The sequence below is a fragment of the Streptosporangium sp. NPDC049376 genome (assembly GCF_044466505.1).
In the GTDB taxonomy this organism is placed as follows: domain Bacteria; phylum Actinomycetota; class Actinomycetes; order Streptosporangiales; family Streptosporangiaceae; genus Streptosporangium.
Map to the genome: position 1 here is coordinate 1 of NZ_JBITMT010000007.1, position 115,343 is coordinate 115,343.

The window sequence follows — 115,343 nt, forward strand, 5'->3', positions numbered from 1 at the left end:
TCCGTCACATCAAAACGCGCCACGTCCGAGTTCTACCAGCCACAGCCAGCCCGCTCTCCGGCCCCACCGAGATCCGAACCCCGAACAGCTCCTAGTGCCGTACGGCCTGCTCGGCGCCGATGCCGGTGAGCGAGCGGACCTCGATCTCGGCGTACTTGCCCGGGTTGTACTCCTTGCTGAGCCGCGCGCCCACGTAACCCGCCAGGAAGCCCAGGGGGATCGAGACGATACCGGGGTTGCTCAGCGGGAACCAGTCGAAGTGGGCGTTGGGGAACAGCGAGGTCTTGCCTCCCGAGACGACCGGGGAGAAGATCACCAGGATCAGGGCCGACAGCAGGCCGCCGTAGATGGCCGAGACCGCCCCCGCGGTGTTGAAGCGCCGCCAGAACAGGCTGTAGAGGATGGCGGGCAGGTTGGCCGAGGCGGCGACCGCGAAGGCCAGCGAGACCAGGAAGGCCACGTTCTGCCCCTGGGCGAGGATGCCGAGCCCGATGGCGACCGCGCCGATGACGAAGGCCGAGATCCTGGCGACCAGGATCTCCTCCCTTTCGGTGACCTTGCCGCGCTTGAACACGTGGGCGTACAGGTCGTGGGCGAAGCTGGAGGAGGAGGCCAGCGTCAGACCGGCGACGACGGCCAGGATGGTCGCGAAGGCGACGGCGGCGATGACCGCGAGCAGGATCGTGCCGCCGACCTCGCCGAAGACGGCCCTGCCGACCGCCTCGGCGAGCTGTGGCGCCGCGGTGTTGCCCGCCTTGTCCTGCCCGGCGATCGCCTCGCCGCCGACCATCGCCGCCGCGCCGAAGCCGAGCACGAGGGTCAGCAGGTAGAAGACGCCGATGATGCCGATGCCCCACAGGACCGACTTGCGGGCCTCCTTGGCGGTGGGGACGGTGTAGAAGCGGATCAGGATGTGCGGCAGGCCGGCGGTGCCGAGCACCAGCGCCAGGCCGAGACTGATCAGGTCGATCTTCCCGGCCAGGCCCTGGGCGGCGGTGCCGTACTTCAGGCCGGGGATGAGGAAGGCGTCGCCCTTGCCGCTGCCCGTGGCGGCGGAGCCGAGCAGCCCGGAGATGTTGAAGCCGTACCGGCCGAGCACCAGCAGGGTGACCAGGGCCGCGCCGGTCATCAGCAGCACGGCCTTGACGATCTGCACCCAGGTGGTGCCCTTCATCCCGCCGACGACCACGTAGATGACCATCAGCAGGCCGACGCCGACGATCGTCAGCGCCTTGCCCGTCGAGGAGGTGATGCCGAGCAGCAGGCCGACCAGCGCGCCCGCGCCGACCATCTGGGCCAGCAGGTAGAAGATCGAGACGGTGATGGTCGACACGCCCGCGGCCGTGCGGACCGGGCGCGGGCTCATCCGGAAGGCCAGCACGTCGGCCATGGTGTACTTGCCGGAGTTGCGCATCAGCTCGGCGACCAGCAGCAGCGCGACCAGCCAGGCGACCAGGAAGCCGATCGAGTACAGGAAGCCGTCGTAGCCGGACAGGGCGATGATGCCCGCGATGCCGAGGAAGCTGGCGGCCGACATGTAGTCGCCGCCGATCGCCAGGCCGTTCTGCAGGCCGCTGAAGGAGCGCCCGCCCGCGTAGAAGTCGGCGGCGTCCTTGGTGTTGCGGCTGGCCCAGAAGGTGATGCCCAGCGTCGCCGCGACGAAGACCAGGAACAGTGCCGTGGAGAGCGTCTGGTGGCTCACGCCGCCTCCCTCTCGCGCTCGGCCTCACGGCGGAGCTCCTCGGCCAGCGGGTCCAGCCTGCGCTCGGCGTAGCGGGAGTAAGCCCAGGCGATCCAGAAGGTCGAGACGAACTGGAGCAGGCCGAGGATCAGTGCCACGTTGACGTTGCCGAAGAGTTTGACGCCCATGAAGTCACGCGCCCACCCGGACAGCACCACGTACAGCAGGTACCAGGCGAAGAAGGCCGCGGTCATCGGGAAGGCCCAGGACCGGAAGCGCCGTCTGAGCTCCTGGAAGCCCTCCTCACCCTCTATCCGTTCGTACACCGATGGTTCCTTACGCCTGGCGGTCATCGGACCTCCCGCATATGTGATGTGGATCACGGATAACGTAGGAGGGGACGGTACCCCGCGTGGAGTACCGCCGAGAGGCTCTTCGCCCAGGTGGCGTCGTGTCGCGGCAAGTTGGTGATGGTGTGCGGTGAAAGGTCCTTTCCGTGCGCCGAGCGGCCGAGTGAGCCCGTCAGCGGCGGCCCGCCAGGCGCCGCAGGGCCCTGCCGGTGGGCAGGACGGGCACCGCGCTGTGCACCATGGAGAACGCCTCAAGGCCGGGGACGATCACGGTGAGCACCGGGCACCTGTCGTGCTCCGGGTTCCACCGGAAGGAGTAGGCCCCGAACCCGGCGTGCCCGAGCGTCCGCAGGATCGCGGCGATCTGCTCGCCGACGCCCTGCCCGCCGTCCTCGGGGCCGGCCTCGGGCAGCTTCGCGTCGAAGACGACACGGTCGAGCAGCGGGGCGGGGTCGAGCCGGGCGCAGCGTTCGAGCAGCGGCCAGCGCCGCAGGCTCTCCAGCCTGCGGCCCAGGGTCAGGTCGACGCCGAGGGAGAGGTTGAACGACGACTGGACCACCTCGGTCAGCGCCCGCTCGACGGCGTACTCCGGGTCGAGGGAGGCGCCGGAGCCGATCACCCCCGGGTACGGCCCGGCCCGGGAGGGGAGCGCGCAGTAGACGGGGATGCCCAGGTCGGAGGTGATGTCGATGATGATGGGGAGCGCTCCCAGATAGGTCGCGGCCTCATCGTGCAGGCGCCGCAGGTCGGGCGGGAGACTCTCCGGGTCGAGCGCGGACAGTCTCGACCTCCCGCCGAGGTACCAGTCGAGGAGCGCGTGTGACAGCGCGTCCCGTTCGACGACCTCCAGCAGGCCGTGCAGGAGGGCGTCCTGCTCGCTGACCCCGGCCGCGGTGCCGTTGTCGTAGGCGTAGCGCAGGTAGGGCTCGTAGCGCAGGTCGTCCCCGGGGATCGGGTGACTGCGGCAGGAGGGCGAGCGGGAGAAGGCCGGGTACCACACCGGGGACCGTCCCGGGCTCAGCGGCTCGGCGCGCAGGCAGGCGAGACCGGCGTCCGGGTAGTCGCGGGCCAGGCGCTGGATCATCTCCTCACCGCGCAGCTCCGGCTGGGAGACCACCGTCCCGACCGGGATGGCCCGCACCCGCCCGCTGTCGTGGGCGAGCGCCGCCTGCCCCTCCTCGTGCTGGAGGTGCTGCCAGGCCTCGAACAGCGCGCTGACCGTGCTCTGGGCGCCGGCTCCCTTGCCGAGGGAGGCGGTGACCGCGCGGCCCTCGGGGTCGCGCACGGTGCAGCGGTGCACGGGGAACTCCGCCGACCCCGCCGAGACCAGCTCGGCCGAGAGCCCACGGTCGGCGAGTACGGACTCGATGACGGCGAGCGCGCCGGTCAGGCCGGTGCCGCGCTCGCGCTGGGCGCGCGCCATCGTCGTCAGAGGGTTCCGGGAGCGAACCGGACGGTGAAGAACTCGTCGAGGAGCACCCTTTCGGACAGGGTCACCGAGAAGTTGTCCTCCAGCTGGAACCCGTCCGGTTTGAGAAGCGACTGGCCGTTGGAGTTGCTGTTGCCCATCGCACGCTCCTGTTGTCACTCGAATAACAGAAATGTCCTTATATTACAGGCCATTTCGACATAAGTCATAGATCATTGTCAAGTAGAGCGGGGGCGCCAGTCACCCCGGTCGAGATCCAGCGTCTCCGGCGTGTGCAGGCGGACCATCGTCCTGGCCACACCGGGCGGGATACGGCTTCTGGTCAGCAACGAGACCACGACCATGACGGTGAACGCGACCGGCACCGACCACGCCGCGGGCTGGGCCAGCAACGCCCCGGCGAACCCGGTGTGCGGCCCCTCCCCGATCGTCAGCAGCACCGCCCCGCAGGCCAGGCCGCCGCCGACGACCAGCCCCGCCATCGCCCCCGGCGGCGTCAGGCGCCGCCACCAGATGCCCAGCACCAGCAACGGGCAGAAGGAGGAGGCCGAGACCGCGAAGGCGAGCCCGACCACGTCGGCGACCGGCAGCGAACGCGCCGACGAGGCGAACACCAGCGGTACGGCGACCGCGACCACCGCCGCGACACGGAAGGAACGGACCCCGCCCCGCAGGATGTCCTGCCCGATGACCCCCGCGACCGAGACGGTCAGCCCCGAGGAGGTGGACAGGAACGCCGCGAAGGCCCCCGCCGTCACCAGCGCGGTCAGCAGGTCGCCCGCGACGCCCCCGACGAGCCGCCCCGGCAGCGTCAGCACCACCATGTCGCTGCCCCGCAGCCCCGGCAGGTAGACCCGGCCCAGCGCGCCGTAGAGGGCCGGCATCAGATAGAACAGGCCCAGCAACGACAGCACCGCCAGCGTCGTACGGCGCGCCGCCCGCCCGTCCGGGTTGGTGTAGAAGCGCACCAGCACGTGCGGCAGCCCCATGGTCCCCAGGAACGTGGCCAGGATCAGCGAGTAGGTCGAGTAGAGGCCGTACTCCCTGCCGCCGGACAGCGGCAGCGCCCAGGTGGCCACGTCCCGCGCGCTCAGGCCGGGCGCGCCGTCCGCCCGCCAGGCCAGCACCAGGAAGACCAGCGGCACGGCCAGCGCGGTGAGCTTGAGCCAGTACTGGAAGGCCTGCACGAACGTGATCGAACGCATACCGCCCGACAGCACGTTCACCCCGACCACGCACGCGACCACCAGCCCGCCCGCCCAGTCGGGCGCCCCGGTGACGGCCCGCAGCACCAGCCCCGCGCTCTGGAACTGCGGCATCAGGTACAGCCAGCCGATCAGCACGACCAGCACCCCGGCCATCCGCCGTACGGCCATCGACTCCAGACGCGCCTCGGCGAAGTCGGGCAGCGTGTAGGCGCCGGAACGGCGCAGCGGCGCCGAGACCAGGACCAGCAGCACCAGGTAACCGCCGGTCCAGCCGACGGGCAGCCACAGCATGTCCGCGCCGTACAGCAGGATCAGCCCCGCGATGCCCAGGAAACTCGCCGCCGACAGATACTCCCCGCCGATCGCGGAGGCGTTCCACAGCGGGGAGACCGTGCGGGAGGCGACGTAGAAGTCGGAGGTCGTGCGGGACAGGCGGATGCCGAACGCCCCGATCAGCACCGTGGTGAGCATCACCAGCACGACCGCGGCCACACCGTAGACGACGTTCACCCCGCCCGGTCCACCAGGTCGGCGAAGTGGCGCTCGTTGCGCTCCGCCTGCCGTACGTACAGCCACGCGCCGATGACGAAGACCGGGTAGATCACGCCCGCCAGCACGACCCACGGCAGGGGGACACCCAGCACCAGGACCGCGCGCAGCTCGGGCACGAGCAGGAACAGCAGCGGCAGGCCGCCGACCACGCAGGCCAGCACGGTGCACACGAACAGGGCGAGCCGGAACTGGGTGCGCACCAGTGAGCGCATGTAGACCTCGCCGAGGCTGGTCTGCTCGTCGATCTCCCTGGTCACCGGGTAACGGGGGTTGCGGGCCGCCGTGGTGCGCGGGCTGGTCACCACCTCGCGGCGCGGGCGGCCCTCGTCCCCGCGCGGGTGCTCCGCCCCCGCCCTGCTCACTCGGGCCTGCCCTTGCGCGCCCTGCGGACCAGCAGGTCGCGAAGCTCCCGGGTGTGCCTGCGGCTGACCGGGATCTCGGTCCCGCAGACGCGCACCACGCACCGCCCCGAGTCGATGTGCAGCTCGTCGATGTGCTTGACGGCCACCAGGTGGCTGCGGTGCACACGCACGAACCCCGCCGAGGACCACCGCTCCTCCAGGGTCGCCAGCGAGATGCGGACCAGGTGGCTGCCGCCCGCGGTGTGCAGGCGCGCGTAGTCGCCCTGCGCCTCGACGTAGCGCACCTCGGTGCTGGCCACGAAGCGGGTCACCCCGCCCAGCTCGACCGGGATCGTGCCCGGCCCCGCCCGGCTCGCCCCGTCCCCGTCCGGCAGCTCGGCCGACACGCACACCCGTCGTACGGCCTCGGCCAGCCGTTCGGGCCTGACGGGCTTGAGCAGGTAGTCCTCCGCCTTGATCTCGAAGGCGTCCACCGCGTGTTCCTCGTAGGCGGTCACGAACACCACCCGGGGTGGGTTGGCGAACTGCGACAGCAGCCTGCCCAGCACCACCCCGTCCAGGCCGCGCATCCGGATGTCGAGGAAGACGGCGTCGATCGGACGCCCGTCGGCGATCGCCCGGTCGAGCACGCGCAGCGCCGCGGCGCCGTCCCTCGCCTGCGCGACCTCTCCGATTCTCGGGTCGTCCCGCAGCAGGTAGGCCAGGTCCTCCAGGGCGGGAAGTTCGTCGTCGACGGCCAGGACTCGAAGACCGGTCACGGGCACTCCTCCGGATCGTCGAGGGGGAATCCCTAGAGGGTGATGAATCAGACATCACCTGTCAACAGTTCCTGACCTGCCGAATCCACAGAAAGGTGTTCAGTGGGCGGAGACACCCGGGTGGTACTTCGGCACACGGACGCTCACCTTGGTTCCCGCGCCCTTGCCGGTCTCGGCCACCAGGCCGTACTCGTCACCGTAGACCTGACGCAACCGCTCGTCCACGTTGGCCAGGCCGACCCCGCCCGTCCCCGAGCGCTCCTCCGCGTCCCCGGCCAGGATGCGGCGCAGCCGTTCGGGGTCCATGCCGACGCCGTCGTCCTCCACGCTGATCCGGCACTCGGCCCCGGCGTCCTCGGCGATGATCGAGATGCGGCCGATGCCCGGCTTGCTCTCCAGGCCGTGCCTGACCGCGTTCTCCACCAGCGGCTGCAGGCACAGGAACGGCACGGCGACCGCGAGCACCTCCGGGGCGATCCGCAGCGTCACCTGGAGCTGGTCGCCGAACCTGGCGCGTTCCAGGGTCAGGTAGCGGTCGATGGACCGCAGCTCCTCGGCCAGCGTGGTGAACTCCCCGTGCCGCCTGAAGGAGTAGCGGGTGAAGTCGGCGAAGTCCAGCAGCAGCTCACGGGAGCGGTTGGGGTCGGAGCGCACGAAGCTGGCGATGGTCGTCAGCGAGTTGTAGATGAAGTGCGGGGAGATCTGCGCGCGCAGCGCGCGGACCTCGGCCTCCATCAGCCGCGTCCGCGAACGGTCGAGCTCGGCCAGCTCCAGCTGGGAGTCGACCCAGCTGGCCACCTCGTGGGTGGCCCTGACCAGGCCGGCCGAGGCGTGCCCGCCGTAGGCCGCCAGGGAGCCGACCACCCGGCCGTCCGTGGTGAGCGGCACCACGACGGCGTATCTGATCGGGCACTCCGGGATGTCGCACGAGACGACCTCGGGGCCGAGCACCTGGGTACGGCCCCCGCCGAGGGTCTTGGCCGCGTAGGCGAACGCCTCGGCGGCGTGGTGCTCCCCCTCGCCGTCGTAGACCAGAAGACGCTGCCCGTCGGTGATGGCCAGCGCCGGGGAGCCCAGCAGCTCGCGCAGATGCCGCGAGGCCTTCTGGGTGCCCGCCTCGGTGAGCCCGGCCCGCAGCGGCGGCGCGGCCAGGGAGGCGGTGTGCAGGGTCTCGAAGGTGGCGCGCTCGGCCGGGCTGCTGCCCAGCTCGCGCCTGCCGCGCAGCACGCGCCACAGCACCAGGGCCGGGACGCCCACCAGGGCGGCTACGAGCAGCGCGGCGACGAGGGGTTCCACGTCCCGGACCCTATCCTCGCACGTGGGTCGGCGCCCCTCCGACGGAGATCAGATCCCCTCCCCATGCCTTTACGTTGTAGATCAAAGACATGCCGACCGGCCCGGACCCCTTCAGGAACACCACTTTCAGGACGTCCGCGCCGAGGGGCTGAAAGGCGTGAGGGCCTCACGGACACGCAGGGCGTACGACGCGGCCTCCCCCGGGCCGTCGTAGGCGGTCCGGGGCCAGAAGAAGCCGCGCAGGCCGTCCTTGCGGTTGCGGGGCACCACGTGGACGTGCAGGTGCGGCACGCTCTGACTGATCCGGTTGTTCATCGCGACGAACGTGCCACCCGCGCCGAGCCCCCGCTCGACGGCGGCGGCGACCGCCTGGACCCGCTGGAAGAACGGGCCGACCGAGGCGGGAGGCAGGTCGGTGAGGGTCTCGGCGTGCGCGGCGGGGGCGACCAGGACGTGCCCCTTGAAGACGGGCCGGATGTCCAGGAAGGCGGTGGCCACCTCATCGGAGAACACCACCTCTCCCGGCCGCTCCCCCGTCGTGATGGCGCAGAACAGGCATCCCTCGGCTGGCATCCCCCCAGGATAGAGGGGGCGCGACTAGCATTCACCCCGGTCGTGTTCCCGTCCGCGAGGAGAAACCCGTGTCCGCAGAGCCCCGTCAGACCCCCTGGAGCGACTCCTACGACGGGTGGCGGGCGGACGCCGCGGACCCGGCCTTCAGCGAGTGGCTGCGCTCCGGCTCCGAGCCGGAGTGGACGGCGGTCGTCACCCACCCGTTCGCCGCCTCCATCACCCGGGGGCTGACCTCTGAGGAGGCCATGCGCCGCTACCTGGTGCAGGACTTCCAGTTCGTCGACTCCTTCACCGCGCTGCTCGGCGCCGCCGTCGCCGCCGCGGACAACTTCGAGTCACGGGTGCCGTTCGGCCGCTTCCTCGGCGAGACCGCGACGACGGAGGAGAAGACCTACTTCCACCGGGCGCTGGCCGCCCTCGGCGCGAGTGAGGCCGAGCTGACCGCTCCCCCGCTCGAACCGGTGACGGCCGACTTCCGCGCGCTGATGGACGAGGCCAGAAGGAGCCTGGACTACCCGGCCATCCTGGCGGTCCTGTGCGTGGCGGAGTGGAGCTACCTCGGCTGGGCGAGCCTGGCCGAGGAGCCGCTGCCCGGCGGTCCCGGCGGCCCGGGGAGCTTCGTGCACCGTGAGTGGATCGAGTTGCACGAGGGACCCGCGTTCCGCGCCTGGGTCGCCTTCCTGCGCGGCGAGCTCGACCGCCTCGGCCCCGCGCTCCCCGCGCGGGAGCAGGCCCGTGTGCTCGACGTCTTCCGCCGGGCCGTACGGCTTGAACTGCGCTTCTTCGACATGGCCGCCGGTTCGTGAGAGCCGGCCGCCGGGGCTCCCGCGGGCCCCGGCGGCGGCCGACGTCAGGAACGCACCTTCGTGACGACGGTCTTGGTGAAACGGAAGACGCAGAACCGGTCACGCGCGGCGGCGCGGCCGTAGTGCCGCTCGAAATCCTTCTGGCCGAGGCCGTCGACGCTGTCGAAGCCCAGTCTGGCCACCGCCGTCCTGCCGCCGTGACGGGCGAGGGTGGTGCTCAGGACGATCCTGCCCTTGTGCGGAACCGGCTTGGAGACGTCGCTGGGAACCTCGCACCACAGGCCGTCACGGTACTTGTGGCAGGGGAAGGTGGCCACCTTCCTGCCCGAGGGGTCCATGAGGGTCGCCGTGCGCGGGGCCTTCGCGCCCCTGGGGAGGGTGCCGCCGACCCAGAAGGAGGCCCAGTAGGGGGCGAAGGACTCCATCCAGGTCATGGAGTAGTCGAGGGTGTAGGTGACGCGCCCGCCCTGGTGGACGCGCGGGGTCCCCTTGGCCTTGAGCTTGATCTTGACGAGGGGTTCCCGTTCGCACTTCTCCACCGCGCTGACGCAGGTCGCCGCCTGCGCGGGGGCGATGGGTGACAGGGCGACCGCGACGAGGGCGAGACCCGTGGTGAGGCCGAGAGCTCGGCGCATGAGTCCTCCTGGGGGGATCGGCCGGAGAGGGGGTCGTACCCTGCGGCGATCCCCGCTCCGGACTCGGGAGGCGCCACATCGGGAGGCCGTGGCCACCTCACGGCGGACAAGACCTCCCGCACCGATCACTACGTACGGACGGCCGGAACGGTTCAGCGGGGAGTCACCGGTCCCCCGGATACCGGGCGGGCGGAAAGGAGGGGGTCCGCCGCCCACCCGGAAACGGCCAGATTACCCCGCCGCCCCCCGAATCCGCCCATCCCAAAACATCACCAGGTCACGGGTGGCGGGCTGTGGAGCGTTCTACCTCCTCCGGCCGCGCCTCATCAGGCGGAACACGACCAGGCCGACGGCCGCCGTGACGGCCGCCACGGCCGCGGCCGCGACGGGACGCCTGGCCGCCCGCGTGGTGACCTCGTCGGCAGCCCGCCGCACGTCGGCCGGGGTGGTCCGCCTGACCCGCTCGGCGACCCCGGTCGCGGTGGCCGCGGTGGCCGCGCCCGCCCGGCGCAACTCGTCGCCGACCTGGGCGGCCGTCTCGTGCACACGCCCTCGCACGTCGGTCTTGCGCACCAGCGCCTCCACGGTCTCCCCCAGTTCGCGGCGGTCCCGCTCGATGTCCCGCCGTACGGACTCCCGGCTCGTTCCCCCGGCCTCGCCCGTCTCCTTCCCGTGGGCCTTCTCCGGAGACCTCTCCGGAGCCCCTGTGGCCTTCCCTGTGGCTCTCTCTGCGGCCTTCCCGGGGGCCTTCCCGGGGGTCCGCCGGACGGCTGTGGGCTGTCCGGTACCCCCGTCCCCCTCGACGAGGCTGGGCGTGCCGTCGCCCCCCTCACCCGTGGGCGCCGAGGAGGGGCCCCCGCCCGGCTGTTTGGGCGGGACGTTCAGCGACATCCTCTCGTCGGGGGCCACCGGGGCGCCGACCCGCTGTCTGTGGGCGCCGACCGTGCCCGCGTCCCAGATCTCGTCCTTCGGAGTTCCGTTGTCGCTCTCGCTCATCGGTGCGCACTCTCCTTCACCATGCCGATGTCCTCCCTGAGGCTCTCGATGGTCAGCTCGGGAGCGGGCGGAACGGCCTCGGACACCTGCCGTTTGCCGAGGAGCCCCAGAACGGCGGCCACGGCCAGGAGCACGACGCCCACGACGGCGGCGGCGACCCAGGCGGGCATCACCAGGGCGAGAAGCAGGATCACCGCGGCCACCAGGCAGCCGCCGCCGTACAGGGCCACCACACCGGCCCCGCCGAACAGCCCCGCCCCGAGCCCGGCGTGTCTGCCCTTCTCCGCGAACTCCAGCTTCGCCAGGCGAAGCTCGTCCCTGACGAGGCGGGAGACCTCCTGTGACATCCGCCGGATCAGCTCGGCGGTCGACAGCGTGTCCTTGGGATTGCCGATCATGGCGTTCCTCCTCCCTACAGGAGAAGGCGCCTACCCTGTGGCGGGCCGGCAAACCCCAGGTCACCGACGATTGATCGGGCCGTTGCCCGTCCTTTCCCCGCGGCCACGCGCCCTTTCCCCGCGCCTCACGGCGCGGGCCGCACCGGCCGCACCGGCCCGTGACCTCGAAAGCCGCCCCCGTGCACGCCTTCGAGGGCCCGTCCACGGCCGGCGCCCCGGGTGGAGAGCTCCGGGGCGCCGGCCGTGGACGCCGGAGCCGCCGGCGGAACCCACGTCAGACGGCCCCTGACAACGAGGCCGTCGTCCCACAGCGGACTCACCGTAAGCCGTGCGAGACCCGGTCCACATCGGCCCGCGGGCGGATACGGCCGTGACCCGCGCGGTAGGCGCGGCGCGGCCGTACAACTTCCGCGGTACGGTCACTCATCCACCGGCTCGATGAGAGGACGGTCCGCGCCTGGCTAGCATGCCGCGCATGCGGGCAACAGTGACGGCACTCGCGCGGCGGGTGGGTGAGGTCGACCCACGGATCGTCGACACCCTGCTGGCCGTCGCGCTCACCGGGATCACCCTGGTGTGGGCCGTCAAGGACCAGACCGGCACCTGGTTGCGTCCCGACACGGTCGCGATCCTGCTGACCTGCGCGGCCAACCTCCCCGTCGCCGTACGGCGGCACGCGCCCATGACCGCGCTCCTGCTGTGCGTCGCCGCGTCCCTGTGGCACCACAGTCTGGGCTACCAGCCGAACGTGAACAACTTCTCCGTCCTGCTGACGCTCTACACCGTGACCGTACGGCGCTCGCTCGCGGCCGGGGTCGCCGGGGTCCTGGCCGCGGCCTCGGTCTGGTGGTGGTCCTCGCTCGCGGCGTCGAAGGACATGGCGGCGCTGAACCTGGCGCAGAGCGTGCTGATCGTCCTGACGGCCTGGACGCTCGGCCTGGGCACCCGAAGGCTCGCCGACCGCAACAGGCGCCTGGCCGACCTCTCCGAGCGGCTCGGATACGAGCAGGAGGCGCGGGCGAGGCGCGCGGTCACCGAGGAGCGGGTGCGCATCGCCAGGGAGCTGCACGACATCGTCGCCCACCACATGTCGGTGATCTCGGTGCAGGCGGGGCTGGCCCGTTACGTGTTCGCCAGCGACCCGGGGACGGCCAGGACCGCGCTGGCCACGGTCGCCGACACCAGCCACGAGGCCCTTGAGGAGATGCGGCGGCTGCTGGCGGTGCTCAGGGTCGACCGGCGGCCGGGCATCGACGGCGTCTACGACCCGACCCCCGGCCTGCCCCAGCTCGGTCAGCTCGTCGAGCGCGTCCGCGCCGCCGGGGTCGAGGTCGCCCTCGACGTGTCGGGCAAGGCGAGGCGGCTCAACCCCGGGGTCGAGCTGTGCGCCTACCGGGTGGTCCAGGAGAGCCTGACCAACGTCATCAAGCACGCGCTGCCCGCCCACGCCTCGGTACGGCTGCGCTACGACTGTGAGGAGCTGATCATCACGGTCACCGACGACGGCGCCGTCCCGCAGGGGGACGAGGGGGGCGGCCTCGGGTTGATCGGGATGCGCGAACGGGTCAGGCTCTACGGGGGCGAGATGCGCGCGGGACCGCTGCCGGGAGGCGGGTTCGAGGTCACGGTGACGTTGCCGCTCTCAGCCCCTCAGGAGCGAGGAGACCAATGATCAAGGTACTGGTCGTCGACGACCAGATCCTGGTGCGGGCCGGGTTCGCGGCGCTGATCCGGGCCACCCCCGACCTGGAGGTCGCCGGGGAGGCCTCCGGCGGGCAGGAGGCCGTCGCCATGGCGGGCTCGACCCGCCCGGACGTGATCCTGATGGACGTGCGGATGCCCGACCTGAACGGCATCGCGGCGACCGAGCGCATCCTGGCCACGACGGGCCCGGCCCAGCCGAAGGTGCTGATCCTGACGACCTTCGACCTCGACGAGTACGTCTACGACGCGCTGCGGGCCGGGGCGTCCGGCTTCCTGCTCAAGGACACCCCTCCCGAGCGGCTGATCGCGGCCGTCCGCACCATCGCCGCCGGGGACATGCTGTTCGCGCCGACCGTGACGCGCCGCCTGGTCGAGGCCTACACCAGGGAGAAGGACACCGCGCTCGTCTCGTGGACGGGGCTCGACACACTCACCGCCAGGGAGACGGAGGTGCTGCGCCTGGTCGGCAGGGCGCTGTCGAACGGGGAGATCGCCGACGAGCTGCAGGTGAGCGAGGCGACGGTCAAGACCCACCTGAACCGGACGATGACCAAGCTCGGGCTGTCGAGCCGCGCCCAGGTGGTCGCCCTGGCCTACGAGACCGGCCTGGTCAGCCCGCGGCACGGCCGCTGAGCGCCCCGCCGTACGGCCCGGGTCAGGGGGTGTCCCCGGGGGTCAGGGTGTGCAGGTGGAACTCCTCCGTCCCCTCCTCCTCGACCCACGAGGGCTCCGACAGGAGCCTGGTCAGGACGAACCCGCCCTTGACCGCGACCCGGCACGAGGCGGCGTTGCCCGTGGCGTGCCGCAGGTCGAGGCGGGAGAGGCCGAGGAAGCCGAACGCCCAGCGCCCGACGACGCCCAGCGCCCGGGTGGCCACGCCGAGGCCCCTGGCGGAGGGCAGCACCCAGTAGCCGACCTCCCCGTGGCCGCGGGCCGCGCCGGTGCCGATCCTGACCCTGATGTGGCCGAGCACCTCGCCGGTCGTCGCGCCGGTGACGGCGAAGGAGGCCTCCGAGCCGTCGGACCAGCCGAGCGCGCGCTGGGCGAGCCAGGCCCGCTCGTCGGCTCCCTCGGGCAGGCCGGTCGCCCAGCGGCGGATCCGTGGATCCCGCAGGGCCAGCGCCGCCGCCACGGCGTCGGCCTCCGACAGGTTCCACGGACGCAGGTGCAACGCTCCGGCGGTGATCTCCATGGGTTCCACGTCCGCCGAGCCTACTTTCGCGGAGTGGCGAAAAGTAGTGACAGGCGAGATCATGAGACCCTTGCCCTACTTCAAGTACAGAGAAGAAGGGCGGCACGCTAGAGATGGCACAGATCGTCGGTGGCGGGCGCCCGGTCAACGACGCGGAGCGGCGGGTCATCGCGCATCTGCGGGACAGCGCGCCGGACGACTGGCTGCTGCTGCACAACATCGAGGTGCCCCGTGGCGACGACGCCTTCGAGGTGGACCTGATCGTCGTGACCGGCCACTCGCTCTGTGTCATCGACGTCAAGGGCACCCGGGGCAGGATCGAGGTGGCCGGGACGCGGTGGTTCCCCGCGCGGCGGGACGCCTTCGGCTCCCCCGTGGCCAAGCTGCGCGGCAACGGGCGGGCGCTGAAGGGCCTTCTCACCCAGAGCCACCGGGAGCTCGAACGGGTCTACGTCGACAGCGTCGTCGTGCTGACGGGCGCCGACGCCGAGCTCGTCGACCCGGCGGGCCGTGACGCGCGGCACGTCACCGACCTGGCGGGGCTGGTCGCCATGCTGAGCGACGTCTCCCGGGTCAGGCGGGGATACACCCCGGACGCCAGGCCGTACCGCACGGCGGTGATCGAGGCGCTGAACGGCAGCGTGCGGCGGTCGACCTCGCCGCCGCGCTTCGGCAACTGGGAGGTCGAGGAGCAGCTCGGCGGGGACAACCGGACCACCGAGTACCGGGCGATCAACGCGACGCTGCCGGGCAGCGAGACGGTCCTGCTGCGGGTCTACCGCGCCGACCCGCTGGCCGAGGAGGAGCCCAGGGCGGCCGAGCGGCGGCTGATCGCCAACGCCTACCAGTCGCTCACCCGCATCCCCCCGCACCCGTGCGTCGTGCGCTCGCGTGACTTCTTCGCCATCGACGACGAGAGCCGGTTCGTGCTGGTCCTGGACGACGTGCACGGCCAGGCGCTGCACCTGTACATGTCCCAGGCGGGCAGGCGGCCGTCGGTCGAGGCCGAGCTCGACGTGGTCGAGGACATGTTGCTCGGGCTGGCCCACGTCCACGCCAACAACGTCATCCACCGGGCGCTCAGTCCCGCCCGCGTCCTGGTCACCGAGGACGGCAGGGCCATGCTGACCGGGTTCGACTACGCCAAGCCCGGTCCGCGTCCGCACACGGTGGCCAACGAGCTGCCCAACGTGCTCGACACCCACTACGTCGCCCCCGAGTGCCAGGCCAGGCCGGAGCGGATGACCGCCGCCGCCGACGTGTACGCGGCGGGGGTGATCGCCTTCCAGCTGCTGACCGGCGGGCTGCCCGCGCCGGGGTCGGACGCCGTGGGCCAGGCGCGTCCCGGCGTGCCCGCCGAGGTGATGGAGCTGCTGCGCCGGATGCGCGACCCCTCCTCCGCCGGGCGCCCCTCGGCCGCCGAGGCCCTCGACGACCTGCGCAGGGCGCGGGAGGGGCTTGCCCCCGCGCGGGAGCCGATGCTGCTCGGCAGGCTGCGCAACCGCTTCCTGCGGTCCTCCCGCCGCTAGGTCCCGCCTCCGTACGGCCCCGCGCGTCAGGAGTCGACGAAGTCGTCCGTGACCATGACGCGCAGGCCGTTGGGAACGGTCCTGATCGTGATCGGGGTCATCAGGCGCACCTCGCCGTCGACGTCGGCCGCCAGCGGCGGGTCGGTCTCCAGGTACATCTCCTGACCGACGACGAAGGGACCGCCCGCGAGGCTGCGCCAGCGGCCGGTCGTCGCCCGTACCAGGGTCTCCACCAGCAGCCTCAGCCGTTTGCCCGAACCGAGCTGGTAGGCCACGAGCCTGCCGTTGTCGATGCTGATGTCCCTGGCCACCTGCCAGCCGCCGTGGAAACGGCCGTTGGCGATGTTGAGCTGGTGGGTGAGCAGCTCGTGGCGGCGGCCGTCGGCCGTGATGAAGGCGCGGAAGGGCCGGTGGCGGGGCAGGATCGTCAGCGCGGTGAGCGGGTAGGCGGCCCGCCCGAGCAGGCGTTTGAGCCAGGGCCTCACGGTGCCCGCGACCTCGACGGAGACGCCGAAGCTGGCCAGGTTGGCGAACTCCCTGTCACCGGCGACGCCTAGGTCGACGTCGGCGACCTTGCCGGTGCGGAAGACCCTGATCGCGCCCGGCAGGTCGAGGGGCAGCCCGAGGCTGCGGGCGAAGTTGTTGGTCGTGCCGAGCGGCAGCACGCCCAGGGCCACGTCCCGGTGCGCGACGTGCTTGACGGCGGCGCTGAGCGTGCCGTCCCCGCCGCCGACGATGAGCAGGTCGGGCCGTTCGGCCAGGGCCGTGTCCAGGGTGGCGCGCAGACGGCGGGGGTCGACCACGGCGAAGGTGCGGATCGGCTCGAAGCCCTCGGCGCGCAGCGTGGCGACCACCCGGGGGTAGAGACGGCGGCCCCTGCGCGAGTGGGTGTTGACCACCACGCAGACCCTGCGCCCGGTCCTGATGGCCTCGGTGTGCTCTGCCTTGCCTCGTAACTCGCCCACGCCGCCCCTTCCGGTCCACTGCCTTCCCGTCAGATCGTAGGGCCCGCCGGATCGTGGGGCTGCGCCCGCGGCCGGGTACGGCGGACGCCCGGCCGGAAAGGTCCGGCCGGGCGTCCTGGTGTCTCACCGTTCGCCGGGGTCGTCCCCGCCCGGGTGGGCCCGGACGGGGACGCGCCGGGTCACTTCTTGGGCGGGGTCACCTGGAGGAGGACACCGAGGTTGCCGGGGAGCGGGGCGAGCAGCTTGAACTTCACGCCCAGGGCCTTGCCCTCGTCACCGGGGTTACCGCTGCCCAGGACGTTGCCGTTGCCCAGGTCGACGCCGTACACGTCGGTCGCGGGGGTGCCGTCGGGGTTGACCACCCGGGTGCTGTACTGCTGGTCGCCCTTGGAGGGGACGACCACCGAGGCGTCGAAGTCACGGTAGTACAGGCTGCCGTCACGCAGTTCGAACCCGGGGTACCAGGTCTTGGCGTCGGTGAACTCGCGCACACCGGGCAGCGCGGCGGTGTTGGTGCAGTACTCGCTGAAGGGCTCGTTCGGCCCCTCGATGCACTCCTTGAAGGGGTAGGTCTTGCCGAAGGTGAAGGCCGCGTTGGAGGTCTGCACGCGTCCCTGCATGTTCTTCAGGATGGTCGTGTCCTTGGTCGCGGCCACGCCGGTCCGCCGCAGCGGCTCGAAGTGGGAGTCGACCAGGAGCAGGCTGCCCTTGGAGCCGATGCTCGGCGACAGTTCGAGGTTGTTGCTCAGGACGTTGTTGGTGAAGGTCGAGTCGCGGTACCAGACGAGCAGGCCGGGAGCGTTGTACTTGACCTTCTCCACCTTCCACGAGCCGTCGCGCGAGTAGTCGGTGGTGTAGGTGTACTGCAGGCCCTTGTCGAAGCCGTCGAAGTTACGCCACTCGGCGAGGTAGAACCGGGAGACCTCACGGAAGCCGTCGTTGATGCCCCAGCCCTGGCCGTGGGTGTTGGTGTAGGTGCCACCGCTGGCCGTCCAGCCCTGGTTGCCACCCTCGACGTCGTCGCTCCAGACGGTCTGGGCGCCGTTGGTCAGCGAGAAGTCGTCGGCGTGCCAGCTGCGCGGGGTGAAGGCGGCGTCGGTGTTGTAGACGAGCCTGAGCTTGACCGTCTTGCCCGCGTAGGGGGCCAGGTCGACGTAGTCGTGCCGCCAGCCGTTGGTGTTGCCGGTGAGGGCGTACTTCCTGTTGTTGAACTTGGAGAGGTTCTTGTTCGGGTCCGGGTAGTCGTCACCGGTGGAGACCAGGGCGCCGCCCTCGGTGTAGACCTTCTGCTGGCTCCAGGTGGCGCCGTTGTCCGTGGAGACCTCGATGAAGCCGAAGTCCCAGTCCTCCTCGATCTCGTAGTTGTTCCAGAGCCAGAACTTCACGTCCGTGCCGGCGGGCACCTGGACGTCGCGGGTGAGCTTGACGTCGGCCCACTCCTGGTCGAGGTTGGACCACCACATCTTGGTGCCGCTGTGCGGCTCGACCATCTTCAGCGGCGCGCTGTCCAGGTTCACCCGGACGCCGTCCTCGGTGAACTTGGGCGTGCGCGAGGACTGACCGACGGTCACGACGCGGCTGCGGTCACCGGGGTTGAAGACCTTGGGGTTGGCCCAGCCGAGGATCCACTTGTCCCACAGACCCATGTGGGTCGGCATCGACTGGAAGATCGGGCCGCTGTGGGAGCCGGCCGACATGAGGTCCCAGAAGTCGACGGCCGAGGAGGCGCTGCCCGTGGTGTCGTAGAGGTCGGGCAGACCGAGGTCGTGACCGTACTCGTGGGCGAAGACGCCGACGCCGGAGTCCTCGGGCTGAACGATGTAGTTGGAGATCTTCACGTCCTTGCCGGGGACCTTGTAGCCACCCGCGACGGCGCTGGAGTGCGCCCAGATCGCGTAGGTGCCCTCGGCGCCGCCGTCGGAGGACTTGTCCTTGCCCGCGTGGACCAGAACGAGGTGGTCGACCACGCCGTCGGGCTCGGCGAAGTTGCCGTCACCGTCGGAGTCGGCGACGTCCTCGACGTCGTAGTCCGCCCACGGGAAGTTCGGGTTGGCGGCGGCCAGGGTGTCGACCGCGTCGATCGCGAGCTGGCCGGGGCCGAGCGGGTTGCTCGGGTGGCCGCTCATGTCCTGCGCTTCCTTGCCACAGGCGCGGGCGCCGTAGTAGGCCTCGGAGTGCGGGACCTTGACCCACGGGGTGGCCTCTCCGGTGACCGTGTAGGCGCCCTTGGACAGCTCCTCGTACATGTTCCGCATCGTGGAGCCGGCGATGTTGATGCCCTTGCGACCGTCCCGGGGGTCGGTCAGGTCGGTACGGACCCTCTTGGTGATGCCTTCCTTGCTGTAAAGCATCTTGTTGAAGTGGTCCGGGCTGAAATCAGGCACCCAGAAACTGTTGTTGTCCTTGTGTGCCAAGGACGCGGGGTCGGGAATCTTGTTATGCAGCGGGCCGTTGAGCAGGGTGCCCGGCGGCTCGGTGACGCAGTTCGCCGGGTCGTCGTCGTTGACGTTCGGCGGGCGCTTGAAGCCCGAGAAGTCGTCGTTGGCCTTGTCGTTGAACTCCACCAGGACGGTGAGGAGTTTGGCCTGCTTGGCGACCTTGGCCTTCTTGAACAGGAAGTCGGCGGGGTTGATGCCGGTCCTGATCGCCTCCGCCTCGCGCGCGGCCAGAACGCGTGCCGCGGCGGGGTTACCCTCGGAATACTTGTGGGCGATCTGCCTTGACGGGCTGATCCGGCGCTCCTTGGAGTTCGGCGCGGCCGGGTCCTGCACCTCGGGCTCGTCCCTGGGTGTGGCGTAGTTGATGTAGTAGTCGGCTGCGGTCGGCTGGTACCTCGCAACCGTGGTGTCCACCGTGGTGTCCGCCTGAGCCGACACTCCTCCCGCCGCCAGTCCCGCAGCGGCCAGGCCCACGACGGGCACTATCGCGAGCAGGCGCCTTCGAGCACCCCTGCCTTTGCTGGACAACGCTTACCCTCCCTGCCCGGGTTCGCCGGGCGCGAACGTCCCAGATGCGCCTTATGTACGCACCGAGCGGGACGTTAGACGAGAAGGTAAAGCAGGAGTAAAGCCGCTGAATGATGTTGTAAAACTGTAATGAATCATCACTTCACAGGAAATGGTGATGATTTCCACTATTTTTCTGTTGACAGCGCTTTCACAGCAGGTCAGCGCGGTGAAAGCCGGAAGGCGGGCCTCGGGGAACCGCTCCCACGGCTCCCCGGGCCCGCCGACGACCCCGAGTAGGGAATCCGGTGGCTCGCTCTCCGGCGACCCCGGTTCAGACCTCCTCGCCGGGGGCGGTCGGATCGAGCTGGCGCGGCTGCGCCTCGACCCTGGGGTACTTGAGGTCGAACGCGGGACGCTCGGACCTGATGCGCGGCAGCGAGGTGAAGTTGTGCCGCGGCGGCGGGCAGGAGGTCGTCCACTCCAGCGAGTTGCCGAACCCCCAGGGGTCGTCCACGGTCACCTTCGGCGCGTTCCTGGCGGTCCACCAGACGTTGTAGAGGAACGGCAGCGTGGAGACACCCAGGATGAAAGCGCCGACCGAGGAGACCAGGTTCAGGAAGGTGAAGCCGTCGGCCGGGCTGTAGTCGGCGTAGCGGCGCGGGAAGCCCGCCGCGCCGAGCCAGTGCTGCACCAGGAAGGTCGCGTGGAAGCCGATGAACAACAGCCAGAAGTGGATCTTCCCCAGCGTGTCGTTGAGCATCTTGCCCGTCATCTTGGGCCACCAGAAGTAGAAGCCCGCGAACATCGCGAAGACCACGGTGCCGAAGACGACATAGTGGAAGTGGGCCACCACGAAGTAGGAGTCGGTGACCTGGAAGTCCAGCGGCGGGGAGGCCAGGATGATGCCGGTCAGGCCGCCCAGGAGGAACGTCACCAGGAAGCCGACCGAGAACAGCATGGGTGACTCGAAGGTCAGGTGCCCCCGCCACATCGTGCCCACCCAGTTGAAGAACTTCACCCCGGTCGGGACCGCGATGAGGAACGTCATGAAGGAGAAGAACGGCAGCAGCACCCGGCCGGTGGCGAACATGTGGTGCGCCCAGACCGTGACGGACAGCCCCGCGATGGCGATGGTCGCGCCGACCAGGCCGATGTAGCCGAACAGCGGTTTGCGGCTGAAGACCGGGATCACCTCGGTGACGATGCCGAAGAACGGCAGCGCGATGATGTACACCTCGGGATGGCCGAAGAACCAGAACAGGTGCTGCCAGATCAGCGGCCCGCCGGTCGCGGCGTCGTAGACGTGCGCGCCGAGCTTGCGGTCGGCCTCCAGCGCCAGCAGCGCGGCGGCCAGCACCGGGAAGGCGATCAGCACCAGCAGTCCGGTGAGCAGCACGTTCCAGGTGAACAGCGGCATGCGGAACATCGTCATGCCGGGAGCGCGCATGCAGATGATCGTGGTGATGAAGTTGACGGAGCCGAGAATCGTCCCCAGGCCCGACAACACCAGGCCGACGATCCACAGGTCACCGCCCACCTGCCCGGAGAAGGTCGCGACCGACAGGGGGGTGTAGCCCGTCCAGCCGAAGTCGGCCGCTCCGCCGTTGGTGGCGAACCCGCCGAGCGCGATGATCCCGCCGAACAGGAACAGCCAGTAGCTGACCATGTTGAGCCTGGGAAAGGCCACGTCCGGCGCGCCGATCTGCAACGGCATGATCACGTTCGCGAACCCGGCGAACAGCGGGGTGGCGAAGAACAGCAGCATCAGCGTGCCGTGCATGGTGAACAGCGCGTTGTACTGGACGGTGTTGACGAGCTGCAACCCGGGATGCGCCAGTTCGGCCCGGATGACCAGGGCCATCACGCCGCCGATCAGGAAGAACACGAACGCGGTGATGATGTAGAGGTCTCCGATGACCTTGTGGTCCGTCGACGTCAGCCACGAGACGACCACCCTCCCCGCGCGGACGGGCTCGGCCGCGGCCCGCTGTTGCACAGTCGTCACAGCGAGGCTCCCTTCGGTTGGGCGACAGCCGTACGAATCGAGACTTCTCCTCACCTGGCCGTCACGTCACCACATTTGGCAGAACCCTCACCGAGCCTCGCCCGCATCATCACGTGACATCCCGTGTGATCCCCCCTCGGACCGGGCCCCGTACAGTCCCCCTGTGAGCGTTATCTCCGAACTCGTCGCCGCCCTCTCGCCGGAGAAGGTCCTGACGGACCCTGACGTCACCGACTCCTACGCGCGGGACAGGACCTTCCTCGAACCGGGCAGGCCGCTGGCCGTCGTGCCGGCCGAGACCAGGCAGGACGTGGTGGCCACGCTCAGGTGGGCCACGGAGCACCGGGTGCCCGTCGTGCCCAGGGGTGCGGGCAGCGGCCTGGCGGGCGGGGCGACGTCGGTCGAGGGCTGCGTCGTCCTGACGCTGCACAGGATGACGGCGATCAGGGAGCTCTCGCCCGCCGACGAGGTCGCCGTGGTCGAGCCCGGCGTGATCACCGCGGACCTGGACAGGGCCGCCAGGGCGCACGGGCTGATGTACGCGCCCGACCCCTCCTCCCACGAGATCTCCACGATCGGCGGCAACCTGGCCACGAACGCGGGCGGCCTGCGGTGCGTGAAGTACGGCGTGACCCGCGACTCGGCGCTCGGCCTGGAGGTCGTCCTGGCGGACGGGCGGGTCCTGGAGACGGGCAGGCGCACGGTCAAGGGGGTGACGGGCTACGACCTGACCGGCCTGTTCATCGGCTCCGAGGGGACGCTCGGGGTGATCACCTCGGCCACCCTGCGGCTGCGCCGGGCTCCGGCCGTCTGTCCGGCGACGATCGCGGCCGAGTTCACCTCGCTCAGGGACGCCGCCGCCGCGGTCGCGGCGATCATCGCGGCGGGGTGCCAGCCCTCCCTGCTTGAGATGCTCGACCGCACGACGCTCAAGGCCATCGACGACTGGCGCAACATCGGGCTTGAGGCCGGCACCCAGGCGATGCTGATCGCGCAGTCGGACGCCGCGGACGGCCCCATGGTGGCCGAGCGGATGGCCAGGCTGTGCGCGGAGAACGGCTCGCCCTTCGTCGCGGTCTCCTCCTCCGAGCAGGAGGCCGAGGAACTGGTCGGGGTCAGGAGGCTCGCCTACCAGGCCAAGGAACGGCTCGGCAAGTGCCTGGTCGAGGACGTGTGCGTGCCCCGCTCCGCGCTGCCGTACATGATCGAGAGGATCGAGGCCATCGCGGCCAGGCACGGGGTGCTGATCGCCACGGTCGCGCACGCGGGCGACGGCAACCTGCACCCGGTCTTCGTCTTCGACCGCGGCCTGGCGGAACCGCCGCCCCAGGTGTGGGCGGCGGCCGACGAGGTCTTCAGGGAGGCGCTCGGGATGGGCGGCACACTGACCGGCGAGCACGGGGTCGGGCTGCTGAAACGGCGCTGGCTCGCCCTGGAGGCGGGACCCGTGACCGAGGAGGTCCACCACGGGATCAAGCGGGTCTTCGACCCGCTCGGCATCCTCAACCCCGGCAAGGCCATCTGACGGGCGTCTCCGGCGCACCATCCGGACCACGGCTCACGCTGGTAGCGTTCTGCACCACATAACCCAATTCGTAGGTTTTGTCGGGGGGCATCGTGGTACAGCCGCTCACGTCGGGGGATCCTCCGCGGCTCGGGCCGTTCGAGCTGACCGGCAGGCTCGGCGAAGGAGGCCAGGGCGTCGTCTACCTGGGCAGGGGGCCCGCGGGCGAGCAGGTGGCCGTCAAGCTTCTCCACCACGGGCTCGCCACCGATCCCGAGGCCAGGACGCGCTTCCTGCGCGAGGTCTCCGTCGCCCGGCGGGTGGCGAGGTTCTGCACCGCCCCGGTGCTCCACGCCGACCTCGCGGGCAGCCAGCCGTACATCGTGAGCGAGTACGTGCCCGGCCCCTCCCTGCGTCAGCTCGTCGACCGGGAGGGCCCGAGGAGGGGCGCGGCGCTCGAACGCCTGGCGGTCAGCACCGCCACCGCCCTTTCGGCCATCCACCGGGCGGGCATCCTGCACCGGGACTTCAAGCCCGCCAACGTGCTGATGGGGCCCGAGGGGCCCGTGGTGATCGACTTCGGCATCGCCAGGGCACTTGACTCGCCGGGGACCACCGCGACGGGGACGACGATGGGGACGCCCTCCTACCTCGCTCCCGAGCAGCTCGGCGGAGGTGAGGTGACGGCGGCGGCCGACGTGTTCGCCTGGGGCGTCACGATGGTCTTCGCCGCGACCGGGCGGCCCGCGTTCGGCGCCGACTCCATCGCCGTGGTGATGAACCGCATCCTGACCGTCGAACCCGACCTGGGCGGTCTTGAGGGGCATCTGCGCGAGCTGGTCGCCGCCTCCCTGTCGAAGGACCCGGCGTCACGCCCGACCGCCGAGGAGCTGGTCAGCCATCTGATGGGGGCCACGGTCCCCTCTCCCGTCAGGAACGCCGCGCCCGCCGCCCCGGCACCGGCACCGGCGCCCGCCCCCGTGGCTCCACGGGGGCGGCGACGCCCCTCCGGGATGCTGCTCGCCGGAACCGCCGCGATCGTCGTCTTCGGCGCGACGGCGGGCGCCGTCGTGGTGCTGCAGGGCGACTGGGGGGCCGCCAGCACGCGGGCCGCGGTCTCCCCGCCCGTCACGGTGCGGTCGCCGTCGCCGGACCCCGTGCTCTCCCCCGCCGACCCGCCCTCCGCCTGGACGTCCGCGACGCCCCGCCCGAGGCAGCGCAGGAGCACCGAGCCCGTCGGCCGTCTCACCGCGGAGCCCGGCACGGCCCGGCCCCGGCAGCCGTCCGGCCCGCCTCGGGCGACCCGTGAGCCCAGCGCGAAGCCGACCCAGGACCCCACGCCCAAGCCCACGCAGAAGCCCACGGTCAAGCCCACCGTCGAACCGACCGTCGCCCCCACCGTGAAGCCCACCACGAAGCCCACCGTGAAGCCCACTGCGAAGCCCACGGTGCAGCCGACGCCCAAGCCGACGGTGAAACCCACGGTCAAGCCGACGCCGAAACCCACTCCGAAGCCGACGCCCAAGCCGACCCCGAACATCTACACCGCGACCGGTGTCTGCGGCTCCGGCTACAAGGTGATCGACTCAAGGGGGATCGGCGCCGCGACCGTCTACCTGCTCTACAACTCCGCGGCGGGCAAGAACTGCGTCGTCACCATGTCGAGGTACATGGTCCCCGGGAAGATCAAGATGAACGCGATCCTCCAGGTGAAGGGGGGCGCCTCCGGCTCGAACCCGGGCAGTTTCACCGCCTACGCGGGCCCGGTGCGGATCGCCGCCGTCAAGAAGTGCGTCATCTGGGGCGGCACGTACGGCACGGCGACCTGGAAGAGCGGCTGGAGCCACTGCGGCTGACAGGAGTCCCGCCCGCCTCGCCCCGGGCCGCGCCGGGTACCGTTCTGCGCGTCGGCGCCGAACCCGGGGCCGGGAGCGACCAAGGAGCGTGGATGAACACCGACACGGACCGGCCAGTGGAGCGCCTGGTGCGCAAGGAGGTGTCCGGCGGGATCGCCACGATCACCCTGGACTCCCCGCGCAACCGGAACGCGCTGTCCGTGCGGCTTCTCGGCGACCTGGAGGACCTGCTCACCCAGGCGCTCGCCGACGAGGAGGTGCGTGTCGTCGTGCTCACCGGGACGGGGCCGGTCTTCTGCGCGGGCGCGGACCTGAAGGAGCAGCGGACCGAGCCCGGCGGCGCGCCCGGGGCCCCGGTGACCGCCTCGTTCCCGGAGATCATGCGCCTGATCTGGGAGAGCCCGAAACCGGTCGTCTGCCGGTTGAACGGCACCGCCCGCGCCGGGGGTCTCGGCCTGGTCGCGGCCTGCGACTTCGCGATCGCCCCCGACACGGCGTCGTTCGCGTTCACCGAGGTACGGCTCGGCGTGGTCCCGGCGATGATCTCGGTGACCGTGCTGCGCAGGCTCGGCCCCAGGGCCGCGGCCGAGTACTTCCTGACGGGTGAGACCTTCGACGCGGCCAGGGCGCAGGAGATAGGCCTGCTGACCAGGGCGGTACCCGGGGAACTGCTCGACGAGACGGTCGCCCACTACGCCGGGATGCTGCTGCGCGGCGGCCCTGAGGCGCTGGCGCTCACCAAGCGGCTGGTGCGCGAGGTGCCCGCGCTGTCCTTCGAGGAGGGGACGCGGCGCATGGCCGAGCTGTCGGCGCAGCGGTTCACCTCCGCCGAGGGGCAGGAGGGGATCACGGCCTTCATGCAGAAGCGCGCCCCCTCCTGGGTGCCCGAGCGATCCTGAGCCGTACGGCGGCCGCGCGCCAAAAGTCCTATTAATCCCATATTTCACGAAATATGGGTATTTCGAGATTTGAAACCCTCATGCAACCTTCCGAAGTCTAGGATTGCGCGCAATTGTCCGAAGATGCTGGATTGGGGAAGGAATCAGTCATGCGTTCGCGCTTTCCGACCCCCTCCGGCCCGCGCCGCACCCCGGGAGACGGAACCAGGAGGCCGCTCGCCGGACGTTCCCACACATATTGATCACGATTGGGGAGACGGCTATGGCACGATCCGCGCGCTCGGTCTACCCTCGTGCGAACCATGCGGGAGATTCGACGGGCGCGCGGAACGGGCGAGCCGGTGGGCGCGCGGGCGCCCCGCCCCCCGCGATCCGCGGAGGAGATCGGGTGAGCGAGTTCCAGCAGGTCCGCACCGAGCTGGGCGCCCGGCTCAGGCAGCTGCGCGAGGCCGCGCAGCTGTCCGGCAAGGAGCTGGCAGAACGGCTGAGGTGGCAGCCGTCCAAGGTCTCCCGCATCGAGAACGCGCGGCAGACCGCCACCGAGGACGACGTCACCCTCTGGGGCCAGGCCGTCGAGGCCACCCCCGAGGTCGTCGAGGAGCTGATCGAGCAGGCCTGCGTCCTGCTGGAACGTCAGGACTCCTGGCGGCAGCGGCACCGTACCGGCCTGGCCACGCTCCAGGAGGACATCCGCGACCTGGAGTCGCGGACCCAGACGTTCCGGGTGGTCGAGCCCGGCGTGATCATCGGCCTGCTGCAGACGACCGAGTACGCCCGCAGCGTCTTCACCAGGATCAAACGCCTGTACAACGCGCCCGACGAGGTCGACGCCGCCATCAGGGTGCGGATGCGGCGCCAGGAGATCCTCTACGACCCGAGCAGGACGTTCCGGTTCCTCATGTCCGAGGCCGCGCTGCGTTACCGCCTGGCGCCGCCGGAGGTGATGTGCGGCCAGCTCGACCGGCTGCTCGCGGTCACCGCGCTGCCGAACGTGGAGTTCGGCGTCCTGCCCTTCGAGGCCCCGCTGCCCGCGGCCCCGATCAACGGCTTCTGGATCTACGACAGGGGGCAGGTGGCGGTGCCGACCAGGACCCGTGACCTGATCCTGCGCGACCCGGAGGACATCGCGTTCTACGAGCACAGCTTCGAGGAGTTCCATCAGGTCGCGGCCTTCAGGGAGGACGCCAGAGCGGTGATCGTCAAGGTATTGGAGGATTTCACACGACAATCTCGGGTTTAGTATCCGCAATTGCTTGATTAACCTCCCAAGATCGTGCAATTCTCTGTCGAGACGGAGGTGATGCACGATGCTGGACACGCTGTCTTGCCTTGAGAAGTTCGCCGCCGCGGCGCGGCAGCACGCCGATCTGGCCGTGCAGCGGGTCTCCTTCGACGACCCCGCCTACGTCTCGGTGCGCAACCGTTTCAGCAGCACCCTGACCGAGACCGTGACCTGCTCCCAGGACGGCGGGTTCATCACCTCGTGGGGCTACCGGCTCGGCAGCGCCGACAACATCGAGGACGCCGCCGCCCGGCTCGCCTTCCTGCTCGCCGCGCTGCCCGCCTGACCCCTCACCCGGTCTCCGGCCCCCGCCGGCGCCCCGTCAGCAGGGTCCCGGCGCCCTGGCGCCCCTGTTCCTGATCCAGCGTTCGAGGTTGCCCTCGCGCCCGCCGAGGATTCCCACGAGGTCCGTCCGGCCCTGTGGTCGCGCGTACAGGCACCATCTGTCGCCGGTGATGTCGCCGATCGTCCACGGCCGGTGACCCGCGGGCCCGGGGGTCACGGCGGACGGTACGGCGGGCGCCCGGAGACACAGGGTCCACGGCTCGCAGGAACGCCCGTCCGCCCGGGTGTCGGCCGCGGTCGCGGTCGCGGTGGCCCCCGCGGCCAGGATCACCAGCGCCGACAGCGTTCCCCTGATCCGCAGCCTCCGCAGGGCGTCCACTCCCGCCTCCCCTTCGAGATCGTCCCGGCGGGGCCGTCCCGACCGGCGGCACAAGCATGGCCCACTCCCCGCCTTCCCGGCGTCACGCCACGGAACTGTCCGTAACCGGCCAAATGGCGAACTCCCATTTGTGGTCGACCTCAAACCAACCCCAAGTCGTCTCCAAATCGGTCACGCCAGAGTCGGGGCATCGACCGAAGGGATAGATCATGACAATCGGGAACGACCTGCGGCGCGCGGTCAGGGGACAGGTGCTCGCCTCGGGTGAGGAGGGCTTCGACCGGGCCAGGGCCGCCTGGAACCTGGCCGTTGACCAGCCCGTCCTGGCCGTGGTCGAGGCGCGGGACGCCGCCGACGTGGCCGCCCTGGTCCGCTACGCCCGGCTGGCCGGGCTCTCGGTCTCCGCCCAGCCGAGCGGCCACGGCGCGACCGGCGACGTCGAGGGAGTGATCCTGCTGCGCACCGGCGCGCTCGGCGGTGTCGAGGTGCGGCCCGAGGAGCGGCTGGCCCGGGTCGGGGCGGGCGTACGGTGGGCCGAGGCGCTCTCCGCCGTGAGCCCGTACGGCCTGACCGGTCTCGCGGGCAGTTCCACGGCGCCCAGCGTGGTCGGCTACACCCTGGGCGGCGGGCTGAGCTGGTTCAGCCGCCGTCACGGGCACGCCGCCGACTCCGTCCGTGCCCTCGACGTCGTGGACGCCGAAGGGGAGGCGTTCCGGGTGGACGCGGACTCCGACCCCGAGCTGTTCTGGGCCCTGCGCGGCGGCGGCGGTGACTTCGCGCTGGTGACGGCCGTCGAGTTCGACCTGCACCCCGCTCCCCACCTGTACGGCGGGCGCCTGATGTGGCCCGCCGAGCGGGCGGGCGAGGTGCTCGCCGCCTTCCGGGAGGTCACCGCCTCGGCCCCCGAGGAGCTCTCGGTCTGGTTCACGCTGCTGAACTTCCCCCCGTTCGACTTCCTGCCCGATCACCTGCGCGGCAGGTCGATGGTGACGATCGACACCACCTTCCTGGGGGAGGCGGCCGAGGGGCGCGACCTGCTGCGCCGTTTCGAGGCGATCGGCGGGACGGTCTCCGACACGCGGGGGCCGCTGCCCGTCGCCGCCTTGGGGGACGTCTGCGCCGAGCCGTCCGACCCGGCGCCCGCCCTCGGGCACGCGGAGCTGCTGACCGGCCTGGACGACGCGGTGGCCGGGGCGCTGCTGTCGGAGCCCATCGCCCCGCTGGTCAGCCTTCAGGTCCGGCACCTGGGCGGCGCGCTCGCCCGTCCGGTGCCCGGCGGCGGCGCCTGCGGCCATCTGACGGAGCCCTACTCGCTCTACATGTTCGGCGTCACCCCGGGCCCCGAGGCCACGGCCGCCGTGGAGACCCGGCTCAAGGAGATCGCCGGGAAGTTCGTGCCGCACACCAGCGGGCGCAAGCCGTACACCTTCCTGGGGGTCGGGGAGCGTGCGGCGGCGGCCTTCCCCGGCGACGTCCTGGCCCGGCTGCGTGACGTCAAGCGGGCCCGTGACCCCCGTGGCGTGCTGCGCGCCAACTACCCGGTCCTCGGCTGATCCCCCGCTGAGGCGGCGGTGAGGGAGGTGAGGGGTCAGTCCTCGGGGGCGGGAGACTGCTCCTCGAAGACGGCGGGGCTCAGACCGACCTCGCGGGCCGCGGCGACCCTGGCGTGGTGCAGCAGCCTGCTGCGGGACATGCCGCCCGCGTGCAGGGTGTAACGGACCACCAGGCCGTCGAGCATCCCGTCGATCCGCTCGGCCGCCCCCTGGGGGTCGTCGCAGGTGAACTCGCCCGTCTCGGCCCCCTGTGAGATCACCCCGGCGAGGATCTCGATCCAGGCGCCCTCAAGCTCCAGCAGGATGGTCCTGACGTGCGCCTCGCGCACCCCGACGGCCCAGGCGTCGAGCCAGAGGATCCAGCTCTGGTCGGAGCGGGAGGCCGGGATGTAGAAACGCAGGACCCGGTCGAGCCGCTCGACGGCGCCGCCCCGCTCCGCCGCGATCTCCCTCAGCCGCTGGATCTCCGACTCGCTGGTGCTGCGGAGCATCTCGGTGATGAGGTCGTCCTTGGTGGCGAAGTGATAGTGGATCAGCCCGCCGCTCACGTTGGTGGCCTTGGCGATGTCCGCGACACGGGTGCTGGCGAGCCCGCGCTCCAGCACCACCCGCCGGGCGGCCTCAAGAAGCTCGGCCCGGCGCTGGTCGGCCTGGTCCGCGCGGCTGCCGCGCGCCCCTCCTCCGCTCTGCACTGCGCAAGACTACAGCAGCGGGCACCGGGGCCCCGTACTACTTGACTGGCCGCCCAGTCAAGGGGCCCCGGCCCCGGTCGTCAGTCTCCGCAGCGGTAGAGCGACCGGCCGTCCCGGGTGCCTCCGCCGTACTCGGCGCCGTACTCAGCGGGGGCCACGACGGCGCAGTTGGCGCTCACCCACGCGGTGACCTCGGAGCCTCCCGAGTCGGGACCGCCCCGGCCGCCGCCGGGGATGACGTAGCGCAGTTCCCCCGAGGCGACCAGCGCCGTGAGCCGCTCGACCGTCATGGCGGGGTCGCCTCCGACGAAGCCGCCCATGGCGATGACCGGCAGGCCGGTGGACAGGATGGCCGAGGAGGCGCCCTGCGCGCTGCTCACCGCGACCAGCCAGGCCGCGCCGCCCATGTTCTTCCTCAGGTAGGCGATCGTCTTCTCGCTCATGCCGCCTCCCGGCCCGCCGGGGAAACCACCGGGAAGGCCCTCGGGAGAACCCTCGGGAGGATCCTTGGGCAACCCCTCGGGGAGGCCCTCCGGACGGTCTCCCCGGCCGCCGCCGGGGAACCCTCCCGGAAAACCACCTCGCATCCCGCCGAACCCGCCGGTCTGCGGCCCCGCGGTGGGGTTGGTGCCGTTGACCGCGGAGCCGAGCGGGGTCAGCGCGTACGCTGCGGGACCCGCCAGCCCGGTGAACAGCGCCGCGACCACGCCGGACGCCGCCAGGAGCCGGGCGCGGCCCCGCGGGGATCCGGGCCTCAGCCCGGACGACGTCCCGGACAGCGCTCCGGACAGCGCTCCGGACAGCGCCGTGGCCGCCACCGCGACCGCCGTCACCCCGGCGACCGCCCAGGCCAGCCAGGGCACGAAGTCCGGTGTACGGCGCAGCACCGTGAACGCCCACGCCCCGGTGACGGTCAGGGCGGCGGGCAGCACCCAGGCCCAGGAGCGCCGGGTCCGGCCCGCGTGCCACGACAGCACCCCGCCCAGCCCGGTCAGCGCCGCGACCGCCGGAGCCATGGCGGTGGAGTAGTACGGGTGGAAGGTGCCGCTGGAGAAGCTGAACACCGCGTAGTGGACCGCGAGCCAGCCGCCCCACAGCAGCAGCGCCACCCGGGCGGGGCGCAGGCGGGCACGGACGGTGAACACCAGCCCGGCGGCCAGGGCGACGGCGGCGAAGGGCAGCAGCCAGGAGATCTGCCCGGCCATGACGTCGTTGAACAGCCGTCCCGCCCCGGACGCGCCGCCGAAGCCCGCTCCCCCGAAGCCACCGCCCCCGGGGCCGCCCTCCCCCGGACCGCCCCCGGCGAAGTCCTGCCCGAGGATCCGGCCGAGGCCGTTGTAGCCGACGACCAGGTCCCGGACGGAGTTGTCCGTGCTGCCGCCGATGTAGGGACGATCTTCGGCGGGCCACAGGTCCACGACCACCATCCACCAGGCGCTGGAGACCACCAGCGCGGCGCCCGCGGCGAGCAGGCGGCCGAGGCGGCGCGGCACCGTTCCGTGGGCCGTGGCGAGGTAGACGAGGGTGAAGGCGGGCAGCACCAGGTAGGCCTGGAGCATCTTGGTGTTGAAAGCCAGGCCGACGAGCACGGCCGACAGGACGAGGGTGCGGGTACGGCCGGTGCGGATCGCCTCCTGGCAGCACCAGGCCGCCAGCACCAGCAGCAGCACCAGGACGGTGTCGGGGTTGTTGTCCCGGTTGATCGCCACGGTGATCGGGGTCAGCGTCATCACCAGCGCCGCGATCAGCGCGGCCGCGTGACCCGCCGTACCGGGCAGGGCGCGCCGTACGGCCGAGTGCGTCACGCCGACGGCGGCCACGCCCGCGACGGCCTGGGGCAGCAGCAGGCTCCAGGTCCCGAACCCGAGGACCCGCGCGGAGATCCCCATCACCCACAGCGCCAGGGGCGGCTTGTCCACGGTGATGAACGACCCGGCGTCCAGTGCCCCGAAGAAGAAGGCCTTCCAGCTGCGGGTGCCGGACAGCACGGCCGCCGAGTAGTAGGAGTTGGCGTAGCCGTTGCGGCCGAGCGCCCACAGGTGCAGTACGGCGGCCAGCGCCAGGACCGCCCACAGGGCGGGACGTGCCCACCGGGGGTCGCCGGGGGCGCCGAGGAGGATCCGGCGCGGCCTTCCGACCTTGGCCGGGGGCTGCGTGACAGGGTCGTCGATGACGGGTGAGTCGTTCCCCGTGGTGGTCATCGGCCCGGCCTCCTCGTGCGGCGCGGGTTGAAGACCCAGGTGCGCAGCAGCAGGAAACGGATCAGGGTGGCCAGGGCGTTGGCCACGACGACGGCGGTGATCTCCGCCGCGGCCGGGGCGCCCGGTGCCAGGCGGTTCAGCAGGGCCAGGCCGCCGGTGCTCAGCAGCAGACCGGCCAGGAAGGCGAGGCCTCCCTCGAACTGGTGGCGCAGCGCGCCGGCGCGGCCGGTGACGCCGAAGGTGAAGCGGCGGTTGGCCGCGGTGTTGGCCACGGCGGTGACGAGCAGGGCGACGGCGTTGGCCGCGACCGCGGGCATCACCAGCCGCAGCAGGACGAACAGCCCGAGGTGGGCCAGGGTGCTGACCGCGCCGATCACCGCGAAGCTGGGCAGCTGCCCGGCCATGCCGGTGGGCAGCCGGGCCCGCTGGACCCTCGGCGGCACCGGGATCCCGGCCGCGCCGGACAGGGTCTTGCGGGTGACCCTGGCCATCCCCCTGAGGTCGTCCAGGACGGTCCTGAGGATGTCCACCCGGCTGTCGGGGTCGTCGGTCCAGTCGACGGGCACCTCGTGGATGCGCAGGCCGTGCCGTTCGGCCAGCAGGAGCAGCTCGGTGTCGAAGAACCACTCCTCGTCCTCGACGGCGGGCAGCAACGCCTGGACGACCTCGGTGCGGGCGGCCTTGAAGCCGCACTGGGCGTCGGAGAAGCGGGCTCCCATGGCCGAGCGCAGCAGCAGGTTGTAGGTCCGCGAGATGATCTCCCGCTTGGGGCCCCTGACGACGTTGGCGCCCCGGGACAGCCGGGTTCCGATGGCCAGGTCGCTGTGCCCGGACAGCAGCGGGGCGACCAGTGGCGGGAAGGCGTCCAGGCCGGTCGAGAGGTCGACGTCCATGTACGCGACCACGTCGGCGTCACTGGCCGACCACACCCTGCGCAGCGCCCGCCCGCGTCCCTTGGCGTCCAGGTGCACGGCGTGCACGTGGGGCAGCTCCCTGCCCAGGCCGACGGCGATCTCCCAGGTGGCGTCGGTGCTGGCGTTGTCCGCGATCGTGACGCGGAAGCCGTAGGGGAGGTTTCCCGACAGGTAGTCGTGCAGGCGGCGCACGCTCTCGGCGAGCACCCGCTGTTCGTTGTGCACGGGGACGACGATCTCGACCAGCCGGGTGCGCACGGGCGCGGACATCTGCTTCACGCTGCCTCCCATGGGTGACGACTCGGATCTCTCATGTCCCCCAGGCTCATCGGGGGACCTTGGGCGATCCTGAGCCGATCGTTAACGACCGGTGAGAAAACCGGCGGACCCACGGACGAGGCGGGACACCCCGAGACAACCGGGAAGCCGTCCCCGCGAACCAGGCCCCTTTCTCGGGACTTTTCAGGAAATTTCGGGACAAGTGGTGGGTTGAGAGCCCGGGTCAGGCCAATCCCGGGGAGCCGGGAAGCCGTACCCTGGCCAGGACACCGCCGTCCTCCGCGTTCTCCAGGACGACCTCTCCCCCGGCGTCCCGTACGGCCTGCGCCACGATGGCCAGTCCCAGCCCGGAGCCCGGCATGCTCCTGGCCGACGAGGAGCGCCAGAACCGGTCGAAGACGTAGGGCAGGTCCTCCCCCGCTATGCCGGGGCCGTGGTCCCTGACGGACAGCTCCCCCGCCGCGAGCCGTACCAGGACCGGGCCCTCGGAGAACTTCACCGCGTTGTCGAGCAGGTTGACCACGGCGCGTTCCAGGGCGGCCCGCTCCCCCCGCACGTACCACGGTTCGAGCTCGACCCGGATCGGGCTCTCCTGGGCCCGCAGCCTGGCCCTGCGCACGGCGGTCTCGACCACCTCGTGGAAGGCGACCTCGACGTGCGGTTCGTGCTCGCTCTCCGAGCGCGACAGCTGCAACAGGTCTCCGACCAGCGTGGACATCTCCTCGAACTGGGCCTTGAGACCGGCCAGCAGCCTGCGTTTCGGGGCGGCCCCGAGCGGGCGGCCGGTGTTCTCGCTGCGCAGCAGCAGGTCGATGTTGGTGCGCAGGCTGGTGAGCGGCGTGCGCAGCTCGTGCCCGGCGTCGGCGACCAGCCTGCGCTGGCGCTCGCGGGAGGCGGCCAGGGCGGTGGTCATCGCGTTGAAGGAGGCGCCCAGGCGGGCGATCTCGTCGGTTCCCTCGACCGGGAGGCGGGTCTGCAGGTCCTCGGTCCTGGCGACGTGTTCGACGGCCGCCGCGAGGCGGCCGACCGGGCGCAGCGCCGTACGGGAGACGAACAGACCGGCCGAGGCCGCGCCGACCACGCCGAGCGCGGCGACCCCGGCCAGTATCCAGGCGAGCGTGGTGAGGGTCGACTGGAACTCCGCCAGCGGCCGGGACTCCATCACCGCCAGCCCCGAGCCGACGCTCCTGACGAGCACCAGGACCGGGGCGCCCTCGTCCGTCACGCCGTCGCGGAAGTGCTGCGTCCCCTCCGGCGCCTTCGCCACGGCCTGGTCGCCCGGCACGAGCCGAACCCCGGTGTAGCCGATGACGCACCTGACGCCGCCGGTGTCGATCGCCTGCAGGAGCTGGAAGCGGGGGAAGGGCGGCTGGTGCTCGGGAGGGGGGCTCGCGCAGCTGCGTTCGATCCACTCGTTGCCCTGGGGGCCCTTGGGCGCGTTCAGGGAGCGTTCCATCTGGTCGAGCAGCTCGGACCTGACGATGAACCAGCAGACGGCCGCGCACACCGCGATCGCGACCGCGACCGCCGTCGCGACCAGCAGGGTGAGCCTGGAGCGCAGGGAGCGGCGTTTCCCTCTCACGGCTCAGGAGGCCCGCAGCACGTAGCCGACGCCGCGGACGGTGTGGATCACGCGGGGCAGCCCGGAGCTCTCGGTCTTGCGGCGCAGGTACATGACGTAGACGTCGAGGGAGTTGGAGGAGGGTTCGAAGTCGAAGCCCCAGACCTGGCTGAGGATCTGGTCACGGGTGAGCACCTGGCGGGGGTGGAGCATGAACAGTTCGAGCAGGAGGTACTCGGTCCTGGTCAGTTCGAGCGCTTCGCCCGCCCTGGACACCTCCCGGCTGGCGGTGTCCATCCGCAGGTCGCCGTAACCGAGCACGGCGTCGCCGTCGTCGTGCGCGGCGGAGGCGGCCAGCGCCCCGCGTCGCAGCAGCGCCCTGACCCTGGCCAGCAGCTCGTCCAGTTCGAACGGCTTGACCAGGTAGTCGTCGGCCCCGGCGTCCAGCCCGGAGACCCGGTCCCCGACGGCGTCGCGGGCGGTGAGCATGAGCACCGGCACGTGGTTGCCCGCCGCCCTGAGCCTGCGGCAGGCGGTCAGCCCGTCCAGTCTCGGCATCATCACGTCGAGCAGGACCAGCTCGTACGGCTCCCGCCGCAGGACGTCGAGTGCGGCCTGACCGTCCTGGGCCAGGCCGACCCGGTAGCCCTCGAACTCCAGGCTGCTCTGCAGCGCCTCCCTCAGCGCGGGCTCGTCGTCAACGACCAGCACCCGCGCCGTCTCACCGTCGCCCATGCCCCCAACGGTAGACCGCTCTCATGAGAGACGGATGAGGACCTCAGCCGTCCTCACGCAGGCTGAGCGCCCTGGCCGGGCAGAGCCGTACCGCGTGACGGATGCCGTCGGCGACGGCGGTACCGGTCTCGGTCTCGGTGTCGCCCACCACCCTGACCAGACCGTCGTCACCGGAGTCGAAGACCTCCGGCGCGGCGAGCACGCACTGCCCCGCGCCGACGCAGCGCTCCCTGTCGACGACGATCCTCGCGTTCACCACGCCACCGGCAGCTCACGGACGCCGAAGATCGCACCGGCGTACTTGAACGGCAGGTCGTCGTCGGCGCCCACCACGCGCAGGCCGGGAATCCGTTCGAAGAGGGTGCGGTAGGCGATCTCCAGCTCGGCGCGGACGAGGTTCTGCCCGAGGCACTGGTGCACGCCGTACCCGAACGCCATGTGGTTGCGCGCGCCGCGCCGGAGGTCCAGGTCGTCGGGCCGGTCGAAGACGCGGGCGTCCCGGTTGGCCGAGGCGCCCAGGACGAACAGGCCCTCACCCGCCCTGACGACCTGGCCGCCGATCTCCACGTCCTCGGTCGCGACCCGGTCGAAGCCCACCCAGTCCACGATCGAGAGATAGCGCAGCAGTTCCTCCACCGCCGTCGGCCAGCCCGCCGGGTCGTCGCGCAGCGCGGCGAGGTGACCGGGGTTGCGCAGCAGCGTCAGAACGCCGAGCGAGATCATGTTGGCCGTGGTCTCGTGCCCCGCCACGAGCAGCTGGATCGTCATGCCGACCAGGGCGTCGTGGGAGATCTCCTCGCTCTGCCCGGCGGCCGTCACGAGCCGACCGACGAGGTTGTCGCCCGGCTCCCGCTCGGCCTTGGTGACCAGGACGTCGAGATACTCCCAGACCTCCGCGGCCGCCGTGACGGCCTCCTGCGTCGAGCTGCTGCCGACGGCGATCATCGTGTTCATCCGGTCGCGGAAGAAGTCGCCGCCCGCCTCGGGCAGCCCGAGCATCCTGCAGATCGTCAGCGACGGCACGGCCAGCGCGAACGCCTCGACGAGGTCGGCGGAGGAGCCCTGCTTGAGCATGTCGTCGATGAGCCGGTCGACGTCCTCCTGAATGCCGGGACGCATCTCCTTGACCTGCCGGACGGTGAACTCGGGGATCAGCAGCCGCCGGTAGAGAGTGTGCCCGGGCGGATCCATATCACCGAAATGTCCCTGCTGATACTTTTCCCGAAAGCGCAGTTCCTCCTCGGAAGGGGATTCGATCACCAGGGCGGCCATCGGATGTCCCGGATTGGTTGGATTAGTGCTGATTCGGGGGTCGATGAGAACCTGCTGCGCCTCGCTGTGCCGGGTCACAAGCCAGACCTGGCCGCCGGGAAGTTCCGCCCTGACCAGCGGACCCTCCTCCCGGAGGCGCGCGTACTCGGGCGGCGGCTCGTACGGGCAGGTACGGGGAACGGGGAAACTCTGGGTCATAAGGCTTACTCCTCACGGACCGAGCCACTCCACTTACCACATGAAAGTAGGGACGGGGGCAATAGCCGTCAAGGTATGACATAAACCAGAAAGTGCATAATGGCAATAAATGTCCGGCAAATCTATATAAGAGGACTAATTCAGCAGGTAGATGGTTTTGTTCGCCGAGTGGGGCGGCTGATTCGCCCGCGGCGCTCCGGTGTCCATACCAGGGCCGGACACCCTTCCCGGAGCCGCACGGCGAAGGGAACACCTCACTCCCGTGCGGTCGCCAGGCTGATCCTCAGCAGCGTCGCCGCCGGTCCCGTCGGCGTACGGCCCCGCCGCCAGATCGCGCGCAACCGGCGTTCGAGGTCGATGCCCTTCGTCACGACCTCGATCAGGCGTCCGGTGACCAGCTCGCCCTCGACGGCGTAGCCGCTGAGCACCGCCGGGGCGGCCCCCTCGCCTGCCGCCCCCTTGACCGCGGCGTTGGAGCCGAGTTCGAGCCGGGGCGCGGCCACCTCGTGCCCGACCAGCGCGCGGTCCAGGGTCTCCCTGGTCCCCGAGCCCCGCTCGCGGACGACCAGCGGCGTCGCCGCGAGCTCGGCCGCCAGCAGCGCCGTACGGCGGCGCGCCCACGGATGGCCGGGCGCGACCACGACGACGAGCCGGTCGGCCGCGACCACCCTGGAGGCCAGTCCCTGCGGGACCGAGGGACCCTCGACGAAGCCCAGCTCGATGCCCGCGCCGACCAGCCTGGCGACCTCCGCCGAGTTCTGCACGTCCAGCCCGACCTGCACCTGGGGCTCGCGGGTCTGCAGCTCCCCGAGCCAGCGCGGCAGGAGGTACTCGGCCACGGTCATGCTCGCCGCGATGTGCAGATGGGCCTCCCTGCCGTGCCGTACGGCCCGCGCGCCGCGCATGAGCTCCTCCGCGGCGGCCAGCACCTGCGACGCCCAGGCCGCGATCATCACGCCCTGCGGGGTGAGGGTCGAGCCGCGCGGGGTGCGTTCGAGCAGGGGCAGCCCGAGGCGGCGCTCAAGCAGCATGATCCGCTTGCTCGCCGACGGCTGGGCGATGCCCACCGCCCTCGCCGCCTGACCGAGACTTCCCAGGCGTTCGACGTCGACGAGCAGCCGCAGGGACTCCAGGTCGGGCAGGTCACTCATAGCCCTAGGCTATGACCTTCCAGGTAGAGCGCGGCTACCGGCCACCCCTGTCCGGTTTGAGACTCGGAACATGTCCCTCTTCCCGCTCTCCGCCTCCCCTCGCCACCGGCCCCCTGCCGGACTCCTCGCGGGCCCGCCCCAGGTCGTGGCGGTCCTGCGTCTCCTGCCCGGCCTGGCCCTGACGGCGTGCGCCGTGGCCGTCGCCCAGTGGGCGGGCCGCGCGCTGCCCGGGGTGAGCCCGGCCGTGGTCGCGGTGGTGCTCGGGGTCACGCTGGGCAGCCTCACCACGCCGCCCGCCGTGTTCGGCGCGGGCCTGCGCTTCGCCTCCCGCAGGCTGCTCCGCCTGGCGATCGTGGTGCTCGGACTGCAGGTCGCGCTGCCCGAGGTGCTGGCGCTCGGCTGGCGGCCCCTGGCACTGGTCGCCGTCTCGACGGTCTGCACGTTCGCCCTCACCCGGTGGATCGGCCCGCGAATGGGGGTGAGCCCGCGCAGGTCGCTGCTCATCGCCACCGGCGTCTCGGTCTGCGGCGCCGCGGCGGTCGCCGCCATGCATGAGGTGGCCGACGGAGACGACGACGACGTGGCAGGCGCGGTCGGCGTCGTCGTCCTGTACGGCAGCGCCGCCCTCGTCGTCCTGCCCGTGGTCGCGCGGCTCGCCGGGCTCTCGCCGTACGGGCTCGGCCTGTGGGCGGGCGCCTCGGTGCACGAGGTCGCCCAGGTCGCGGCCATAGGCGCGACCGCCGGGGGCGGGGTGCTCGCCTGCGCTGTCATGGTCAAGCTGGCCAGGGTCGCGCTGCTCGCCCCGCTCGTCGCCTTCACCTCCCTCACCCTGCGCCGCCCGGCCTGTGACCGCAGCCGTGACCGGAGTGGGGTACGGCGCCCGCCGCTGGTGCCGCTGTTCGTGCTGGGTTTCCTGGCGGCGGTCGCGGTCAGGAGCCTGGGAGTCGTACCCGGCGGGGTCGTCGAGATCGTCCCCCAGGTGACCGCGCTGTCGCTGGCGGCGGCGCTCTTCGCGCTGGGGACCGGGGTGGATCTCAGGACGCTGGCGCGCGGTGGCCGTTCCCTGGCCCTCGGCGGGCTGGCGACCGCTGTCATCGGCGCTATCTCACTGATCGGCGTCCTCGCCATCGGCTGATGTCCCGGTAGACGCCATCCGATATCCCCCGTAACGTGCTCTTTCTGGAACAAGCAGCTTCTTTACCCGGTTCCACTGAGCAGCCATCCAGGCAGGACGAGGAGACAGAACCCGCTCATGCGTACCACCGAGCAGCCCATCGACAGCGTGCTCCGCCTATCCGACGAGGTGGCCGAGGCACTGGCGCAGGGCGCCCCGGTCGTGGCGCTGGAGTCCACGATCATCTCGCACGGCCTGCCCCAGCCCCGCAACCTGGAGGTCGCGCGGGAACTTGAGGGGCTCGTCCGCGAGGCCGGGGCCGTACCCGCGACGATCGCGGTGCTCGACGGCGTGGCGCGGATCGGCCTGGACAAGGACGGTCTCGAACGGATCGCCACCGAGCCCGGCCTGCGCAAGCTCGGCTTCCGCGACCTGGCGGTCGCCGCCGCGCTCGGCTCAAGCGGCGCCACGACGGTCTCGGCGACCTCCTTCCTGGCCGCCAGGGCGGGCATCCGCGTCTTCGCCACCGGCGGGCTCGGCGGAGTGCACCGTGAGTGGACCGAGACCCAGGACGAGTCCGCCGACCTCGACACGCTGAGCCGTACGCGGATCACCGTCGTCTGCGCGGGCGTGAAGTCGATCCTGGACGTGCCGGCGACCCTGCAGCGCCTGGAGACCCGGGGCGTCGGCGTCGCGGGCTTCCGCACCGGTGAGTTCCCCGGTTTCTACCTGCACACCTCCGGCCGGCCCGTCGACTGGCGCATCGAGACGCCCGAGCAGGCCGCGGAGATCATGCGGGCCCAGGACGCGCTCGACGGGCCCGAGTCCGCGCTGATCGTGGCCAACCCGGTCCCGGTGGACGAGCAGCTCGACCCGGCCCTGCACGACCGGGTCCTGGCCGAGGCGCTCGCGCAGGCGCGGCAGCGCGGGGTGAGCGGCCAGGCCATCACCCCGTTCCTGCTGGAGTACCTGGTCAAGGGGACGGACGGCGCCTCGCTTGAGGCGAACCTGGCCGCGGTGCGCGGCAACGTCCGCCTCGCGGGACGGATCGCGGTGGCCTGGAGCCGGGGAAACTGAGGCGATCGTGGCCGGATCGGGTCTGCTCGTCATAGGTGACGTCGTCACCGACGTCGTCGCGCTGCACGAGGGTCCGGCGCTCTCCGGACTGGCCGTCGGCACGGACACCGCCGCCGACATCGTGCTGCGCCCGGGGGGCTCGGGGGCCAACACCGCCTCCTGGGCCGCCCATCTGGGCGCGGACGCGCGGATCCTGACCAGGGTCGGGTACGACACCGGGGAGTGGCACGCCGCGGAACTGCGCCGCGGCGGGGTCAGGACGCACCTGCGCGTCGATCCCGAGCGCCCGACCGCCGTGGTCATCGCCATGGTCGATCCGACGGGTGAGCGGTCCATGCTCACCAACCGGGGCGCCGGCGGGCACATCTGCGCCGACGACTGGGAGGAGGACCTGCTCGACGGGGTCGGTCACCTGCACCTGTCCGGCTACACCCTGTTCGCCGAACCGGGCCTGCAGCTGTCCAGGCTCGCCCTGGAGCAGGCCGTGCGGAACGGCGTGTCGATCAGCGTGGACCCGGCCTCCACCGGTTTCCTGCGCTCCTTCGGCCCCGAGCGGTTCATCAGGGAGACCTCGGCCGCCCAGCTGGTCATCCCGAACCTGGACGAGGCCCTGCTGCTGACCGGCGCGGACGACCCGGAGAGCGCCGCGGGCCGGCTGAGCCTGCGCTACGGCGCCGCGGCGGTCAAGCTGGGCCCCGGCGGGGCGTTGCTGGCGCGGAAAGGAAAGTTGACCGCACGGCTTCCCGGACTCACCGCGGAAGTGGTTGACTCGACGGGAGCGGGTGACGCGTTCGCCGCCGGTCTGCTGACCGCCCTCCTGAGAGGGGACGACGACGAGGCCGCGCTGGACGCGGGACGCCGCGCCGGAGCCGAGGCCGTGACAGCGGTCGGCGGTCGGCCGCGTATTCTCACGTCTGGTTTGGCGTCCACCGGCTTTACCCACTCTCATGCTAATTGATAGCTTGCGGCGTAGGCTGCACCATTAGCCACATGTGTCACTTTGGGGAGGTTGCGGTCCGCCGATGGATGCCGAGTCATCGATCTGCCTGAGCGATCTGGTCCCGGCCCTGCGCTGGAGCAGAGCACAGCAGGTCGCCGAAGCCCTGGCCGATCCCCGCCTGCCCGCGGGATGGTGGTCCTCGGTCACCCTGCCCAAGGCCCTGAACTCGGCCGGACTCGACTGGGTCTGCGACCGGCTGGCCCGTCTCTCGATGTCCAGATGGGACCACCTCCCCCTGAGCGACGTCCTGCCGGCCCTGCACGTGCACACCGTCGATCCCACGCTGCCCGGCTGGCCGGAACCCGCCCGCGCGGCGATCACCGGCCTCGGCGGCTGGTCGAGGCTGCGCCGCCTGACCGCGGGAGACCTGGGCGGCTCCTCCCTGCCCACCACCCCGGAGACCGTGATGACCGCGGTCTTCCGTGAGGTGCTCAGCCAGATCCCCGGGATCGCCGTCCCCCCGGCCGCCGAGTCGTCCGCGCAGGCGGAACGGCCCACTGCGGAGGCACCCGCAGCGACACCCGCAGAGGCGTCGACCGGGGCACCGGCAGGGGCACCCGCGCAGGCCGAGCAGCAGGAGCCGCAGGCACCCGCCGTACCCCAGCAGGCCCCCGCGCCCGAGCCGCAGGTCAGGCTCAGCGACTACCCGCTGGTCGGCCTGGTGGACAACATGTTCCGCGACTGGGGCCCCCTCGAACGCGCGGTCGCCGTCGACCGCCTGTTCGCCGTCGACCCGATCAGCCTGCGTGCCCTCGCCCACAAGCTCAACGCCGACCTCGGCGCGCTGTCGGTCGCCCAGCGCGCCGCCGAGGAACGCATCCTGCTGTGGCTGCGCTCCTCAGAGTCGGCCCCGCTCACCGGCCACATGTTTGGGCTCACCGAGTGGCTCGGCGCCGCCGCCACCCAGGAGCAGCTCATCGGCGCCGACCCGGCCCACCCCATCGAGGTGCCCACACTGCGCACCCCGCTGTGGCGGGTGCTGGTCACCCTCATGCCCGACCGGCGGCTCCAGGACGGCTGGCTCGTCGTCGGCGACCTGGGCGGCCTGCGGGACCGCACCCGGCAGCTCATGGGCGGCAAACCGGCCGACTCCGAGACGGTCTCGCTGATGGAGCAGCGGCTCGGCATCCGCACCCACTCCGCGCAGGCCTGGCTCGACGCCCTGGCCGCCAGCGCGGAGCGGGGCTCGGCCGTCCCCGACGCCGCCGCGGAGCCCGGCAACAGGCAGCTGCCCCGCCGTACCCCCGGGGCCAACGGGCACCACCACCACCGGGGCGGCCAGCCGATCCCGCAGGTGAACGCCAACGCCATCGACCCCCGTGCCGCCCTGGCCACGCTGTCGGCCCTGTCCGGCAACACCAGGCCCCACCTCATCACCAGCCAGCGCGCCCCGCTCCACCCGCCGACCAGCCCGGCCACCGACCCGAGCCGCTGGCAGCGGATAGAGGTGACCAGCGAGCACCTGCGCGGCGCCCCGGTCGCGGTGCCCGAGGGGTACGCCACCCAGCTCGGCATGCGTCCGGGCACCCTGCTCTCGGTCACCGGTCCCGGCGACAACGCGGTGGTGCTGGTGTGGCGGGACCACCCCGTCTTCGACTCCCTGCAGCCGGTGCTGATGCGCCTGAACGCGCGCCCCGGGGACCAGGTGTACGTCACGGTCGACGGCTACCGCCTGGACGCTCAGCTGCCGTCCTGACGGGCGGACGGTGGGCGGCGGCCGCCGCCCACCGGGTTCACGGGACCGGCCCCATCCGCCGTCGCAGCTCGCGGCAGAAATCCCTGGCCGTCCCCCAGAAGATGGATATCCGCCAGTCCTCGTAGTAACGGGCCACGTCCCGCTGGATCTGCAGGATGTCCGCCCTCGCGCCGGCGGGGGACGGCGCGAGCTGCACGCTCACGTGCCTGCGGCGGTTGATGCCGGGCACCGCCTTCACCAGGCTGTGGAACAGGAAGCGGAAGGTCCAGTCCTGCAGGCTGTACCCCATGAAGAGGATGGGCCTCCTGGTCAGTGCCTCCAGGATCGAGGTGGGCAGCATCCGCTGCCCGTCGGCCGCGCTGTCCAGCGCCAGGTTGGCGACGAACTCCAGGTAGTCGTCCTCGGCCAGCACGATCGAGGCCGGGTCCCCCAGCCTGCCGTGCAGGTGGTAGACGAGCGGCCTGTCAGGACGGGGGCCACTCCCGTCCCCGGCGAAGAGGTCCTTGGCGTAGGCGAGCCCGTCGTTCCAGGCGCACACCGCGACGTCGGGGCTTTTCCCCGCCGCCTCAAGCGACCGGAAGATGAAGTCGTCGTAGTTGGTCGTCAGATAAACCGGCAGCGGAAAACTCGCCAGCAGGCTGTGCGGTTCCAGCGGATCGAGGAAATCGGGGACCGCCCCGGCGTCCAGTTCCTGGCAGACCAGCCGTTTGACGTACACGGGGTCGCCGTAACGCATGGCCGCGAACTGCGCGACCCGGGGAAGGTCGTAGTCGTTGTCGAATGGATAATCCCACCGGCGTGCCATGTTCCGGCTGAGCGCCGTCCCCGTGGGAAGGACACCGGCGCAGGCGCCCGACCCGAGAAACGGTGTGCAGTCCCCGTGTTTCAACTGGTCGAGCAGTCGTTCCCACTCGGCCTCCCCCATGTCGTGCACCTAGGGCACCACCTCGAAGACCGGGATTCCAGCGGAAACGGCTCCCCGGCGGCGCGTTTGCGCCGGTACGGCACCCCTCCGCCCGTGGAGCGCGCCGCCTTGCCGTACGGCAGGGGCGGAACGCGGCCGTGCCCGTCCTCTCGACCGTCGTGAACGTCCGGGGGTGCGGGAGGGGTTCACCTCACGCCTCTTCCCCGTATCGCAGTCCCGGCGTTTTCGAGTTTTTCCCGGCGTTCGGTCAACGAGACGCGGGACCTGGGGAGCGATCGGCCTCTTCTCGACGCCGTGAATATATGATCTTCACGCCCCATCGCGCCTCACATTCAGGTTTCGGTCAACCAAAAGCACACCACGATGCTATTCAAGGGAGCCTGCACCTTTTAGTGGCTTACGCGATTCTGTAATACCCCATCCCGTAAATCAACCTTCGGCGCCGGCGGCGCTTTCCTCGGGGAGGAGGACACCTCACCGCGGGGAGAGGGATCCACTTCCGTGGCCTCGCGGCACGCGGGGCCCACTTCCCCAGAACGGGTCCAGGCGCCCGGAAATCACTCTATTTTACGAAATATCCTGTATACCCGTACAACATACTTACCGATGCCAACTCCACCCCCACCGGGAACTTCATCCCGAACAGCGGCTCACGTCCCGATCGGAGCGCCGCGAATTTCCGCACAGGCGTTCGGCCCGCCTCTCCTCAATGCCCCCGGACACTTTCCCCTATGCTGTAATCCTCCTGAGGCGTCACACGACCTGGTCTCGAAGCGGAGGCTGATCAGCGGTGCGCGAGTGGCCTTCGAATCTGGATGTCGAGGGTCTGACGGCCGGAGGCTGGCAGCCGACTCCGTTCCGCCAGTTCGTAGTCAAGATTCACAGCCGTTGTGATTTGGCGTGCAAGTACTGTTATGTGTACGAAATGGCGGATTCAAGCTGGCGCGACCGTCCCAAAGTCATGTCAGCCGAGATCCTCGCCGCCACGGCGGCGAGAATCGGCGAGCACGTCCGCGCCCACGACCTCGACGCCGTCGAACTCGTCCTGCACGGCGGCGAACCACTGCTCGCCGGTACGGAGCCGATCCGCGAGATCGTGACCCGCGTCCGCTCGGAGACGGCTCCCGGCACCCACCTGAAGGTCAGCCTCCAGTCCAACGCCACCCTGCTCGACCTTCGCTACCTCAGGCTCTTCGACGAGTTGGGGGTCCGGGTCGGGGTGAGCCTCGACGGCGACGAGGCGATGCACGACCGCAGCCGCCGCCGCGCCAACGGCCAGGGCAGCCACGCGGCGGTCATGACGGCCCTCGGGCTGCTGACCTCGCCGGACTTCCGGCATCTCTTCGGCGGCCTGCTGTGCACCGTCGACCTCAGAAACGACCCGGTCGGCGCCTACGAGGCCCTCGCCGCCTTCGATCCGCCCGCCGTCGACTTCCTGCTTCCGCACGGCAACTGGTCGGCGCCCCCGCCCGGCCGGGAGGCGGGCGCCTGCGGCACACCGTACGCCGACTGGCTGATCCGGGTGTTCGACCACTGGTACGGTACGCCGCGCCGGCGCACGGACGTCCGGCTGTTCGGCGAGATCATCCACCTGCTTCTCGGCGGCTCCTCCGCGAGCGAGCAGGTCGGGCTGTCCCCGGTCGCGATGGTGGTCGTGGAGACCGACGGTGGCGTCGAACAGTCCGACCTGCTCAAGTCGGCCTACCAGGGCGCTCCCGAGACGGGCCTGCACGTGACCCGCGACCCCTTCGACGCCGCTCTCGCGCTGCCCGCGATCGCCGCCCGCCAGATCGGCGCCCTCGCGCTGGCCGCCGAATGCCGTCAATGCCCGGTGGGCGGGGTGTGCGGAGGCGGGCTCTACGCGCACCGTTACCGCGCGGGCAGCGGCTTCGCCAACCCGTCGGTCTACTGCCCGGACCTGCTCCGCCTCGTCGGGCACGTCAGGAAGACCGTGGAGAAGGACCTGGCGGCCCGGGTGGGAGCCGCAGCCGAGAGAGCGCGAGACGAAGGAGCACGATGAACCTGCGTGAACACCGGATTCCGGAGGAGATGTTCGCCGAGCTCGCCCGGGGCGGCGGCGGGACCGCGGCCGTCACGTGCCTGGCCGCGGCCCAGCACAGCAAGCACGTCCTCCTCGTGCGCGGGGTGCTGGAGGCGGCGCGGGCGTGCGGTCATCCCGAGGCCGCCGCCACCCGCCGTGCCTACGACCTGCTGGCCACGATCCAGCGCGCGTACCCCGGCGTCGTCAACGCCGTCGTCCGCCATCCGGCCGTGGGCGCCTGGGCACGGCGTACGATCAAGGCCCTTGAGTCCGGGGATCCGGAGGCCGCCCCCGCCCGGCTCGCCGCGCTCGCCGCGGTCGCCGCGATCCGTTCCGGCACGACCTGCGACATCGACGTCCCCGCGGTCGAGGGGGTGGTCACCCTGCCGTCCCTGGGACAGGCCGTCCTGTCGCCGACCGTCTCCTGCGTGACGGTCCAGTGCGATCCGGAGTGCGCCGAGGTCGCGGCAGAGGGGGTGATCGTCCGCATTCCCGCCGACCCCCGGCAGGACGCCCCCGGCTGGCGGGGGATGCGGGAGCTGTCCGCGGAGACGGACGGCACCCCGATCAACGTCGTCATCGACGACATCGACCCCTACCGCATGCCGGAGACCACGAACATGGGCGAGCGCCTCACCCAGGCCGAGGCGAGGTGCTGGCAGGCGACGCTGCACAGGGCGTGGGGCCTGCTGGTCCGCCACCATCGGACCACCGCGGAGGAGGTGGCCGCGGCCATAACGGTGCTGACCCCTCTGCGGCCCCCGGCGCTGGGACAGTCGAGCTCGACCTCCAGGGAGACCTTCGGCTGCGTCGCGCTGTCGACCCCGCCCGACGCCTCGACCCTGGCCGTCACCCTGGCGCACGAGACCCAGCACGCCAAGCTCTCGGCCCTTCTCGACCTCGTCCCGCTGACCATGCCCGACGACGGGTCGCGTTACTACGCCCCCTGGCGTGAGGATCCCCGCCCGGTTCCCGGTCTTCTCCAGGGCGCCTACGCCTATCTGGGGGTGACCGACTTCTGGCGGCGTCAGCGGCACCTGGAGACGGGCCAGGCCCGGGTGCACGCGGACGCCGAGTTCTCCCGGTGGCGTGAGGCCGCCTCCATGGTGGCGCGGACCCTCATCGACAGCGGAAGGCTGACCGCCCCGGGCAGGACCTTCGTCACCGAGATGGCGCGCCGGCTCGACGGCTGGGCGGGTGAACCGGTCCCCGCGGGCGCACGGGCGATCGGTGAGGAGCGTGCGAGCCGCCACCGCGCGCGCTGGCTCAGGAACAACGGGCGGGCGGACATCTCCCCCGTGCCCCCTCCTGCGGGCACGTGAGTCACAGCGCGGGCGGGTCGAAGTCGAAGTCGAGCCGCTCACCGCGCATCGCCACCTTCACGTCGGGATGCTCGTTGGTCAGCACACGCTGGTAGCGCTCGAAGGTGTCGACCGCCAGGATGTCGGCCCATTCCTGCTCGCCCTCTGCGCGCAGGTCCGCGATCAGGTTGATGGCGCAGGCCAGGGTCAGCGGATGGTCGGTGCCCAGCAGCGCCCGCAGCTGCTCCAGCGTCCGTCCGCCCAGCTCTCTGGCGGTGTGCGTGTCGCCCTGGGCGGCCAGGTCGCTGGCCAGGTTGATGGCGCAGGTGAGCGAGTAGTGGTGCTCCCTGCCGAGTCTCACGTCGAAGCCCGCCAGTGATCTGCGGTCGAGTTCCGCGGCCTCGTCGACGTCCCCGTTGACGCGTATCAGCAGCGCGAGGTTCATGTCGCAGCCGTACTTGAAGGGATGGTCGCCGCCGTAGATGCGGGGGTAGCGGTCGGCGGTGTCCCGCAGCAGTTCGAGCGCCGCGGTGACCTCCCCCGTCGCGCGCTGCGCGTTGGCCAGGCACAGCGCCGCCGCGAGGGTGTCGGGATGGTCCCTGCCGAAGGTGCGCTCCTCGCGCTCGAAGGTCCGCTGGGCGATCTCCAGGGCCTCGTCGGTGAGCCCCGCCCTGCGTTTGGCGATGGACAGGTCCTTGGCCGTCCGCAGGGTCCAGGGGTGGTCGCCGCCCAGTTCCTGGACGCCGAACTCGTAGGCGTCCTGACCGAGGTCGCAGGCCTCCGAGTAGTTCCCGCTGAGCCTGACGACACGGGCGAGGCCGTTCCAGGAGGCCAGCACGTTGGAGGTGCTGGCGTCCGAGTTGGCCAGGCTCTGCAATCTGTAGGCGTTCTCCTGGAGTTTGCGCGCCTCGACGTAGTTGCCCAGCAGGAGATAGTCGATGGAGAGGTTGTTCATCGCCCGCAGGGTCCGGCGGTGGCGAGGACCGAAGACGATCTCGTGCTGGCGCCAGGACTCCTCATCGTGCCTGAGCGCGGCGGCGAAGTCTCCCCGGGTCCGCAGGTCGCCGCCGTGGCTGTTGGTGAGCAGGAGAGTCTCCTCGTGCTGCTCGCCGAGGATCGTCCGCATGCGGTCGAGGGTCCTGCGGTTGAGCTCGTAGGAGGCGCGGTAGTCACCGAGCTCGCGCAGGACGATGCCGAAGTGCCGCTGCGCGGAGAGCACGTACTGGTCGTCGGGACCGCTGTCGGCCCGCCACCTCTCGATGAGACGGCCGACCAGGTCACTGGCCGACTGGTAGCTCCCCGAGGAGTACAGGTAGCGCACCATGTCGAGGGCGAAACCACGGATGCCGGGCTTGCTGCTGCTCTCCACGTCCGCGGGCGTCACGTGCCCCAGCAGCTGGGAGTATCCCTGCCACAGGGCGTTGTCGTCGGGAAGACCCGGCGCCGCCGCCGCCAGAAGCAGGTGCGCCTCGTCGCGGTAGGCGGGGTGCTCCCGGGGGTCGAGGCCGTCGCGCAGCAGCGCCTGGACCAGCCGGTGGACCTGGATGGTCCGCGCGTCCGAGTCGATGCGCGCCAGGGCGTAGCGGCCGAGTTCCCTGATCGCCTTGCTCAGCAGGATCGGGTTGGCCAGGAGCGCGCCGAGCTTGGAGTCGGAGGCGAGGTCCTCGGGCAGTCCCTTGAACACGTCCCTGGGGATGGGCTCGGGACCGAAGAAGGCGCAGCATCGCAGCAGTTCGACCGCCTCGGGCAGCTTCGCCTGGAGCTGCGAGACCGACAGCGACCACGCCGCCGTCATGGACAGCGGGTAGTCCGAGGGTTTGTTGGCGTCGAGCAACTGGGTCGTCTGCTCACGCAGCAGCCGGAAGTACTCCTCGACCGACATCCCGGTCTCCGCCTGCAACGCCCCCGCCTGTTCGAGGGCCAGCGGCAGATCTCCCAGTTCCTCGGCCAGCCGCTCCGTCTCCTCGGCGCCGACCTTCCCCGGCAGCCGCTTGCCGAGGAACTCGACGCTCTCCTGCCTGCTGAACACGTCGACGGGCAGGGTCTCGACCACGCTCCCCCACGAGTGGTTGCGCGAGGTGATCAGCACGTGCCCCGGCCCTCGGGGCACGATCTCGTTGATCTCCTCCGGCTGCTCGGCGTTGTCGAAGATGAGCAGCCACTTGGAGTACGGCCTGCCCCTGCGCAGCGCGTCGAGCACGGCGGTGAACGCGTCCTCGATCCCGGTCGTGGTCAGGGACGGCAGGCCGAGGTGCGGCGCGAGACCGGCCAGTGAGGAGCGCACCAGTATGGGTTGGTCCGCCGGAATCCACCAGACCACGTCGTACTCGTGGCGGAAGCGCCAGGCGTACTCGATGGCCACGTGTGTCTTGCCCACTCCGCCGAAGCCGTGCAGGGCGTGGGGGACGACCGCGGTGACGTCGGACGTGACCGACTCGTGCAGTCTTTCGAGCAGGCTCTCCCGGCCGGTGAAGTTCTTGTTCTGCTGCGGCACCTTGCCCCAGACCTGGGGCTGGCGTCCCGGTGTCCGGGAACCCTCCGACGATTGTGCAACGGACACGCGACCGCCTCCACTCGCCCGATCCGAGATGAGTTTAGACTTCCGAACACGGCGCGCACCCATACAAAGAGGCCAGACTCCCGTTTCAATGCCACTAAATATGTTTTAGGGAGCAAATCGCCCGACTTCTTTGGTGAGCGCGGGTCGCCGGTCCCCCGATGTTAGGAGCCCCCGGCCGGACATGGAAGGATGACCGGGTAAGCCGAGCGGGCGGAAAACGGCACGGACGCCGGCCTCGCCTCCAAGCGCCAGGAGTCCAGATGAGCGAAAAGGCCACAGATTTCAGCAACGGCCTGATTGACGTCACCTCTTTGAACCTCGCCGACCTCGACCGGGTCGACGACTCTCGCCTCAGCCAGGCCTTGCGGCGCCTGCTCGACACCGAGGAAACCGGTCCGGTCGCCGGTTTCCAGTCGGCCATATAACGCCGTTCCATCCGGCCGGGAAACGCGCCCGGCGGCCGTGGGGCCGGGTTTTCCGAACCCGGCCGACGGCGATCGCCCCTCCCTCCGGCGAAGGAGACCGGAACCGATCCCCCCGGCGACTGGCCCGCCCTTCTCCTCCGCCTTATCGTGCGAAAAGCCGCTCCATCCCGAACGACCGTACGGCTCGATCTTCCTGGCCACCGCGCCGGAGCTCCCCAACGGCCCCGGCGGAGACAAGAACGGACGGGCGCCATGACGGACCCGGCGCAGGTGAGAGGTGAACCCGTCCAGCCCTACGTGGGGCTGCGTCCCTATCTGCGGGCCGACCACGCGCGTTTCTTCGCACGCGAACGGGAGACCCGTGAGGTCGCGACCATCTGGCAGGCCGCCGGGCTGACCGTGCTGTTCGGAGCGTCAGGGGTCGGCAAGACCTCCCTGCTGCACGCCGGGGTGCTGTCCCGCATCGAGACCGAGCGGGCGGACGTGCTGCCCATCGCCCGGGTCTCCCCGCGCGGGTTCTCCACCAGGGGGACGGCCAACCCGTACGTCCTGGCGCTGCTGTCGGCGTGGGCGCCGGACGAACCGTTGTCGGTGCTCGCCGGGCTGACGGTCTCCGAGTTCCTCGCCGGGCGCCCCGAGCGGACCGACCGGTACGGTGACCCCGTGCCGACCCTGGCGGCCGTCGACCAGGCCGAAGAGCTGTTCGGCGGCTCGCTTCGCGGGGAGGAGGACCGCAGCGCCCTGCTCGCCCAGCTGGTCCAGGCCGTGGACGAGCATCCGGGACTCCACCTGCTGCTGTCGCTGCGCGAGGAGCACCTGGCCGCCGTGCTTCCGTACGAACGCCCGCTGGGCCGGGGGTCGCGGGCGCGTTTCCACCTGCTGCCCTTCACCCCCGCCGCGGCCCTGGACGCCGTGACCAAGCCGATCGAGGGCACGGGGCGGTTCTTCGCCAGGGGCGCGGCCGAACTGCTGGTCAACGACCTCCAGACGACCGTGATCGCCAACGACGAGGGGGACCGGACCATACTGACCCTGAAGTCCATAGAGCCGGTCCAGCTTCAGGTCGTCTGCTCGGCGCTGTGGGAGTCCCTGCCCCCCTCCCTGCGCGAGATCACCTCCGAGCACGTGAACCTGCACGTGAACGTCGACCGGTTCCTCACCGGGTTCTGCAGGACGGCTCTCGACGCCGTCGCCGCCGAGCACGACGTGCCCCCCGCGGAGCTCGGATACTGGCTGCGCAACGCCTTCGTCACCGAGCACGGCACCCGCAACACGGTCTACGAGGGTCTTCAGGAGACCGCGGGCATGCCCAACGCCGTCGCCAGGGCCCTGGAGGACCGTCATGTCCTGAAGGCCGAGCACCGGCTGGGAATCCGCTGGTACGAGCTGCAGCACGATCGTCTCATCAGCTCCGTCCGCGGACCGGAACGCCCCGCCTCCTACCTCAGGGACGCACGGGAGCTGCTGGCCAGGCAGAGCTGGGAGAGCGCGGGAAGGCTCGCCGAGGAGGCGGCTCGTGTCGCGGAGTTCGACGAGGTGTGGGTGCGGGCCGAGGTGAAGGCCATCCTGGGGGAGGTCGCCGCCGCCCGGGGAGAGGTGGAGACCGCCCGCGCGCACCTCAGGGAGGCCGCTGAGACGTTCGCGGTGCTCCAGCGCTTCGACGGGGTGGCGCGGGCGCTGACCGCCGACGGGCGGCTCAGACTGGCGCAGGGTGAGTACGCCGAGGCCGTCGACGTGCTCAAGTCCGCCCTGTCGTGGGCCCCGAACGACATGTTCGTCCAGTCGGCGCTGGGGCAGGCCCTGTGGTGGCTCGGGCAGCCGCTCGCCGCCCTCGCGATGCTCAACGGAGCGGTGAACCTCGCCGGGGAGCCGCCGGTCGAGGCGCTGGCGTTGCGCGGTGAGATCCTCGCCGATCTGGGCAGGTCCGATGAGGCGTTGCGTGACCTGAACCGGGTGCGGCACCACCAGCGGGCCGGCACGGTCGCGGCCAGGGCGCTGGCCCTCGCCCAGGCGCAGCGGCTCGACGCCGCCGAGCAGGAGATCCTGGACGCCACGGGCGCGGAACCGGGCAACGGGCCGGTGCTGCTTCGGGCCGCACGGGTCAACGCGCTGCTCGGCAGGACGGGGGTCTCGGCGGATCTGGCCGCCCGCGCGCTGGAGGCGGGCGATCCCGGGCTGCCGCCGCACCTGCGCGGGCAGGCGGGGCAGCTCCTGCTCAGGTCCGCCTGACGCCCGGCGCCGGGTTCTGCAGGGTTCGCTCCCCGGCCTCCGCCGCGTCGGCGGGGAGAACGGGGACCGGGGGGACGTCGTGCCGGGCCGCGTTCCAGATGTGGTCGAACTGCTCGACCCAGTATCCGTACCAGCGCTCGTCGCGCCCGCGGGTCAGTTCCAGGTGCATGCGGGAGGAGGTCGAGAGGTTGTGGAAGCCGTGGATCTCCACGATCACCCGGCCCGCCGGGGTGTCCGGGTCGAGGAGCACGAGGCTGAAACCGGGGCTGTAGGACAGCAGGCGGTAGTCGAAGGCGCCCGGGGTCTTCCAGCGGCTCATCAGCCGCAGCCGTTCCATCGTGGTCTCCAGCGCGGCGGGCAGCCGCTGGACGGGAAACTCGACCGACTCGTCGAGCTGCCTTGACGCCTGTCTGACCGACTCCTCTTCGCGGGGGTCGAGGATGACGATCCTGACCCTGCCGTTCTCGCGCCGCAGCACGCTGTTGCGCAGGATCTCGCAGGTCTGCGCCGACAGCAGGTTGACGGCCGAGGGGGCGAAGACCCGGACGTCGCGCACCCCGGCGAACAACGACGCCGCCGGGACCGTGTCGTAGACCGACCGGTCGTACAGGACGCCCTCGGCCATCTCGGGGGTCTCATCGGGAAGCGAGCGGTAGATCAGCAGGCCGAGCCCCGACAGCAGCACCGCCCATCTGAAGTCGTCGTCCAGCCTGTCGCTGAAGAGCGAAACCAGGGCGTAGAGGACTGCGACGACGGTCAGGGCGTGGGCGTCGATGTTCCGCCGCTTCCTGAGGTCGCCGGCGACCCGCCGCAGCCATCCCACTTCGCCCCCCGGCTCCTTGGTCGTCCCCGGTCGTGGTGCCGATTGTCGCCCGCACCGGACCGGCGATCCATGGAGCCGGAGGTGACATCCAGGTTCGGCGGGCCGTCAGGAGACGCCGGCCGTACGGCGCCGCTGCCAGAGGTCGTCGAGGGCGAGAGCGCCACCACCGCTGAAGGCGATGGCGAGCAGGGCGCAGATCAGGGCCAGGACGAACTCGTAGCCCCCCTTGGCCGCGTCGAAGCCGTTGGCGCCGTGGACGAAGACGATCGCCCCGAGCATGTCCAGGACGAGCAGGATCGCGGCGATCGGCAGGGCGGCTCCGAGGATGAGCGCAATGCCGCCGACCAGCTCGATCACGGCGACCGCCGGTGCCGCCAGGCCCGGCAGCGGTACGCCGATCTGCTCGAAGAAGGCCGTCGTGCCGCTCAGGCCCATGGTGGCGAACTTCTGCCAGCCGTGGACGACGAAGATCACTCCGACGCCGATCCGTGCCAGCAGCAGCGCGATCGGCCTCGCACGCTCAAGCCAAAACATGAGGACTCCCCATGGTCGTTCGAATTTGAACCACCACCTTAACTCCCTGGTTCAAATTCGAACAACCCATACACTGGAAAAGTGGCGGACACGAGATGGTTGAGCGAAGGTGAACTGGATGCCTGGATGGCCTACCTCAGGGCGACGCACCTGCTGGAGCGGCGCATCGAGGAGCAACTGAAGGCCGACTCTGGACTTACCCATCCCCACTACGAGATTCTCGCCAAGCTCTCGATCGCGCCGCAGCGGCGGCTGCGCATGAGCGACCTCGCCCGCAGACTGGTCGTCTCGAAGAGCGGGCTGACCTACCAGATAGGGCAGCTTGAGAAACGAGGGCTGGTCGAGCGGATGGACTGCCCCTCCGACGAACGGGGCGTGCTCGCGGTGCTCACCGACGAGGGAGTGCGCTGCCTTGAGAAGACCGCGCCCGGCCACGTGGCCGTCGTCCGCGCCTTCCTGATCGACCAGCTGACCCCCGAGGAGCTGGCGACCATGGCGCGCATCATGTCGAAGGCCGCCGCGGCGATGTCCCCGAACGGCTCGCACGGTTCACCGCCCGGCTCCCCAGGCGAGTCGCAGGGCGGCTCCCCGAACGGAGACCGGCCGAGCCCGTCACAGGCCGACCCCGTCTGAGGGACCTCACCCCCGCCTCGCACGCCGTACGGCGAGGGCGATCAGCCGCATCTGCACGGCCGGCGGCGGCAGGGTCAGCGGCGCCGCGACAAGAAGGGCCTCCAGCATGCCCGCAGGCCCCTCGCACTCCATGGACCCCCGGTACACCGGCCGGGTGCAGGAGCCGTGGTCGAGGAGCCAGGCGAGCAGCGTCCGGTCGGCGAGGGCGGTCATCGGCGGTGCCGCGACCGCGACCAGGACGGCGCGCCCCGCCCTGTCATGGGCCGTGTCCGTCCTGACCGCAACCGGCTGAAGACGCCCGGGGACCTCCATGAGGTCAGCCCGGCACGGAAACGTGCGGATTCCGTGCGGGAAACGTGGAGATCACGCACGAACCCCGGCGCCGCCGTCCTGGCGGCGCCGGGGACGGGGTCTCACAGGCTGGACAGGCCCAGCTCACGGGCGATGAGCATGCGCTGCACCTCGCTGGTGCCCTCGCCGATCTCCAGGATCTTGGCGTCGCGGTAGAAACGGCCCACCGGGTACTCGTTCATGAAGCCGTAGCCGCCGAAGATCTGGGTGGCGTCGCGGGCGTTGTCCATGGCCGCGTTGCTGGAGACCAGCTTGGCGATGGCCGCCTCCTTCTTGAACGGCTCGCCCGCCAGCATCCGCTCCGCCGCGTGGTGGTAGGCCAGGCGGGCGGTGTGGGTGCGGACCTCCATGTCCGCGATCTTGAACTGGATGGCCTGGTAGTGGCCGATCGGGTGGCCGAAGGCCCGGCGCTCGTGGACGTAGCGCAGGCACTCGTCGACACAGCCCTGGGCCAGGCCGACGGACAGGGCCGCGATCGCGATACGGCCCTCGTCGAGGGTCTGCAGGAACTGCGCGTAGCCCCGCCCCCGCTGGCCGAGGAGGTTGGCCGCCGGGACCCGGCAGTCGGTGAAGGACAGCTCACGGGTGTCGGAGCAGTTCCAGCCGACCTTGGAGTACTTCTTCGAGACGGTGAACCCGGGCGTTCCCGAGGGGACCAGGATGGTCGAGATCTCTTTCTTGCCGTTCTCCCGCTCCCCGGTGATGGCGGCCACGCCGACGACGCCGGTGATGTCGGTGCCGGAGTTGGTGATGAACGCCTTGGAGCCGTTGATCACCCACTCGTCCCCGTCGAGCACGGCCGTGGTCCGCATGCCGCCGGGCACGTCCGAACCGCCGCCGGGCTCGGTCAGGCCGAAGGCGCCCAGAATCTCGCCCGAGGCCAGGCGGGGAAGCCACGTGGCGCGCTGCTCGTCCGTACCGAAGCGGTAGATCGGCATGGCGCCCAGCGAGACCGCGGCCTCAAGGGTGATGGAGACGCTGGAGTCGACCCTGGCCAGCTCCTCAAGGGCCAGGCAGAGCGCGAAGTAGTCGCCGCCCATGCCGCCGTGCTCCTCCGGGATCGGCAGGCCGAACAGGCCCATCGCGCCCATCTGCCGCACGATGTCGTAGGGGAACTCCTCGCGTTCGTACAGGTCCCCGATCACCGGGGCCACCACGTCGCGGGCGAACTCCTCGACGGTCTTTCGCAGGTCCTCGTATTCCTCAGCGAGCTTGGGCATCGTCACTCCTTGACGTCCGGGGCCGTTCCCAGGGCCTGTACGACCCGGGAGGGGCTGGGGCGGCCGAGCCGCTCAGCCAGCCAGGTGCTGGTCTGCACCAGCGAGGGCAGGTCGAGCCCGGTCTCCACGCCGAGACCGTGCAGCATCCACACCAGGTCCTCGGTCGCGAGGTTGCCGGTCGCGCTCTCGGCGTACGGGCAGCCCCCGATGCCGCCGGTCGAGGCGTCGACCACGGTCACGCCCTCGCGCAGGGCGGTGAGGGTGTTGGCCAGGGCCTGGCCGTAGGTGTCGTGGAAGTGCACCGCGAGCCGCTCCGGCCCGCCGAGGTCCCCGGCCAGGGCTCCGATGAGGGCGGCCACGTGCCCGGGGGTGCCCACTCCCACGGTGTCGCCCAGCGAGAGCTCGTAGCAGCCGAGGTCCAGGAGCCTGCGCCCGACGGAGACCACCTGGGCCACGGGGGTCGGCCCCTCCCACGGGTCGCCGAAGCACATCGAGACGTACGCCCTGACGCGCAGGCCGTTGCCGAGCGCCCGCGCGACCACCGGCTCGAACATCTCGAACTGCGACTCAAGCGTCCGGTTCAGGTTCCTGTTCGCGAACGTCTCGGTGGCGCTGGCGAAGATCGCGATCTCCTCGACGCCGTGTTCGAGCGCCCGGTCGAGCCCCCGCTCGTTGGGCACGAGCACCGGGTAGCGCACACCGGGCACCCGTTCCACCCGTTCCAGCAGTTCGGCGGCGTCGGCGAGCTGGGGAACCCACTTCGGGTGCACGAAGCTGGTCGTCTCGATCACCCGGTGGCCCGCGGCGGCGAGCCTGGCGACGAACTCCGCCTTGACCTCGACCGGGACCGTGACCGCCTCGTTCTGCAGCCCGTCGCGCGGGCCGACCTCGTAGACGGTGACCCGCTCGGGCAGCCCCCGTGCCTCGATCCTGTACGGCTCACGCATCATGCCCGGTCCTCCCCGCCCTCGCCGGAAACCTCCGCGACGTCGACGACCGCGAGCACGGCGTCCATGTCGACCGCCTGTCCGGCCCTGACCCGCAGCTCCGTGACCGTCCCCGCGGCCGGGGCGGTCACGGTGTGCTCCATCTTCATGGCCTCGACGACGAGCAGCGGCTGGTCCCGCTCGACCCGCTCCCCGACCACGGCCTTGACCAGCAGTACCGTTCCCGGCATGGGGCTGCGGACGACTCCGTCGCCTCCCGAGCCGGCTCCCGCCCGGTCTCCCGGGTCGCCCAGGTGGTGGCGGGTCAGCGCCCAGGCGTCCCCGTCACGCCCCAGCCAGAGCGTGTCCTCGGCCCCCTGGGCCCAGCCGTAGCGCCTGCCGACCCCGTCCAGCGTGACCAGCAGGTCGCCCCCGTTCAGGGAGAGGCTCGCCCGCGCGGTCCTCCCGCCGGGCAACCGGACCTCGGCGCCGCGCGCGGGCAGCCCGCGCACCCCGACCTCGACGACCTCGCCCCGGTTCTCCAGCCGCCAGACGGTCCAGGCGGCTCCGCCGAGACGCCAGCCGTCCGGCACCTCCCAGGGGTCGGCGACCGCCGGTACGGCGGGCGTCCTCCCGTGGTGCAGCAGCAGCGCCGTGGCGACCGGCACGTCCTCGGGCAGGCCCCCCTCGGGCAGGAGGTCGTCCAGGTTGCGTTCGACCAGGCCGGTGTCGAGGTCTCCGGCGACCACCTCGGGGTGGGTGACCAGCGCCCGCAGGAACGCGACGTTGGTCGGCACACCGAGCACCGCGGTGGCGGCGAGCGCCCCGTCGAGGCGCCGCAGCGCGCTGTCCCTGTCCGGTCCCCAGGCGACGATCTTCGACAGCATCGGGTCGTAGCCGCTGCCGACGACCCCGCCCTCGGCCAGGCCCGAGTCGACCCTGACCCCCTCGACGACTCCCTCGGGCTCGCGCAGCGCCAGCACCCGGCCTCCGGTCGGCAGGAAGCCCCTGGCGGGGTCCTCCGCGTAGACGCGGGCCTCGACGGCGTGGCCGCGCAGCCGTACCTGGTCCTGGGTGAGCGGCAGGGGCTCGCCCGCCGCCACCCTGAGCTGCAGTTCGACCAGGTCGAGGCCGGTGACCAGCTCGGTGACGGGGTGCTCGACCTGGAGCCTGGTGTTCATCTCCATGAAGTAGTAGTCGCCGGTCGTGCCCTGCACGATGAACTCGACCGTCCCGGCGCCGGTGTAGCCGACGGCCCTGGCCGCCTCGACGGCCGCCGCGCCCATCCGCGCCCTGGACTCCTCGTCGAGCAGCGGGGAGGGCGCCTCCTCGATGATCTTCTGGTGGCGGCGCTGGAGGCTGCACTCGCGCTCGCCCAGGTGGACGACGTTGCCGTGGGCGTCGGCCATCACCTGGATCTCGATGTGCCGCGGCCCCTCGACGAACCGTTCGATCAGCAGGGTCGCGTCGCCGAACGCGGCCGCGGCCGTACGGCGGGCCGACTCCAGGGCCTCGGGCAGTTCGGCGGCCGAGCGCACCAGCACCATGCCTTTGCCGCCGCCGCCCGCCGAGGGCTTGATCAGCGCCGGGAAGCCGACGCGGCCCGCGGCCTCGGCGAGGTCGTCGTCCGGTTCTGCGCCGCCGGGCACGACGGGCACGCCCGCCGCGGAGACGGTCGCCTTGGCGCGGATCTTGTCGCCCATGGCCTCGATGGCCTCCGGCGGCGGCCCGACGAACACCAGGCCCGCCCGCGCGCACTCGCGGGCGAAGGCGGGGTTCTCGGCCAGGAAGCCGTATCCGGGGTGCACGGCCTGGGCTCCGGTGGCCGCCGCGGCGGCCAGGATCCCGTCGATGTCGAGGTAGCCGCCGGCGAGCCGTACCGCGACGTCGGCCTCCCTGACGTGACGGGCGTCGGCGTCGGCGTCGCTGAAGACCGCGACGGAGCGGACGCCGAGCCTGGAGAGGGTGCGGATGACGCGCAGGGCGATCTCACCGCGGTTGGCGACCAGGACGGTGCCGAACATGCCGCGCGGGGCGGGTGCCTGGGTCACAGGTGTCATGAGGTGATCACATCCGGAAGACGCCGTAGCCGACGGGGTCGAGGGGGGCGTTGGCCGCGGCCGACAGGGCCAGGCCGAGGACCGTTCTGGTGTCGAGGGGGTCGATGACGCCGTCGTCCCACAGGCGGGCGGTCGAGTAGTAGGGGTTGCCCTGCTCCTCGTACTGCCTGCGGATGGCCTCGGGGTCGGCGCCGCCGACCGTGGAGAGCACGTTGGCGGCCTGCTCACCGCCCATGACCGAGATGCGGGCGTTCGGCCACATCCACAGGAACCTGGGCGAGTAGGCGCGGCCCGCCATCGCGTAGTTGCCCGCCCCGAAGGAGCCTCCGACGACCACGGTGAACTTCGGCACCCTGGCGCAGGCGACGGCGGTGACCATCTTCGCGCCGTGCTTGGCGATGCCGCCCGCCTCGTAGGCCCTGCCGACCATGAAGCCGCTGATGTTCTGCAGGAAGACCAGCGGGACGCCCCTGCGGTCGCACAGCTCGATGAAGTGGGCGCCCTTGAGCGCGGACTCGGCGAACAGGATGCCGTTGTTGGCGACGATGCCGACGGGGTGGCCGTGGATGTGGGCGAAACCGGTGACGAGCGTGGAACCGTACTCGGCCTTGAACTCCAGGAAGCGGCTGCCGTCCACGACCCGGGCGATGATCTCCCGCACGTCGTACGGCGTGCGGGTGTCGGCCGGGACGATGCCGTACAGGTCGCGGGGGTCGTGCGCGGGTTCCTCGACGGGGACGCGCTCCCAGGGGGCGGGGGACCGTGGGCCCAGGGTGGCCACGATGTCGCGGACGATCCGCAGCGCGTGCGCGTCGTCCTCGGCCAGGTGGTCGGTGACGCCGCTGACCCTGGCGTGCAGGTCGCCGCCGCCGAGTTCCTCCGCGGTGACCTCCTCCCCCGTGGCGGCCTTGACCAGCGGCGGGCCGCCCAGGAAGATCGTGCCCTGGTTGCGGACGATCACCGCCTCGTCGCTCATCGCCGGGACGTAGGCGCCGCCTGCCGTGCAGGAGCCGAGGACCGCGGCGATCTGCGGGATGCCGCGCGCCGACATGGTCGCCTGGTTGTAGAAGATGCGGCCGAAGTGCTCCCGGTCGGGGAAGACCTCATCCTGTTTGGGGAGGAACGCGCCTCCCGAGTCGACGAGGTACAGGCACGGCAGGTTGTTGTGGAGGGCGACCTCCTGGGCCCGCAGGTGCTTCTTGACCGTCACGGGGTAGTAGGTGCCGCCCTTGACGGTGGCGTCGTTGGCGACGACCACGCACTCGCGCCCGGAGACCCGGCCGACGCCGGTGATGATCCCGGCCGCGGGGGCCTCGTCACCGTACATTCCGGTCGCGGCGAGTTGGGAGAGCTCAAGGAAGCGCGAGCCCGGGTCGAGCAGGGTGCCGACGCGGTCGCGGGGCAGCAGCTTGCCCCGGGCGACGTGCCTGGCGCGTGAACGCTCAGGACCGCCCTCCCCCGCGGCGGCGACGCGCTCGGCCAGGTCGGCGACGAGCCGCTCATTGGTCTCCGCGTTGCCCTTGAACCCCTCACCGCCAGGATCGCAGGCGCTTCGCAGCACCGGCCAGCCACTCATGCGAGCCCCCTTGTCCGGGCCGTCCCCGACTCCGTCGTCGCGGGTTAACGGTCGCTAACGTCACCGCCGATGTTAGTCATCATTAACGTCAGCGTCTACCATGCGAGATGTGACAACCGCTCGGACCCCTGCCCGCAACCGAGGGACGCGACGCGTGGAGATCCTGGACGCCGCGGCCCAGCTGTTCGCGGCGCGGGGCTTCCACGGTGTCTCCATCGAGGACATCGGCGGCGCGGTCGGCGTCTCCGGCCCCGCCCTCTACCGGCACTTCAGCGGCAAGGAGGCGCTGCTCGCCGAGATGCTGCTCGACGTGAGCGAGCGCCTGCACGCCTCGGCCGCGGACCGGGTGACGACCGCCCCCGGCCCGGAGGCCGCGCTGGACGCCCTGCTCAGCGGCCAGATCGAGTTCGCCCTCAGCCATCCTTCGCTGATCACCGTGCACGACCGTGAGCTGGGCAACGTCCCCGAGCCCGCCCGGCGCCAGATCCGCAGGCTCCAGCGCCTCTACGTCGAGGAGTGGGTCACGGTGCTGAGCGAGCTGCACCCCGCGTGCCCGCCCGCCCGCCTGCGCGCCGCGACGCACGCCGTCTTCGGCCTGCTCAACTCGACCCCGCACAGCGCGGGCGAGCTGCCCGGGGAGGCGATGGCGCGCCTGCTGCTCGGCATGGCCCGTACGGCCCTCGCCACGCTGAACGACGACGAAAGTTAGCGTTCGTTAACAGTGGGGCGAACGGGGCCGTACGTCCCGGACGCCCGGGAAGGAATGCGCCTTCTTTCGGCCCCTCACTCTTCCATTGATACGCCCAGCCGAAACCTAAGCATCATTAGGTCAAATAGACACACAAGTCGGTCTATTAGTTGATAAATCCGGCAGATGGTGTGAGTTTTCACCGACGACACCTCCCATCAGGCACGACGCCGCAAAACGGGCGGGGCGTGACGCCAAAGACCTCAAGGTGCCGGTGCGGCACTCTCCGATGGGGACATAATCGGGCTGTGGCGCGCGACGCAGTTGAGACCAATTTCACCGAGGCGGTGGCCGCCCTGTCCCCGGGGGCCCCGCGTGATCCCGGCCTTCCCGTGCGTGAGGGCACGAGCCTGACCGGGGCCCGTTGCCGGGAGTTGTTCGAGTTCCAGCTCGGCAGCAGGCTCCTGGACGTGGCCGCCCGCTGGCTGCGCGCCCAGGGGGAGGGCTTCTACACCATCGGCTCCTCGGGGCACGAGGGCAACGCCGCGGTCGCGGCCGCGCTGCGCGTCACCGACCCCGCGCTCCTGCACTACCGTTCTGGGGCCTTCTACCTGACCAGGTCCGCGATGGCCGGACGGCTGCCCGAGCAGGGGTTGCGCGACGTGCTGCTCGGCCTGACCGCCTCGGCGGAGGAGCCCATCGCGGGCGGCCGCCACAAGGTCTTCGGTCACCCCGATCTGGCGGTGATCCCGCAGACCTCGACGGTCGCCAGTCACATGCCGCGCGCTGTCGGAGTCGCCTTCGCCGTCGAACGCGCCCGGGCGCTCGGCCTGCGCTCGGCCTGGCCGGACGACGCGATCACGGTGTGCAGCTTCGGCGACGCGTCGGTCAACCACGCCAGCGCGCTGTCGGCCCTCAACACCGCGGGCTACGTCTCCTACCAGGGGGTGGCGCTGCCTCTGCTGCTCGTCTGCGAGGACAACGGCCTGGGCATCAGCGTGCGGACACCGCAGGGCTGGGTCGAGGCGGCACGCCATCCTCGGCTGACCTACTTCGCCGCCGACGGCTGCGATCTGGCCGACGTCCACGACGTGGCCCTCGCCGCCGCCCAGCACGTCCGCGAGCGCCGCTCCCCCGCCCTGCTGCACGTCCGGACCGTCCGGCTGATGGGACACGCGGGCTCGGACGTCGAGCTGTCCTACCGGACGAAGCGGGAGATCAACGCCGACCTGGAGCGCGACCCTCTCGTCGCCACGGCCAGGCTGCTCGTCGAGGCGGGCCTGGCCACGCCGGACGAACTGCTGCTGCACTACGAGACGACGCGTGAGCATCTGCTCAAGATGGCCCTGGAGAGTTCGCGCCGCCCGCGTCTGACCTCGGCCGCCGACGTCATGGAGCCGCTGGCGCCCCGGACCCCGCGCACCGTCGCCCCGGCCAGCGCGGTCTCCTCCGGTTCCAGGGAGAAGGCCTTCGCGGGCAGGCTGCCCGAGCAGGAGGGCCCGCTCACCCTCTCCCAGGCGATCAACCGGGCTCTGGCCGACCAGCTCGCCGCCCACCCCGACGTGCTGGTCTTCGGTGAGGACGTGGCCCGCAAGGGCGGCGTCTACGGGGTCACCCGGGGGCTGCAGAAGCGCTTCGGCGCCGGGCGGGTCTTCGACACCCTCCTCGACGAACAGGCCGTGCTCGGCCTCGCGCTCGGCTCCGGCGTCTCCGGCCTGCTGCCGGTGCCCGAGATCCAGTACCTCGCCTACCTGCACAACGCGCTCGACCAGATCAGGGGTGAGGCGGCGACGCTGTCGTTCTTCTCCCAGGGCGCCTTCCGCAATCCGATGGTCGTGCGGGTGGCCGCCTACGCCTACCAGAAGGGCTTCGGCGGTCACTTCCACAACGACAACTCCGTGGCCGCCCTCCGCGACATCCCCGGTCTCGTGGTCGCCTCCCCCGCCAGGCCCGACGACGCCGCCTCCATGCTGCGCACCTGCGTGGCCGCCGCCAGGACCGACGGCAGTGTGTGCGTCTTCCTTGAGCCGATCGCCCTGTACAACACCCGTGACCTGTTCGAGGAGGGCGACAACGGCTGGCTCTCGCCGTATGTGCCGCCCTCGCGCTGGGCCGAGACGCACGTCCCGATCGGCAGGGCCCGCAGCTACGGCGACGGCCGCGACCTGACCATCGTGACCTTCGGCAACGGCCTGCGCATGAGCCTGCGCGCCGCGGTCAGGCTCACCGCCGAGGGGTACGGCTGCCGCGTCCTCGACCTGCGCTGGCTGTCCCCGCTGCCGGTCGAGGACCTGCTGCGCGCGGCGGAGCTGACCGGCCGGGTGCTGATCGCCGACGAGACCCGTCGCTCAGGCGGCGTCTCGGAGAGCGTGGTGGCCGAGCTGCTCGACGCCGGGTTCACCGGCCGGATCGCCCGGGTGACCTCCTCCGACAGCTTCGTCCCGCTGGGGGAGGCGGCCAGGCACGTGCTGCTCTCCGAGGCCGAGATCGAGGACGCCGCCCGCAAACTGCTGGGCTGACCGCGCGAAACCGCCCCCGCCCCGTCGTCGACGGTGTTCGATTGGCCACGCACTGTGACGACTCCGTCGCCCGGCCCGCCGTTCGACGGAGGCTCCCCCGACCAGGAGACAGCATGACCGACGTGGCGACGACGAGCACCTGCCGGCGAGTGGCGGCGCTCGAATCCTGGGCCTTCAGGACGGGCTCGGATCTCGCCGACGTCAAGGGGACGCTGGGCAACCTGCCCGTGATCATCCGGGAGGAGATCATGACGTACACCTCCCCCGTGCTCGAAGAGATCATGAACAGGATGGCCACCGGGGACGACCTGGTCGCGCTCACCGCGCGGGTGGACGGCCTGGAGACCGAGGTCAGGAACCTGGGCGTCCGGGTGGGCGGCCTGGAGACCAAGGTGGACAGCCTGGAGGCCGAGGTGCGAGGCCTGGGTGGCAGGATGGACAGCCTTGAGGCCGAGGTGAGAGGCCTGGGCGGCCGGATGGACAGCCTTGAGGCCGAGGTGAGAGGCCTGGGCGGCCGGATGGACGCCATGGAGAAACGGATGGACTCCATGGACGACAAGCTCGGCCTGATCCTGGCCAAGCTCGGCTGAGCGGCCCCGCAATCCCCCTGTGGCCCCGGCCGTGCGCCGGGGCCCCGTCGTGTCCCCGGGTTTCACAGAAACGTCGACAAATTCATTTACCCGGCCCGGTGAGAACACCGCCCGGCGGCGGCGCCGTACGGGAAAGGCGTTTCACAGCGGGCGGAAAACACGGAAAACACGGACGGCCGGTTCGGTCACAACCAGTCACGGCGTTTGAAGACGATGTAGAGGGTCACGCAGACGGCCGCCATCAGGAGCACCGCGAACGGGTAGCCGAACCACCAGTGGATCTCCGGCATGACCTCGAAGTTCATGCCGTAGATGGTGCCGACGAGGGTCGGGGCGAAGAGGATCGCGGCCCAGGCGGAGATCTTCTTGACCTCCTCGTTCTGGGCGTTGCTGACCTCGGTGAGGTTGGTCATGTGCTCGTTCTGGGCCTGGGCCACCATGGTCGAGTTGACCACGAGGATGTCGTGGAGCATCTGCCGGAAGCCGCTGACCCGCTCGGCCACGGTGATCGCGTGGTCGGCGACGTCGCGCAGGTGCCGTTGCACCTCCTCGTCCATCCCGTACTTGGGCGCCCCGGCGATGAGTCCCTCGACCATCCCGAGCAGCGGCTGGGTGGCGCGCTGGAACTCGATCACCTCGCGGGACAGCTCGTAGATGCGGCGGGAGACGCCCGGCTTGTTGCTGAAGACCTCGACCTCGATCTCGTCGATGTCGTTCTGCAGTCCCGCGACCACCGGCGCGTAGCCGTCGACGACCGCGTCCAGGATGGCGTAGAACACCGCCTGCGGCCCCTTGGCGAGCAGTTCGGGGTCGCTCTCCATCCTCCTGCGGACCTGGGACAGGTCCGGGGTCTCGCTGTGCCGTACGGTGATCACGAAGTTCTGGCCGACGAAGACGTGCAGTTCGCCGAAGTCGACCTCCTCGGCCTCGTCGAGGTATCTCGCGGGGCGCAGCACCACGAACAGCGTGTCGCCGTAGCGGTCGGCCTTGGGCCGCTGGTGGGCGACGATGGCGTCCTCGACGGCCAGTTCGTGCAGGTCGAACTCCTCGGCCACGTTGACGATGACCGAGTCCTCCGGCCGGTAGAAGCCGATCCAGGCCATGCTGCCCGGCGTCCTCTTCAGGAACTCGAAGGCCTCGGGCAGGGACTCGGGGGTCACGTCCCTGAGACCGTTCACGTAGATCGCGCTGTCGATGACGTGTGAGCGAGGCGGGGGCAGCTGATCGTCCGCCCGGGGGTCCATGGAACGCTCGGGAGAGTCACGCTCTCCTCCGGAACGCCCGCGTACCAGGCTCAGTATGCTGCGCATCTGCCGATCGGCCACGCCTGTCTCCTCATCCGGCTCATCCGGCCCTCATGAAGTCCTCCAGTGACCGCATCGCCCTGCCCCGGATCGTGTCCCGGAACACCGATGTCCAGCCGAACGGCAGGCCGGTCGGCTTGCCCAGCGCCATCCTGGACCAGCGCCTGAAGTCGAACTCGTCGTGGTGCCGGACGATCAGGCCGTCCTCGAACCTGAACAGGGCGTCGATCTCGTTGATCACCGGCCTGCCGGTCCTGCCGAAGACGTAGCGGGCGGTCCAGTGCGCCGCGCCGTCGTAACGCCTGGCGGTGACGTCCCTGACGGACACGGCGACGCCGCCCTCACCGCTCAACAGCATCCGCCACATGCCCATCACCCTGCTCCTGCCTTCGAGCTCCAGGAAGACGGGGTCGCCGAAGGTGACCTCCGGGTGGTAGCACCGTTCCATGGAGTCGAGGTCTGCGCGGGCGAAGGCCGCGTAGAAGCTCTTGATGAGCCCGGCATTCTGATCGTTCACGTGATTTCCCCCGATCACGGATGTTCCGCTGACCGAGTTTAGGCGGGGACCGGGCCTGGTGACAGCCCTGAAAGTGAGATTGGGAACCCCAGGTTCGGGGGTGAAGGTGACCGCCGAGGGACACCCGGGAGTACGGCGGGCGAACCGGCCGGGACCGTCCTGTCACGGCTTTATCGCCAGCACACCGGATGTCGTGGGACGCTTTGCTCCGGCACCGCGAAAGGCCTGAGGGAGTCAGGGAACTCGAAGGGTTCGGAAGATTCTAAGGAGAGATGGTCGTTGTCGGAGGTCTGGAGGGCCCTGACCAGGGTCCAGACGGAGCCGCCCGGGTGGGCCGTGCTGCTGTCCGCGCTGGTGGCCCTGGCCGTGGTGACCTGGCCCACCTCGTGGCAGCTGTCCCGTGGCCTGGTCACGATCGCGCACGAGGGCGGGCACGCGCTGATGGCGCTGCTGACCCGGCGCAAGCTGCAGGGCATCCGGTTGCACTCCGACACCTCGGGCGTGACCCTGACCCGGGGCAGGCCGACGGGGCCGGGGATGATCCTGACCGCCGCCGCCGGATACGTCGCCCCCTCCCTGCTCGGGCTCGGCGGGGCGTGGCTGGTCTCCGCGGGGCACGTGACGGCGCTGATCACGATCGTGCTGGGCCTGCTGCTGTGCATGCTGCTGCTGATCCGCAACCTCTTCGGCGTGGTGAGCCTGCTGGCGACCGGTGGGGCGATCTTCGCCCTGACGTGGTACTCCCCGCCCGCCGTCGACGCCGTCCTGGCCCAGCTCGCCGTGTGGTTCCTGCTGTTCGGCGGGGTCAGGCCGATCCTGGAGCTGCGCCGCAAGCGCCGCCACAGCCGTACTCCCGACTCCGACGCCGACCAGCTCGCCCGGCTGACCGTCCTGCCCGCCGGGTTCTGGATCTTCCTCTTCCTGCTGGTCGCGATCGTCTGCCTGGCCTTCGGCGCCTGGCTGCTGAGCCCGCTGCCTACCTGGCCGTCGCGCTGACCCTCACGTCCCGCCGGTGAAGGCGGGGAAAAGAGCACGGCCCGCGTCGCCGTTTCACGCCGTTCCCCGCCGAATGACGTTCTCATTCATTGACAGTTAAACGGTTTTTTGCCTTTATTGCCGTATATGCACCTGCCGCACAAGAGTCGTTGATGCCGCACCAGCTGTACGCCGTCACGGCGGTCGCGGTGGGGGCCCTGCTGGTCTCGCTGGGCGTCACGATCGCCCTGGCGCTCAGGGTCGGACGGTTGCGCGCCGAGCGGGACAGAGCCGTACGGCATGCCCGGGAGGAGCTGGCCCGCGACATCCACGACCTCGCCGGGCACTGGCTCTGGCTGGCCTCGATCAAGAGTGAGCTGGCCTACCGGCACGCGGCGGACGACGAACGGCTGCGCGAGGAACTGGCCGAGACACTCCAGGCGGTACGGCGCGCCGCGCACGCCGTACGTCACGTCTCCAGGGGAAGCCGGCGGCTGTCGCTGCGGGGGGAGAGCACCCGGGCGCAGGCCCTGCTGACGGGCTTCGGGATCGACTGCTCGGTCAACCTCGGACGGCCGGGACTGCCGGAGGACGTCAGCGCGGTGCTGGGGACCGTGGTCCGCGAGGCGGTCACGAACATGCTCAGGCACAGCGACCCGGGCAGATGTGTGATCGAGCTGACCGGACGGGACGGCCTGCTGCGGCTGAGCGTGGCCAACGACGGGGCACCCTACGAAGCGCCGCGCAGTGCACCGGACGGGACACCACCTGGGGAGTGGCCGGGCGGGGAGGAGACCGGGGGGAACGGGCTGGGCAACCTGCGGCACCGGGTCACCGGGATCGGCGGCACGCTGCGGGCGACGGCCGGCGAGGACGGCTGGTTCCGGCTCGTCGCCGAGGTACCGGAAAAGTTTTTCTGAATAATTTTCACTTATACCCTAAATGCCCAGGTAGCACCCAATCTCGCGATTAAACCTGTGAATTTTACATATGCGACCCATGGAGTTTGTAACTAGTCATTTCTCTGGTTATCCGGAATTCTTCCTTCTGGAAGACAGCAGGGAGAATGCCGTGAATGCCCAGTATGAGGTTTACTGTCTCGCTGACCGGATCTTTTACGACACCCTCGACGGCTCCCGGGGAGAGCACACCGACTTCCCCCAGGCGACCCGGGAGGTGCCGCCGGGCTGGAGGCACCAGGCCGGCGACACCTGGATGCACTACGCGCCCGCCGACGGCAGGACGCCCGCCCAGGGGTGGAAGATCCACGTCTCGGCGTGCGTCGAGGACGCCGAGCGCGCCCTTGAGGTCGTGTGGGACTACTGCGTGCCCCGGGGTGTGGCGTTCAAGTTCCTGCGCAGCCTGCCGATCATGGCCATGCTGAACTCCAAGGCCGCCGCCCGTGGGTCGAGCGGCAAGCTCGTGACGATCTATCCCGTCGACGAGGCCCAGCTCGAACTGGTCCTGAAGGAGCTCGACGAGCTGCTGCGCGGCGTCAGGGGCCCCTACGTGCTCAGCGACCTGCGCTACGGCGACGGCCCGCTGTTCGTGCGCTACGGGGGTTTCGTGCCCAGGCACTGCGTGGCCGACAACGGCGAGCTGGTACTGGCCGTCGAGGACGACGCGGGGCGTCTCGTGCCCGACGTCCGCGGCCCCGCCTTCAGTCTGCCCTCCTGGGTACGGCTGCCCGCCTTCCTCGAATCCCACCTCGCCGCCCGCAACGCGGTCACCACCGGCGGCCTGCCGTACGAGATCGAGAGTGTGCTGCAGTTCTCCAACGGCGGGGGCGTCTACCTGGGACGGGACCGGGGCACCGGGCGACGGGTCGTGCTGAAGGAGGGGCGCCCGCACGCCGGGCTCGACGCCGCGGGACGGGACGCGGTCGCACGACTGGCACACGAACGCGACATGCTGCGCAGGCTGGCCGGTCTCGACGCGGTGCCCGAACTGCTCGACTACTTCACGCTGGGCGAGCACCACTTCCTGGTGCAGGAGTTCGTCGACGGCAACCCCCTGCAGCGGCACCTGGTGAAGCGCTACCCCCTGACCAGGGCGGTCCGCGACGAGGAGGCCGTCGCCGGCTACACCGCCTGGGCGCTGGAGATGCTTCCCAAGGTCAGGCAGGCGGTCCGGGCGCTGCACGAGCGCGGCGTCGTCTTCGGCGACCTGCACCCGAACAACATCCTCCTCACCGAGGAGGGACGCCTCGTCCTGATCGACTACGAGGTGGCGACGCTCGCCGAGGACAACGCCCGCGCCAGTCTCGGCCACCCGGCCTTCGGGGCGCCGCGCGACCGCAACGGCGTCGAGATCGACGAATACGCCCTGGCCTGTCTGTGCCTCGGGCTGTTCGCGCCGCAGCTGACCATCATGCTCCCGCTCGACCGGGCCAAGGTCCTGCACCTGGGCGAGCTGGTCACCCGGACCTTCCCGGTGCCGCCCGAGGTGGTCGAGGAGGCCGTCACGACCATCCTCGGCGCGACGGAGACGACCCCCACCCGAATCCCCCGGCCGGAGAGCGACGGCTGGCCGGAGGTCAGGGAGTCGCTGGCCAGGGCCATCCTGGCCAGCGCGACCCCCGAGCGGAAGGACCGTCTCTTCCCCGGCGACATCGCCCAGTTCCGTCCCGGCGGCGGTCTCGGCGTCGCCCACGGCGCGGCCGGCGTGCTCTACGCCCTGGAACGGGCGGGTTGCGGCCGTTTCCCCGAGTATGAGGAGTGGCTGCGGCGCGGGGCGCTCGACCCCGAACCGGGTACCGGCCTCGGTTTCTACGACGGCCTGCACGGGGTGGCGTACGTGCTCGACCTGCTCGGACACCGCCAGGACGCGCTCGACATCGTCGAACGGTGCATGCGGGAGAAGTGGGAGGCCCTGGACCTGGGCCTGTTCGGCGGCCTGTCCGGCATCGGGCTCACCCTCTTCCACCTGGGCGAGACGACCGGTGAGACGGGCCTGACCGAGCTGGCCCACCGGATCGCCCGTGTCTGCGCCGACCGGCTCGGCGGCCCCGGCGACGTGCCCGAGATCAGCGGCGGGAGCAACCCCCGCGCGGGACTGATGTACGGCTCAAGCGGCCCGGCCCTGCTCCTCACCCACGCCTACGAGCGTGGCGGCGACCCCTCGATGCTCGACGGCGCGGCCGTCGCGCTCCGCCAGGACCTGCGGCGGTGCACCACAAGCGAGGACGGTTCCCTCCAGGTCACCCAGGGCTGGCGCGTCCTGCCCTATCTCGACGAGGGGTCGGTGGGGATCGCCCTGGCGCTGGGCCGCTATCTGGCCCACCGCGACGACGCGGACCTCAGGACCGCCCTCGACGGCTGCGAGCGTGTCACCGGGGCCGGCTTCTACGTCCAGCCGGGCCTGTTCACCGGCCGCGCCGGCATGATCGTGGCCCTGGGCGCCGGACGGGCCAGGACCGGAGGCTCAACGGCCCTGAACGACCTCGTGTCCGCGCAGCTGAGCGGGCTCGGCTGGCACGCCCTGCCGTACGCGGGCGGCCTGGCCTTCCCCGGTGACCAGCTGATGCGGCTCTCCATGGACTTCGCGACCGGCACGGCCGGAGTCCTCTTCGCGATGAGCACCGTGCTGCGCGACGAGCCGGTGTTCCTCCCCTTTACCGGGCCGCCCGGCGGCGCAGGCTCCCTGACCAAGGCAACGACTGCGTGAACCGCCGAGCGACCTCGACTCCCACGAACACCAAGATCGAAGGAGGTGTAGATCACATGGTACTTCTCGACCTGCAGAGCCTGGAAGCCCCCGGGGGCGGCCACGGCGGCGGCGGCGGCAGCACGCTGACCGTCCTGGGCTGCGAGTCCCACACCCCGAGCAACCTCAGCCTGTTGCTCTGCCACTGACCCCCTCACCCTTCCAGCTCACCAGAAGTGGAGTCACACCATGGTTCTTCTCGACCTGCAGACCCTGGAGACCCCCGGCGGCGGCCACGGCGGCGGCGGCGGCAGCACGCTGACCGTTCTCGGCTGCGAGTCCCACACCCCCAGCAACCTCAGCCTGCTGCTCTGCCACTGAGCCTCCCCCGAGGTTCTTCGCGTATCCCCCGGTAAGCGCTTTTCCCCCAGAAGTGGAGTTACACCATGGTTCTTCTCGACCTGCAGACCCTGGAGACCCCCGGCGGCGGCCACGGTGGCGGCGGCGGCAGCACGCTGACCGTCCTGGGCTGCGAGTCCCACACGCCGAGCAACCTCAGCCTGCTGCTCTGCCACTAGTCAAGCGGATGCCCGGGACGGCCGGCGACGGCAGCCGTCCCGGGCATCGCCCTTTCCAGGAAATACCAAGAAATCTCAGGAAATACCGAGAAATACAAGGAAGCCCTCCACGAGAACCCGCGGCGAAGGAGGAACGGTGCGGACGGCGGATCGGCTGGTCACGCGGACGCTGAGGCACAGCGGTCCCTGGCTGTACGTGCTGGTGTTCACCTCCCTGGCGGGCGCGCTCGGCGAGCTCGCGCTCCCCTACGTCCTGGGCAGGACCGTCGACACGCTCGTGGCGGCCGGGCCCGCGAGCCGTACCTGGCTGGTGACCTGCGGGTCCGTGGTGGTTCTGATCGCGGCCTGCGACGTGCTGGGCGTCTGGGCGGCCGGGGGCGGCGGCGCGCGGGCCACCCGGTGGCTGCGGCTGCGGATCCTGCGGCACGTGCTCGGGGCCGGTCCCGCGATGACCCGCCGTTTCCCCGAGGGGGACCTGGTCACCCGGATGGGCGTCAACGCCGACGAGACCGGGCGTGCGCCCGAGTCGATCGTCACCGGGGCCGCGCTGCTCGTCCCCACCGCGGGCGGCCTGGTCGCCCTCGTCCTCATCGACGTCTGGCTCGCCCTGACCCTGGTCGCCGGTCTGGTGCTCATCGCGTTCGTCCTGCGGGCCTTCCTCAGCACGACCACCTCCCTCGCCGGTGACTACCAGCGGACGCAGGCCGACATCGCCGCGCGCCTGGTCGACGCCCTCTCCGGGGCGCGCACGATCGCCGCGGCCGACACCGAGGAGCGGGAACGGGCCCGGGTGCTCGCCCCCCTGCCCCGGCTGCGCGCGCACGCCATGGACATGTGGCGGGCCAACGCCCAGGCGGGGGTGAGGGCGGGGGCCGTGGTGCCGCTGCTCGAAGTGGCCGTGCTCGGCGTCGGCGGGCTACGGCTGGCCGGGGGCGACCTCACCGCCGGGGAGCTGTACGCCGCCGCCCGCTACGTCGTGCTCGGCGCCGGACTCGGTGCGGCGCTCGGCCACGTCGGCCGTCTGGCCAGGGCACGGGCCGCCGCGGGCCGCCTGGCGGAGCTGACCGAGGAGCCCGCGATCGCCTACGGAGGCCTGTCCCTGCCGGAGGGCCCCGGCACCCTGGAGCTGCGCGGTGTCGGCGCGGGCGTGCTCAGCGGGATCGACCTGGTCGTCCCCGGCGGCTCCTCGGTCGCCGTCGTCGGCAGGTCCGGCTCGGGCAAGTCCCACCTCGCCGCCCTCTCGGGACGGCTGGCCGACCCGGAGACCGGGCAGGTCCGCCTGGACGGCGTGCCGCTGCCCGACCTGTCCGCGGAGGCGCTCGGCGCGGCCGTCGGCTACGCCTTCGAGCGCCCGGTCCTGGCCGGTGGGACGATCTCCGGCGCCGTCGGCCTCGGCGTCGCCGAGACGGACGGCCGTGAGGCGGCCGTACACGCCGCCGCCCGTGCCGCGTGCGCCGACGGCTTCGTACGCAGGCTCCCCCTCGGGTACGGCACGCCGCTGCGCGAGGCCCCCATGTCCGGCGGGGAACGGCAGCGGCTCGGCCTGGCCAGGGCCTTCGCGCACGGCCGTCGCCTGCTCGTCCTCGACGACGCCACCTCCAGCCTGGACACCGTCACCGAGCGTCAGGTCAGCCGGGCGCTGGCGGGCGAGCTGGGGGGCCGTACCCGGATGATCGTGGCGCACCGGGCCGCGACCGCCGCCTCCGCCGACCTGGTGGTCTGGCTGGAGGAGGGGCGGGTGCGCGCCTGCGACACGCACGCCAGGCTGTGGCGGGACCCCGCCTACCGGGCCGTCTTCCAGCCTCTACCGAGCCCTCCGGTCACCGGGGCGGGTGCGTCGTGAGGGCGGCCGTACCGGGCGGTCCCGTCCGCCGGGCGTTGCTGCGCGAACCCCGCCTGCTGCTGAGGCTGGGCGCCTGGTCGGTCGCCGAGACCGCACCCGCCCTCGTGGTCGGCCTGGCCGTGGCCAGGGCCATCGACGACGGTTTCGCCGCGGGCCGGGCCGGGATCGGCTTCGCCTGGCTCGCCGTGCTGGGCGGTGCCTGGCTGGTGGCGGCGGTGGGCGCGCGCCAGGTCGTGCTGACCGTCGGCGCCGTCGTCGAGCCCTTCCGCGAGGAGTTGCTCGACCACGTCGTCGGCGGCGCGCTGCGCCGTTCGGCCACGGCGGGGAACGGCCCAGGAACCGCCTCCGTCGCCCGGGCCAACCTCCAGGTCGAGCTGGCCAGGGACGCCCTGGCCTCGGTCATCACGGTCGTCAGGTCCTTCGCCTTCACCGTGGTGAGCGTCGTGCTCGGTCTGGGTGCCCTCGCCCCCGGTGTGCTCGTGCTGGTCCTGCCGCCGTTCGCCGCGGGCCTGTGCCTGTTCCTGCTCTCGCTGCCCGCGCTCGCCCGGCGGCAGCGGGAGTTCATCCTCGCCGACGAACGCACCGCCGAGTCGCTCGCCGACATGGCGGGCGCGCTGCGTGACATCACCGCCTGCCGCGCCGGGTCGCGGGTGGCCGACGACCTCGGCCGTCAGGTGCGGCTGCAGGAACGGGCCGGGCGCGCCCTGGCCGGGGTGACCGCGCTGCGCACCGCCTCACTCGCCGTCGGGGGCTGGCTTCCTGTGCTGCTGATCCTGGCCGGCACCCCCTGGCTGGTACGCGGCGGGGCCGGGGCCGGGGTGATCCTCGGCGCCCTGGTCTACGTCACCCAGTCGCTCGCCCCCGCGCTGGGCAACCTCGTGCAGGGCCTCGGGATGAGCGGCGTCCGGCTGCGGGTCTCGCTCGAACGCATCCTGCGCCACGGCGCCCCGCCCCGCCCCGAGGTGGAACGGCGCGCCCCCGGGGACGGCGGGGTACGGCTGCGCGACGTGTGGTTCGCCTACGGCCCGCACGCCGAGCCGGTGATCTCCGGCCTCGGCCTGTCGATCCCGGACGGCGACCACGTCGCGGTCGTCGGCCCCAGCGGCATCGGCAAGTCGACGCTGGCCGCGCTCGTCACCGGGGTGCTGCCGCCGGACGCGGGGGAGGTCCTGGTCGGCGGCGTCCCCGCGGGCCTGCTCGATCCGGCGAGCCGGGTGCTGATCCCCCAGGAGGCCTACGTCTTCCGGGGAACGCTGCTGGAGAACCTGACCTACCTGGCCGCCGCGGGAACGCCGGTCGAGGCCGTCGAGGAGGCGGTGGACGCGGTCGGGCTGACCGCCCTGGTCGCCAGGCTCGGCGGCCACTCGGCCGAGGTCGATCCGGGCCTGCTCTCCCCCGCCGAACGTCAGCTCGTCGCCCTGGCCCGCGCCTACCTGAGCCCCGCCCGCCTGGTGGTCCTCGACGAGGCGACCTGCCACCTGGACCCGGTCGCCGAGGCCGTCGCGGAGGAGGCCTTCGCCCGCAGGGGCGGCACGCTGCTGGTCGTCGCCCACCGGCTGACCTCCGCGAGAAGGGCCCGGCGGATCCTCGTCATGGACGGCGTCGACGTCCGGCTGGGGACCCACGACGAACTGCTCGCCTCGTGCCCGCCGTACGCGGAACTGGCCGGGCACTGGAACCCCGCCGAGAACCAGGAGCTTGTCCCATGATCTATCCGCCCGCCGAGCGGGAACCGGTCGTCGACCTTCTGGGCGGGCGGGCCGTACCCGATCCGTACCGGTGGCTTGAGGACGGGGACGACCCGAGGACGCGTGACTGGCTCGCCGCCCAGGACGAGCTGTGGCGTGCCCACGCCGCCACGCTGCCCGGCCGTGACGGGTGGCACTCCAGGGTTGCCGCGCTCACCGAGGCGGGGACCGCGGGGACGCCGATGTGGCGGGGCGGGCGCCGCTTCTTCCTGCGCCGTACGGCCGGGCAGGAGCACGCCGTGCTGTACACCGCCGCAGCGGGGGAGAACGTCAGGGCGCTCGTCGATCCGGGGGTGCTCGACCCCGGCGGCCTGGTCACGCTCGACCACTGGCAGCCGGACGCCGAGGGCCGTCTGCTGGCCTTCCAGCTGTCCAGGAGCGGGGACGAGCACTCGCGTCTGTACGTCGCGGACGTCGTGACCGGCGAGGTCGTGGACGGGCCTATCGACCGTTGCCGCTACTCGCCGGTCGCGTGGCTGCCCGGCGGGAAGGCCTTCTTCTACGTGCGGGGACGCAGGGTCTGCCTGCACCGGCTCGGCACCCCCGCCGACGACGACGTCGTGGTCCGCGCCGAGGAACGCTCCTACGGCCTGGGGATCAGCGGGGACGGACGCTGGCTCACGGTCTCCGCGGGCCGTCCCGGCGGCAACGACCTGTGGCTGGCCGACCTGGTCGCCTCCTCCCCCGAACGGCCCGCGCTGCGGACGGTCCAGGAGGGGACGGACGCGGTGACGGTCGCCGCCGTCGGTCCCGACGGCCGCCTGTACCTGCTGACCACCCGGGACGCGCCCCGCGGCCGGCTGTGCGTCGCCGACCCGGAGCACCCCTCACCCGAGGGCTGGAGCGAACTGGTCGGCCCCGACCCGGAGGCCGTGATCGGGGACTTCGCGATCGCGGAGGGAACCGGAGGACCGGTGCTGCTGGTCGGCCGGACCCGGCACGCGACCGGCGAGATCGGCGTCCACGACCCGGTGACCGGGGAACGGCTCGGCCTGGTCCCCCTGCCCGGCCTCGGCTCCGTCGGGCACATGTCCACCCGTCCTGAGGGGGGACACGAGGTCTGGTTCACCTACACCGACGGCGTCACCCCGGTCGGTGTCCACCGCTACGACGCGCGCACCGGGCGGACAACGCTCTGGGAGGCGGCGCCCGGCGCCGTCGAGGTGCCCGAGGTCGAGTCGCACCGGTTCGTCTGCGTCTCGGCCGACGGCACCCCGGTGCGGGTGGTCGTCCTGGCCCGCCCGGGCGTGGGTCCCCGGCCCGCCGTCCTGTACGGCTACGGCGGATTCGGGCGCCCGCTGGCCCCGTCGTACTCCGGCTATGTGCTGCCCTGGGTCGAGGCGGGCGGGATCTTCGCGTTCGCCCAGGTGCGGGGTGGCGGCGAGGAGGGGGCCGACTGGCACAGGGCGGGCACACTCGGCCGCAAGCAGAACACCTTCGACGACTTCGTCGCGGTGGCCGAACACCTCGTCGCGGAGGGCTGGACCACCCCGGCCCGGCTGGGCGTGTGCGGCGAGTCGAACGGCGGCCTGCTGGCGGGCGCGGTGCTGACGCAGCGTCCCGATCTGTTCGCCGCCGTGGTCTGCTCGGCCCCGCTGCTCGACATGGTCCGCTACGAGCGCTCCGGCCTCGGCCCTTCCTGGCGGGGTGAGTACGGCTCGGCCGACGACCCCGAGCAGTTGGGCTGGCTGCTCGGCTACTCCCCCTACCACCGGGTCGAGAAGGGCACGGACTATCCGGCGACGCTGCTGACCACCTTCGGCGGCGACTCCCGGGTCGACCCCCTCCACGCCCGCAAGATGTGCGCGGCCCTGCAGTGGGCGACCTCGGGAGACAGGCCCGTCGTGCTGCGCCACGAGGACGGCGTGGGACACGGGGCCAGGTCGGTCAGCCGGTCGGTCGGCCTGGCCGCGGACATGCTGGCCTTCCTCGCCCGGCACACCGGTCTCGAACCGGGAGCGCCTGGATCAGGCCCGTGAGCGGTAGCGGATCAGGCCGATCCGCCTGACGTCCTCGGGCCACAGCCAGCCCGACTCCTGGGCGATGGTGACCGCCTCGACCCTGGTTCTGGCCCCCATCTTGGCGAGAATCCGCGACAGGTAGTTTCGGACCGTTCCGCCGGAGAGGAAGAGCCGTTTGGCGATCTCGTTGACCGGCTCCCCCTCGGCCGCGACCTGGAGCACCTCAAGCTCGCGGGCGGTGAGCGGGTTCTCCCGCGCGTGGAGGGCGGCGACGGCCAGCTCCGCGTCGATGACCCGCTCGCCCGCGGCGACCCTGCGCACGCACTCGGCGAGTTCTCCCGCCGGGGCGTCCTTGACGACGAAGCCTCGCGCCCCGGCGTCGAGCGCGCGCCGCAGCGCGGCGGGGGTGGCCAGGCCCGTCAGCATGACGTTCTTGCAGGAGGGCAGCACCCTGGCCAGTTCGCAGGCCGCCGACAGGCCGTCGGTGCCGGGCAGCCCGATGTCGAGGAGGGCGACGTCCGGCCTGGCCCGCAGGCAGGAGGGCACCACGTCGTCGCCGTGACCGACCTCCTCGACCACCTTGATGTCATGCTCGACGGAGAGCAACGCGGCCATCGCTCCGCGAACGAGGTGCATGTCCTCGGCGATCAGGACGCTTATCACGGGTCGTGTCCCCTTTTCGGCGGGAAGCTTATGTGTTAATTGCTCCGGATGTCACCCGCGGAAATCATTGTGCTACCCGCCGGAACCGTTCGCCACCCGGATAGGCCAGACGAGTACCCACCCCCCGCGAATTACGCCTCCCCAGGGGCGCGAATCCGAACAATCGGATATCCGGAACGACTCTTCCGCCCCCAGACCAGGTGAAATCCATCCTGCCCCGGCCTGCGTCCACGGTCCAGTCCACGACCACCCCCGCCCTGCCCACGATCGCAAAATGGACCTCCAACGCAAACATTCAAGGACTGCCACAATTCGTTAAACACGGCAGGTATCGGGAAATATCACGCATGGTCGGGAATTCGCCCTGATCCATTATCCTTTGTGAGCCGGCCGGAACCCCCGTCCCCTTTCCCGCCGATCATCTTCGCGCGCCTCACGTGCCGTACGGCCCCACCGCGGGCGCGGTGCCGTACGGCGTCAGGGCCGTGATTGTCGGGCCCAAGCCTTACGGTAGGGCGCGTGCCAGAGACGAACCACGAGATCACGCTCGACTCGGCCCTCTCCGAGGAGGCCGTGCTCGCCACCTACCGCCGCATGTTCGCCGCGCTCGCGCGCGACAGCGGCGCCGTGGTCGACGACCCCGTGCTGGTCGACATCGCCGAGACGCTGTTCGCGGCGTTCGCCGAGGCGGGCGAGGAGTGGCTGACCCACGAGCAGATGCGGCACGTCTGCCGGGCCTACCCCCTTGAGCTGTTCGAGAACCGTCTGCGGGTGCTCAGGGGTCTCGGCGCGATCCGTGAGGTCTTCCCCAAACCGAACCAGCTCCGCTACCGGGCGTCGTTCACCAGCGTGGTCGGGCTGATGTTCGTCCGGCGGATGATGGACGACGGCGGTCAGTCGGAGATGCACCGGCTGCTCGCCCTGGAGGACCTCAACGTCGCCGACCCCCGCACGACCATGGAGGAGGCGCGGCTCAGCGCGCAGAACCTGTCGCGGGCCTTCAGGCTGTGGGCGCTGGAGCTGATCACGCTGACCGGCGGCACCATCGAGGAGCTGCGTGAGCAGGCGCCCAAGCTCTGGGGCACCGAGGAGATCGCCCGCAGGGCGCAGAGCCTGCACGCCACGATCCTCACCCGCTGGCCCGACCTGGACCGCACCTGCACCGAGCTGCGCGCCTCGATCTACTCCTACAGCGACGCCTCCCGCCGGGCCGCGGGCCGTCTGGCCGACTCCGCGGGCACGACCAGGAACCTCACCCTGCTGCCCGCCGAGACCTGGCGGACGTTCGCCCAGACCGCGCCCAGGGAGCGGCTCGCCGCCGTGCTCGACGGGTTCGTCTTCGACGTCCCCGCGCCGTGGCACGATCCTGCGGCGATCGTCAGGGCCGTTGACGAGAGTCCCCGGCCCGCCCCCGCGCAGCCGACGCCGCCGCGTTCCGCGCTGCCCGATCCCGGTCCCGCCGACTCCCACGAGCCCGGGGGCGGCGGGCTCGACCACCTCACCGCCGTCGCCGAGGCGGCCCTCGCCGGGCGGCCGAGCGCCCGGCTTGAGGAGCTTCTCACCGCGGACGGCGAGTGGGTCTCCGCGCGCAGACTGCTGGCCGACCTCGTCTCAGCCGACCTTCGTCCCGAGTCCCCCTACCGGCTGCGCTGGTCGGACGCCCTCACCGCGGACCCGGACGGGGAGCCGTCATGGCTCTCGCACGGGCTCCTGGAGAGGACGGGCCATGACGCCTGAGCTGGCGCACGCGCGGGCCAGGGCGACCGGCCCCCTCACGCTCGGCGCGGGTGAACCCGCTCCCCCGGGGATGACCCGGCTCGGCAACCCCGACGGGACCGGTACGGCTCTGCCCGCCTGGCCCGACGGGGCGACGCCGTCCCTCCTCGACGAGTACCAGGTCGCGCCGGTGAACGTGGAGCGGGCCGGAGAGACGAGGCGGGTGCTGGCCGCGGCGCTGAAGTGCTGCTGGAACGACCTGTCCGCCGATCCGTGGCCCGGTTCCCCCGCGCCGGTCGAGGACGTGCTGTCCGCCTACCGGGCGCTGATCGGCCGCGGTGACGACCTCATGCGCAACTGGGCGATCGGCGCGCTGCGCCGCCTGCACGACTCGGCCTGGCTTGAGGTCGACGCCGGTCTCGTACGGCTCGGCCCCCGCTGCGCCGGCTGGCCCGCCGCCTCCCACGCCCAGCTCAGGGAGTTGCTGCGGCGTCTCCCCTCGGGAGAGGACGGCTCCGCCGGACTCGACGTCCTGCCCGCCCCTGACAGGCCACAGGACAGGGCACAGGACAGGACCGGGCGGCAGGCCGCCGAGGAGACCGGGGCGGGCGCGACCGCGAGCGTCTCCGAGCCCGACGGGGTCGACGAGGACCTGCTCGCCCCCTTCGACGAGCGGCGCAGGGCCGAGATCGTGGCCGCCTTCATGGCGGTCGAGCACGCGGCCGAGCCGGTCGGCGAGGCGCGTTTCCCCGCGCTGCGCGATCCGGCGCCGCGCCGTACGGTCGCGGAGATGCTGCGGCGGCGGGGCCGCGTCCTGGTCCAGGACCGTGAGCGGTGGACCTCCGGCTACGAGGACGGGACGGCCGCGCTGGCCGGGTCCTCCCTCGGGGAGGCCGAGCGCGCGGTGCTGGTGCTGGTGCTGGTCCACTCGGTGGCCATCCCCCGCGCCGACGGGCTGTTGCCCGCCGACAGCTGGCTGTCTCCGTTCCCCGCCCAGGTCGACGAGCTGCGCAGGCACACCAGGCTGCCGGTCGGCGAGCTGGACGCGGCGCTGCGGACGTTGCGCCACGCGGGCCTGGTCACGCAGGTCAAGGCGGGAGAGGAGGCCGGAGGATACGTCCCCGGGCCACAGTTCCACCGGTTGACCCCGCAGGCCAGGCGCCGTCTGCAGGAAGAGCTGATCCTCGCCGCGGGGCCGCACACCCCGCTGGCCGCGGCCGTGAGGGCCAACCGCCGATGAGACAGAAGAAGGGAACGACAGGGGTGACCGAGCAGCCGGACCCGTCAGCCGGGGACTCGCCGGACAACGCAGGCGGGCGAGCGGGGCAGGCCAGTCTGGTGCCCGTCGAGGCCAGGGTGGCGGCGCCGGGTGAGAACGTGGTCGGCGACCGGGTGCTGATCGCCGTGCAGGCGGTCAACATCTCCCGGCTGTCCACCCACCCGGTGCCGACGGTGCCGGGGACGCTGATCGTGGTCGCCGGGGCGGGCCCGAAGGACTCCAACGGCGCGGGCAAGTCCTCGTTCATCGCGATGATCACCGCGTTGCTCGGCGACGAGCAGTGGCGCTTCGCCTCCGGGGCGAAGGCGGTCTCCGAGCTGCTGTTCAACGCCGAGCTCGCCGCGGGCGGGGGCGGAAGGACGTGGGCGAGCGCCGACCACGGCTACATCGTGGGCGTCTTCGCGAACGCCGGCGACGGGCGGGCGGGCACCGGCGGGCTGGACGACGCGCTGACGGTGTGGCTGCGGGTCAACCAGGAGGCCCCGCACCTGGAGATCCGCTGGACCCCCGGGGTGTGCGTGGCCACGGCCTCCTCGGAGGCCGAGCGGGTGACGCGGGCCGACCACCTGTGGGCGACGCTGCCCCGCTCGGCGGGCCGCAGGGACGTCGTCGCCCGTGACCTGACCAGGTTCCTGTACGGCGACCGGGTCAGGTGCGTGTCGTTCCTGTCCACCTCGGTGCGCAGCAAGGTCGCGACGAACCTGCTGTCCCAGCCGCTCAACGAGATCTCCCCCGAGCGGGTCTTCGAGGCCATCGCCGCGCTGACCGGCCTGGACACCGAGCTGGACCAGGAACGCGACGCCCGGCGCGACGAGCACGCCAAACGGGTGCGGGCGGCGCGGGCCGCCGAGTTGCTCAGGGAGTTCGAGGACGAGTCGCGGGCGCTGCTTGAGACCTTCGACCGGCGTGACCGGGCCAGGATACGGCTGGCCGAGGGGATGCGCGGCTGGCGTGGGCGGCTGGCGCGCAGGCTGGCCGACACCGCGCGGCGGGACGAGGCTCTCGCCGCCGACCTGGAGCGGGCGACGGCGGAGGGTGAGCGGGCGGCCGAGGCCGTCGCCGAGGTCCGGGCGGAGATCGCGACCCTGAAGGACGACACGCTCGACCGCGGCCTGGCCGAGGCCCGCAGGGAGCTGACCGCCCTGCAGGCGCGGACGGCCAAGCTGGACGCCGACCGCGCGGTCGCGGAGAACGCGGTCGACGAGCTGCGCGGGCAGATCCCCGGCCTTGAGGAACAGCGGCGGCTGGCCGACGGCCGTGACGTGCGGACCGCCGAGGACGAACTCGGGCAGGCCAGGCTCAGGCTCAACGAGGCTCTGAAGGCCCTGGGTGTCGCCGACCGCGAGGCCGAGGGGGCCAAGGCCGCGCTCGACGACGCCGAGGGCGGCCCGGCCGCGGCACAGCTCAACGCGCTCGCCGCAGCGGGGGTCGAGGCGAGCGGCCTGCTCGACGCGCTCGACGTCGCCGAGCACGCCAGGGACGACACGGGCGGCCTTGCGGGGCGGGCGGTCGCCGCGGCTCTCGGCGCCCGTGGCTGGCCGAGGGAGCACGCCGTGGTCGTGGACGCCGCCGACCTGGCGTCCGCGGCGCGGGCGCTGGCCGCGCTGCCCGGCTCCGTGCTGGTCAGCGCGGCGGGCGTCACCGTCGTCGGGGCGTTCGAGGCGGTCACGACCGGCAGGGAGGCCCGCATCAAGGCCGCCGAGCTGCGGCTGCACCGGGCGCGTGACGCGCAGGAGGTGGCCGCGGAGACGGTGCGCGCCGCCGAGGACGGCGTCGCGGAGGCCGGGCGGCGGCTGGAGGGGGCCAGGGCCGCCGTACGGCTCGCCGACGTCGAGCGGCGGCTGGCCGAACGGCGGGCCGCGCTCACCGGTCTCACCGAGGCGCTGGCCGAGGCCGGGCCGAAGGTGGGTGAGGCGGAGCGACGGGCAGGCGCCCTCGACTTCCGTGCCAGGACCAGGAACATGGAGATCGAACGCCTTGAGGGGCGCAGGGCCGGGCACGAGGCGGAGCGCGACCGGGCGGCCGAGCGGGCGGCCGCGATCACGGCGGAGCGGCAGGCACTCGGCATCGAGGCGCTGGCCGCCGAGTGGGGCGGCACCGCGCAGAGCGCCCGCGAGTGGCTGGAGGCGCTGGGCGAGCAGGAGTCCCCGCTGACGGCCGAGGAGTGGTGGCGGGCCGCGGAACGCCGCCTCGACGAGGCGCTGCGCGACACCTTCCCCGGCGAGGACGACGAGATGCCCGAGGAGCTCGCCTTCCTGGTACGGCGGCGCACCGAGCCCGGCGCCGGGCGCACAGCGCGTGAGCAGACGACCTTCCCCGGCGTCTGCGCCGCCCTGGCGTCCTACCTGCGCGGCCAGGAGGAGTACGAACGTCACCAGCGCCGTCAGATCGAGTCCCAGCTCGCCACCAGGCAGCGTGACCTCGCCGCCGCGGCGAAGGGCGCCGAGGAGGCCGCGCAGTCGACCGCCGTGCACCGGGCGGCGTTGAGCGCGGCGATCAAGGCGCGCCTCACCCGGGTCGCCGAGGAGTTCGACCGGCTGGACACCTCCTACGGCGGCTACGGCGCGACACTGGAGTTTCCCGTGCCGCCCGCGCCCGCCGACCCCGAGCAGCGCTGGGCGTGGCGGGTCACCCCCAGGTGGCGCAGGGGCGAGGGTCAGGGCTTCGTGCCGTACAACCGGCGGGCCAACACGGCGTTGATGGACGAGAAGGCGGTCAAGCTGGTCTGCGCCGCGGCGATCGCCTCCTCCGGCGGCGGCCACCTGTGCCTCGTCCTCGACGAGCTGGGCCGCAACCTGGGCAAGGAGCACCGCAGGGAGGCCGTGGCGCTGTTCCGCAAGATCGGCGAGACCTACGGCATCACCGTGATCGGCGCGCTCCAGGACGACATGGAGCCCTACGCGGTCGACGCCTGCGGGCAGTACATCAAGCTGCGCCGCTCCTCCGACGCCATGCCGTACAACGAGCCGCCGGTGATCGTCGGTCATGACGCCCACGCGGAGCGGGTGCGGGCGCTGGCCGCCGCGGTGGGCAGGCGGACACCGGAGACGGACGGTGCGGAACAGGTGATGAGGGACGAACGGTGAGAGAGGGGCGGCGAACCAGATAATCTCGCATGAGGTGCGGCCGGTGACGGCCGGGAGGGTCAGGGAGGATCGGTGTCGGCGTCGCCGCTGGATCGGACACCCCAGAAACACGACCTCTACCGGGCGATGGCGCTGGCGCTGCGGGTCGGTGAGCTGCTGCTCGGCAGCGGCGAGAGCACCGAGACGGTCTCCGGCGCCATGCGCAGGATCACCAACGCCTACGGCGTGCCGCACTGCGAGGCGGACGTCAACCTGTCGGCCATCACGCTCTCGCACGTCCCCTCCGACGGGAGCGTCCCGGTCACCGCGGAACGCCGGGTACGGCGCCGCCTGCCCGACTACGACCGGTTGATCGCGGTCCACGAGATGATCAGGGAGACCGCGGGCGGATCCATGCCGCTTGAGGAGGCCGAGTCCCGGCTGCGGAAGGTCACCCGCCGGGTCCGGGTCTACCCCGACTGGTTCCTGGTCACGGCGCTCGCGCTGATCGCGGCCTCGGCGAGCATCCTGGTCGGCGGCGGAGCGCTGGTCGCGACGGCGGCGTTCGCGGCGACCGTGCTCGGCGACCGGGCGAGCGCCTGGCTGGCCAGACGCGGGGTCGCGGAGTTCTTCCAGCTCACGGTCGCGGCGATGCTCGGCTCGCTGGTCGCGGTGCTGATGCTCGCGATCGGCGCGCCGGTGCGGGCGGAGGCCGTCGTGGTCGGCGCGGTCGTCGCGCTGCTGCCCGGACGGCCGATGGTCGCCTGCGTGCAGGACGGCATCGCGGGCGAGTACGTCACGGCGACCGGGCGGCTGTTCGAGATCTTCTTCATCCTGACCGCGATCGTGTCGGGCATCGGCATCACGCTGTACGCCGCCGTCCGTCTCGGGGTGCCGCTGACAGTGGAGAACGTGCCGTCCGCGCCGCTGCTGATCAGGCCTGAGCAGCTGCTCGGGGCCGTGGGGGTGACGCTGTCGTTCGCGGTTGCGCTGCTCGTGCCGCCCCGCCATCTGTTCGCGGCGGCGCTCGGCGGCGCGATGGTCTGGGTGGTCTTCGTGCAGCTGCACGTCTGGCAGGTGCCGGTCGTCCTGGCCACCGCCGTCGCCGCGGCGGTCGTCGGGCTGTTCGGCGGCGCCTACGCCCTGCGTGCCCGGGTCCCCTCGATGGTGATCACGATCCCGGCGATCGGCTCGCTGCTGCCGGGGACCGCGCTCTACCGGGGCATGCTTGAGGTCAACCTGGGCCACGGGGGCGCGGGGCAGGAAAGCCTGCTCCAGGCCCTGTCGACCGCGCTCGCCCTGGGCGCGGGCGTCATCCTCGGCGGAGAGGTCGTGCGCGCGGTCACCGGTTCCGACCTGACCAGGAGGGTCAGGCGACGGGGTGGCCGTACCCGCGCGTTCATCAGCCGTCCCGCCGCCCGCCGTACGCGGGGCTACTGAGCCCGAAGGCCGTCCATCACCAGGCCGAGGAGGCGTTCTGAGGTGTCGTCGCCGCAGTGCTCGCCGATCCAGGCGACCGCGTTGACGAGGCGCATCAGGTCGGTCCCGGTGACGTCGTCGCGTACGGTGCCGGTCCGCTGGGCGGCGGCCAGCAGCGCCGACCCGCCCGCGCGGGTCTGCTGGCAGGCGCCGTACAGCTCGGAGGCCGGGTCGTTGAGGCTGCTCATCAGTGTCGCGGCCAGTCCCCGGTAGACGGTGGCGTGGGCCATCAGGTGGCGCGTCCACTCAAGGAGCGCCTCCTGCGGGGAGTCCGAACCGAGCAGTTCGCGGGCCTGTGTGTCGAGGGTGACCAGACCGTCGTGGAGCACGGCCTCCAGCAGCGCCCTGCGGGTGGGGAAGTGCCGGTAGAGGGTGCCGATGCCGACCCCGGCGGCCCTCGCGATCTCCTCCAGGGACGCCTCGGTGCCCTGCTCGGCGAAGGCCACCCGCGCGGCGGCCAGCAGTCGTTCGTAGTTGCGCCGCGCGTCGGCCCGCATGGGGCGCTGGGTGGTCGCCACCTTGACTCCTCACTTTCCCGGCGTTCTCCGCACATCTACTCGGAGACCGCCTCCGCATACCCTACCGCCCGGCCCCTGCCGCCGGTCAGGGCTCGTCAGGGCACGGTGACCTCGACGGTCGAGCCCTTGCGGCCCTTGCTGACGCGTAGCTGCGCCGGGACGCGGGAGCGCAGTTCGGTGACGTGGCTGACGATGCCGACGGCCCTGCCGCCGTCGCGCAGGCCGTCGAGGATGTCCAGCACCCCGTCGAGGGTCTCCTCGTCGAGGGTGCCGAACCCCTCGTCGATGAACAGCGCCCCGATCTCGACTCCCCCGGCCTCGGCGCTGACCACGTCGGCCAGGCCGAGGGCGAGCGCCAGCGAGGTGATGAAGCTCTCACCGCCGGACAGGGTCGCCGGGTCGCGGTCCCTGCCGGTCCAGCCGTCCACGATCCGCAGGCCGAGCCCGCCTCCCGACCTGCTGCGGTCGCCCGCCGTACGGCCGAGGCCGTGTTCGAGGAGATAACGGCCACCCGACATGCGGTCGAGGCGCTCGTTGGCCGAGTCGACCACCTGCCGCAGGCGCTCGCCGAGCACGAAGGCGGAAAGACGCATCTTCCAGCGGTTGTCGCCCGAGGTCCCGCCGGTCAGGGCCGCCAGCCCCTCTGCGACGTGGTGGCGCCGCCGCGCGGGACCCCAGCGGTCCAGGCATCCCGCCAGCTCGGCGCCGAGCGTGACGAGCCTGGCGAGCCGGGCCCGCGCCTGGTTCGCCGCGGACAGCAGCCTCGCCTGGGCGGCCTCCGCGGCGTCACGCGCGGCGCGCAGCCCGTCGAGGTCGGGTTCGGGCTCCGCGGCGGCGGCGACCAGTTCGGGGTCGGCCAGCAGGGCGGTGACCGCGACGCGTTCCCTTTCGAGCTCGCGCAGCCGTTCGGCCTTCTCCTCCCGCTCGGCCGGCGGACGGAAGGCCGCGAGCGCGTCCTCGACACCGGAGAAGCCCGCCTCGACGGCCGCGGCCATGGCCGTGACACGGGCCGCCGCCAGCTCCGCCGTGGCCGTCCGCTCCAGCCGGGTCGCCTCGACGGCCTCCGTGAGCAGCTCCGCCTCCTCCGCCAGCCGGTCCAGCCTGGCGGCCAGTGTCGGGTCGTCGCCCCGTGCCTCGTCCAGGCGCGCGGTCAGCCGCTCGATGTCCGCGTCCAGCCTCTCCCGCCGCGTACGGCGGGCGGCCAGCGTGACCGCGAGTTCGCGCGAGAGCTCCTCAAGCCTGACCTGTTCGTCCGCGGTCCGCGCGGCCTCCTCGTCCAGCGCGGGTTCGGCCCGCGCCGACTCGGTGAGCCCGGCCAGCGCCTCCTGCGCCCGCGCGAGTTCCCGCGCGGCCTGCTCGGCCGGGACGTCCGTCTCCTCGGACGCCTCCCGGTGCGCCGCCGCCAGTTCCGCGGCGCGACCGGCCGCCTCCGCCGCCGCGGCGAACAGGGCCGCCTCCCGCGTCAGGCGCTCCCTGCGGGCCTGGACGGTCGGGTCGGCGCCGCGTGCCTCGTCGAGCCGGGCGGTCAGCCTGTCCTGTTCCGCCCGCCACTCCTCCTGGCGGGTACGGCCTCCGGCGAGCAGCCGCGCGGCGTCGGCCGCCCCGGTCCGCGCCTCGTCGAGTTCGGCCGTCAGACGCTCCGCCCTCTCGGCGAGGGCGCTCTCCGTCTCCGCGACCGCCGTCAGGGCGGCCAGCGCGCGCCGTACCTCGTCGAGGGCCTCCCGCGCCTGCTCCACGGGCGTGTCCCCGGCCACGGCGAGGGCCTCTTCGAGGCGTGAGGTGAGGGCGGCGACCGCGGTCTCGGCGTTCCTGCGCCGTTCCACGGCGGCGTCGTGGTCGGCCTGGGCGGCGCGCTCGTCCTCGGGGGTCGGGGCCCGCCCCGACCTGGCCGCCGGGTGAGGGTGTTCGGGAGAGCCGCAGACGGCGCAGGGTTCGCCGGGAACGAGTTCGGCCGCCAGTTCCGCGGCCATGCCGTCGATCCTGGCCTGCCTGAGGTCCTGGAGGCGGTCGCGAAGCCGCTGGGCGAGGTCGACGGCCTCGGCCTGGAGCGTCCTGGCGGCGTTGAGTTCGGCGCGCAGGCCGTCGCGGCGTCCGGCCGCGTCGAGTCCGGCCGCGGCGGCGGTGGCACGTGCCCGGGTCTCGGGGATCTCCGCCACCCTGGCCCTGACCTCGGTGAGCTCCGCGGTGACCTCGGCGAGCCCGGCCGGGAGTTCCGCGCACCGCGCGCCAAGGGCCGTCTCCCGCTCCTGCGCCTCGGCGAGTTCGGCGTCGAGCACGGCCAGCGGCCCGGCCAGTTCGGCGAGTCTGGCCTCGTCGCCGCGCAACCCCTCAAGCCCGGCGAGCAGCCGCCCGTGCTCCCGTTCCCGTACGGCCAGCAGCTCGCGGGTGCGCGCCTCGTCCCCCGGATGGTGCTCCACCGGATCGGGCAGCCTGCCCAGCGCCGTGGCCAGGTGTCCTCGCGCCTCCTCCAGGGCGACGGCCAGGCCGTCCCGCCGCTCCACGGCCTTCAACCGGGCCAGCGCGGCGTCACGCGCCGACTCCGCGGCCGGGACCCGCGCGGCGTCCAGGCGGGCGGCGGAAAGCCTTGCCTCCGCCTCGCGTCTGAGGCCGGGCAGAATCCCAAGGCGGCTGTCGGTCTCCTTCTGGCGGGCTTCCAGCTCCGCGATCTCCCGGGTGAGCGTCGCACGCTCCAGGAGGTCCTTCGACAGCAGCGGTTCCTGCGTGCGCAGTTCCTCCAGCCTGGTGATCTCCTCCCGCCGGTCGAGCGCCATCGCGGCCAGCCGTTCGACGCCGGCCGCGTTCTCGCCCGCTGCCCCGGCTGCCGGCCCGATCAGGGGCAGGGCTCGGGCGACGGCGTCGGCGGCCATCCGGTGCGCCTTGGTCGCGGTCTCCTCCCGCTGCTCGGCGGCCCGGATCATGGGCAGCACCCGGTCGGCCCTGGCCGCCTCGTCGAGCACGTCCTCCAGATCGGCCCGTTCCTGCGCGCTCTCCCCGAGGGCGCGTTCGCGCGCCACCGCCTCGGCGTGGCGGCGGCGCCGGTCGGCGAGCGCGTTTCCCTGCTCAAGGGCGGCCCGCGCCAGCCGTACGGTCTCCAGGACACCGTCGTTGTCGCGGCCCGCGCCGGCCTCGGCGTCGGCGGCGAGCGCCTCGATCGCGGCGGCCCAGGCGAGCGGGTCCTCCTCGCTGGAGGAGTCCCCGGCGTTCTCGGCGAGAAGGGCGAGCAGTTCGGGGCCCGCCGCCTCCTCGATGCGTTTGACGGCGAAGTCGACCTCGGTGCGCAGGCTCTGCTGCTCGCGGAAGGCCTCGGTGCGCCGGTCGGCGAGCCACGCCTCGGCGCCGGCGTAGACCCTCACGGAGAACAGCCGTTCGAGCACCCTGCGGCGGTCCTCGCCGTCGGCGCGCAGGAACCTGGCGAAGTCCCCCTGCGGGAGCATCGCCACCTGGAAGAACTGGTCGGCGTTCATGCCCAGCAGGGTGCCGATCAGCTCGCCCGCCTCGTCGACCCGCGTGGTCAGCCCGGTCCACTCGCCCGCGGGGGTGAACTCCTGGACGAGTGCCTTCTCCTTCTCCCCGGTCATGCCCTCTCCCCTGAGCTTGGGGCGCTGCCAGGCCGGGGAACGGGTGATCTTCAGCCGCCGCCCCCTGAGGGTGACCTCCAGGGCGACCGAGGGCCCCCTGCCGGGTGGGGCGTGGTCGCAGCGCAGGCTCTTGGCGTTGTCGCGCCTGCCGGGCACCCTGCCGTACAGGGCGTAGCAGAGCGCGTCCAGCACGGTGGTCTTGCCCGCGCCGGTCGGGCCGTGGATCAGGAACAGCCCCGCCTCGGCGAGGGCGTCGAAGTCGATCTCCTCCTCACCCGGGAAGGAGCCGAACGCGGTGATCCACAGACGGTGCGGGCGCATCTACGCCATCGCCTCCCTGATTCGGCAGTTCTCAATGGCCTCGCGGAGCAGCGTGGTCTCCTCGGGGTCGGCCTCCTCGCCCCGGACCTCACGGACGAAGTCGAGCGCCACCTCGATCTCCGGTTTTCCGGCGAGCCTCGGCCGTACCGCGCCCTGCTGGGTGCCGCCCTCGGGCTCGAAGGAGAGGCTGAGGGTGTGCGGGAAGCGGGTCCTGAGGCGTTCCATGGCCTCCTTCGGCCTGACCGGGTCGGTCAGCGTGACCTGGAGCCAGTGGTCCTCGTAACCCGCGTGGTCCGCCGAGGTCAGCAGGTCGTCGAGACGTCCCCTGCGCGTGGCGATCGGCCGGGGGACGGGGGCCTCGGCGAACTCCGCGCTCACCCGCCCCCGCGCGTCGACCTCCACCAGCCACGAGCCCTTCACCTGGCGCTCCTCGGAGAAGGAGTAGGCGATCGGGGAGCCCGAGTACCGTACGGTCTCGCTCATCCGCTGGCGGCCGTGCAGGTGGCCGAGCGCCACGTAGTCGACGCCGTCGAAGACGGAGAGCGGGACGTGCTCGACCCCGCCGACGCTGATGTCGCGCTCGCTGTCACTGGCCCGCCCGCCGGTGACGAAGGCGTGGGCGAGCACGACCGAGCGGGTCCCCCGGCGGGCCAGGTCCGCGCGGACCAGGGACATGGCGTGCCCGAGCGCTGCGGTGTGGGTGCGTTCGGGCAGCTCCCACGGTTCGCGCACCAGCTCGGGTTCCAGGTAGGGGATGCCGTAGAAGGCCACCCGCCCGTCGCCCGAGGGGTCCTCGACGAGGACCGGCTCGCCCGCCCGCGCGGGGTCGGTGCGCAGGTGGACGCCCGCCGCGTCGATCAGGTCCGCGCCGAAGCCGAGCCTGCGGGCGGAGTCGTGGTTGCCGCTGATCAGCACGGTGCGCACCCGTTCGCCGACCAACCGCCGCAGGGCCTGATTGCACAGGTCGACCGCGTCGACCGAGGGCAGCGCCCTGTCGTAGACGTCGCCGGAGACGACGACCACGTCGATCCGTTCGCTCCTGATCGTCTCGATCAGGTGGTCGACGAAGGCGCCCTGGGCGTTCAGGAGGCTCTCGCGGTGGAAGGAGCGGCCCAGGTGCCAGTCGGAGGTGTGGAGCACGCGCATGTCACGTGAAGCTAACAGGCCTCGAACGCACACGAGACCACTGTGACCACTCTGCTCCCATTCGTCCTGTCGGGTGTGACCGGCCGTGGGTACGCTGAAGATCGTACGTTTCTCCCGGAGGCGAACAACGACCAGGGAGCGATCGGCATGCGAGCTGGCCGAGGCGTGGTGAGCGTGGCCGCGGGTGTGGTCCTGCTGGCCCTGGCGACGGTCGGCTACACCCTGCCGCCTCCCTTCGATCCGCCGCCGCTGAACGTGGACCCGATCTTCCAGAACCTCCCCGCCCAGCCCGCCGCGGAGACCAGGCCGGTCTCGGCGAACGGGCGTTTCTCCGTTGAGGACATCACCGTCGACGCCGGGGACACGACGCTCGACGCGACGATCCGCGCGCCGCTGTCCCCCGGCAGGCATCCCGCCCTGGTCTTCGTCCAGGGGGCGGGTCCCGGGGTGCGTGACGAGTTCACCGACCAGGCCGAGTGGCTGGCCGGGGCGGGGATCGTCACGCTCGTCTACGACAAGCGGACCGTCCGCTACGACTTCCGCAACCGCGACTTCGAGCTGCTGGCCGAGGACGCCCTGCGCCTGCTGGCCAGGCTGCGGCTGCGCGCCGACGTCGACCCCGCCAGGACCGGCCTGTGGGGGGTGAGCGAGGGCAGCTGGGTGGCGCCGATCGCCGCGGCCAGGAGCCGGGACGTCGGGTTCACCGTGCTGGTCTCCGCGCCGAACGTCTCACCGTTACGCCAGGTCACCTGGGCGCTCGGCGAGCAGCTCGACCGGCTGCACGCCCCCGCGGGGACCAGGGAGCTGCTGGTCAGGGCGATGAGCGCGGTGCACATGAACTTCCTGCGCCACGACGGCATGCCCGCGCTGCGCAGGGTGCGCGCCCCCGTCCTGGCCCTGTACGGCACGAGCGACCCGTCGATCCCGTTCGTCGAGAGCAGCAAGGCCCTGACCGGCGCGCTCGCCGAGGGAGGCAACCCCGACTACACGATTCGCTATCTGAAGGGTGCCGACCACGGCATGCGCCTGCACGGCGGCCCCTTCGCGCCCGGGTATCTGGAGACGCTGGCCAACTGGGTCACGGGACTGCCGGGAACCGCCAGACCCGCCGTGCACATCGCGGGCGCGACACCCGTACAGCGCTACGAGGCCAGCGAGGTCCCCGCGGCGCCGTGGTACGCGGGCGGGGCGGTCCTGGGGATGACGCTGTGCCTGACCGCGGTCGGCTACGTGGTCGGACCGGTGACCGAGATGGTGCTACGGCTGCGCGGGCGGCCGTCCGGCGAGACCGGCGCCAGGGTCTGGCCACCGGTCAGGCGCAGGTTCCGGCGGATGGCGTGGACCGGAGCCGGACTGCTGGTCTCGGTGGTCGCGCTCATCACCCTGCTGGTGCTGTTCTCGGTCAACCAGGCGGGGGCCTGGCCCGCGGTGCTCGCCGGGTGGCTGGTCATCAGGATGCTGGCCGTACTCATGCTGTTGCAGGAGGTCACGGCCGGCGCGGCGGTCGTCTCCGGGCTGCGGGAGGGCTGGCGGCCGAGCCGCCCGCAGTGGGCCGCGATCATCGGGGTGCTCGGCGGGACCGGCCTGCTGCTGGTCGCCGCGGCCTACTACGACCTGTTCTCCTTCCCCTGGTAGAGGTTCCCCTGGTAGAGGCCCTCCGGAAAGGTCTGGTTTGCCGAAGCGCATGGTCACCTCCGGACCGGGTTTCGGCCAAGGAAGTCACAGCCTTAGGAAATATGTCAGGATAAAGGCGGATTTCTTTTCCAAGGTGTTCATCCGTACGTCGCCCCTCGGCCTCGGCACCCGCCCTACCATCTCCCCTGCGGCGCTCAAGCGCGTGGGGAGATCGGGGAAGCGGGTGCAGGACGGATCAAGGCGACCGGGACCACGGGGGCCGCGAAGGCTCGGCGCGGTCGTCGGCTGGACGGCCCTGTCGGCGATACTGCCCGGCGCGGGGCACCTACGGGCGGGATGGCGCAGGACCGGGATCGCCCTGCTGTCGGTCTACGCCCTGCTGCTGCTCGGCGTGCTGTGGGTGCTGCTCACCACCGACCTCGGAGACCTGGCCGGGCTGCTGGTCACCTCGACCTGGCTGTCCGCCATCACGATCGGCGCCCCGGTCCTCGGCCTGGCCTGGTTCGTCCTGGTCGTGCACTCCTTCACGGTGCTTCGGCCCGGCATGCTCCGCGGCCCCGCGCAGGCGGTCGCGGGGGTGATCGCGGGTCTGCTCGCCATCACGGTCGTGCTGCCGTTCGGCCTGGCCGGGCAGTACGCCACGGTCTCGCAGTCGGCGCTCGACCGGATCTTCAGCGCCCCGCCGGCCACCCCCGCCCCCCGGGCCAGTTCCTCCCAGGAGAGCGATCCGTGGGAGGGCAGGACCCGGGTGAACATCCTGCTGCTCGGCGGTGACGCCGACACCCACCGGGTCGGCGTACGGACCGACAGCATCAACCTGGCCAGCATCGACGTCAGAACCGGCAACACCGTACTGCTCGGCCTGCCGCGCAACCTGGAGAACATCCGGTTCGTCCCCGGCTCCCCGATGGCCAAGCGCTTTCCCAACGGCTTCCGGCTGCCCGCCAACCCGGACGGCTCCCGCGAGGACCTGCTGTTCTCAGTCTGGGAGTACGCCGACTCCCACCCGGAGCTCTTCGGCGGACGCAAGAACCAGGGTGCCAGGACTCTCATGGAGACGGTCGGATACACATTCGGCCTGCGGGTCGACTGGTACGCCCTGGTGAACATGTGGGGCCTGGCCCGGTTGATCGACGCCATCGGCGGCCTGCGGCTGACCGTGCCGCAGGACATCGTCTTCGGCAAGTACAACGAGGGCCTGGTCAAGGCGGGGACCCGCAGGCTCGGCGGGGCGGACACCATGTGGTTCGCCCGCTCGCGCACCTTCAGCGACGACTACACCCGGATGGGCCGCCAGCGCTGCGTGCTGAGCGCCCTGCTCCAGCAGGCCGACCCGGCGACCGTGCTCTCCCGGTTCAACCGGATCGCGCTGGCCACCAGGGAACTCCTCCAGACCGACATCCCACGGCCGATGCTGGAGCACCTGGTGCCGCTGGCCCTGAAGGTGAAGAGCGCCGAGGTGACCAGCGTCCAGTTCGTCCCGCCGCTGATCAGCACCGGCTACCCCGACTGGGCCAAGATCCGCTCCTTCACCGCCAAGGCCGTCCACACCTCGTCCGCCGCTTCGGCGTCCCGGGAACGACTCGCCGCCCCCGCGACTCCCACCTCAGGCACCACCGCCACGCCAGGGGTCACCTCTTCTCCGAGCGCCACTGCTTCTTCGGGTGCCACCGCCGGCCCGAGCGGCGCGCGGGACACAGGAACCGCCTCCAAGTCGGGCAAGCCGACGGAACCGGCCCCGGTCAAGGAGATCAACGAAGGCTGCGCCTGACCTGGCCCCTCCACCTGACGGACTTTCCAGCGCACCACAGCGAACGACCTCAGGTCGTGGCCGGTCGCAGAAGACTTCTCGGGATGTCGTCGGCCTCGCCGAGGACCAAGCGGCCGAGATCGGGAGCTGAGACAGGCCGTCTCACCGACGCCAGTACTCCCGAGGAAAACGCCCGGAATGACCTAGACCACGGGTTCCACGACCACGTTCAGGGAGCACGCTGGGTGATCGGTCCACAGGCCCGCCTCGACATCCTCGACAAGCTCCTGACGCTCAACCACCACCGCCACCTGAAGGAGCCGGAGACGGTCATCCGCAGCTCCGGGAAGAGCGTCAGGGCCAAAAGACAGACGGGCACCACGCGAACAGCAGCCTCGTCCCCCTTTGACTCAGACACAGGGCACAGGCTCGGGACCGTTGGAGACCGGTTTCGTCATCGACGACGGCCTGTTCCCACCCGAGGATCTCTCTTCTGAGCGAAACGATCGATGGCGGGGTAACCCCCCGCCATCGGTCAAGGCGGCCTTCCTGCTCAGTGGTCGAACGTTCCGCTCTTCACCCCGCCGACGAAGGCGTTCCATTCGGCGGGGGCGAAAAGTAGTTTCGGGCCGTCCGGGTCCTTGCTGTCACGGACGGCGATCACTCCGGGAAGGTTAACGGCGACCTCCACACACTGACCGCCGTTGTCTCCCGAACGCGAAGACTTCTGCCATACAGCGGCACTCAGATCCATTCTTGTCTCACTTCCTCAACCATTTTCATGGATATGTGCTCAGGATAGGCCCAAGCCCGTATCGCCTCATAGCGCTTCCAGATCGCAGTCACAGAATCAGTATCCGCCGTAACCTGACCTTCGATCGAAGAGTCCACGTGAATGACGTCCGACTGTCCGTTTGGAAGCTCGGCGATCATGAATGCGCCCAGCAAACCCGTCAGGCATTCCGAACTGACGACCTGAACAGAAACGGTCGGCTGCCGAACTGCCTCAAGTAGATGGCCAAGTTGCTCACGCATCACCTCAGATCCACCGACCTTACGGCGAAGCACTCCCTCATCAACGAGCACCAAGAGGAGGGGAGGCTTCTCCTGGTCCAGGATGCGCTGCCGCCGCATACGGGTTTGAACCCGCTCCTCCGCCTCGTCGGGGGCGATCTGAGGGGCCTGGAGGAAGAGGTGCCGGGCATAGCTCTCGGTCTGGAGGAGTCCCGGGATGAGGAGGGGGTCCCAGGAGCGGAGGACGCGGGCGGTGGGCTCGATCTCCTCGGCCCAGCTCCGGAACCAGACCGGGCCACCGGGTTGGGCGGTGATGCGCTCGTAGAGTCGGACGAAGGAGACGCCGCTCTCGGCGCCGAAGAGCCGGTCCAGCCGCTCGGCGTCGGACTTGGACGGGCTCCGGGTGGCCTTCTCCAGGCGACTCACCTGGGTCTGGGTGCAGCCAAGACGGGAGGCCACGGCGGCCTGTGAGAGCTGAGCGCCCTCCCGTAGACGGCGCAGTTCGACACCGAACCGCACACGCGGAGACGCGGGATCGAGCGCCGGCACCACTTCCATCGCATTCCCTCCCGAATTATAAAAAACGGACTTATTGTTTAGTCGGCGATACCGAATTCAGTCCGGGACAGACCAACGGCTGTCATCATCCACCCTGCTCTGGACTGCGGAACAGATACCCGACCAGGCATCAGGGGAGCATCATAAACGCACTCCCCTATCGCCGGGAGGAGCGAAGAAGAAAGCAATCAATCACCTCTGCACCGGGAAGGAAGCAACCCTCCAATGAATACGCCGATGAAATTCGGTCTCCCGGCCGGGCACGCCGGAAAGCATTCCGGAACCCGGCCGTGACGCCTGGCGAGCAGCGCGAGAGATTCGACCACCTGGTCCGGCTCGGCCGGACGATGCGCACCCTCGGCGCCTGCGTCGTCCTGGTCCTTCCCACAGCGGGTGAACCGGTTCTGGAAGTGCGGTCAGCGTCCGGCACCCTGGCCCGCGTCATCGTCATATGGCGTTCCGGCTGGGCCTTCACCTGGCGTCCGTGGTGGGCTCGAATGTGGCCGGGAGGCAAATGGGTGGCGGCCCACGCCGACAACGCCGCCGACGTCATCATGGCGGAGGTGGGCGCATGAGAGGAAACAATCCGATCGGCCATTACGGCGACACCCGACCGAAGGCGCCTCACGACACCTGGCAGCGGAACTTCCCGGGAAAGGAGATATCCATTCCCATCGCCCGAAAATGGGCACGTGATCTCCTGACCGGGCAAATCGCCGGCCCGGTTCTCGACGATGTGCTACTCCTGCTGAGTGAGGTGGCCACCAACGCGGTCACCCACTCGAACTCGGGACGCACGCCGGGCGGGCAGGTGACCGTACGAATGACGTACGCTCCCGGCGACGTCCACGTGCAGGTGACCGACGACGACTCGTCCACCAGTGCGCCAATCGTCCGGATACCCGGTCTCGACGAGGACGGCGGACGCGGCCTTTGGCTGGTGAATCTGCTCGCGACCACATGGGGGACGCACCGCGGTGAGACCACCCGATCGGTCTGGTTCCGAATCTCCGGCTTCTGACACCGAATACGGTCAAGAACGTGGCGGAGGCGATCCGACTAGGCGAAGATCGGTATGTCTCAGCATCAACCGCACTTTCGGAGGTAAGGCATGCGCGTCGCCCGGTCACTGGCCATCGGCTTGACGCTGATAATCGCGGCCTCGGGATGTACCGCCTCCGAACCCTCCCTGAAGGAAGCCACCGCAGAACTCCAGAAGGACACCCGCCTCCTGCAGGAAGCCTTCAAAAATCCACTTAACAAACTTCGTATCCTGCAGGGAGCGGACAAGGACATCCCCTGCGACAAAGATAAGTTCAAACGAGTGATGCGCGCCACAGCGGACTACGAACGCACCAACGAACCGCTGGCCAACCACCTGGAACGAGCTCAAACTTTGATGGAAAACAGACTGGCCCGAGAGCTGGGATACAAGCTGGAATTCGACTCAAGTCAGAACGAAGCCGAAGACGGGAGATTCATCTATGGAACCAAAGAAAACCTGGGTATCAAGGTTACCGTGTACGTGGCTCCCGAGTCCCCTACCTGGCGACTTCACGCGACAACCTCATGCCTGTCTCGGTGAACAGAAACCCTTACCCCCAGACCCTCAGGTCTTCCTTGGCTCTTTCACCGATCTGGAAGTCGGACGCATCCTCAATCTTTTTGTCGAGGAGATCATTACCATCCAGCCAGTGCTCATAAGGCGCCAGCTTCTTCCGAAGCGCCCCTTCCCATTTGTTACCCTCCCCAGCCTCCTTCTTTGCCTCGCTTAGAAGCTCGTCGTAGGTCTTAAGCTTCCCCGACTCTTTACTGATGAGCTCCGAAGGTGGATCACTCGCCGGATATTCCGCTTCATAGAGAAAGTACGCCATGTCATACTTCTGCCGAAGGATGAAATCCGACCGAGCCCCGGTGGCAGCCTCAACTCTCGTCTCAAAGCTCCCGGCCCAATCATCAAGAAGCCCGCTGACATAGTAGGTCTTGGTCAAACCCCAGCTTTCGTTGATGAAGTTAATCGCCTTCTCGGAGAGCTTCTCAGAGAACTTATCAGTGAGAAAACCCGCAACGGGGATCTTGTCGACCCCAAGAGAGAAGGTGTTCTTGGTGATCTCCCGAATCAAGTCATCAGTCGCGTCTCTTTCCCCCCGCGTGTCCAAGGTCGCCTTGAACTCCATCCCAGCTAAACCGCCGAACATTCTCGCTGTGTCCTCGAAGTTTCGAGTCTTTTCACGCTTATCCAATTTGGCCGCTTCTACCAGCGCGCCGTAGCGGAATTGAGCCGCAGTCGCGTCGAAGCGAGCTGTGAGTCCCTCAACTCCGGTGAAGGTTTTCATGAAGCGATAGGTGTCCCCGACGCTGAGGTAGAACGCCGGGGTCACACCGGGAAGGGAAACCCAATTCTCCGGCATTTTGAGCCCGGAAGCCCGATCCACGGCCTTGTCGAAGCGGGCGCCCGAGGCGAGTTCGTGGATGTAGGACGTGGCGAGGGTGACCATGGACTCCCGGGCAGGCTCGGGGATGGAGTCTCCCAACGGCCCGGTGGCCAGCATCGCGTCCATGGCGAAGACGGCGGCGGCCTGGCTGTGCTGTCCCGGCTTCTCCGTCGCAACCTCGGCGCCCGACTCCACCACCCGGCCGAAGGCGGCGGCCACCTCGTCCCCGGTGCCCGCGTGGTCGGCGTAGTCGAGGAAGCGCTTCATCTTCTCGACCTGGCTGAGCTTGACGTCCGGCCCGCCCATCGTGGCGAACGCCTCCCGTGCCGCCGCCCCGTCCCCGGCGAGGACCTCCAGTCCCAGCGCGACCAGGTCGGTGGGCAGGCCGTACGTCCTCGCCTCGACGGATCCGGCACGCCAGTCCTGTTTGGGGTTCTTCATGAAGTCGTCCAGCACCAGCGCGCGGGCCGCCGCACTACGCACCTTGGCGGGAGCATTCGCCCCCTTGAGCAGCGCGAGACGGTTCCACGCGGCGATCTTGCTACCGGCCGGCTTCGTCAGGTCCTCTCCGACCTTGGCGAAGGCGGGAACCAAAACAGGGGCGTTCAGGGCCGCACCCAGAGCCTTACCGAAGGCGGCCAGGTCTGCCTTGGCGGTCTTGCTGCCGGTGGCCGCGATGATGTTGGGCAGACTGTCACGAGCCTTCGCCGGCAACAGAGCGAAGAAGGCGGCGGCGGCCTGCGGGTTGTCGGCCAGTTGAGCGATCTCGTCGGCGTGCTCATGAATGAGCGTGGCCTGGGCCTCACCGCTGTAGTTGACGAGGATGTCGTTTCCGTACATCCTGGCCAGCCCCTGGGCGCGTTCCATCGACTCCAGGTCGTCGGGCAGGTGAACAAGCCCCTGACCGCCCGTCGTCGCGACGGCACCCCCCAGTTCGGGGGCGCCGTCACCCAGGTTTCTGATCAGATCGGCCCGTCCCAAGAGCATGGAGCACTGGCTCTTGCCCCACTCGGCGATGGTGGTGATCTCCCGCAACGCGGGAACATCGACTTTCTCCTGCTGGAGCCTCACCTCAAGCTCATGGCAGAACCTGGTCAGCCGCGCGGCGGCGCCGTCCAGGGAGACGGCCAACCGTCCCATCTCATCAGGGTCGATACCGCAGAACTCACCGGTGGACGCCATGGGACGCTCTCCTTCGCGGTCGCAACGGTCATGAGTACTCGGAGAAGTCCCAGCGTCGGCTCTCGCCTGTCGCCTCGGACTCGGTCACCAGCGGAGGCTGCCTGCGCAGTTCCTCCTCGATCGCCTCCACGACCCGCCGGGCGAGCTGTCCCAGTCGCTGGTGCCGCGCCTCAAGCTCGGCGCCCCACTTGACGGCCGTCGGCCCCGTCCAGACCTTTCCCGACTGCATCGCTCCAACGGCGCGCTGATAGGCCTGCCGAACCTCCTGGGAACCGTACTCGGCCTCTCTCAGGAGTTGTTTCAGCCGTTCGTGCCGAGGGTTGGGCACCATCCGCTCGGTCACGCCACCCCGTCTCCCCCAGCTCACCGTGGATGGAAAAGCTGGATATCACACTAAACGCCGGATATTTACGGCGGCAGGGTCGACCCCCGTCAGTGCCGCGCCGCCGCCGTTTCGATTGCTTCGCCTGTTTCAGATAGTGCGATTACGAGGGGAAGATAGACGTGCCCGGCATTCACGTCAAGTTCTCGGTCAATCCAGGATCGATGGACACCCGAAAAGCGGCCGACGCCGCCGGGTGGCTCGAAGAGATTCTCAGGCGACATCCCGGCGAGAGCGGCGTCCGGTTCACCGCCGACCCAGGTGACGAAAATCCGTTGGTTCTCCCACGCGAGGCCCTCCTCCTGCTCGCCCACGTTCTGAGGCAGGTCGCACGAGGCCGGGGCGTTTCGGTCATCCCCTCGGGGGCCGAACTGACCACCCAGCAGGCGGCGGACGTGCTGCGCGTGTCGCGTCCCTACCTGATCAGTCTGCTGGAGGCCGGCCTGATCCCCTACCGGCTGGTGGGCAGGCACCGTCGCGTCGTCACCGAGGATCTCATGGAGTACGCGCACGGGCTGTGGCCGGAAGGCAATCGCCCATCACCCGGAAACGGCACAGAAAGACCGTAATCCATCCCGGGAACTCCACCCGCCGTCAAAACCGTTCCCATCCCGCCGCGACCCCGCGAACCCGAAAGCAGGCCACTCCCCCACGAGGAGAGCGTTAACGAATGTCGTTCTTCGACAGAAACATCGACGCGATAGACAACGCCGCCAAAATCGTATTCTTCGGAAGTCTCGCGATTCTCGCCCTGATATTCGTCACCGGCCCGGTCGGCCTGTTCACCCTCGTCGTGCTGGCCACGCTCATCGGCTCCGGGCTCGTCCTGAACGAGGTCGCGGACGCCCAGGCGCGCATGGACCAGGAGGCCGCCGAACGGGGGACACAGTGGCACGAGCGGCTGCGTGCGAACCGTGAGCGTGAGCTGCACCGCGAGATCCAGAGGCTACGACGGGAACGCGAACGTTGACCGTCCCGGCTCGTGAGTCGTGCCCGACCGACCGAGCGCGCCATGGCGCGGTGACCATGAACTGAGCCACCGCTCAGACGGCGTAGGTCTCCTTGGCCAGGCGGCGGACGCGGTTCACGTCGACCGTGTGGCCCAGGCCCGGCTGGGTGAGCGGTACGGCGATCACGCCATCCGAGGCACCCACCGGCGGTGTGACGATCTGCGCGCTGCGCGGGGGTTCGGCCACGTCGCAGGGCAGCCCGCAGCCGGGCAGGCTGGCCGCGGCGACCGTCGCCGCCCTGGCCAGGCCGGTGCCCTGGCCTCCCGAGCAGGCGATCTCCCATCCGGCCGCGGCGGCGATGTCGTGCATCCGCCGTACCTCACGCAGGGAGCCGATGGCCGAGGGGCGCAGCAGCAGCGCCCGGCCTGCGCGCGTGACCACCGCCTCGTCGAGCTCGGCGGCCGAGGAGACCTCGGCCAGCACCGGGGCGGCGACGCGTTCCTGCAGGTCGGCGTGGCCCGCGAGACCGGTGAAGGGGCGCTCGATGGACGAGAGCGTGTAGGCGTCCATCGCCTCAAGGGCCCTGGCGTCGGTGTAGCCCCCACGCGCGTCGACGCCGATGCCGAGGGCGGGGTAGGCCTGACGCACCGCGCGCAGCGGCTCGACGTCCCAGCCGGGGTGGACGTCCAGGGTGACGTGGGCGTATCCGGCGCAGACGTGCCGGTTGACCCGTGCGACCAGGCTTTCCAGGTTGCGTTCCGCGCCGATCCTGACGGTGGCCATCAGCGAGGTACGGCTACCGCCGAGCGCGTGGGAGAGCGGCACGCCGCGCATCCTCGCCCACAGGTCCCAGCAGGCCATGTCGGCGGCCGGTCCGCCGGGAACGTCGCCCAGTTCGTCGGGATGCTCCCAGTCGAGGCCGATCAGCGCGCCGCTCAGCTCTTCCTGCAGGAGCCTCCAGGTCTTGGGGCCCGGGTCGACGATCTCCCCCCACCCGGTCATGCCCCCATAGTCGGTGAGCCGGACGAGGACCGCCTCGGGACGCCTGCCGTAGGGCAGAACCAGCCGGAACACCTCAAGCTCACGTACGCGCGGCATGGACCCCCTCGATTCCGTACAGATCGGGAAAACGCCTTGGGAGACGTCTCGGAAACACAATGAGTCCCGCTCTGGGGCGGGACTCCTTCTCCCAACACGAAAGGCGCTCGGCGTCTTCCCCATGGTGTCACGGCCACGGACCTCCCTGTCCGGCCGCGCCTCACGCTCAGGGCCCCGACCGCCCCCGCCCCGACCCACGTTCGGCCCCGAACCGGCCCCGGTCCAGGCCCCGCCCCGACCACGCTCAAACCCCGAACCGCTCCCGCCCCGAACCGGCCGGACCTCCACCTCCGGCGCGACCTGCGCCCGGCTTCCGAACCGCCCCCCGACCGCGTCCCGCCCAGCCCTCAAACCGCCCCCGGCCGGATCTCGCGCTCAAACTCCGAACCGGCCCGGACCTCCACCCACCGCGTCCCGCTCAGCCCTCAAACCGTCCCCGGCCATGGTCCACGCTCAAGCCTTGACCGCCCCGCTCAGGTCCTGAAGCGGCCCCCGGCGAAGGTGCCCGTGGCGGCCACGAGTGCCGTCAGCGCGAAGCAGGCCAGGTACACCGGCCCGGACGCGCCGAAGGCCGCGACGATCGCCCCGACGACCGCGACCAGGACGACCGTGAAGACCGACTCGCCGATGCCCATCGAGGCGCTGTTCTCCCCCTCCTCCCCAGGCTTCGACAGTTCCAGGACGAGCACGGACAACGTGGGGTAGACGCTTCCGATGCCGAGTCCCACGATCGTCTCTCCGGCGACGGCCAGCGCGACCGGGACCTCGGGGAAGATCGTCAGAGCCATCAGCGCGATGCCCAGGGCGATCATGACGGGTCCCGCCCGCAGGATCAGCGCTCTGCCGATCCAGCCCCGTCCGACGACCCACGAGGCGAACGCCCAGGCCAGCGCACCCGCGGTGAGCACCATCCCGGCCGCGGCCGGTGACAGTCCCCGTTCCCCGGTGAGCATGAGCGGCAGGAAGACCTCAGCGCCGAGGGCGGTGCCGGCGACGACGCCGCGCAGCGCGATCACCGACGGCAGGCCCCGCGCGGCCCTGAGGGTGCCCGGCGGCAGCAGCCTGGGCAGTGACAGGGCCAGTACGGCCAGCCCGGCGGCCAGCAGGACGAGCCCGACGCCGCGGGCCGCTCCGCCGTACTGCATGAGGGCCGCGCCGACGGCCGTCAGCGCGGCCCAGCCGAGACGCCTGGCGATGGGGGTGCGCTTGCCCGTCTCCGCTTCACGCTCCCCTTCGGGGACGACGGCCAGGCCCCGCCAGAGCAGCAGCGCGGCGGGCAGGACGAACATCGGCACGCCGAGGAAGACCCAGCGCCAGCCGAGATGTTCGACCACGACGCCCGCGACCAGCGGCCCGGCCATGGACGGCACGACCCAGCCCGCGGCCAGGGCCGAGAACACCCTGGGGTGCATCTGTGCCGGATAGACCCGGGAGACCAGCACGTACAGCGCCACCTGGAAGATCCCGCCGCCGAATCCCTGGATGAACCGGCCGAGGACGAACACGTCCATGGTCGGCGCGATCCCGGCCACGACCAGTCCGGCGGCGAAGGCCCCGATTCCGGTCCAGAGCGGGGCCACCGGCCCGCGCAGGTCTCCCCAGCGCCCGCCGAGCACGGTCGCGACCATCCCGGCGGCCAGCGCCCCGCTGAAGGCCAGGGCGTAGAGCGCGATCCCGTCGAGTTCGCGGCCCACGACCGGCATCGCGGTGGCGACCGCGAGCGCCTCGAAGGCGACCAGAACGATCAATGCGACCATACCGACCGTCAGTGCGCGATAACGTTCGGCGAACATCCCCTCCTGGGGGGCTTCGACCACGGTGGAAGTCATGCACTGGACGCTACGGTCGCCGCCCCGCCCCGGCATCGGTCCCGTGAGTCGGCCCTTGGTCGTAGGACCACGCGCCGTAGAACCACGCCCCGCGGAACCGTGCGCCGTGGGCCGTGCGTGAAAATATGTGCGACCGATCGGTCATATTGTTTGCTAGGGTGGGCGCGTGATCGACGGACGGCTTCTGCGTGGCGAGCGAACTCGCGGGACGGTGCTCGACGCCGCCGTCCGCCTGGCCTCGGTCGAGGGTCTCGAAGGCCTCTCGCTCGCCCGGCTCGCCCAGACGCTCGGCGTCAGCAAGTCCGGGCTCTTCGCGCACTGGCCCGACAAGCGGTCCCTGCAGCTCGCGATCGTGGAGCACGCCCGGCGGCAGTGGATCGAGCAGATCGTCGAGCCCGCCCTGGGCGCGCCACGGGGGCTGCCCAGGTTGCTGGCCCTGCACGAGCTCCGCCTGGACTTCTACGCCTCGGAGCGGCTGCCCGGCGGCTGCTTCTTCCAGGCCGTCGGCAGTGAGTTCGACGACCGGCCCGGGCCGGTGCGTGACGCCGTCGCCGCCGCGATCGACGACTGGATGGACCTGCTGGCCGGGCTCGCCGGGCGGGCCGTCGCCCTGGGTCAGCTCCGGCCCGAGACCGACCCCCGGCAGCTGGCCTTCGAGATCGAGGCACTCGGCGCGGTGGTGGTCGTCCACACCCGCCTGCTCCAGCACGAACGGAGCCGTGAGCACGCCCGCCGGGCCGTGCTCGACCGGCTCCGCACCCTGGCGACCGACCCCAGCATCCTCCCGGAGGCCTGACATGACGACCGCCCTGCTACCCGGGCACGTCCACCCCGTCCAGATCCACTTCGAGGACCTCGACGCCATGGGCGTCGTGCACAACGCCCGGTATGTCCTGCTGCTCGAACGGGCCCTCTCGGGCTACTGGGCCGCACGGGGCTGGGCCTTCGACCCCTCGGAGCCGCACTTCGCCGACCTGTTCTTCGTGGTGCGCGAGTTCTCCGTCACCTACCACGCCCCCATCTCCAAGGTGGGCGAGGCGTCCGTGCACTTCTGGGTCGAGCACCTCGGCACGACCAGCCTCGTGTACGGCTTCCGCGTGCTGTCTGCCGACATGTCGGTCGTGCACGCCGAGGGCCGCCGGGTCCAGGTGAAGCTCGACCCGGCCACCCTCCGCCCCTCCCCCATCTCCCCCGATCTGCGTGAGGCCGTCGGCCCCCTGCTCTGCCCCGCGCCCTGATCGTTCCCGTCGCCCTTCGGCGGGGCCGGGCCTCCGTACCGCCCCCGCCGGGACCGGGTCAGGTGGCCGCAACCCCCAGCTCCCGCTCAGCCCACACCCCGACGTCACGGCGCTCGATGGCCGCGGCCATGAGGCCGGGGAAGGCGTCGGGGGTGCAGGCGAAGGCGGGCACGCCGAGAGCGGCGAGGGCCGCGGCGTTCTCGTGGTCGTAGAAGGGCGCGCCCTCGTCGGACAACGCCAGCAGCACGATCACCTGGACGCCCGCCGCCGTCATCTGGGCCACCCTGCGGAGCATCTCCTGCCTGACGCCTCCCTCGTAGAGGTCGCTGATCAGGACGAAGATCGAGTCGGTGGGCCGGGTGATGAGCCCCTGGCAGTAGGCGATGGCCCGGTTGATGTCGGTGCCGCCGCCGAGCTGTGTGCCGAACAGCAGCTCGACCGGGTCGTGGAGCTGCTCGGTCAGGTCGACGATCGAGGTGTCGAAGACCACCAGCGAGGTCTTCAGCGAGCGCATCGAGGCGAGGACCGCGCCGAACACGCTCGAATAGACGACCGAGGCCGCCATGGACCCGCTCTGGTCGATGCAGAGCACGACCTCCCGCTGGACCGCGCGCTGGCGCCTGCCGTACCCGACGAGCCTTGAGGGCACGACGGTGCCGCGTTCGGGCAGGTAGTTGTGCAGGTTGGCCCTGATCGTGCGGTCCCAGTCGATGTCGGCGACCCGGCGGGGCCGGTTGGTCTTGGCGGCGCGGTCGAGCGCCCCCGTCACCGCCGCCTTCGTCTTCTGGGTGAGCCGGCGCTCCAGGTCGGCCACCACCTTCGCGACCAGCGCCCTGGCCGACTCGCGTGCCTTCTCCGGCATCACCCGGTTGAGGGACAGCAGGGTGCCGACCAGATGGACGTCCGGTTCCACCGCCTCGAGCATCTCCGGTTCGAGCAGCAGCCGGGTGAGGTTCAGCCGTTCGACCGCGTCCTTCTGCATGACCTGCACGACGGTCGAGGGGAAGTAGGAGCGGATGTCCCCCAGCCAGCGCGCCACCCTGGGTGCGGAGCCGCCGAGGCCCGCGCTCCGCTCACCGCCCTCCCTGCCGCCTTCCCCACCGCCGTAGAGCGCCGCCAGGGCGCCGTCCATCTGCGCGTCCACCCCGCCGAGCGCGCATCCGGTGCCGTCCGCGTCGCCGCCGAGCACGAGCCGCCAGCGGCGCAGCCTCTCGTCCGTCACGCGATCTCCGTCCTTCCCAGAAGTGCCAGCACGGTGCGCGTGGCCGCCGCCGCGCGTTCCTCGTCGATCTCCTCGGCGTCCCCGGTCGTGGCGGGGCCCTCCCCGGTGCCCAGTGACCTGACCCGGGAGCCGATCGAGCGCCGCTCGGGTGCGGCGAAGGCGCCGAACGTACGGCGCAGCAGCGGCAGCACGTCGACGAACGTCTCCGGCGCCAGCCCGGTCAGCCACTCGTCGATCAGCGCCAGCAGCCGGGAGTCGTGGACCAGCAGCAGGCCGCCCCCGGACAGGAAGCCCTCGACCCAGGCGGCGGCGCGGGCCGGGGGGTGCCCGGCGGACATGGCCCTGGCCATGACGGCGCCCACCTGGCCCGCTTCGAGGTCCCCGGCGTCCAGCAGGAGCCTGGTGAGGCGTCCTTCGATCACCCCGGGCAGGCCGGAACGTCCCGAGGCCCCGCGCAGCGCGCCCAGCCAGCGCGCCGCCGGTGACTCCTCCCCCTCGGGCACCGGGGCGTCCTGGAGCAGGGTCACGGCCGCGTGCACCGCGTCGACGTGTTTCAGCAGGTCGCGGGCGGCGTCCTCGTCGAGCCCGGCGGCGGCGCCGCCGAACCCGAGGCAGATCCTGGTGAGCATGGCGTCGGCGACGGCCGCCAGCCCCTCCGCGGGGGTCGCGCGCACGTCGCCGTAGCGCTGGGCGCGCACCATCGCGGGGAAGGCGGCCATCAGGTGCGTGACGTCGCCGTCCAGGGCGGCCTGTTCGGACAGGACCTCGATCACGTACGGCAGCGCGTCCGGCAGGTCGGCCAGCAGGCACTGCTCGACCAGGCCGGTGAGGACGGCCAGCGGGACCTCCCGTTTCTCCTGCCCGCCGCGTGCCAGGTCATGGACCCGGGCGACGGCGGCCGCGGGGACGGTCGTGCCCCACACGCCCGCCTCGATCAGGTCGATGTCGAACTCGGGCCGCCAGGCGAGTGTCCACGACTCACGGAAGGTGCCCTTGCCCCGGCTCTCCTTCGGCGTCCCCCAGCCGACGCCGAGCAGGCGCAGCCGGTGCAGCAGTCTGCTGCGCTCCAGGTCGAGGGGTTTGCGCAGGTCGAGGTCGTGCTCGCGGTCCAAGGCCTCCGGCTTGAGCCGTACCCGGCGCTGCTCCTGACGCAGGTGGCGCTGCAGCGGGACCATCAGGGTCGAGTCGGGGACCGTGCCCAGCCGCTCTCCCACGACCATGCGCCGCTGGACCAGTTCGACCGGCAGGTCGTCACCCTCGCAGAGCACCGCCCTGACCGCCTCGGTCGCCTCGGCGAGTCCGGCCAGCGGTCTTCCCCTGAGCGTGGCCAGGCTCCTGGCGAGCCGTACCGCCTCGATGACGTGGGCGGATGAGACGGGCAGGTCCTCGGCGCGCAGTGTGCCCGCCGCCTCGGTCAGCCAGCGCTCGACCGGGCGGTCGGGCGCGGTGAACAGGTGGTGGTACCAGCCGGGCGAGGTCACCCCGGCGCCGTATCCGCTCCAGGCGGCCAGCCGCCCGTACGTCCACGGCACCCACGTCGTCTCGACCTTGACCTTCGGCAGGCCGCGCAGCAGCGCGTCGTCGGCCTTGGCCGTCGGCAGCCCGGCCCCCCAGGCACCGCCGGGTGACCCGGCGTCCGGCGGCCCGGCCAGCGCGGGCACGTGCCAGGCGCCGCAGACGACGACGATCCGCTCGTGGCCGTCCCTGATCGCCGTACGGATCGCACGCCGCATGAAGGCCTCCCGCCGGGCCTCCTCCTCGCCGGGGACGTGCCCCTCCCGGACCGCGGCCATCGCCTCGGCGATCACCTGGAACGGTGTGTCCCCCCGGTGCTCGACCGCGTCCTCCCACCAGCGTTCCGGGTCGTCGTATCCGGCGGCGTGGGCGAGCGCGCCGATCGGATCGGCCCGTACGGCGGGCGCCCGGTCGTCCTCCTCGTTCCCTTCCTCGTCCCGCTCCTCGGAGGCCGGGGCGAGGCTGTGCGCAGCGGGCATGTCGCAGAAACGGACCGGGACGTCCGCCTCGACCGCGTGCCGGATCGCCTGCCACTCGGGGGAGAACACCGCGAACGGCCAGAACGCGGCCTTGGACGACTCACCGGGGACGTGGGCCAGCAGCGCGACCGGGGGTTGAAGCTCGGGATCCTTGGCCAGCCCGACCAGGTCGTCGGCCTCCGGCGGCCCCTCGATGAGCACGATGTCGGGCTTGAGGCGCGTCAGCTCCTCCCGCAGGGAGCGCGCCGAGCCGGGACCGTGGTGCCGGACCCCCAGCACGGAGACGCTCACCGGCGCCTCCCGACGGTCGGCTCCCGCGTGCCGGCGGGCACCGCCCCGGCCCGAGCCGTCTCAGCCCGCGCTCCGGCGGTCCGCGCCCCGGCGGCCCGTGCCACAGCGCCCCGCACCCCGGCGGTCCGCGTCACGGTGGTCCTCTCAGCCCGCGTCACGGCAGGCCCGGTAGAAGTCGCGCCAGTCCTGGCGTTCGCGGACGACGGTCTCCAGGTATTCGCGCCAGACCACCCGGTCGGAGACCGGGTCCTGCACCACGGCGCCGACGATCCCGGCGGCCACGTCGGCGGGGCGCAGCACACCGTCGCCGAAGTGGGCGGCCAGCGCGATGCCGTTGGTGAGGACCGAGATGGCCTCGGCGGTGCTGAGCGTGCCGCTGGGGGACTTGACCTTGGCGCGGCCGTCCTCGGTGACCCCCGAGCGCAGCTCACGGAAGACCGTGACGACGCGGCGGATCTCCTCAAGGCCGGTCAGCGCGGGCGGCAGCTCCAGTGAACGGCCGAGCTGCTCGACGCGGCGGGAGACGATGTCCACCTCCTCCTCCGCGGTCGCCGGGACCGGCAGCACGACCGTGTTGAACCTGCGGCGCAGCGCGCTGGACAGCTCGTTGACGCCCCGGTCGCGGTCGTTGGCGGTGGCGATGACGTTGAACCCCCGGGTGGCCTGCACCTCCTCGTTCAGCTCGGGGATGGGCAGGGTCTTCTCCGACAGCACGGTGATCAGCGCGTCCTGGACGTCGGAGGGCATGCGGGTCAGCTCCTCGACCCTGGCGACGCGCCCCTCGGACATGGCGCGCATCACCGGGCTCGGGGTGAGTGCCTGCCGTGACGGCCCCTCGGCGAGCAGCCTGGCGTAGTTCCAGCCGTAGCGGACGGCCTCCTCAGCCGTGCCTGCGGTGCCCTGGACGAGCAGGGTCGAGTCACCGCTGACCGCCGCCGCCAGGTGCTCCGACAGCCAGGTCTTCGCGGTGCCGGGGACGCCGAGCAGCAGCAGCGCCCGGTCGGTGGCCAGGGTCGCGACCGCCACCTCGACGATGCGCCTCGGACCGATGTACTTGGGGGTGATCCGGTCGCCGTCGCCCAGGATGTAGGTGGTCACCGCCCAGGGGGACAGCTTCCAGCCCGGAGGGCGGGGCCGGTCGTCGTCCTTGGCCAGGATCGCCAGTTCGTCGGCGTACTGGTCTTCGGCGTGGGCCCGCAGGACCGTCGTCACTGAAGCTCCTTCAACATGTCGTCACGGAAACGCAGGAGGGCGGCGACCTCCTGGATGGGGGGTTCGGGTGAGAGGCGTTCGGCCATGCCGTACAGGGCGGGGTCGATGCGCTCGCCCGCGAGCCTGCTCAGCTCGCTGAGGTTCCACGGCTGGGTGCCGGAGACCTGGAGGATCTTCTCCAGCACCGCCAGCGCGAGGTCGGGGCCCCAGGGCGCCGCGGCGCCACCGAGAACCATGATCAATTGTCCGTCGAGGCCGTGTCTGCGGACGAACCCGGCCGCCACGTCCTCCCGGTCCTTCCTGGGCAGCACGGCCAGCAGGTCGGCGAGTGGGTCCCAGGCGAACAGGACGCGGGCCCACTCGGGGTCGCCCTGGAGCACGGTCGCCCTGACCCAGCCCGCCATGACCTCGCGCCCCCAGTCGGGGATCTTCATCCGGACCAGCTCTCCGGGCGGGCGGCCGAACAGCCTGGGCCAGATCTCAAGGGGTGCCCTGGCCACGATCTGCTGGAGCCACCAGCTTCGCTCGCCGGTCCCCCTGGGGGGTTTGGCCCTGACGCCGTCACGCTCCATCGCGGCGTCGCAGGCCAGGGGCGGGGCGATGTGGAGCTCACCGTTCTCCGTGTGCAGGCAGGCGGCGGCCCGCTCGGCCATGCGCAGCGCGAGGCGGGAACCGGGCAACCGGGTGAGCAGGTCGGCCGCCTCGTGACGGACCTCCCGGCGACGGTCGTCGAGCGCGTTCTCCAGGAACGGCTCGTCGTCGAGGGACAGCCCGTCGGCCAGGATCTCAAGGAAGGCGGCGCGGTCCTGCGGGGTCTCCTTCTCCCAGGTCTCCTCAAGCAGGAGCCTGGCCCGTGCGGGGTCGGCCGCCCGCACCGCGCCGAGGTGGGCCTTACGGTCACCCGAGGTGCCCAGCTCCCACGTCTCGTGCGCGGCTCCCGGCGCGGTGACCTCTTCGAGCAGGAAGCCCCAGGCGGGGTTGAGCCCTGCCAGCCAGCGGCCCCTGGCTCCCGCGAGGACGCCCAGGTGGGGACGGATCGACCGGTCCCTGGCCGCCTGGTCGAGCAGCTCGGGCAGCAGGTGCGGGCTGAGCCGGTGACCGCGCGCGGCGGCGGCCTGCAGCCACTCGGTGAGCAGTCTCGGCCGTTCGCCGCCCAGAATGCGGGCGAGCCTGTCACCGGCCGCCCGTGAGACCTCCGGCTGCCGTTCCTGCGGGGCGGCCTCAAGCGGGCGGCCCTCGCGCGGCGTCTGACCGGCGCGCGCCCTGACGGTCAGCAGCGCGGCGTGGTCGAGCAGCTCGGCCTCCGGGGTGGCCGCCCCCGAGGGGAGGGGACGGCGGTCGGTGCCGACGAGCGCGGCCGAGATGAGGTCCTCCCAGCCGTGCGTGGGGTTCCACGAGGAGTTCACAGCACGATCACCCTTCCCTGGTCGTCCCAGGTCGTCAGGGGAAGCAGCCCCCGCGGGGTCCACTCCGCGGCGACGGTCAGCGGGCGCCCGCCGGAGACCGCGACGAGCCGCCACGGTGTGCCCGCCGACGGGTGCAGCGGCAGGCCACGGTTCAGACCATCGCCCGGACCGCCTTTCGGATCACCGTCCGGGCCACCGTCCGGGCCGCCGAGCAGCCAGGACCCGGTCTTCCCCTGAGCCGTCATGGGGGTCACCTCCCCCAGCACGACGGGCCATGAGTCGAGCCAGGGATCTCCCGCCAGCGCGCGGGCCACCTCCTCCAGCGCCTCCCCCGGGGTGCGTCCCACAGGAGGGAGCACGGGAACGGCGCCGTCGTGACGGGCCGCGACCAGGGCGCGCAGCGGCGCGGAGCCGGGGTAGAAGGCCAGCTCGGCGTCGAGGGAGACACCAGTGACCAGGGAGGCGTCGAGCGCCTGTCCCACGGGGGCGTGGGAGAGCACGAGGGCGGCCCGGCCCGTGTTCCTGCCGCGCAGCCAGACCCGGCGGGTGATCAACCTGTCCTGCTCGGAGTCGCGGCGCCCCAGCACGTCCCACACGTCGCGGACCGCGGGCTCGGCGAGCACCTCCTCCTTCGCGACGGGGAAGCCGATCCGGTCACGGACCGTGCGGACCAGCCCTCCGCCGTCGCCCTCCCCACCACCGTGGCCGGCGCCGTACGGCTGCGTGGCGGCCATGCGGCGGTGCGCCACCGAGAGCAGGTGCAGCAGGGAGTATTCGCCGAGGAGACGGGCGGGCCAGTCCTCCCCCGCCAGCACGTCACCGAGGCGGGAGACGGTGCCCGCGACACCGGGGGCCTGGGCGTCGACGAGACGTTTGACGAGGTCGTCCCAGTGGTCGTGCCGCCGTGACCCGGCGATGCCCTGCCTGACCTGGTCGGCGAGCCAGAGTTCGAGCTCGGCCAGGCCCGCGCTCACGCGCTGCTCACGCTGCTCGGCCCTGCGGGGGTCGGGGGTGGTCTTCCCCTTACCGCCCTCGGCGGCCGAGGTGGCGGCGGTCGCGGCCTTCTCCGCCCGCGTCCGGCGCTGGTCGAGCCACTCGCCCACCCAGTCGGCGGGCTCCTCGGCGGCGGGGACGGCGTCGGCCGACCACAGCAGCAACAGGCCCAGGGCGTGCTTGCAGGGGAACTTCCTGCTGGGGCAACTGCACCGGTAGGCGGGCTCCGACAGGTCGACGCACGCGCGGTACGGCTTGGAGCCGCTGCCCGCGCACTCGCCCCACACCGCCTCGGCCGTGGCGCCCGCACCCGACCACTTGCCGGGTGAGGAGACCCCCTGGGCCGCCTTTCTCGACGGGGCGTCAGGCGCGAGCGCGAGCACCTGATCCCGGTTCCACCGTTCGATCACACGCCGAACGCTAGCCAACGTCGCCGACAAAAAGAGCGGCCTAGGATCGGTGCAATGACGACAACGCGTCCCGCGCTCGCCGAAGCCCTGGATCTGCTGCCCCACCCCGAGGGAGGCTGGTACCGGGAGACCTGGAGAACCTCCGTCGCTCTCACCCCGGCCGGCTACGACGGCCCTCGCGCCACGGCGACCGGCATCTACTTCCTGCTCGAACCGGGGCAGGAGTCCCGTCCGCACGTGGTCCGCTCGGACGAGGTGTGGCTCTGGCACAGGGGCGGCCCGCTGGCCCTGACCCTCGGCGGCCACGAGGGCCAGCCCGCCGAGACGATCGTGCTCGGCCCGCTGGTCGAGCAGGGCCAGGTTCCGCAGGCGCTGGTTCCCGCGGGAACCTGGCAGGCCGCCCGGCCCACGGGGGAGGAGGGCGTGCTGGTGAGCTGCGTGGTCTCCCCCGGCTTCGACTTCGCCGACTTCCGTATGGTCTGACGCGGGTCGAGTGGGCGTGACGGCCCCGTTCCCCGGGGGAAGAATTGCGATCACAACGATACGAGGAGGTCAACGGTGACCGATGAGATCATCTCCGTCATCGGGGGGAAGCAGACGTCAGGAACGCCCGGCGACGTCTACGAGTCGGTCAATCCCGCCCATCTGGACGAGGTGGTCGCACGGGTCGGACTCGCGGACGCGGAGACGTTCGCCGCCGCCTGCCGTACGGCCGCCGCCGCGCAGACCAAGTGGGCCGCGGTCCCCGCGCCCGTCAGGGGCAGGGTGATCGCCTCGATCGGACGGCTGGTCGAGGCGAACGCCGAGACGCTCGCCCGGCTCGTCACCCGGGAGATCGGCAAGCCGTACGCGGAGGCACTGGGCGAGGTCCGCGAGATCGTCGACACGTGCGACTTCTTCCTCGGCGAGGGAAGGCGGCTCTACGGGCAGACCGTCCCCTCGGAGATGCCCGACAAGAGCCTGTTCACCTTCCGGGTCCCGGTCGGGGTCGCCGCGGTGATCACGGCGGGCAACTTCCCGGTCGCGGTGCCCTCGTGGTACCTGGTCCCGGCGCTGCTGGCGGGCAACGCCGTCGTGTGGAAGCCCGCCGAGTACGCCGCCGCCTCGGCGCACGCGCTCCACCGGCTGTTCACGGCGGCCGGGCTGCCCGACGGTGTGCTGAACCTGGTCCTCACCGACGGGGCCACCGCCTACCGGGGGCTGGAGACCGCGCTGGGCGAGGGCACCGTGCACAAGGTCGGCTTCACCGGCTCGACCGAGGTCGGCCGCAGGATCGGCGAACTGTGCGGACGGCACCTGCAGTCGCCCTGCCTCGAACTCGGCGGCAAGAACCCGATGGTGGTCATGCCCGACGCCGACCTGGACCTGGCGGTCGAGGGAGCCCTGTTCGCCGGATTCGGCACGGCTGGGCAGCGGTGCACCTCGCTCGGCACCGTGATCGTCCACGAGAGCGTCCGCGAGGAGTTCCTCACCCGTTACACGCGCGCCGTCGCCGACGCCGCGATCGGCGACCCCTCGGGGGACGTGCTGTGCGGGCCGCTGCTCGACGAGAGGTTCGCCGCCCGTTTCGAGGAGTATCTCGGCTGGATCGGACCGCACCACAGCGTCGTCTCCGGGCCGGTCGGCAGGATCACCCCGGACAACCCCCGGAGGAACTTCACCGGCGAGGGCGGCCTGTACTACCACCCCGTCGTCGTGGACGGCGTGCGGCCCGACGACCGGCTGTTCCTTGAGGAGACGTTCGGCCCGATCGTGGGCGTGACCGGCTTCACCACCCTGGAGGAGGCGATCGGACTCGCCAACCGGCCCGGCTACGGGCTCTCCTCCTCCATCTACACCACCGACCCGAAGGCCGCCTTCCGGTTCCGTTCGGGCATCGGCGCGGGCATGGTCAGCGTCAACAACTCCACCTCGGGCGCCGAGGCGCACCTGCCCTTCGGCGGAAACGGCAAGTCCGGCAACGGCAGCCGCCAGTCGGGAGTGTGGGTGCTCGACCAGTTCACCCGCTGGCAGGCCCTGAACTGGGACTACTCCGGCAGGCTGCAGAAGGCCCAGATGGACGTCGCCGAAATCATCCCCGATCTGGACTTCAGGCTCTGACTTTGCCCATCCGGGAGGTTCTCCCCATCATGATCGCGGGATGTCTTCCGGTGAGACGGGCGGACGCCCCCGGCGGCCTGCGGGTCCCGGCAGGCGAGTGACCTCCCCGCGTGGCCCCGCCACGCGGGTGACGGCGCCGGCCCGTCCCCCATGCGGCGGCGTGCCCGCCGTACCGGAACCCTCCGGTACGGCGGGGCGCGACGTCACCCGCCTGGAAGGGCCGCAGCCCTGCCGGGGGCACACGAGGGGCCGCGTGCTGCGGCGCGGCCCCTGTGTCTCTTTGCGGTGCCTTCGGCGTCGCGGGCTTGGACGCTTCGGGTCGGTGTCTTCCCTCGTCGTTCGTCCGCTTCGCTCCCTCACTCCTCAGTCCAGACACCGACGCGCCCAAGCCGAAACCCCTCACGCTTGGGGCCGGGAAAGCACAAACCGACACCCCTCACGCTTGGGGCCGGGAAAGCACAAACCGACACCCCTCACGCTTGGGGCCGGGGAAGCACAAGGCCACGCCTTCCCCGGATGTTGAGCTCGGGGTCCCTGTGTCGGGCCTGCGAAGTCGCGGCCGGTTGGGTCACCGGTTGCGGGGATCAGTGGTGGATCGCCACTCGTTCCACCAGTTCGAAGCCTGTGACCAGGAGGAACACGATCCCCAGCAGGGCGTACAGCAGTGCGGGCTGCCGGGTCAGGCCGGGGACCCGGATGCCTCCCCGCCGTCGGCCGCCCGTGCGGTCGTGCGCCGGGGCGGGGAGCGGAGCCGGGGCGGGTTCCACGGTGACAGGCTGGACGGCCACGGCGGCGGGTTCCGCCACCGGGATCGGGCGGCTTCCCGGCGGGAAGGCCGCCACGCGGCTGTGCCCGCAGCCGGGACAGCTCGT

General features: G+C 71.4%; 98 protein-coding genes (1 of these 98 running past the window's edge). 46 read left to right on the forward strand and 52 right to left on the reverse strand.

Features of this window, described 5'->3' with window-relative positions; translation table 11 throughout:
• Positions 1-91: 91 nt before the first annotated feature.
• From ACIBVQ_RS19495 to ACIBVQ_RS19535, 9 genes are all read right to left on the reverse strand, one after another.
• The gene (locus ACIBVQ_RS19495; RefSeq protein ID WP_399178945.1) at positions 92-1,702 is read right to left on the reverse strand and encodes a cation acetate symporter; all 1,611 of its coding nucleotides are present in this window, start codon (positions 1,700-1,702) and stop codon (positions 92-94) included.
• Positions 1,699-2,007, reverse strand: coding sequence for a DUF485 domain-containing protein (locus ACIBVQ_RS19500; RefSeq protein WP_386194638.1), 309 nt, complete (start codon positions 2,005-2,007; stop codon positions 1,699-1,701). Before ACIBVQ_RS19500 ends, ACIBVQ_RS19495 begins: the two co-directional genes overlap by 4 nt.
• 196 nt (positions 2,008-2,203) lie before the next feature.
• The gene (locus ACIBVQ_RS19505; RefSeq protein ID WP_352011585.1) at positions 2,204-3,454 is read right to left on the reverse strand and encodes a YcaO-like family protein; all 1,251 of its coding nucleotides are present in this window, start codon (positions 3,452-3,454) and stop codon (positions 2,204-2,206) included.
• A 5-nt stretch (positions 3,455-3,459) separates the two neighbouring features.
• A complete protein-coding gene (locus ACIBVQ_RS19510) occupies positions 3,460-3,600 on the reverse strand; it encodes a hypothetical protein (RefSeq protein WP_352011584.1) in 141 nt (46 codons plus the stop codon).
• A gap of 78 nt (positions 3,601-3,678) precedes the next feature.
• A complete protein-coding gene (locus ACIBVQ_RS19515) occupies positions 3,679-5,178 on the reverse strand; it encodes a cation acetate symporter (RefSeq protein WP_399178948.1) in 1,500 nt (499 codons plus the stop codon).
• Positions 5,175-5,582 (reverse strand): hypothetical protein, encoded by a 408-nt coding sequence (locus tag ACIBVQ_RS19520; protein WP_352011582.1) that lies wholly within the window; start codon positions 5,580-5,582, stop codon positions 5,175-5,177. The genes ACIBVQ_RS19515 and ACIBVQ_RS19520 overlap by 4 nt, the downstream gene beginning before the upstream one ends.
• Positions 5,579-6,340, reverse strand: a complete 762-nt coding sequence (locus ACIBVQ_RS19525; protein WP_352011581.1) for a LytTR family DNA-binding domain-containing protein — start codon at positions 6,338-6,340, stop codon at positions 5,579-5,581. Before ACIBVQ_RS19525 ends, ACIBVQ_RS19520 begins: the two co-directional genes overlap by 4 nt.
• A 99-nt stretch (positions 6,341-6,439) precedes the next feature.
• Positions 6,440-7,636: a histidine kinase gene (locus tag ACIBVQ_RS19530; protein WP_352011580.1), complete on the reverse strand. Its 1,197-nt coding sequence runs from the start codon at positions 7,634-7,636 to the stop codon at positions 6,440-6,442.
• 126 nt (positions 7,637-7,762) lie between these two features.
• Positions 7,763-8,209 carry an HIT family protein gene (locus tag ACIBVQ_RS19535; protein ID WP_362911481.1) on the reverse strand — a complete coding sequence of 149 codons (447 nt, stop codon included), beginning with the start codon at positions 8,207-8,209 and terminating at the stop codon, positions 7,763-7,765.
• A 68-nt stretch (positions 8,210-8,277) separates the two neighbouring features.
• Here ACIBVQ_RS19535 and ACIBVQ_RS19540 point away from each other — a divergent pair, with 68 nt between their 5' ends.
• Positions 8,278-9,015: a TenA family protein gene (locus tag ACIBVQ_RS19540; RefSeq protein WP_352011578.1), complete on the forward strand. Its 738-nt coding sequence runs from the start codon at positions 8,278-8,280 to the stop codon at positions 9,013-9,015.
• 44 nt (positions 9,016-9,059) lie between these two features.
• On the opposite strand, the gene ACIBVQ_RS19545 is transcribed toward ACIBVQ_RS19540, so the two are convergent.
• From ACIBVQ_RS19545 to ACIBVQ_RS19555, 3 genes are all read right to left on the reverse strand, one after another.
• The gene (locus ACIBVQ_RS19545; protein ID WP_362911483.1) at positions 9,060-9,650 is read right to left on the reverse strand and encodes a hypothetical protein; all 591 of its coding nucleotides are present in this window, start codon (positions 9,648-9,650) and stop codon (positions 9,060-9,062) included.
• Between the two features lie 303 nt (positions 9,651-9,953).
• The gene (locus ACIBVQ_RS19550) at positions 9,954-10,646 is read right to left on the reverse strand and encodes a DUF3618 domain-containing protein (protein ID WP_399178951.1); all 693 of its coding nucleotides are present in this window, start codon (positions 10,644-10,646) and stop codon (positions 9,954-9,956) included.
• A complete protein-coding gene (locus ACIBVQ_RS19555; protein ID WP_352011575.1) occupies positions 10,643-11,044 on the reverse strand; it encodes a phage holin family protein in 402 nt (133 codons plus the stop codon). Before ACIBVQ_RS19555 ends, ACIBVQ_RS19550 begins: the two co-directional genes overlap by 4 nt.
• Before the next feature lie 475 nt (positions 11,045-11,519).
• Here ACIBVQ_RS19555 and ACIBVQ_RS19560 point away from each other — a divergent pair, with 475 nt between their 5' ends.
• Together ACIBVQ_RS19560 and ACIBVQ_RS19565 are read left to right on the forward strand one after the other, a co-directional pair.
• On the forward strand, positions 11,520-12,716 hold the full coding sequence (locus ACIBVQ_RS19560) for a sensor histidine kinase (protein WP_352011574.1): 1,197 nt from the start codon (positions 11,520-11,522) through the stop codon (positions 12,714-12,716).
• On the forward strand, positions 12,713-13,381 hold the full coding sequence (locus ACIBVQ_RS19565) for a response regulator transcription factor (protein WP_352011573.1): 669 nt from the start codon (positions 12,713-12,715) through the stop codon (positions 13,379-13,381). The genes ACIBVQ_RS19560 and ACIBVQ_RS19565 overlap by 4 nt, the downstream gene beginning before the upstream one ends.
• A gap of 22 nt (positions 13,382-13,403) precedes the next feature.
• Here ACIBVQ_RS19565 and ACIBVQ_RS19570 read toward each other — a convergent pair whose 3' ends face one another.
• Positions 13,404-13,940, reverse strand: a complete 537-nt coding sequence (locus ACIBVQ_RS19570; RefSeq protein ID WP_362911694.1) for a GNAT family N-acetyltransferase — start codon at positions 13,938-13,940, stop codon at positions 13,404-13,406.
• Positions 13,941-14,053: 113 nt separating this feature from the next.
• Between ACIBVQ_RS19570 and ACIBVQ_RS19575 the strand changes: the two genes are divergently transcribed.
• Entirely contained in the window at positions 14,054-15,469 is a 1,416-nt protein-coding gene (locus ACIBVQ_RS19575) for an NERD domain-containing protein kinase family protein (RefSeq protein ID WP_352011572.1), read from the forward strand.
• A 26-nt stretch (positions 15,470-15,495) separates the two neighbouring features.
• On the opposite strand, the gene ACIBVQ_RS19580 is transcribed toward ACIBVQ_RS19575, so the two are convergent.
• The 3 genes from ACIBVQ_RS19580 to ctaD form a co-directional block, all read right to left on the reverse strand.
• Positions 15,496-16,434 carry a diacylglycerol kinase family protein gene (locus tag ACIBVQ_RS19580; RefSeq protein WP_352011571.1) on the reverse strand — a complete coding sequence of 313 codons (939 nt, stop codon included), beginning with the start codon at positions 16,432-16,434 and terminating at the stop codon, positions 15,496-15,498.
• A 179-nt stretch (positions 16,435-16,613) separates the two neighbouring features.
• Positions 16,614-19,346: an immune inhibitor A domain-containing protein gene (locus ACIBVQ_RS19585; protein WP_362911485.1), complete on the reverse strand. Its 2,733-nt coding sequence runs from the start codon at positions 19,344-19,346 to the stop codon at positions 16,614-16,616.
• A gap of 367 nt (positions 19,347-19,713) precedes the next feature.
• Positions 19,714-21,387 (reverse strand): cytochrome c oxidase subunit I, encoded by a 1,674-nt coding sequence (gene ctaD / locus ACIBVQ_RS19590; protein ID WP_362911486.1) that lies wholly within the window; start codon positions 21,385-21,387, stop codon positions 19,714-19,716.
• Between the two features lie 163 nt (positions 21,388-21,550).
• Here ctaD and ACIBVQ_RS19595 point away from each other — a divergent pair, with 163 nt between their 5' ends.
• The 5 genes from ACIBVQ_RS19595 to ACIBVQ_RS19615 all read left to right on the forward strand — a co-directional run bounded on the left by ACIBVQ_RS19595 (position 21,551) and on the right by ACIBVQ_RS19615 (position 27,214).
• Positions 21,551-22,912 (forward strand): FAD-binding oxidoreductase, encoded by a 1,362-nt coding sequence (locus tag ACIBVQ_RS19595; RefSeq protein ID WP_399178956.1) that lies wholly within the window; start codon positions 21,551-21,553, stop codon positions 22,910-22,912.
• 92 nt (positions 22,913-23,004) lie between these two features.
• A complete protein-coding gene (locus ACIBVQ_RS19600; RefSeq protein ID WP_399178958.1) occupies positions 23,005-24,747 on the forward strand; it encodes a serine/threonine protein kinase in 1,743 nt (580 codons plus the stop codon).
• Between the two features lie 92 nt (positions 24,748-24,839).
• Positions 24,840-25,646 carry an enoyl-CoA hydratase family protein gene (locus ACIBVQ_RS19605; protein WP_399178960.1) on the forward strand — a complete coding sequence of 269 codons (807 nt, stop codon included), beginning with the start codon at positions 24,840-24,842 and terminating at the stop codon, positions 25,644-25,646.
• Positions 25,647-26,034: 388 nt separating this feature from the next.
• Positions 26,035-26,886 carry a helix-turn-helix transcriptional regulator gene (locus ACIBVQ_RS19610; RefSeq protein WP_362911489.1) on the forward strand — a complete coding sequence of 284 codons (852 nt, stop codon included), beginning with the start codon at positions 26,035-26,037 and terminating at the stop codon, positions 26,884-26,886.
• Positions 26,887-26,953: 67 nt separating this feature from the next.
• A complete protein-coding gene (locus tag ACIBVQ_RS19615) occupies positions 26,954-27,214 on the forward strand; it encodes a hypothetical protein (RefSeq protein WP_352011564.1) in 261 nt (86 codons plus the stop codon).
• Between the two features lie 36 nt (positions 27,215-27,250).
• Here the strand turns inward: ACIBVQ_RS19615 and ACIBVQ_RS19620 are convergent, their stop codons facing one another.
• Positions 27,251-27,592 (reverse strand): hypothetical protein, encoded by a 342-nt coding sequence (locus ACIBVQ_RS19620; protein WP_362911490.1) that lies wholly within the window; start codon positions 27,590-27,592, stop codon positions 27,251-27,253.
• 209 nt (positions 27,593-27,801) lie between these two features.
• Between ACIBVQ_RS19620 and ACIBVQ_RS19625 the strand changes: the two genes are divergently transcribed.
• Positions 27,802-29,145, forward strand: a complete 1,344-nt coding sequence (locus ACIBVQ_RS19625; protein ID WP_352011562.1) for an FAD-binding oxidoreductase — start codon at positions 27,802-27,804, stop codon at positions 29,143-29,145.
• Positions 29,146-29,180: 35 nt separating this feature from the next.
• On the opposite strand, the gene ACIBVQ_RS19630 is transcribed toward ACIBVQ_RS19625, so the two are convergent.
• From ACIBVQ_RS19630 to ACIBVQ_RS19665, 8 genes are all read right to left on the reverse strand, one after another.
• Complete coding sequence (locus ACIBVQ_RS19630; protein ID WP_399178964.1) at positions 29,181-29,837, reverse strand: TetR/AcrR family transcriptional regulator; 657 nt, start codon at positions 29,835-29,837, stop codon at positions 29,181-29,183.
• 80 nt (positions 29,838-29,917) lie between these two features.
• The gene (locus ACIBVQ_RS19635) at positions 29,918-32,038 is read right to left on the reverse strand and encodes a glycosyltransferase family 39 protein (RefSeq protein ID WP_399178966.1); all 2,121 of its coding nucleotides are present in this window, start codon (positions 32,036-32,038) and stop codon (positions 29,918-29,920) included.
• A complete protein-coding gene (locus tag ACIBVQ_RS19640) occupies positions 32,035-33,222 on the reverse strand; it encodes a glycosyltransferase (RefSeq protein WP_399179274.1) in 1,188 nt (395 codons plus the stop codon). Before ACIBVQ_RS19640 ends, ACIBVQ_RS19635 begins: the two co-directional genes overlap by 4 nt.
• A 232-nt stretch (positions 33,223-33,454) precedes the next feature.
• Positions 33,455-34,813, reverse strand: a complete 1,359-nt coding sequence (locus ACIBVQ_RS19645) for a sensor histidine kinase (RefSeq protein ID WP_399178968.1) — start codon at positions 34,811-34,813, stop codon at positions 33,455-33,457.
• 3 nt (positions 34,814-34,816) lie between these two features.
• On the reverse strand, positions 34,817-35,527 hold the full coding sequence (locus ACIBVQ_RS19650; RefSeq protein WP_352011558.1) for a response regulator transcription factor: 711 nt from the start codon (positions 35,525-35,527) through the stop codon (positions 34,817-34,819).
• A gap of 43 nt (positions 35,528-35,570) precedes the next feature.
• The gene (locus ACIBVQ_RS19655) at positions 35,571-35,783 is read right to left on the reverse strand and encodes a ferredoxin (protein WP_352011557.1); all 213 of its coding nucleotides are present in this window, start codon (positions 35,781-35,783) and stop codon (positions 35,571-35,573) included.
• Positions 35,780-36,997 (reverse strand): cytochrome P450, encoded by a 1,218-nt coding sequence (locus tag ACIBVQ_RS19660; RefSeq protein ID WP_386195426.1) that lies wholly within the window; start codon positions 36,995-36,997, stop codon positions 35,780-35,782. Before ACIBVQ_RS19660 ends, ACIBVQ_RS19655 begins: the two co-directional genes overlap by 4 nt.
• A gap of 254 nt (positions 36,998-37,251) precedes the next feature.
• Positions 37,252-38,148 carry a LysR family transcriptional regulator gene (locus ACIBVQ_RS19665; RefSeq protein WP_399178971.1) on the reverse strand — a complete coding sequence of 299 codons (897 nt, stop codon included), beginning with the start codon at positions 38,146-38,148 and terminating at the stop codon, positions 37,252-37,254.
• Positions 38,149-38,218: 70 nt separating this feature from the next.
• On the opposite strand from ACIBVQ_RS19665, the gene ACIBVQ_RS19670 reads away from it, so the two are divergent.
• The 4 genes from ACIBVQ_RS19670 (at position 38,219) to ACIBVQ_RS19685 (ending at position 43,035) form a co-directional block, all read left to right on the forward strand.
• On the forward strand, positions 38,219-39,283 hold the full coding sequence (locus ACIBVQ_RS19670) for a YeiH family protein (protein ID WP_399178973.1): 1,065 nt from the start codon (positions 38,219-38,221) through the stop codon (positions 39,281-39,283).
• Positions 39,284-39,400: 117 nt separating this feature from the next.
• The gene (locus tag ACIBVQ_RS19675; protein ID WP_399178975.1) at positions 39,401-40,339 is read left to right on the forward strand and encodes a pseudouridine-5'-phosphate glycosidase; all 939 of its coding nucleotides are present in this window, start codon (positions 39,401-39,403) and stop codon (positions 40,337-40,339) included.
• Positions 40,340-40,346: 7 nt separating this feature from the next.
• Entirely contained in the window at positions 40,347-41,297 is a 951-nt protein-coding gene (locus ACIBVQ_RS19680; RefSeq protein ID WP_362775715.1) for a sugar kinase, read from the forward strand.
• A gap of 64 nt (positions 41,298-41,361) precedes the next feature.
• The gene (locus ACIBVQ_RS19685; protein ID WP_399178977.1) at positions 41,362-43,035 is read left to right on the forward strand and encodes a hypothetical protein; all 1,674 of its coding nucleotides are present in this window, start codon (positions 41,362-41,364) and stop codon (positions 43,033-43,035) included.
• 37 nt (positions 43,036-43,072) lie between these two features.
• On the opposite strand, the gene ACIBVQ_RS19690 is transcribed toward ACIBVQ_RS19685, so the two are convergent.
• Positions 43,073-43,960 carry an SIR2 family protein gene (locus ACIBVQ_RS19690; protein WP_352011728.1) on the reverse strand — a complete coding sequence of 296 codons (888 nt, stop codon included), beginning with the start codon at positions 43,958-43,960 and terminating at the stop codon, positions 43,073-43,075.
• Positions 43,961-44,750: 790 nt separating this feature from the next.
• Here ACIBVQ_RS19690 and ACIBVQ_RS19695 point away from each other — a divergent pair.
• Both ACIBVQ_RS19695 and ACIBVQ_RS19700 read left to right on the forward strand, forming a co-directional pair.
• Positions 44,751-45,980, forward strand: coding sequence for an FxsB family cyclophane-forming radical SAM/SPASM peptide maturase (locus ACIBVQ_RS19695; protein ID WP_352011550.1), 1,230 nt, complete (start codon positions 44,751-44,753; stop codon positions 45,978-45,980).
• Entirely contained in the window at positions 45,977-47,323 is a 1,347-nt protein-coding gene (locus ACIBVQ_RS19700; protein ID WP_399178980.1) for an HEXXH motif domain-containing protein, read from the forward strand. The genes ACIBVQ_RS19695 and ACIBVQ_RS19700 overlap by 4 nt, the downstream gene beginning before the upstream one ends.
• A 1-nt stretch (position 47,324) precedes the next feature.
• Here the strand turns inward: ACIBVQ_RS19700 and fxsT are convergent, their stop codons facing one another.
• A complete protein-coding gene (fxsT, locus tag ACIBVQ_RS19705) occupies positions 47,325-49,862 on the reverse strand; it encodes an FxSxx-COOH system tetratricopeptide repeat protein (protein ID WP_352011548.1) in 2,538 nt (845 codons plus the stop codon).
• A 260-nt stretch (positions 49,863-50,122) separates the two neighbouring features.
• On the opposite strand from fxsT, the gene fxsA reads away from it, so the two are divergent.
• Positions 50,123-50,287, forward strand: coding sequence for an FxSxx-COOH cyclophane-containing RiPP peptide (gene fxsA, locus ACIBVQ_RS19710; protein WP_352011547.1), 165 nt, complete (start codon positions 50,123-50,125; stop codon positions 50,285-50,287).
• A gap of 252 nt (positions 50,288-50,539) precedes the next feature.
• Positions 50,540-52,516 carry a tetratricopeptide repeat protein gene (locus ACIBVQ_RS19715; RefSeq protein WP_399178982.1) on the forward strand — a complete coding sequence of 659 codons (1,977 nt, stop codon included), beginning with the start codon at positions 50,540-50,542 and terminating at the stop codon, positions 52,514-52,516.
• Here ACIBVQ_RS19715 and ACIBVQ_RS19720 read toward each other — a convergent pair.
• Both ACIBVQ_RS19720 and ACIBVQ_RS19725 read right to left on the reverse strand, forming a co-directional pair.
• Positions 52,503-53,339, reverse strand: a complete 837-nt coding sequence (locus ACIBVQ_RS19720; protein WP_399178984.1) for a hypothetical protein — start codon at positions 53,337-53,339, stop codon at positions 52,503-52,505. The two genes, ACIBVQ_RS19715 and ACIBVQ_RS19720, sit on opposite strands and share 14 nt — an antisense overlap.
• Positions 53,340-53,444: 105 nt before the next feature.
• On the reverse strand, positions 53,445-53,873 hold the full coding sequence (locus ACIBVQ_RS19725; protein WP_352011544.1) for a DoxX family protein: 429 nt from the start codon (positions 53,871-53,873) through the stop codon (positions 53,445-53,447).
• Between the two features lie 81 nt (positions 53,874-53,954).
• Here ACIBVQ_RS19725 and ACIBVQ_RS19730 point away from each other — a divergent pair, with 81 nt between their 5' ends.
• Entirely contained in the window at positions 53,955-54,506 is a 552-nt protein-coding gene (locus tag ACIBVQ_RS19730; RefSeq protein WP_399178986.1) for a MarR family winged helix-turn-helix transcriptional regulator, read from the forward strand.
• A 6-nt stretch (positions 54,507-54,512) separates the two neighbouring features.
• On the opposite strand, the gene ACIBVQ_RS19735 is transcribed toward ACIBVQ_RS19730, so the two are convergent.
• The 5 genes from ACIBVQ_RS19735 to ACIBVQ_RS19755 all read right to left on the reverse strand — a co-directional run bounded on the left by ACIBVQ_RS19735 (position 54,513) and on the right by ACIBVQ_RS19755 (position 60,639).
• Positions 54,513-54,818 carry a hypothetical protein gene (locus ACIBVQ_RS19735; protein ID WP_399178988.1) on the reverse strand — a complete coding sequence of 102 codons (306 nt, stop codon included), beginning with the start codon at positions 54,816-54,818 and terminating at the stop codon, positions 54,513-54,515.
• 101 nt (positions 54,819-54,919) lie between these two features.
• Positions 54,920-56,077, reverse strand: a complete 1,158-nt coding sequence (locus tag ACIBVQ_RS19740; RefSeq protein ID WP_399178990.1) for an acyl-CoA dehydrogenase family protein — start codon at positions 56,075-56,077, stop codon at positions 54,920-54,922.
• A 2-nt stretch (positions 56,078-56,079) separates the two neighbouring features.
• Positions 56,080-57,027 (reverse strand): hydroxymethylglutaryl-CoA lyase, encoded by a 948-nt coding sequence (locus ACIBVQ_RS19745; RefSeq protein WP_352011540.1) that lies wholly within the window; start codon positions 57,025-57,027, stop codon positions 56,080-56,082.
• The gene (locus tag ACIBVQ_RS19750) at positions 57,024-59,027 is read right to left on the reverse strand and encodes an acetyl/propionyl/methylcrotonyl-CoA carboxylase subunit alpha (protein WP_399179277.1); all 2,004 of its coding nucleotides are present in this window, start codon (positions 59,025-59,027) and stop codon (positions 57,024-57,026) included. Before ACIBVQ_RS19750 ends, ACIBVQ_RS19745 begins: the two co-directional genes overlap by 4 nt.
• 43 nt (positions 59,028-59,070) lie before the next feature.
• Complete coding sequence (locus ACIBVQ_RS19755; protein ID WP_352011538.1) at positions 59,071-60,639, reverse strand: carboxyl transferase domain-containing protein; 1,569 nt, start codon at positions 60,637-60,639, stop codon at positions 59,071-59,073.
• 100 nt (positions 60,640-60,739) lie between these two features.
• On the opposite strand from ACIBVQ_RS19755, the gene ACIBVQ_RS19760 reads away from it, so the two are divergent.
• From ACIBVQ_RS19760 to ACIBVQ_RS19770, 3 genes are all read left to right on the forward strand, one after another.
• A complete protein-coding gene (locus tag ACIBVQ_RS19760; RefSeq protein WP_352011537.1) occupies positions 60,740-61,348 on the forward strand; it encodes a TetR/AcrR family transcriptional regulator in 609 nt (202 codons plus the stop codon).
• A gap of 287 nt (positions 61,349-61,635) precedes the next feature.
• Complete coding sequence (locus ACIBVQ_RS19765) at positions 61,636-63,846, forward strand: thiamine pyrophosphate-dependent enzyme (protein ID WP_399178993.1); 2,211 nt, start codon at positions 61,636-61,638, stop codon at positions 63,844-63,846.
• 113 nt (positions 63,847-63,959) lie between these two features.
• Positions 63,960-64,436: a hypothetical protein gene (locus ACIBVQ_RS19770; protein WP_399178995.1), complete on the forward strand. Its 477-nt coding sequence runs from the start codon at positions 63,960-63,962 to the stop codon at positions 64,434-64,436.
• Between the two features lie 185 nt (positions 64,437-64,621).
• Here ACIBVQ_RS19770 and ACIBVQ_RS19775 read toward each other — a convergent pair whose 3' ends face one another.
• Both ACIBVQ_RS19775 and ACIBVQ_RS19780 read right to left on the reverse strand, forming a co-directional pair.
• A complete protein-coding gene (locus ACIBVQ_RS19775) occupies positions 64,622-65,761 on the reverse strand; it encodes a magnesium and cobalt transport protein CorA (protein WP_362775690.1) in 1,140 nt (379 codons plus the stop codon).
• Between the two features lie 19 nt (positions 65,762-65,780).
• Positions 65,781-66,257, reverse strand: a complete 477-nt coding sequence (locus ACIBVQ_RS19780) for a nuclear transport factor 2 family protein (protein ID WP_352011533.1) — start codon at positions 66,255-66,257, stop codon at positions 65,781-65,783.
• 279 nt (positions 66,258-66,536) lie between these two features.
• Between ACIBVQ_RS19780 and ACIBVQ_RS19785 the strand changes: the two genes are divergently transcribed.
• The 9 genes from ACIBVQ_RS19785 (at position 66,537) to ACIBVQ_RS19825 (ending at position 77,025) form a co-directional block, all read left to right on the forward strand.
• Positions 66,537-67,253 (forward strand): M50 family metallopeptidase, encoded by a 717-nt coding sequence (locus ACIBVQ_RS19785; protein WP_399178997.1) that lies wholly within the window; start codon positions 66,537-66,539, stop codon positions 67,251-67,253.
• A gap of 152 nt (positions 67,254-67,405) precedes the next feature.
• A complete protein-coding gene (locus ACIBVQ_RS19790) occupies positions 67,406-68,152 on the forward strand; it encodes a sensor histidine kinase (RefSeq protein ID WP_399178999.1) in 747 nt (248 codons plus the stop codon).
• Between the two features lie 151 nt (positions 68,153-68,303).
• Entirely contained in the window at positions 68,304-70,898 is a 2,595-nt protein-coding gene (lanKC, locus tag ACIBVQ_RS19795; protein WP_399179001.1) for a class III lanthionine synthetase LanKC, read from the forward strand.
• A gap of 56 nt (positions 70,899-70,954) precedes the next feature.
• On the forward strand, positions 70,955-71,086 hold the full coding sequence (locus tag ACIBVQ_RS19800; RefSeq protein ID WP_352011529.1) for a SapB/AmfS family lanthipeptide: 132 nt from the start codon (positions 70,955-70,957) through the stop codon (positions 71,084-71,086).
• A gap of 40 nt (positions 71,087-71,126) precedes the next feature.
• Complete coding sequence (locus ACIBVQ_RS19805; RefSeq protein WP_366280410.1) at positions 71,127-71,258, forward strand: SapB/AmfS family lanthipeptide; 132 nt, start codon at positions 71,127-71,129, stop codon at positions 71,256-71,258.
• A 65-nt stretch (positions 71,259-71,323) separates the two neighbouring features.
• Positions 71,324-71,455 carry a SapB/AmfS family lanthipeptide gene (locus ACIBVQ_RS19810; RefSeq protein WP_366280410.1) on the forward strand — a complete coding sequence of 44 codons (132 nt, stop codon included), beginning with the start codon at positions 71,324-71,326 and terminating at the stop codon, positions 71,453-71,455.
• 136 nt (positions 71,456-71,591) lie between these two features.
• Positions 71,592-73,298: an ABC transporter transmembrane domain-containing protein gene (locus ACIBVQ_RS19815; protein ID WP_399179004.1), complete on the forward strand. Its 1,707-nt coding sequence runs from the start codon at positions 71,592-71,594 to the stop codon at positions 73,296-73,298.
• Entirely contained in the window at positions 73,295-75,007 is a 1,713-nt protein-coding gene (locus ACIBVQ_RS19820) for an ATP-binding cassette domain-containing protein (RefSeq protein WP_399179006.1), read from the forward strand. The genes ACIBVQ_RS19815 and ACIBVQ_RS19820 overlap by 4 nt, the downstream gene beginning before the upstream one ends.
• A complete protein-coding gene (locus ACIBVQ_RS19825; protein ID WP_399179008.1) occupies positions 75,004-77,025 on the forward strand; it encodes a prolyl oligopeptidase family protein in 2,022 nt (673 codons plus the stop codon). Before ACIBVQ_RS19820 ends, ACIBVQ_RS19825 begins: the two co-directional genes overlap by 4 nt.
• On the opposite strand, the gene ACIBVQ_RS19830 is transcribed toward ACIBVQ_RS19825, so the two are convergent.
• Entirely contained in the window at positions 77,014-77,670 is a 657-nt protein-coding gene (locus tag ACIBVQ_RS19830; protein WP_352011523.1) for a response regulator transcription factor, read from the reverse strand. The genes ACIBVQ_RS19825 and ACIBVQ_RS19830 overlap by 12 nt on opposite strands.
• Positions 77,671-78,189: 519 nt before the next feature.
• On the opposite strand from ACIBVQ_RS19830, the gene ACIBVQ_RS19835 reads away from it, so the two are divergent.
• From ACIBVQ_RS19835 to ACIBVQ_RS19850, 4 genes are all read left to right on the forward strand, one after another.
• Positions 78,190-79,407 carry a hypothetical protein gene (locus ACIBVQ_RS19835; protein WP_352011522.1) on the forward strand — a complete coding sequence of 406 codons (1,218 nt, stop codon included), beginning with the start codon at positions 78,190-78,192 and terminating at the stop codon, positions 79,405-79,407.
• Positions 79,397-80,626: a hypothetical protein gene (locus ACIBVQ_RS19840; RefSeq protein ID WP_399179010.1), complete on the forward strand. Its 1,230-nt coding sequence runs from the start codon at positions 79,397-79,399 to the stop codon at positions 80,624-80,626. Before ACIBVQ_RS19835 ends, ACIBVQ_RS19840 begins: the two co-directional genes overlap by 11 nt.
• A 23-nt stretch (positions 80,627-80,649) precedes the next feature.
• On the forward strand, positions 80,650-83,751 hold the full coding sequence (locus ACIBVQ_RS19845; protein WP_399179012.1) for a chromosome partitioning protein ParA: 3,102 nt from the start codon (positions 80,650-80,652) through the stop codon (positions 83,749-83,751).
• A gap of 72 nt (positions 83,752-83,823) precedes the next feature.
• Positions 83,824-85,170, forward strand: a complete 1,347-nt coding sequence (locus tag ACIBVQ_RS19850) for a threonine/serine exporter family protein (RefSeq protein WP_352011519.1) — start codon at positions 83,824-83,826, stop codon at positions 85,168-85,170.
• Here ACIBVQ_RS19850 and ACIBVQ_RS19855 read toward each other — a convergent pair.
• The 3 genes from ACIBVQ_RS19855 to ACIBVQ_RS19865 form a co-directional block, all read right to left on the reverse strand.
• Positions 85,164-85,727 carry a helix-turn-helix domain-containing protein gene (locus ACIBVQ_RS19855; RefSeq protein ID WP_352011518.1) on the reverse strand — a complete coding sequence of 188 codons (564 nt, stop codon included), beginning with the start codon at positions 85,725-85,727 and terminating at the stop codon, positions 85,164-85,166. The genes ACIBVQ_RS19850 and ACIBVQ_RS19855 overlap by 7 nt on opposite strands.
• 95 nt (positions 85,728-85,822) lie before the next feature.
• Positions 85,823-89,626 carry an AAA family ATPase gene (locus ACIBVQ_RS19860; RefSeq protein ID WP_399179015.1) on the reverse strand — a complete coding sequence of 1,268 codons (3,804 nt, stop codon included), beginning with the start codon at positions 89,624-89,626 and terminating at the stop codon, positions 85,823-85,825.
• A complete protein-coding gene (locus ACIBVQ_RS19865) occupies positions 89,627-90,772 on the reverse strand; it encodes an exonuclease SbcCD subunit D (RefSeq protein WP_399179017.1) in 1,146 nt (381 codons plus the stop codon). It lies immediately after the preceding gene.
• Between the two features lie 147 nt (positions 90,773-90,919).
• Between ACIBVQ_RS19865 and ACIBVQ_RS19870 the strand changes: the two genes are divergently transcribed.
• Together ACIBVQ_RS19870 and ACIBVQ_RS19875 are read left to right on the forward strand one after the other, a co-directional pair.
• Positions 90,920-92,407: an alpha/beta hydrolase family protein gene (locus ACIBVQ_RS19870; RefSeq protein ID WP_399179019.1), complete on the forward strand. Its 1,488-nt coding sequence runs from the start codon at positions 90,920-90,922 to the stop codon at positions 92,405-92,407.
• A 223-nt stretch (positions 92,408-92,630) separates the two neighbouring features.
• On the forward strand, positions 92,631-94,178 hold the full coding sequence (locus tag ACIBVQ_RS19875; protein ID WP_399179021.1) for an LCP family protein: 1,548 nt from the start codon (positions 92,631-92,633) through the stop codon (positions 94,176-94,178).
• A 532-nt stretch (positions 94,179-94,710) separates the two neighbouring features.
• Here ACIBVQ_RS19875 and ACIBVQ_RS19880 read toward each other — a convergent pair.
• Together ACIBVQ_RS19880 and ACIBVQ_RS19885 are read right to left on the reverse strand one after the other, a co-directional pair.
• Positions 94,711-94,911, reverse strand: coding sequence for a DUF397 domain-containing protein (locus ACIBVQ_RS19880; protein WP_399179023.1), 201 nt, complete (start codon positions 94,909-94,911; stop codon positions 94,711-94,713).
• Positions 94,902-95,729, reverse strand: coding sequence for a helix-turn-helix domain-containing protein (locus ACIBVQ_RS19885; RefSeq protein ID WP_399179025.1), 828 nt, complete (start codon positions 95,727-95,729; stop codon positions 94,902-94,904). Before ACIBVQ_RS19885 ends, ACIBVQ_RS19880 begins: the two co-directional genes overlap by 10 nt.
• A gap of 290 nt (positions 95,730-96,019) precedes the next feature.
• On the opposite strand from ACIBVQ_RS19885, the gene ACIBVQ_RS19890 reads away from it, so the two are divergent.
• The 3 genes from ACIBVQ_RS19890 to ACIBVQ_RS19900 all read left to right on the forward strand — a co-directional run bounded on the left by ACIBVQ_RS19890 (position 96,020) and on the right by ACIBVQ_RS19900 (position 97,314).
• Positions 96,020-96,304, forward strand: a complete 285-nt coding sequence (locus ACIBVQ_RS19890) for a hypothetical protein (RefSeq protein WP_399179027.1) — start codon at positions 96,020-96,022, stop codon at positions 96,302-96,304.
• Entirely contained in the window at positions 96,301-96,750 is a 450-nt protein-coding gene (locus ACIBVQ_RS19895) for an ATP-binding protein (protein WP_399179029.1), read from the forward strand. The genes ACIBVQ_RS19890 and ACIBVQ_RS19895 overlap by 4 nt, the downstream gene beginning before the upstream one ends.
• A gap of 90 nt (positions 96,751-96,840) precedes the next feature.
• The gene (locus tag ACIBVQ_RS19900; RefSeq protein WP_399179030.1) at positions 96,841-97,314 is read left to right on the forward strand and encodes a hypothetical protein; all 474 of its coding nucleotides are present in this window, start codon (positions 96,841-96,843) and stop codon (positions 97,312-97,314) included.
• A 10-nt stretch (positions 97,315-97,324) separates the two neighbouring features.
• On the opposite strand, the gene ACIBVQ_RS19905 is transcribed toward ACIBVQ_RS19900, so the two are convergent.
• A complete protein-coding gene (locus tag ACIBVQ_RS19905; protein ID WP_399179032.1) occupies positions 97,325-99,346 on the reverse strand; it encodes a hypothetical protein in 2,022 nt (673 codons plus the stop codon).
• A 28-nt stretch (positions 99,347-99,374) separates the two neighbouring features.
• The gene (locus ACIBVQ_RS19910; protein ID WP_352011507.1) at positions 99,375-99,689 is read right to left on the reverse strand and encodes a hypothetical protein; all 315 of its coding nucleotides are present in this window, start codon (positions 99,687-99,689) and stop codon (positions 99,375-99,377) included.
• Positions 99,690-99,892: 203 nt separating this feature from the next.
• Between ACIBVQ_RS19910 and ACIBVQ_RS19915 the strand changes: the two genes are divergently transcribed.
• Together ACIBVQ_RS19915 and ACIBVQ_RS19920 are read left to right on the forward strand one after the other, a co-directional pair.
• Positions 99,893-100,297: a helix-turn-helix domain-containing protein gene (locus tag ACIBVQ_RS19915; RefSeq protein WP_399179035.1), complete on the forward strand. Its 405-nt coding sequence runs from the start codon at positions 99,893-99,895 to the stop codon at positions 100,295-100,297.
• 101 nt (positions 100,298-100,398) lie between these two features.
• Positions 100,399-100,698 carry a hypothetical protein gene (locus tag ACIBVQ_RS19920; RefSeq protein ID WP_352011505.1) on the forward strand — a complete coding sequence of 100 codons (300 nt, stop codon included), beginning with the start codon at positions 100,399-100,401 and terminating at the stop codon, positions 100,696-100,698.
• 73 nt (positions 100,699-100,771) lie between these two features.
• Here the strand turns inward: ACIBVQ_RS19920 and ACIBVQ_RS19925 are convergent, their stop codons facing one another.
• Positions 100,772-101,776 carry an enolase C-terminal domain-like protein gene (locus ACIBVQ_RS19925; protein WP_399179037.1) on the reverse strand — a complete coding sequence of 335 codons (1,005 nt, stop codon included), beginning with the start codon at positions 101,774-101,776 and terminating at the stop codon, positions 100,772-100,774.
• 473 nt (positions 101,777-102,249) lie between these two features.
• On the reverse strand, positions 102,250-103,605 hold the full coding sequence (locus tag ACIBVQ_RS19930) for an MFS transporter (protein WP_399179039.1): 1,356 nt from the start codon (positions 103,603-103,605) through the stop codon (positions 102,250-102,252).
• 166 nt (positions 103,606-103,771) lie between these two features.
• Here ACIBVQ_RS19930 and ACIBVQ_RS19935 point away from each other — a divergent pair, with 166 nt between their 5' ends.
• A complete protein-coding gene (locus ACIBVQ_RS19935) occupies positions 103,772-104,401 on the forward strand; it encodes a helix-turn-helix domain-containing protein (protein ID WP_352011502.1) in 630 nt (209 codons plus the stop codon).
• 1 nt (position 104,402) lies between these two features.
• A complete protein-coding gene (locus ACIBVQ_RS19940; RefSeq protein WP_362775643.1) occupies positions 104,403-104,843 on the forward strand; it encodes a thioesterase family protein in 441 nt (146 codons plus the stop codon).
• Positions 104,844-104,901: 58 nt separating this feature from the next.
• Here ACIBVQ_RS19940 and ACIBVQ_RS19945 read toward each other — a convergent pair whose 3' ends face one another.
• From ACIBVQ_RS19945 to ACIBVQ_RS19965, 5 genes are all read right to left on the reverse strand, one after another.
• On the reverse strand, positions 104,902-106,065 hold the full coding sequence (locus ACIBVQ_RS19945; RefSeq protein ID WP_352011500.1) for a VWA domain-containing protein: 1,164 nt from the start codon (positions 106,063-106,065) through the stop codon (positions 104,902-104,904).
• Positions 106,062-108,350: a DUF5682 family protein gene (locus ACIBVQ_RS19950; protein WP_399179042.1), complete on the reverse strand. Its 2,289-nt coding sequence runs from the start codon at positions 108,348-108,350 to the stop codon at positions 106,062-106,064. The genes ACIBVQ_RS19945 and ACIBVQ_RS19950 overlap by 4 nt, the downstream gene beginning before the upstream one ends.
• A 144-nt stretch (positions 108,351-108,494) precedes the next feature.
• Entirely contained in the window at positions 108,495-109,562 is a 1,068-nt protein-coding gene (locus tag ACIBVQ_RS19955) for an AAA family ATPase (protein WP_352011498.1), read from the reverse strand.
• The gene (locus tag ACIBVQ_RS19960) at positions 109,559-110,968 is read right to left on the reverse strand and encodes a DUF5691 domain-containing protein (protein WP_399179044.1); all 1,410 of its coding nucleotides are present in this window, start codon (positions 110,966-110,968) and stop codon (positions 109,559-109,561) included. The genes ACIBVQ_RS19955 and ACIBVQ_RS19960 overlap by 4 nt, the downstream gene beginning before the upstream one ends.
• The gene (locus ACIBVQ_RS19965) at positions 110,965-112,371 is read right to left on the reverse strand and encodes an SWIM zinc finger family protein (RefSeq protein WP_399179046.1); all 1,407 of its coding nucleotides are present in this window, start codon (positions 112,369-112,371) and stop codon (positions 110,965-110,967) included. The genes ACIBVQ_RS19960 and ACIBVQ_RS19965 overlap by 4 nt, the downstream gene beginning before the upstream one ends.
• A 54-nt stretch (positions 112,372-112,425) precedes the next feature.
• On the opposite strand from ACIBVQ_RS19965, the gene ACIBVQ_RS19970 reads away from it, so the two are divergent.
• Both ACIBVQ_RS19970 and ACIBVQ_RS19975 read left to right on the forward strand, forming a co-directional pair.
• Entirely contained in the window at positions 112,426-112,854 is a 429-nt protein-coding gene (locus tag ACIBVQ_RS19970) for a cupin domain-containing protein (RefSeq protein ID WP_352011495.1), read from the forward strand.
• Positions 112,855-112,929: 75 nt separating this feature from the next.
• The gene (locus tag ACIBVQ_RS19975) at positions 112,930-114,471 is read left to right on the forward strand and encodes an aldehyde dehydrogenase family protein (RefSeq protein ID WP_399179048.1); all 1,542 of its coding nucleotides are present in this window, start codon (positions 112,930-112,932) and stop codon (positions 114,469-114,471) included.
• Positions 114,472-115,055: 584 nt separating this feature from the next.
• Here the strand turns inward: ACIBVQ_RS19975 and ACIBVQ_RS19980 are convergent.
• A protein-coding gene (locus ACIBVQ_RS19980) for a hypothetical protein (protein ID WP_399179050.1) crosses the window boundary here: on the reverse strand, positions 115,056-115,343 show its 3' portion. The gene runs 165 nt beyond the window's last position; 288 of the gene's 453 nt are visible here — the last part of the coding sequence; its start codon lies off the right edge, out of view; it ends in the stop codon at positions 115,056-115,058.

Coding starts and splice junctions, on each gene's coding strand:
- ACIBVQ_RS19840 (WP_399179010.1), top strand. CDS start 79,397: ATGACGCCTGAGCTGGCGCACGCGCGGGCCAGGGCGACCGGCCCCCTC.
- ACIBVQ_RS19905 (WP_399179032.1), bottom strand. CDS start 99,346: ATGGCGTCCACCGGTGAGTTCTGCGGTATCGACCCTGATGAGATGGGA.
- ACIBVQ_RS19635 (WP_399178966.1), bottom strand. CDS start 32,038: ATGACCACCACGGGGAACGACTCACCCGTCATCGACGACCCTGTCACG.
- ACIBVQ_RS19700 (WP_399178980.1), top strand. CDS start 45,977: ATGAACCTGCGTGAACACCGGATTCCGGAGGAGATGTTCGCCGAGCTC.
- ACIBVQ_RS19725 (WP_352011544.1), bottom strand. CDS start 53,873: ATGTTTTGGCTTGAGCGTGCGAGGCCGATCGCGCTGCTGCTGGCACGG.
- ACIBVQ_RS19715 (WP_399178982.1), top strand. CDS start 50,540: ATGACGGACCCGGCGCAGGTGAGAGGTGAACCCGTCCAGCCCTACGTG.
- ACIBVQ_RS19675 (WP_399178975.1), top strand. CDS start 39,401: ATGCGTACCACCGAGCAGCCCATCGACAGCGTGCTCCGCCTATCCGAC.
- ACIBVQ_RS19825 (WP_399179008.1), top strand. CDS start 75,004: ATGATCTATCCGCCCGCCGAGCGGGAACCGGTCGTCGACCTTCTGGGC.
- ACIBVQ_RS19870 (WP_399179019.1), top strand. CDS start 90,920: ATGCGAGCTGGCCGAGGCGTGGTGAGCGTGGCCGCGGGTGTGGTCCTG.
- ACIBVQ_RS19755 (WP_352011538.1), bottom strand. CDS start 60,639: ATGAGTGGCTGGCCGGTGCTGCGAAGCGCCTGCGATCCTGGCGGTGAG.
- ACIBVQ_RS19550 (WP_399178951.1), bottom strand. CDS start 10,646: ATGAGCGAGAGCGACAACGGAACTCCGAAGGACGAGATCTGGGACGCG.
- ACIBVQ_RS19790 (WP_399178999.1), top strand. CDS start 67,406: ATGCCGCACCAGCTGTACGCCGTCACGGCGGTCGCGGTGGGGGCCCTG.
- fxsA (WP_352011547.1), top strand. CDS start 50,123: ATGAGCGAAAAGGCCACAGATTTCAGCAACGGCCTGATTGACGTCACC.
- ACIBVQ_RS19640 (WP_399179274.1), bottom strand. CDS start 33,222: ATGTCCGCGCCCGTGCGCACCCGGCTGGTCGAGATCGTCGTCCCCGTG.
- ACIBVQ_RS19560 (WP_352011574.1), top strand. CDS start 11,520: ATGCGGGCAACAGTGACGGCACTCGCGCGGCGGGTGGGTGAGGTCGAC.
- ACIBVQ_RS19885 (WP_399179025.1), bottom strand. CDS start 95,729: ATGGAAGTGGTGCCGGCGCTCGATCCCGCGTCTCCGCGTGTGCGGTTC.
- ACIBVQ_RS19970 (WP_352011495.1), top strand. CDS start 112,426: ATGACGACAACGCGTCCCGCGCTCGCCGAAGCCCTGGATCTGCTGCCC.
- ACIBVQ_RS19660 (WP_386195426.1), bottom strand. CDS start 36,997: ATGACCCAGAGTTTCCCCGTTCCCCGTACCTGCCCGTACGAGCCGCCG.
- ACIBVQ_RS19575 (WP_352011572.1), top strand. CDS start 14,054: ATGGCACAGATCGTCGGTGGCGGGCGCCCGGTCAACGACGCGGAGCGG.
- ACIBVQ_RS19545 (WP_362911483.1), bottom strand. CDS start 9,650: ATGCGCCGAGCTCTCGGCCTCACCACGGGTCTCGCCCTCGTCGCGGTC.
- ACIBVQ_RS19805 (WP_366280410.1), top strand. CDS start 71,127: ATGGTTCTTCTCGACCTGCAGACCCTGGAGACCCCCGGCGGCGGCCAC.
- ACIBVQ_RS19860 (WP_399179015.1), bottom strand. CDS start 89,626: ATGCGCCCGCACCGTCTGTGGATCACCGCGTTCGGCTCCTTCCCGGGT.
- ACIBVQ_RS19510 (WP_352011584.1), bottom strand. CDS start 3,600: ATGGGCAACAGCAACTCCAACGGCCAGTCGCTTCTCAAACCGGACGGG.
- ACIBVQ_RS19865 (WP_399179017.1), bottom strand. CDS start 90,772: ATGCGCGTGCTCCACACCTCCGACTGGCACCTGGGCCGCTCCTTCCAC.
- ACIBVQ_RS19925 (WP_399179037.1), bottom strand. CDS start 101,776: ATGCCGCGCGTACGTGAGCTTGAGGTGTTCCGGCTGGTTCTGCCCTAC.
- ACIBVQ_RS19535 (WP_362911481.1), bottom strand. CDS start 8,209: ATGCCAGCCGAGGGATGCCTGTTCTGCGCCATCACGACGGGGGAGCGG.
- ACIBVQ_RS19800 (WP_352011529.1), top strand. CDS start 70,955: ATGGTACTTCTCGACCTGCAGAGCCTGGAAGCCCCCGGGGGCGGCCAC.
- ACIBVQ_RS19740 (WP_399178990.1), bottom strand. CDS start 56,077: ATGCCCAAGCTCGCTGAGGAATACGAGGACCTGCGAAAGACCGTCGAG.
- ACIBVQ_RS19570 (WP_362911694.1), bottom strand. CDS start 13,940: ATGGAGATCACCGCCGGAGCGTTGCACCTGCGTCCGTGGAACCTGTCG.
- ACIBVQ_RS19615 (WP_352011564.1), top strand. CDS start 26,954: ATGCTGGACACGCTGTCTTGCCTTGAGAAGTTCGCCGCCGCGGCGCGG.
- ACIBVQ_RS19625 (WP_352011562.1), top strand. CDS start 27,802: ATGACAATCGGGAACGACCTGCGGCGCGCGGTCAGGGGACAGGTGCTC.
- ACIBVQ_RS19750 (WP_399179277.1), bottom strand. CDS start 59,027: ATGTTCGGCACCGTCCTGGTCGCCAACCGCGGTGAGATCGCCCTGCGC.
- ACIBVQ_RS19940 (WP_362775643.1), top strand. CDS start 104,403: ATGACGACCGCCCTGCTACCCGGGCACGTCCACCCCGTCCAGATCCAC.
- ACIBVQ_RS19880 (WP_399179023.1), bottom strand. CDS start 94,911: ATGGATCTGAGTGCCGCTGTATGGCAGAAGTCTTCGCGTTCGGGAGAC.
- ACIBVQ_RS19665 (WP_399178971.1), bottom strand. CDS start 38,148: ATGAGTGACCTGCCCGACCTGGAGTCCCTGCGGCTGCTCGTCGACGTC.
- ACIBVQ_RS19690 (WP_352011728.1), bottom strand. CDS start 43,960: ATGGGGGAGGCCGAGTGGGAACGACTGCTCGACCAGTTGAAACACGGG.
- ACIBVQ_RS19735 (WP_399178988.1), bottom strand. CDS start 54,818: ATGGAGGTCCCCGGGCGTCTTCAGCCGGTTGCGGTCAGGACGGACACG.
- ACIBVQ_RS19555 (WP_352011575.1), bottom strand. CDS start 11,044: ATGATCGGCAATCCCAAGGACACGCTGTCGACCGCCGAGCTGATCCGG.
- ACIBVQ_RS19505 (WP_352011585.1), bottom strand. CDS start 3,454: ATGGCGCGCGCCCAGCGCGAGCGCGGCACCGGCCTGACCGGCGCGCTC.
- ACIBVQ_RS19900 (WP_399179030.1), top strand. CDS start 96,841: ATGCGCGTCGCCCGGTCACTGGCCATCGGCTTGACGCTGATAATCGCG.
- ACIBVQ_RS19920 (WP_352011505.1), top strand. CDS start 100,399: ATGTCGTTCTTCGACAGAAACATCGACGCGATAGACAACGCCGCCAAA.
- ACIBVQ_RS19770 (WP_399178995.1), top strand. CDS start 63,960: ATGACCGACGTGGCGACGACGAGCACCTGCCGGCGAGTGGCGGCGCTC.
- ACIBVQ_RS19895 (WP_399179029.1), top strand. CDS start 96,301: ATGAGAGGAAACAATCCGATCGGCCATTACGGCGACACCCGACCGAAG.
- ACIBVQ_RS19760 (WP_352011537.1), top strand. CDS start 60,740: ATGCGAGATGTGACAACCGCTCGGACCCCTGCCCGCAACCGAGGGACG.
- ACIBVQ_RS19745 (WP_352011540.1), bottom strand. CDS start 57,027: ATGATGCGTGAGCCGTACAGGATCGAGGCACGGGGGCTGCCCGAGCGG.
- ACIBVQ_RS19685 (WP_399178977.1), top strand. CDS start 41,362: ATGGATGCCGAGTCATCGATCTGCCTGAGCGATCTGGTCCCGGCCCTG.
- ACIBVQ_RS19915 (WP_399179035.1), top strand. CDS start 99,893: ATGGACACCCGAAAAGCGGCCGACGCCGCCGGGTGGCTCGAAGAGATT.
- ACIBVQ_RS19810 (WP_366280410.1), top strand. CDS start 71,324: ATGGTTCTTCTCGACCTGCAGACCCTGGAGACCCCCGGCGGCGGCCAC.
- ACIBVQ_RS19605 (WP_399178960.1), top strand. CDS start 24,840: ATGAACACCGACACGGACCGGCCAGTGGAGCGCCTGGTGCGCAAGGAG.
- ACIBVQ_RS19670 (WP_399178973.1), top strand. CDS start 38,219: ATGTCCCTCTTCCCGCTCTCCGCCTCCCCTCGCCACCGGCCCCCTGCC.
- ACIBVQ_RS19930 (WP_399179039.1), bottom strand. CDS start 103,605: ATGACTTCCACCGTGGTCGAAGCCCCCCAGGAGGGGATGTTCGCCGAA.
- ACIBVQ_RS19565 (WP_352011573.1), top strand. CDS start 12,713: ATGATCAAGGTACTGGTCGTCGACGACCAGATCCTGGTGCGGGCCGGG.
- ACIBVQ_RS19650 (WP_352011558.1), bottom strand. CDS start 35,527: ATGGGCGACGGTGAGACGGCGCGGGTGCTGGTCGTTGACGACGAGCCC.